87 protein-coding genes and 2 riboswitches (2 of these 89 only partly in view) are annotated in these 115,343 nt (G+C 53.0%); of the genes, 55 read left to right on the top strand and 32 right to left on the bottom strand.

Annotated elements, in window-relative coordinates; genetic code table 11:
- From BD749_RS05120 to BD749_RS05135, 4 genes are all read left to right on the top strand, one after another.
- Positions 1-1,376, top strand: partial view of an alpha-L-rhamnosidase-related protein gene (locus BD749_RS05120; RefSeq protein WP_101443627.1) — the 3' portion only. 1,354 nt of this gene lie to the left of the window's left edge; the window shows 1,376 of its 2,730 coding nt (coding positions 1,355-2,730); the start codon falls outside the window, past its left edge; it ends in the stop codon at positions 1,374-1,376.
- A gap of 120 nt (positions 1,377-1,496) precedes the next feature.
- Entirely contained in the window at positions 1,497-1,742 is a 246-nt protein-coding gene (locus tag BD749_RS05125) for a hypothetical protein (protein ID WP_101443268.1), read from the top strand.
- 59 nt (positions 1,743-1,801) lie between these two features.
- On the top strand, positions 1,802-2,707 hold the full coding sequence (locus BD749_RS05130; RefSeq protein ID WP_101443269.1) for a LysR family transcriptional regulator: 906 nt from the start codon (positions 1,802-1,804) through the stop codon (positions 2,705-2,707).
- A 62-nt stretch (positions 2,708-2,769) separates the two neighbouring features.
- The gene (locus BD749_RS05135) at positions 2,770-3,972 is read left to right on the top strand and encodes a threonine synthase (RefSeq protein ID WP_101443628.1); all 1,203 of its coding nucleotides are present in this window, start codon (positions 2,770-2,772) and stop codon (positions 3,970-3,972) included.
- A gap of 136 nt (positions 3,973-4,108) precedes the next feature.
- On the opposite strand, the gene BD749_RS05140 is transcribed toward BD749_RS05135, so the two are convergent.
- From BD749_RS05140 to BD749_RS05150, 3 genes are all read right to left on the bottom strand, one after another.
- Positions 4,109-5,443, bottom strand: a complete 1,335-nt coding sequence (locus BD749_RS05140) for a Na+/H+ antiporter NhaC family protein (RefSeq protein WP_101443270.1) — start codon at positions 5,441-5,443, stop codon at positions 4,109-4,111.
- A gap of 87 nt (positions 5,444-5,530) precedes the next feature.
- Positions 5,531-6,892: a RagB/SusD family nutrient uptake outer membrane protein gene (locus BD749_RS05145; RefSeq protein ID WP_101443271.1), complete on the bottom strand. Its 1,362-nt coding sequence runs from the start codon at positions 6,890-6,892 to the stop codon at positions 5,531-5,533.
- Between the two features lie 89 nt (positions 6,893-6,981).
- Positions 6,982-9,993: a SusC/RagA family TonB-linked outer membrane protein gene (locus BD749_RS05150; RefSeq protein WP_245868736.1), complete on the bottom strand. Its 3,012-nt coding sequence runs from the start codon at positions 9,991-9,993 to the stop codon at positions 6,982-6,984.
- Positions 9,994-10,117: 124 nt separating this feature from the next.
- On the opposite strand from BD749_RS05150, the gene BD749_RS19230 reads away from it, so the two are divergent.
- The 14 genes from BD749_RS19230 to BD749_RS19660 all read left to right on the top strand — a co-directional run bounded on the left by BD749_RS19230 (position 10,118) and on the right by BD749_RS19660 (position 25,644).
- A complete protein-coding gene (locus BD749_RS19230) occupies positions 10,118-10,396 on the top strand; it encodes a hypothetical protein (RefSeq protein ID WP_143741232.1) in 279 nt (92 codons plus the stop codon).
- A gap of 43 nt (positions 10,397-10,439) precedes the next feature.
- Positions 10,440-10,545: riboswitch (SAM riboswitch) on the bottom strand.
- 268 nt (positions 10,546-10,813) lie between these two features.
- Positions 10,814-10,912: riboswitch (SAM riboswitch) on the top strand.
- A 303-nt stretch (positions 10,913-11,215) separates the two neighbouring features.
- Positions 11,216-13,816: a M14 family metallopeptidase gene (locus BD749_RS05155; protein WP_101443273.1), complete on the top strand. Its 2,601-nt coding sequence runs from the start codon at positions 11,216-11,218 to the stop codon at positions 13,814-13,816.
- A gap of 165 nt (positions 13,817-13,981) precedes the next feature.
- Positions 13,982-14,353 carry a methylglyoxal synthase gene (locus BD749_RS05160; protein ID WP_101443274.1) on the top strand — a complete coding sequence of 124 codons (372 nt, stop codon included), beginning with the start codon at positions 13,982-13,984 and terminating at the stop codon, positions 14,351-14,353.
- A 74-nt stretch (positions 14,354-14,427) separates the two neighbouring features.
- Positions 14,428-14,973: a hypothetical protein gene (locus BD749_RS05165; RefSeq protein ID WP_101443275.1), complete on the top strand. Its 546-nt coding sequence runs from the start codon at positions 14,428-14,430 to the stop codon at positions 14,971-14,973.
- Between the two features lie 155 nt (positions 14,974-15,128).
- Positions 15,129-15,665 carry a GNAT family N-acetyltransferase gene (locus BD749_RS05170; protein ID WP_101443276.1) on the top strand — a complete coding sequence of 179 codons (537 nt, stop codon included), beginning with the start codon at positions 15,129-15,131 and terminating at the stop codon, positions 15,663-15,665.
- Between the two features lie 109 nt (positions 15,666-15,774).
- A complete protein-coding gene (locus tag BD749_RS05175) occupies positions 15,775-16,302 on the top strand; it encodes a DUF421 domain-containing protein (protein WP_101443277.1) in 528 nt (175 codons plus the stop codon).
- Between the two features lie 206 nt (positions 16,303-16,508).
- Positions 16,509-20,573, top strand: coding sequence for a response regulator (locus BD749_RS05180; protein WP_101443278.1), 4,065 nt, complete (start codon positions 16,509-16,511; stop codon positions 20,571-20,573).
- On the top strand, positions 20,563-21,393 hold the full coding sequence (locus tag BD749_RS05185; RefSeq protein ID WP_101443279.1) for a CheR family methyltransferase: 831 nt from the start codon (positions 20,563-20,565) through the stop codon (positions 21,391-21,393). Before BD749_RS05180 ends, BD749_RS05185 begins: the two co-directional genes overlap by 11 nt.
- Positions 21,393-21,965, top strand: a complete 573-nt coding sequence (locus BD749_RS05190; RefSeq protein WP_101443280.1) for a chemotaxis protein CheB — start codon at positions 21,393-21,395, stop codon at positions 21,963-21,965. The genes BD749_RS05185 and BD749_RS05190 overlap by 1 nt, the downstream gene beginning before the upstream one ends.
- Positions 21,955-23,160, top strand: a complete 1,206-nt coding sequence (locus BD749_RS05195; protein ID WP_101443281.1) for a sensor histidine kinase — start codon at positions 21,955-21,957, stop codon at positions 23,158-23,160. The genes BD749_RS05190 and BD749_RS05195 overlap by 11 nt, the downstream gene beginning before the upstream one ends.
- 266 nt (positions 23,161-23,426) lie before the next feature.
- Positions 23,427-24,614, top strand: coding sequence for a D-arabinono-1,4-lactone oxidase (locus tag BD749_RS05200; protein ID WP_101443282.1), 1,188 nt, complete (start codon positions 23,427-23,429; stop codon positions 24,612-24,614).
- Between the two features lie 24 nt (positions 24,615-24,638).
- Positions 24,639-25,019 (top strand): sensory rhodopsin transducer, encoded by a 381-nt coding sequence (locus BD749_RS05205; RefSeq protein ID WP_101443283.1) that lies wholly within the window; start codon positions 24,639-24,641, stop codon positions 25,017-25,019.
- An 18-nt stretch (positions 25,020-25,037) separates the two neighbouring features.
- Positions 25,038-25,517: a DUF2721 domain-containing protein gene (locus BD749_RS05210; RefSeq protein WP_101443284.1), complete on the top strand. Its 480-nt coding sequence runs from the start codon at positions 25,038-25,040 to the stop codon at positions 25,515-25,517.
- A 4-nt stretch (positions 25,518-25,521) separates the two neighbouring features.
- Positions 25,522-25,644 (top strand): hypothetical protein, encoded by a 123-nt coding sequence (locus BD749_RS19660; protein ID WP_262502978.1) that lies wholly within the window; start codon positions 25,522-25,524, stop codon positions 25,642-25,644.
- Positions 25,645-26,118: 474 nt separating this feature from the next.
- On the opposite strand, the gene BD749_RS05215 is transcribed toward BD749_RS19660, so the two are convergent.
- Positions 26,119-27,582, bottom strand: a complete 1,464-nt coding sequence (locus BD749_RS05215; protein ID WP_101443285.1) for an aminoacyl-histidine dipeptidase — start codon at positions 27,580-27,582, stop codon at positions 26,119-26,121.
- A gap of 170 nt (positions 27,583-27,752) precedes the next feature.
- On the opposite strand from BD749_RS05215, the gene BD749_RS05220 reads away from it, so the two are divergent.
- From BD749_RS05220 to BD749_RS05230, 3 genes are all read left to right on the top strand, one after another.
- Complete coding sequence (locus BD749_RS05220; RefSeq protein ID WP_101443286.1) at positions 27,753-28,778, top strand: phosphatase PAP2 family protein; 1,026 nt, start codon at positions 27,753-27,755, stop codon at positions 28,776-28,778.
- 97 nt (positions 28,779-28,875) lie between these two features.
- Positions 28,876-29,301, top strand: coding sequence for an EamA family transporter (locus BD749_RS05225; RefSeq protein WP_101443287.1), 426 nt, complete (start codon positions 28,876-28,878; stop codon positions 29,299-29,301).
- 4 nt (positions 29,302-29,305) lie between these two features.
- Complete coding sequence (locus tag BD749_RS05230) at positions 29,306-29,791, top strand: GNAT family N-acetyltransferase (protein ID WP_180336318.1); 486 nt, start codon at positions 29,306-29,308, stop codon at positions 29,789-29,791.
- Positions 29,792-29,890: 99 nt separating this feature from the next.
- Here BD749_RS05230 and BD749_RS05235 read toward each other — a convergent pair whose 3' ends face one another.
- Together BD749_RS05235 and BD749_RS05240 are read right to left on the bottom strand one after the other, a co-directional pair.
- Positions 29,891-30,706, bottom strand: a complete 816-nt coding sequence (locus tag BD749_RS05235; protein ID WP_101443289.1) for a nucleotidyltransferase — start codon at positions 30,704-30,706, stop codon at positions 29,891-29,893.
- 238 nt (positions 30,707-30,944) lie between these two features.
- Complete coding sequence (locus BD749_RS05240) at positions 30,945-32,258, bottom strand: glycoside hydrolase family 2 TIM barrel-domain containing protein (protein WP_245868740.1); 1,314 nt, start codon at positions 32,256-32,258, stop codon at positions 30,945-30,947.
- A 225-nt stretch (positions 32,259-32,483) separates the two neighbouring features.
- Between BD749_RS05240 and BD749_RS05245 the strand changes: the two genes are divergently transcribed.
- Together BD749_RS05245 and BD749_RS05250 are read left to right on the top strand one after the other, a co-directional pair.
- The gene (locus tag BD749_RS05245) at positions 32,484-34,295 is read left to right on the top strand and encodes a glycosyltransferase family 2 protein (protein ID WP_101443290.1); all 1,812 of its coding nucleotides are present in this window, start codon (positions 32,484-32,486) and stop codon (positions 34,293-34,295) included.
- An 84-nt stretch (positions 34,296-34,379) separates the two neighbouring features.
- On the top strand, positions 34,380-35,081 hold the full coding sequence (locus BD749_RS05250; RefSeq protein WP_101443291.1) for a hypothetical protein: 702 nt from the start codon (positions 34,380-34,382) through the stop codon (positions 35,079-35,081).
- 48 nt (positions 35,082-35,129) lie between these two features.
- Here the strand turns inward: BD749_RS05250 and BD749_RS05255 are convergent, their stop codons facing one another.
- Positions 35,130-36,008, bottom strand: a complete 879-nt coding sequence (locus BD749_RS05255; protein WP_101443292.1) for a glycoside hydrolase family 25 protein — start codon at positions 36,006-36,008, stop codon at positions 35,130-35,132.
- Between the two features lie 66 nt (positions 36,009-36,074).
- Positions 36,075-37,250 (bottom strand): alanine racemase, encoded by a 1,176-nt coding sequence (locus BD749_RS05260; protein WP_245868743.1) that lies wholly within the window; start codon positions 37,248-37,250, stop codon positions 36,075-36,077.
- Between the two features lie 164 nt (positions 37,251-37,414).
- Between BD749_RS05260 and hemN the strand changes: the two genes are divergently transcribed.
- From hemN to BD749_RS05275, 3 genes are all read left to right on the top strand, one after another.
- Positions 37,415-38,785 (top strand): oxygen-independent coproporphyrinogen III oxidase, encoded by a 1,371-nt coding sequence (gene hemN / locus BD749_RS05265; RefSeq protein ID WP_101443293.1) that lies wholly within the window; start codon positions 37,415-37,417, stop codon positions 38,783-38,785.
- A 700-nt stretch (positions 38,786-39,485) separates the two neighbouring features.
- Positions 39,486-40,028 (top strand): CopD family protein, encoded by a 543-nt coding sequence (locus BD749_RS05270; protein WP_101443294.1) that lies wholly within the window; start codon positions 39,486-39,488, stop codon positions 40,026-40,028.
- 59 nt (positions 40,029-40,087) lie between these two features.
- On the top strand, positions 40,088-40,741 hold the full coding sequence (locus tag BD749_RS05275) for a hypothetical protein (protein WP_101443295.1): 654 nt from the start codon (positions 40,088-40,090) through the stop codon (positions 40,739-40,741).
- Positions 40,742-41,040: 299 nt separating this feature from the next.
- Here BD749_RS05275 and rluF read toward each other — a convergent pair whose 3' ends face one another.
- The 6 genes from rluF to BD749_RS05305 form a co-directional block, all read right to left on the bottom strand.
- Entirely contained in the window at positions 41,041-42,051 is a 1,011-nt protein-coding gene (rluF, locus tag BD749_RS05280) for a 23S rRNA pseudouridine(2604) synthase RluF (protein ID WP_101443296.1), read from the bottom strand.
- Positions 42,052-42,140: 89 nt separating this feature from the next.
- The gene (locus BD749_RS05285; protein WP_101443297.1) at positions 42,141-43,052 is read right to left on the bottom strand and encodes an AEC family transporter; all 912 of its coding nucleotides are present in this window, start codon (positions 43,050-43,052) and stop codon (positions 42,141-42,143) included.
- Between the two features lie 74 nt (positions 43,053-43,126).
- Positions 43,127-44,056: a citrulline utilization hydrolase CtlX gene (gene ctlX / locus BD749_RS05290; protein ID WP_101443298.1), complete on the bottom strand. Its 930-nt coding sequence runs from the start codon at positions 44,054-44,056 to the stop codon at positions 43,127-43,129.
- An 827-nt stretch (positions 44,057-44,883) separates the two neighbouring features.
- Positions 44,884-46,662, bottom strand: coding sequence for an aminopeptidase P family protein (locus BD749_RS05295; RefSeq protein ID WP_101443299.1), 1,779 nt, complete (start codon positions 46,660-46,662; stop codon positions 44,884-44,886).
- A 159-nt stretch (positions 46,663-46,821) separates the two neighbouring features.
- Positions 46,822-47,961, bottom strand: a complete 1,140-nt coding sequence (locus tag BD749_RS05300; RefSeq protein WP_101443300.1) for an OmpA family protein — start codon at positions 47,959-47,961, stop codon at positions 46,822-46,824.
- Positions 47,962-48,102: 141 nt separating this feature from the next.
- Complete coding sequence (locus BD749_RS05305; RefSeq protein WP_180336319.1) at positions 48,103-48,717, bottom strand: DKNYY domain-containing protein; 615 nt, start codon at positions 48,715-48,717, stop codon at positions 48,103-48,105.
- Between the two features lie 309 nt (positions 48,718-49,026).
- Between BD749_RS05305 and BD749_RS05310 the strand changes: the two genes are divergently transcribed.
- The 17 genes from BD749_RS05310 to BD749_RS05390 all read left to right on the top strand — a co-directional run bounded on the left by BD749_RS05310 (position 49,027) and on the right by BD749_RS05390 (position 72,961).
- Entirely contained in the window at positions 49,027-50,271 is a 1,245-nt protein-coding gene (locus BD749_RS05310) for an efflux RND transporter periplasmic adaptor subunit (RefSeq protein WP_180336320.1), read from the top strand.
- Positions 50,272-50,448: 177 nt separating this feature from the next.
- On the top strand, positions 50,449-51,906 hold the full coding sequence (locus tag BD749_RS05315) for a TolC family protein (RefSeq protein WP_245868746.1): 1,458 nt from the start codon (positions 50,449-50,451) through the stop codon (positions 51,904-51,906).
- Between the two features lie 401 nt (positions 51,907-52,307).
- Positions 52,308-53,012 (top strand): ABC transporter ATP-binding protein, encoded by a 705-nt coding sequence (locus tag BD749_RS05320; protein ID WP_101443302.1) that lies wholly within the window; start codon positions 52,308-52,310, stop codon positions 53,010-53,012.
- Positions 53,013-53,014: 2 nt separating this feature from the next.
- Positions 53,015-54,256 (top strand): ABC transporter permease, encoded by a 1,242-nt coding sequence (locus BD749_RS05325; RefSeq protein WP_101443303.1) that lies wholly within the window; start codon positions 53,015-53,017, stop codon positions 54,254-54,256.
- Positions 54,253-55,431: an ABC transporter permease gene (locus tag BD749_RS05330; protein ID WP_101443304.1), complete on the top strand. Its 1,179-nt coding sequence runs from the start codon at positions 54,253-54,255 to the stop codon at positions 55,429-55,431. Before BD749_RS05325 ends, BD749_RS05330 begins: the two co-directional genes overlap by 4 nt.
- 54 nt (positions 55,432-55,485) lie before the next feature.
- Positions 55,486-56,865, top strand: coding sequence for a sigma-54-dependent transcriptional regulator (locus tag BD749_RS05335; RefSeq protein ID WP_101443305.1), 1,380 nt, complete (start codon positions 55,486-55,488; stop codon positions 56,863-56,865).
- A complete protein-coding gene (locus tag BD749_RS05340) occupies positions 56,849-58,165 on the top strand; it encodes a sensor histidine kinase (RefSeq protein ID WP_180336321.1) in 1,317 nt (438 codons plus the stop codon). Before BD749_RS05335 ends, BD749_RS05340 begins: the two co-directional genes overlap by 17 nt.
- 172 nt (positions 58,166-58,337) lie before the next feature.
- Positions 58,338-58,556: a hypothetical protein gene (locus BD749_RS05345; RefSeq protein ID WP_101443306.1), complete on the top strand. Its 219-nt coding sequence runs from the start codon at positions 58,338-58,340 to the stop codon at positions 58,554-58,556.
- Between the two features lie 559 nt (positions 58,557-59,115).
- Positions 59,116-59,814, top strand: coding sequence for a polysaccharide biosynthesis/export family protein (locus BD749_RS05350; RefSeq protein WP_245868748.1), 699 nt, complete (start codon positions 59,116-59,118; stop codon positions 59,812-59,814).
- Between the two features lie 9 nt (positions 59,815-59,823).
- Positions 59,824-62,196: a polysaccharide biosynthesis tyrosine autokinase gene (locus tag BD749_RS05355; protein WP_101443308.1), complete on the top strand. Its 2,373-nt coding sequence runs from the start codon at positions 59,824-59,826 to the stop codon at positions 62,194-62,196.
- 102 nt (positions 62,197-62,298) lie between these two features.
- On the top strand, positions 62,299-63,834 hold the full coding sequence (locus tag BD749_RS05360) for a lipopolysaccharide biosynthesis protein (protein ID WP_101443309.1): 1,536 nt from the start codon (positions 62,299-62,301) through the stop codon (positions 63,832-63,834).
- Positions 63,835-63,920: 86 nt separating this feature from the next.
- Complete coding sequence (locus BD749_RS05365; protein ID WP_101443310.1) at positions 63,921-65,111, top strand: glycosyltransferase family 4 protein; 1,191 nt, start codon at positions 63,921-63,923, stop codon at positions 65,109-65,111.
- A 47-nt stretch (positions 65,112-65,158) separates the two neighbouring features.
- The gene (locus tag BD749_RS05370; RefSeq protein WP_101443311.1) at positions 65,159-66,460 is read left to right on the top strand and encodes an O-antigen ligase family protein; all 1,302 of its coding nucleotides are present in this window, start codon (positions 65,159-65,161) and stop codon (positions 66,458-66,460) included.
- A 63-nt stretch (positions 66,461-66,523) separates the two neighbouring features.
- Positions 66,524-67,459 (top strand): nucleotide-diphospho-sugar transferase, encoded by a 936-nt coding sequence (locus BD749_RS05375; RefSeq protein WP_101443312.1) that lies wholly within the window; start codon positions 66,524-66,526, stop codon positions 67,457-67,459.
- A 112-nt stretch (positions 67,460-67,571) separates the two neighbouring features.
- Entirely contained in the window at positions 67,572-68,411 is an 840-nt protein-coding gene (locus BD749_RS05380; protein ID WP_180336322.1) for a glycosyltransferase family 2 protein, read from the top strand.
- Positions 68,412-68,432: 21 nt separating this feature from the next.
- Positions 68,433-69,689: a glycosyl hydrolase gene (locus BD749_RS05385; protein WP_245868751.1), complete on the top strand. Its 1,257-nt coding sequence runs from the start codon at positions 68,433-68,435 to the stop codon at positions 69,687-69,689.
- Between the two features lie 650 nt (positions 69,690-70,339).
- On the top strand, positions 70,340-72,961 hold the full coding sequence (locus BD749_RS05390) for a PA14 domain-containing protein (protein ID WP_101443314.1): 2,622 nt from the start codon (positions 70,340-70,342) through the stop codon (positions 72,959-72,961).
- A 236-nt stretch (positions 72,962-73,197) separates the two neighbouring features.
- On the opposite strand, the gene BD749_RS05395 is transcribed toward BD749_RS05390, so the two are convergent.
- Both BD749_RS05395 and BD749_RS05400 read right to left on the bottom strand, forming a co-directional pair.
- Positions 73,198-73,677, bottom strand: coding sequence for a hypothetical protein (locus tag BD749_RS05395; protein WP_143741233.1), 480 nt, complete (start codon positions 73,675-73,677; stop codon positions 73,198-73,200).
- A 332-nt stretch (positions 73,678-74,009) separates the two neighbouring features.
- Positions 74,010-76,301, bottom strand: coding sequence for a LamG-like jellyroll fold domain-containing protein (locus tag BD749_RS05400; protein WP_101443316.1), 2,292 nt, complete (start codon positions 76,299-76,301; stop codon positions 74,010-74,012).
- A gap of 632 nt (positions 76,302-76,933) precedes the next feature.
- Between BD749_RS05400 and BD749_RS05405 the strand changes: the two genes are divergently transcribed.
- The 3 genes from BD749_RS05405 (at position 76,934) to BD749_RS05415 (ending at position 80,834) form a co-directional block, all read left to right on the top strand.
- Entirely contained in the window at positions 76,934-78,412 is a 1,479-nt protein-coding gene (locus tag BD749_RS05405; protein ID WP_101443317.1) for an MBOAT family O-acyltransferase, read from the top strand.
- 9 nt (positions 78,413-78,421) lie between these two features.
- Positions 78,422-79,537, top strand: a complete 1,116-nt coding sequence (locus BD749_RS05410) for an alginate O-acetyltransferase AlgX-related protein (RefSeq protein WP_180336323.1) — start codon at positions 78,422-78,424, stop codon at positions 79,535-79,537.
- Between the two features lie 61 nt (positions 79,538-79,598).
- On the top strand, positions 79,599-80,834 hold the full coding sequence (locus BD749_RS05415) for a glycosyltransferase family 61 protein (RefSeq protein ID WP_101443319.1): 1,236 nt from the start codon (positions 79,599-79,601) through the stop codon (positions 80,832-80,834).
- Positions 80,835-80,934: 100 nt separating this feature from the next.
- Here the strand turns inward: BD749_RS05415 and lhgO are convergent, their stop codons facing one another.
- The 9 genes from lhgO to BD749_RS05460 all read right to left on the bottom strand — a co-directional run bounded on the left by lhgO (position 80,935) and on the right by BD749_RS05460 (position 90,941).
- Positions 80,935-82,158 carry an L-2-hydroxyglutarate oxidase gene (gene lhgO, locus BD749_RS05420; RefSeq protein WP_101443320.1) on the bottom strand — a complete coding sequence of 408 codons (1,224 nt, stop codon included), beginning with the start codon at positions 82,156-82,158 and terminating at the stop codon, positions 80,935-80,937.
- 219 nt (positions 82,159-82,377) lie between these two features.
- Complete coding sequence (locus BD749_RS05425; RefSeq protein WP_101443321.1) at positions 82,378-83,586, bottom strand: glycosyltransferase family 4 protein; 1,209 nt, start codon at positions 83,584-83,586, stop codon at positions 82,378-82,380.
- A 12-nt stretch (positions 83,587-83,598) separates the two neighbouring features.
- Positions 83,599-84,372: a nucleotidyltransferase family protein gene (locus BD749_RS05430; protein ID WP_101443322.1), complete on the bottom strand. Its 774-nt coding sequence runs from the start codon at positions 84,370-84,372 to the stop codon at positions 83,599-83,601.
- Between the two features lie 104 nt (positions 84,373-84,476).
- Positions 84,477-85,823 carry an NAD(P)H-dependent oxidoreductase gene (locus tag BD749_RS05435; protein ID WP_101443323.1) on the bottom strand — a complete coding sequence of 449 codons (1,347 nt, stop codon included), beginning with the start codon at positions 85,821-85,823 and terminating at the stop codon, positions 84,477-84,479.
- Between the two features lie 44 nt (positions 85,824-85,867).
- On the bottom strand, positions 85,868-86,434 hold the full coding sequence (gene rfbC / locus BD749_RS05440; protein ID WP_101443324.1) for a dTDP-4-dehydrorhamnose 3,5-epimerase: 567 nt from the start codon (positions 86,432-86,434) through the stop codon (positions 85,868-85,870).
- 12 nt (positions 86,435-86,446) lie between these two features.
- Positions 86,447-87,538 carry an NAD-dependent epimerase/dehydratase family protein gene (locus tag BD749_RS05445; RefSeq protein ID WP_101443325.1) on the bottom strand — a complete coding sequence of 364 codons (1,092 nt, stop codon included), beginning with the start codon at positions 87,536-87,538 and terminating at the stop codon, positions 86,447-86,449.
- Positions 87,539-87,586: 48 nt separating this feature from the next.
- A complete protein-coding gene (gene rfbF / locus BD749_RS05450) occupies positions 87,587-88,390 on the bottom strand; it encodes a glucose-1-phosphate cytidylyltransferase (RefSeq protein ID WP_101443326.1) in 804 nt (267 codons plus the stop codon).
- A gap of 330 nt (positions 88,391-88,720) precedes the next feature.
- Positions 88,721-89,542 carry a WecB/TagA/CpsF family glycosyltransferase gene (locus BD749_RS05455; protein ID WP_245868754.1) on the bottom strand — a complete coding sequence of 274 codons (822 nt, stop codon included), beginning with the start codon at positions 89,540-89,542 and terminating at the stop codon, positions 88,721-88,723.
- A gap of 4 nt (positions 89,543-89,546) precedes the next feature.
- Positions 89,547-90,941, bottom strand: coding sequence for an undecaprenyl-phosphate glucose phosphotransferase (locus BD749_RS05460; protein WP_245868756.1), 1,395 nt, complete (start codon positions 90,939-90,941; stop codon positions 89,547-89,549).
- A gap of 947 nt (positions 90,942-91,888) precedes the next feature.
- On the opposite strand from BD749_RS05460, the gene BD749_RS05465 reads away from it, so the two are divergent.
- The 3 genes from BD749_RS05465 (at position 91,889) to BD749_RS05475 (ending at position 99,974) form a co-directional block, all read left to right on the top strand.
- Complete coding sequence (locus tag BD749_RS05465) at positions 91,889-98,425, top strand: Ig-like domain-containing protein (protein WP_101443328.1); 6,537 nt, start codon at positions 91,889-91,891, stop codon at positions 98,423-98,425.
- Positions 98,426-98,431: 6 nt separating this feature from the next.
- Positions 98,432-99,448, top strand: a complete 1,017-nt coding sequence (locus BD749_RS05470) for a PorP/SprF family type IX secretion system membrane protein (RefSeq protein WP_101443329.1) — start codon at positions 98,432-98,434, stop codon at positions 99,446-99,448.
- 133 nt (positions 99,449-99,581) lie between these two features.
- Positions 99,582-99,974: a transmembrane 220 family protein gene (locus tag BD749_RS05475; protein ID WP_101443330.1), complete on the top strand. Its 393-nt coding sequence runs from the start codon at positions 99,582-99,584 to the stop codon at positions 99,972-99,974.
- Positions 99,975-100,045: 71 nt separating this feature from the next.
- Here BD749_RS05475 and BD749_RS05480 read toward each other — a convergent pair whose 3' ends face one another.
- Together BD749_RS05480 and BD749_RS05485 are read right to left on the bottom strand one after the other, a co-directional pair.
- Entirely contained in the window at positions 100,046-100,255 is a 210-nt protein-coding gene (locus BD749_RS05480) for a heavy-metal-associated domain-containing protein (protein ID WP_101443331.1), read from the bottom strand.
- Positions 100,256-100,289: 34 nt separating this feature from the next.
- Positions 100,290-102,524 (bottom strand): heavy metal translocating P-type ATPase, encoded by a 2,235-nt coding sequence (locus BD749_RS05485; RefSeq protein WP_101443332.1) that lies wholly within the window; start codon positions 102,522-102,524, stop codon positions 100,290-100,292.
- 296 nt (positions 102,525-102,820) lie between these two features.
- Between BD749_RS05485 and BD749_RS05490 the strand changes: the two genes are divergently transcribed.
- Positions 102,821-106,168, top strand: a complete 3,348-nt coding sequence (locus BD749_RS05490; protein ID WP_101443333.1) for a PAS domain S-box protein — start codon at positions 102,821-102,823, stop codon at positions 106,166-106,168.
- Between the two features lie 2 nt (positions 106,169-106,170).
- On the top strand, positions 106,171-106,587 hold the full coding sequence (locus BD749_RS05495; RefSeq protein WP_101443334.1) for a response regulator: 417 nt from the start codon (positions 106,171-106,173) through the stop codon (positions 106,585-106,587).
- 91 nt (positions 106,588-106,678) lie between these two features.
- On the opposite strand, the gene BD749_RS05500 is transcribed toward BD749_RS05495, so the two are convergent.
- Positions 106,679-107,128 (bottom strand): DUF305 domain-containing protein, encoded by a 450-nt coding sequence (locus BD749_RS05500; protein ID WP_101443636.1) that lies wholly within the window; start codon positions 107,126-107,128, stop codon positions 106,679-106,681.
- An 11-nt stretch (positions 107,129-107,139) separates the two neighbouring features.
- The gene (locus tag BD749_RS05505; protein WP_101443335.1) at positions 107,140-107,718 is read right to left on the bottom strand and encodes a helix-turn-helix domain-containing protein; all 579 of its coding nucleotides are present in this window, start codon (positions 107,716-107,718) and stop codon (positions 107,140-107,142) included.
- Between the two features lie 288 nt (positions 107,719-108,006).
- Between BD749_RS05505 and BD749_RS05510 the strand changes: the two genes are divergently transcribed.
- The gene (locus BD749_RS05510; RefSeq protein WP_101443336.1) at positions 108,007-109,425 is read left to right on the top strand and encodes a DEAD/DEAH box helicase; all 1,419 of its coding nucleotides are present in this window, start codon (positions 108,007-108,009) and stop codon (positions 109,423-109,425) included.
- A 79-nt stretch (positions 109,426-109,504) separates the two neighbouring features.
- On the opposite strand, the gene BD749_RS05515 is transcribed toward BD749_RS05510, so the two are convergent.
- Positions 109,505-109,876 (bottom strand): hypothetical protein, encoded by a 372-nt coding sequence (locus BD749_RS05515; protein WP_101443337.1) that lies wholly within the window; start codon positions 109,874-109,876, stop codon positions 109,505-109,507.
- A gap of 202 nt (positions 109,877-110,078) precedes the next feature.
- Here BD749_RS05515 and BD749_RS05520 point away from each other — a divergent pair, with 202 nt between their 5' ends.
- Positions 110,079-110,306, top strand: a complete 228-nt coding sequence (locus BD749_RS05520) for a hypothetical protein (protein WP_101443338.1) — start codon at positions 110,079-110,081, stop codon at positions 110,304-110,306.
- A 22-nt stretch (positions 110,307-110,328) separates the two neighbouring features.
- Here the strand turns inward: BD749_RS05520 and BD749_RS05525 are convergent, their stop codons facing one another.
- Both BD749_RS05525 and BD749_RS05530 read right to left on the bottom strand, forming a co-directional pair.
- The gene (locus BD749_RS05525) at positions 110,329-111,324 is read right to left on the bottom strand and encodes an alpha/beta fold hydrolase (RefSeq protein WP_101443339.1); all 996 of its coding nucleotides are present in this window, start codon (positions 111,322-111,324) and stop codon (positions 110,329-110,331) included.
- Positions 111,325-111,452: 128 nt separating this feature from the next.
- Entirely contained in the window at positions 111,453-112,562 is a 1,110-nt protein-coding gene (locus BD749_RS05530) for a T9SS type A sorting domain-containing protein (protein ID WP_180336324.1), read from the bottom strand.
- A gap of 142 nt (positions 112,563-112,704) precedes the next feature.
- On the opposite strand from BD749_RS05530, the gene BD749_RS05535 reads away from it, so the two are divergent.
- Positions 112,705-114,885 carry a sensor histidine kinase gene (locus BD749_RS05535; RefSeq protein ID WP_101443341.1) on the top strand — a complete coding sequence of 727 codons (2,181 nt, stop codon included), beginning with the start codon at positions 112,705-112,707 and terminating at the stop codon, positions 114,883-114,885.
- Between the two features lie 73 nt (positions 114,886-114,958).
- A protein-coding gene (locus tag BD749_RS05540; protein WP_101443342.1) for a response regulator transcription factor crosses the window boundary here: on the top strand, positions 114,959-115,343 show its 5' portion. Its footprint extends 332 nt past the window's final position; only the first 385 of its 717 coding nucleotides appear in the window; its start codon is at positions 114,959-114,961; the stop codon falls past the right edge of the window.

A 115,343-nucleotide genomic window follows, 5' to 3' on the forward strand; every position in this document is an offset into this window, starting at 1 on the left:
AGGATAAAGGCTATTACGGGCAGTACCTGTACGGCCGCAACTACCTGTCACTCTCCCCGAGATCTGAGGCGCTGGGTGAGGCGCTGACCGTGCTCTTTGGCATTGCCGATGGCGACAGGGCTAAACAGATCGTGGCCAGTACGCCGGTTTACGAGTTTGGTGTCCCAAGCATTTTCCCGCAAATCCCGAACATGCCGCCATACCACAACAACGGTATCTGGCCCTTCGTGCAGGCTTACTGGACGCTGGCCGCCGCCAAAGCCGGCAACGAAACCGCTACTGTGGAGAGCCTGAATGCCATGTACCGTCCGGCTGCCCTGTTCCTCACCAACAAGGAAAACTTTGTTGCCAGCAACGGCGACTATGCCGGCACCCAGGTTAACTCCGACCGCCAACTTTGGAGCGTGGGCGGCATGCTGGGCATGGCGTATAAACTGTTTTTCGGGATGGATTTTCAGGCTGACCAACTGGTGTTCAAGCCCTTTGTGCCCGAACTCTACAAAGGCAAGCGCAGCCTCAGCAATTTCAGGTATCGGAACGCCATGCTCGACATCGAGATGGAAGGTTTCGGCAATAGTATCCGGAGTATCACGATGGAGGGACAGGCACTGGAAGGAGCCGCTATACCTGCCTCGCTCACGGGCCGCCATACGGTAAAGATCGTGCTGAGTGATGCAATTGATGACAAAGGAAAGCAGAACAAAGTAGCCCACCATGTATCACCGCCAACTCCTACCGCCACCTTTGCTAAGGGCAGGTATAGCTGGCAGCCAGTGGAAGGCGCGGTGAGCTATACCGTGTTCAGAAACGGCAAGCCGCTGCAGCAAACCACTGAGACAGGTATAGCTGTGCAGCCAGACGGCTACGCCGAGTACCAGGTAATAGCGACCGATGCAGCTGGTTTCGGTTCTTTTGCCAGTGAGCCAGTGGCGGTCTACCCAGCCGCGCTCGAACAGGTATACGAAGCCGAAGCTGCTGCTACACCAGCCAAACAATCTTACAAAGGCTACACCGGCAAGGGCTTTGTGGAAGTGAGCCAAAAAACCAACGCGACCATCAGCTTCAAAGTGAACGCGCCACAGTCCGGCCTTTACGCCATCGACTTCCGCTATGCTAACGGCAACGGCCCGATCAACACCGACAACAAAGCCGCTCTTCGCACCCTTCGCAAGGGCAAGGAGTTAGCAGGCACCATCGTGCTGCCGCAGCGCGGCATTGGCGAGTGGAGCGACTGGGGTTACAGCAACAAGGTATGGGTGCAGCTCAACAAAGGCACTAACCAGCTATCGCTCAGCTTTGAGCCACAAAACGAGAACATGAACGGCGAAGTGAACCAGGCCATGATCGACCACCTGCGCCTTATTAGGGTGCAATAGAGCCTCTCAGTGTTCCAGATTTGAAAATCCCCGCTTGTAGCGCACAGGCGGGGATTTTTTTGCACTTGCCGTACCCTATTTCTCCAATTCCAGTATAGTCTATACCTTAAAACACGAACGATGACCCAAAGAGAAGTAACTGACAACGAAAACACCACCTGGACCTGCGTGCAGGCCTATGGCACCATTTCAAAAGAAAATGCCGACAAGGCAGCCGAGCTGACCGAAGACACAAACGGCGAGGTAACGGTGGTTTGCACCCCAAGCGGCGGCGCCCAGACCGTGCGGCTGCAGCTGCCCAAGGACTGGCTGGAAGCTGTTAGCGACGAAGAATTGGTCAACCAGATCACGGCACAACAGCAATAAGGCCCACTTCCAAACCACAAGGCATTTCGTTATACTTGCATACACGCTAACGAACAGGTATGCTTTCTCACAGGCACGAGATTTTTATGGAAGTGGCGCGGCTGCTGAGCTTCACCAAAGCCAGCCAGACGCTCTTTATCAGCCAGTCCGCCATCAGCAAGCACATCAAGGCGCTGGAGGAGTTCTATAAAACCGGCCTTTTTGAGCGACTTGGCAACAGCGTGGTCCTGACTCCGGCTGGCAAGCTGCTGTACGATAAACTTTTGGCTGCCAAACAACTGCAGCACGAGCTTTACCAGGACTTCAAACAGCTCAGCGAGAGTTTCTCGCCACAGGTGAACATGGTGCTGGGGGCCAGTACTACCATCTCGCTCTACATCCTGCCACCAGTGCTCTCGGCCTACCTGCAGAAGAACCCCAACGTGCAACTCGACCTCAAGAACCGGAACAGCGAGAACATCCTCAAAGCGCTCCTCGACCACGAAATCGACCTGGGCATTGTGGAGGGCATCAACAAGGTGAGCAACGTGACCTATATCCCTTTCCTCACAGACGAGGTGATCGCGGTCTGCTCATCCCGTAATCCGCTCAAAAAGCAACAGCTCGAGATACGCGACCTGTACGACATTCCGCTGGCGCTGCGCGAGCGCGGTTCGGGAACCCTGGCCGTGCTGGAGCTGGCTTTGGAGCAGAAACAAGTGAAGCTCAACGAACTTCCCATCAAAATAAGGTTGGGTGGCACGGAGGCCCTCAAAAATTTTGTGCGGGTTGATACCTGCCTTTCCTTCCTACCCCGGCAGGCAGTGATCAAGGAGCTGCAGTCGGGTGAATTGGTACAGGTGCCGATAAACGGACTCACCATCAAACGGAGCTTCAACTTCATTCAGCGTAAGGGCACGGAGAACAATTTCCCTTACAAAAATTTCATTCAGTTTACCAAACGCTACTATTCCAAAATGGAATAGCCTATTCCTTATATCTATTTTGTTTGGTCATATCAGCGGTGCAATTTGCCGTAGATACTGATATGAAAACGACGCTTCAACCTCTTATAAGTCACCTGAGTAGTTTGACCTGCTCCAATTGTGGCGCTCTTTACTCACCTTTCGAAAAACAAACGGTTTCGGCCTGCTGCCAAATGCCGCTACTGGCTGGCTATGCGCCCGACGTACTGCCCGAAAAAGAGGCTTTGCTCACCCGCGAAGGCACCATGTGGCGCTACCTCGAAATGCTGCCTGTGCTGCACAAAGAAAACATCGTGAGCCTGGGCGAAGGCTATACCCCCATCCTGCAACTGGCTAACCTGGCCAGAAAGTACGAGCTGCGCAGTCTGTTGCTGAAAGACGAGGGCCAGAACCCAACCGGTTCGTTTAAGGCCCGCGGCCTGAGCATGGCCATTTCAAAAGCCAAAGAGCATGGCGTGGAGGGCTGCATTATACCTACAGCCGGTAACGCCGGCGTGGCAATGGCTGCTTACTGCGCCAAGGCAGGTATGCGCGCCACCGTGGTGATGCCCCGCCACACGCCGAAAGCGTTCCGGGATGAGTGCTACTGGTACGGTGCCGAGGTGGTGCAGGTAGACGGACTGATCAATGATTGCGCCGCCAAAGTGAAAGAACTCAACACTGCAGGCGAACTGCTGGACGTTTCGACCTTGAAAGAGCCTTACCGCCTGGAAGGCAAGAAAACCATGGGCTACGAAATTGCCGAACAAGGCAACTGGCAACTGCCGGATGTGATCCTATACCCTGCCGGTGGGGGCACCGGACTGATCGGTATCTGGAAAGCTTTCCGGGAAATGAAGAAAATAGGGTGGTTGCCGGAGGACGCCAAACTCCCGCGCATGGTAGCCGTGCAGGCCGAAAACTGCCGCCCGCTGGTAGAGACATTCTATGGCCGGCAGGCTAACGCACAAAACTACATGGGCAAGCCAACCATCGCCAACGGTCTGGCCGTACCACGTCCGCTGGGCGAGCAGCTGATGCTGCAGACGCTGCAGGAATCAGGTGGCACGGCCATCAGCATCAGCGAACAGGAAATGATAACCGGTTTGAAAGAGCTTGGCTCCAGCGAAGGACTCTTTGTGGCGCCCGAAGGAGCCGCCGTCTGGATGGCCGCCCGCAAACTACTGGACACAGGCTTCATTCAATACGACGAAGAAATTCTGCTGCTCAACACCGGTTCGGGCCAGAAATACATGGAGAACCTGAGCGGTTTTCAGCCGGAATAAATGACACACAAACAACTCTGATATCTGCCACCTTTTAACACAAACGGGATAATAAAAGGCCCCTCCACCTGGGCTTAAATTAAAAGCCCCACCGACAGCTGTTGGTGGGGCTTTTCGTTTGGCTAAAAGTGAAATTCTAAGCTGCAACACGGGCAGCAGCAGGTTGTTTACTAAGGAAGCGGTCGACAAAAGGGGTAAAAATGGCCAGCAGGCTAAACAGCAACAGCAGGTACAGGTACCAGGCATTGGCCCAGATGTCTGCAAAAGAGGCTGTCCCGTTGGTAAAACTAAGCAGGATCAGGATTTGAGCCCCGTAAGGCAATAAGCCCTGCACCACGCAGGAGAAAATATCCAGCAGGGCAGCAGCTTTGCGTTTATCTACCTGGTAGCTGCGGCTGATTTCTTTGGCTACCGGGCCCGTCACGACAATGGAAACCGTGTTGTTGGCGATAGCGGCATTGGTGCCTCCTACCAATGCACCTATACCTAGTTGCGCCGAGCGGTTGCCTTTGATCGCACCTGTGACTTTCTCCAGCAGGAACTGGATACCGCCTGCTTCACGCACCATTTCAGCCAGGCCACCGGTGAGCATGGAGAGCAGGAAAATCTCGAACATGCCCGTAAAGCCTTCATATACCTTTTTGCTGAACACCAGCACATCCAGACTGCCATACGCCAACCCTACCACACCAGAAGCGATAGTTCCGATGGTCAGCACCACAAACACGTTTACGCCCATCACCGCCAGCACGATCACCAACAGGTATGGCGCGATCTGCCAGAACATAAAGTCGCCTAGAACCGCCGGTACTTCCACAGCGGCAGATGGGTATTGCCCGGCGATTAGTAAGAATAATATGGTGATCAAAGCGGCTGGTCCGGCAATAAGCATGTTCACCCGGAACTTATCTTTCATGCTGCACTCCTGCGTCTGGGTAGCCGCAATGGTGGTATCAGAAATGAAGGAAAGGTTGTCGCCGAACATGGCACCGCCCAGCAAAGCGCCCAGCAGCAGCGGCAAGGCGATATGGCTCTGCTCGGCCAGCCCTACCGCAATGGGTCCCAAAGCCACAATGGAGCCTACTGAGGTACCGGTAGCCGTGGAAAGAAAAGCGGCCAGCAGAAAAATGCCCAGTGCCAGGTACTCCACCGGAAGCAGACTAAGCCCCAGGTTAACCGTAGCGTCTACTCCACCTACGGCTTTGGAAACAGTAGCAAAGGCACCGGCCAGCAGGTAAATCAGGCACATGGTCATGATCCTGGTATCGCCGCAGCCGCGGATCAGGGCCTCCACTTTAGCATTGATAGAGCCTTTCAAAATAAAGAAAGCGGAGATGATGCCAATGACCACGGCCACGGGAGAAGGCATGGCATAAAAGTCGTCGAGCAAGATGCCGGCTCCTAAAAAAGTAAAAACAAAAATCAGGAACGGGACCAGGGCCGTTCCGCCACTCTTCTGAATGTGCTGCATGTTAATGTGTATGAACGAAAAATTGAAGCGGAAGGCGCGACATCTCCGTCAAGATGCCACGCCTTCCACTCCTGGTGTGGAGTAAGTCTAGTAACCCGGGTTTTGGTCTTGCGGCCCCAGATCCGGGTCGGCCAGAATCTCGCTGTTCGGGATTGGGAAGCGGAGCTTGTTCGGGTCCGCTATACCTAGCACCGCCTGTGCCCTGCCCGTCCGGATCAGGTCGAACCAACGGTGCCCTTCAAAGGCCAACTCCACTTTGCGCTCCTGCTCCACAGCCAGCAAGGCAGCCGCCACGTCGGCTGTCACCAGGGATTGCAAGTCAGCCCGCTTTCGCACCAGGTTCAGGTCTTCCAGGCCGCCTGCCAGATTGTTTTGTCGCAGTCTCGCTTCGGCCCGGATCAGGTACTGCTCGGCGATGCGCAGGATAAAAGCCCCGTCTTCACCCGTCGCGATTTTGGTGTACTTCTGCCCGAAAACGGTTTCTGTGCTCCCGTTCACCTGCGATCCGATCAGGGCACTTCTGCTGCCGCCGATGGCCGGGTTGCGCAGGTCCTGCGTGATGCTGGCTGATGGCTTCCATTCGTAACGGCCGCCGCGGCTGCTGGTGAGCCAATAGTTGGCGTGGGAGTTGCGGTCGGCGTTGTCGTACACTAGTTCCAGGATGCTCTCCTCGGTCAGCTTGCCGGTATAGAAGGCACTGTAGGGCTGTACCAGACGCGTCTTGCCGTTGTTGAGAACCAGCGTGGCGAATTCCTCCGCCTTGTCCCAGTTTTGCTGGTACAGGTATAGCCTGGCTTTCAGGGCCCACACCGCTTCTTTTGAGGCCCTGGACCGAACGCTCAAAGTTGGCAACAACAGCTCGGCCTGCTCCAGGTCGGCCAGCACCTGGGCGTAGGTTTGCTCGAGCGAAGACCGCCCGATACCCTTTCCGCTGTTCTTGTCCTTGGTGGGCTGCAGCACCAGCGGCACCCCGCCCCAGGCACGGCCCAGGTCAAAGTAAGCGAGGGCACGCAGGAAGTAGGCCTCCCCCAGGATCTTCTGGCGCTGCACCTCCGTCAGGTTGCGGTCCTGTATGCCCGGCACCTTGTCGATAAGGTTGTTGGAAACGTTCACCACCCGGTAGATCTGGCTCCACACGGACTTGATGGAGCTGTTCTCGGCAGTGATGGCGTTCAGGTCGAACTGCTGGTAAAAGTTGAAAGAACCGGACCAGTTTACTTCGTCGGCAGAGAGATAGGCCAGCGCCGGGTACTCAAAGCCGTAGTAGCTGTTACTCTGGAGTTCGCTGTAGGCACCGAGCAGGGCCGCTTCCGCCCCACGCTTGTCGGTGATGGACAGCTCGGAGGAGATGTCGAGGCGGGGCTGTGGCTCCAGGATGTTGTCGCAGCCGGAGAGTGTTACCAACAGGGCCAGTGCGAGTGCTTTATAGTTATTCAGTAGAAATTTCATGTTTATTCGCTTCGTTAATAGACTCCGGCTATTTAGTTAGCTTACAGTGTGACAGGTATAGCCGACCTCACAGCCGGAGTTTTTATGTTTTAGAAAGTTACATTGATGCCTGCCTGAAAGGCCCTCGGCTGTGGCACTACGGCATGGTCGATGCCGCGCACGTTCTGGTTATTGCCGGCCACGTTCACCTCCGGGTCCAGGCCGCTGTAGTTGGTCAGCGTCCAGAGGTTGGTGCCGGACACATAGAGGCGCAGGTTGGCAATCTTATACCTGTTGAGCACTTCTGCCGGCACGGTATAGCCCAGCGTAACGGAGCGCAGGCGCAGGAACGAACCGTCCTCGATAAATCGGCTGCTTGGCAGGTTGTAGTTGTTGCCAACACGGGTCAGGCGCGGCACATCGGTCACATCGCCTGGCTGCTGCCAGCGGTCCAGCTGGCCCGGCAAAAACGTGATGGAGCCGTTGCGGGTGCCGCCGTGCTCCATAAAGAAGCGGTTCAGGTTGAGGATGTCGTTGCCGTACTCGAAGTAGAACAGGGCCCCCAGGTCGAAGCGCTTGTAGTTGAGCTGGTTGTTCAGGCCGCCGAAGAAATCAGGTGCGGCATTGCCCGCGATCTGGCGGTCTGCCACGTTGATCACACCATTTTGGTCCACGTCGTCGTACACGGCGTCGCCTGTCTGCGGGTCCACGTAGAGCTGGCGGTATACCCAGAACGCGTATACCTGGCCGCCCTCCTCCATGCGTATCCAGTCGCGGGAGTGCTGGTTGATCGGGATTGGTAGCTTCTCGATGCGGTTCACGTTGCGGGCGATGTTCAGGCTGGTTGTCCAGGTGAAGTCATCTTGCGCGATGTTGGTGGAGGAGATGTTCAACTCCACTCCTTTGTTGCTGATCTCACCCAGGTTCTCGAACACGCTGCTAAAGCCTGTCTTGGCCGCCACCGGCACTTCTAAAAGTAGATCGCGGGTATACTTGTTATAGTAGTTGGCTTCGAGTTTCAGGCGGTTTTGCAGCAAGGCCAGGTCGAGGCCCACGTTCCATTGGCGGGTAGTCTCCCACTTCAGGTCCGGGTTGGCCAGCTGTTGATGGCTGATGCCGGGCAGCCCGTCATAGTTGCGGCCGGCACGCCACAAGCCCAGCGAGGCAAAGTCGTTGATGCCGTTCTGGTTACCGGTCAGGCCGATGTTAGCACGGAGCTTTATCAAATCGAAAGGCAGGTCCTGGGCAAAGGCTTCTTCCGAGACAATCCAGGAAGCACCCAGCGATGGGAATACACCCCAGCGGTTGGCGGCTCCGAAGCGTGAAGACGCGTCGGCACGCACACTGCCGTCCACGCTATACCTGTCTTTGTAGGTATAGCCGGCCCGCGAAAAGAAGGATACCAGGCCGTTCTGGCTCGAGTTGGTGGAGCCGGTTTGCAGCGACGAAGAGGCTATCTCCTGGAAGTCGTCGCTCGGGAAGTTGCGGCCGGTCAGCGACAGCGTGTTATACCTGGTCTGCTGCACAGTGTTACCCAGGAGCACGTTCAGGAAATGGTCGCTGCCGAAGCGCTTGTTGTAGGTCAGCAACTGTTCGTTCAGCAAAGTCACGAGGCGGGTATCCACACGGCTGGCATTACCGGCTGGCAGGCCCACACTGATCTGCGTGTTGTTGTATACCTTGTCGGAGTAGTTGTTGTAGTCCAGGCTCCAGCTCGATTTAAAGGTCAGGCCATCCAGCACTTCGTACTCGCCATACAGGTTCGAGATCAGGCGGCTGCTTTCCCCCTTGATATTCAGGTTATCGATCAGGGCCAGGTGGTTGTCGAAGATAGAGTGGCGGGCATAGCTGCCGTCTTCGTTAATCACCGGTAGGTAGGTGGGCACGTACAGGGCCGAGTTGATCACCCCCTGGGCACTGTCGTCGTTGCGGCTCTGGTTGCGCTGGCTGTACGATACGGTGGTGCTGGTGCCGATGGTCAGGCGCTTGTTCACGAGGTGATCGTAATTGAAACGACCGCTGAAGCGCTCAAAGGCGGCAGGCTTCACGATGCCCTCCTGCTTGAAGTAGCCCCCGCCCAGGAAGAAGCGGTTGGAAGCGCCCCCACCGGAAGCCGACAGGTCGTAGCTCTGCGTACGGGCCGTGCGGAACACGTCGGGTATGCGTGAATAAGTGGTTTGCTCCTGCGGCGTGCCCAGGCCTCCCTCGCTTCTTGGGCGGAACGGCACCAAGGCTGGATTGCCCCCATCGTTCAGGAACGTCTCGTTGATGAGCTCCGCTTCCTGCTGTGCATTCACGGTTTCGTAAATCTTGGGAGCTTTCGCTATACCTGCGTAGGACTGGAAATTGATCTTGGTCCCGGCATTGGTCTTGCCGCGCTTGGTCGTGATCAGCACCACCCCGTTGGCACCGCGGGCGCCGTAAATGGCGGTGGCGTTCGCGTCTTTCAGGATTTCGATGCTCTCGATGTCGGCCGGGTTCAGGTCGGCCAGCGGGTTGGTGGTCTGCCCGCCCAGGCTCAATCCTGAAAGCGACTGGTTATTGATGAAAACGCCGTCCACCACATAGAGTGGCTCGTTGCTGGCGTTGATGGAGGTGTTGCCCCGGATGCGCACAAAGATGCCGCCACCTGGCGTACCGCTGGCCGCCGCGATCTGCACCCCGGAGGCCTTGCCCTGCAGCAACTGGTCAGGCGATGGCGCCGGTATACCTTTCAGTTCCTCTGGGTTCACCGAGGTCACGGCACTCGACACCGCCTTCTGCGACTGCGTGCCGTAGCCGACCACCACTACTTCGCTGAGGGCTTTGGTGTTTTCCTGTAGGCTCACCTGCACTGTTTCGCCCGCTACTTTCACTTCGCGCAGGGTATAGCCCAGGCTTGAAATCACGAGTGTCTGCCCCTGCTCCACCGGCAGGGAAAAGCTGCCATCTACACCGGTCACGGTACCTTTGTCGGAGCCTTTGAGTTGTACGCGGGCGCCTATCAGCGGCTCGCCCGTCTTCGCATCTTTTACGACACCCCTTGTTAAGGTGCCCTGTGCGAGGGCCGCTATACCTGTAGCCAGCACCAGGCCAAGCGACAGCAGTACCCGCACGAATCTATTTGTGTTATGATTTTGCATTTTGTTATAAAAATTTGGACAAAGTATTCCCACCCTGCAATTTTTAGGATTGCAGCCATTGGGTAAATCGACAAGAGTTATATTAGATTATTACAAGGCGCAGCGTTAGCAATAACAGCTACGCATGCGCATTCGCATGGTGCGGGGCAAAAAGGTGTGGAAGAAAGCAGTGTGCTGCTTCCCGGCGAATAAAGCCGGCGTATGGCTACGCAGCCTGGGTTGGGGTATAGGATTTCCCATGGTTAAATCAGAAAAAAAAGAATGGGTTAGAAAACGTGTTCAGCAACAACCAGGCACCACTACGGCACCAGGAATAACTAAACGAAAAAGAATGAAAGGATTAGCAACAACAGCAGTAACAGCACATTCGCATAGCAGGCGCTACGACAGGGGAAAAGGCTGAAAATAAACTGGCTGGGGTGGAGTACGGTGTGTTCATGTGTTTCAATTTATATGTCCCAAAACTGGGCAGGAGTTAGCACCTTTTCCGGCTTGCACCGATGGTTGCTAGAGGGTCGCGGAGCCTGCTCTCTCACCTCTTCTTTATAAATCTTCGATAAAGATGCTGCAAAGGTAAGGCGACAATTTTTAGGAATGCAAGTTTTTTTAGAAAAAAATATTTTCTCCAAAAATAAAATTAGTGATACTCCAGATTTTTCAGCATACTTACTTCAAAGCTTAAAAAGATCAAATTCAGTGTATTTACCTGCACGCAACACTTGTATAGACAGGAGTAAACTACCTCCTCCCCGACATTTCTTTTCTGTTTTAAAATTTTTTTTTTTGCAAGTCTGGCGTATCCGCCTATACCTTTGCAGTGAATTTATACCGAAGAGGTGAGAGAGCAGGCTCCGCGACCCTCTAGCAACCAGTCTGAGACCAGGTGCTACTTCCTGCCCGTTTTAGGGACCTATAAGTTTAATGACATGCAACAATCTTTCTGCGCTACTCTATCGCGCCACGACTTCATCTCTACTTTTTTGAATTCCAGTGCATATTCGCTTTCCTGCTGTTGTTGCAGGTAAGTCAGGCTTTGCTTCTCCTGGGTTAATCCGGGTTGCTATACCTGAAAGCCGTCCAACGGAGCAGCTCTCCTATACCTTGGCCCTGGCATTTTGCTGTGGTTTACTGACCTGAACCAGGGGGTTTTCCTCCCTGCGTACCGACACACCAGCCCGGGCAGGGTTCACGCAAATTTTCTTTCATCCTATACCTTGTTTTCATGAATTCTACCCTCCGGAAGTCTGCGCAAGCACTTCTCTCGACGCTCTTGTTATGGGCGCTTCTGGTGCTGCCAAGTGTGGCACAAAACAGCTACTACTTCCCTAAAACCAAAAATTTCGACCCGGCTATACCTACGCCAGAGCAATTTCTGGGCTACGGTATTGGCGAGCGCCAGACCCGCTACGACCGCGTGGTGGCCTACCTGCAGGAACTGGCCCGCTTATCCGACAAAGCCAGCATCGAAATCATCGGCTATACCTACGAGCACCGCCCGCAGGTGATCCTGACCATCACGGCACCGCAAAACCATGGCAGACTGGAGCAAATCCGGCAAGAGCACCTGCAGTTGGCCGACCCGGCCAAAGCGGCCCCTGCCCTGGCGAACATGCCGGTGCTGGTGCACCTGGGCTACAACGTGCACGGCAACGAATCGTCGAGCACCGAGGTGTCGATGCTGACGGCCTACTACCTGGTGGCCAACCGCGATCCGGAAACGCAAAGGTACCTGCAGGAGTCGGTGGTGTTTATCGACCCCGCGCTGAACCCCGATGGCCGAGACCGCCACACCAACTGGGTGAACATGCACCAGGGCAACCCGGCCGTGAGCGACCCGGCCGACCGCGAGCACAACGAGGTATGGCCGGGCGGGCGCGGCAACCACTACTGGTTCGACCTGAACCGCGACTGGCTCCCGATTGCGCACGTGGAGAGCCAAAACCGACTCGAATTTTACCACAAGTGGCTTCCGAACGTGGTGATCGACTTCCACGAAATGGGCACTAACTCGACTTACTACTTTGAGCCGAGCAAGCCCTACAGCTCCGAAAACCGCCTGATCCCGCGCAGCACCTACGATGGGCTGAACGTGCTGCTGGCCAAATATCACGCGGAGGCGCTGGATGAACTGGGCTCACTCTACTTCACCAAAGAACAATACGACAACATCTACCCGGGTTACGGCTCTACCTACCCGGACTTTCAGGGCGGCGTGGGCATTACCTTTGAACAGGCTAGCTCGCGTGGCAACAAACAGGAGAACTCGCTAGGTGTCCTGACTTTTGCCTTTACCATCCGCAACCACCTGGCCACCGGGTTGGCTACCGTAAAGGCTTCCGTAGAAAACCGCGAAACCCTGCTCAAGCACCAGCGCGAATTTTACCAGTCTGCCATTACAGATGGACGCAAGAACGGTGTGCGGGCTTATGTGTATGGCGAGAACTACGACGCGACCCGTTTACGTAAATTCACTGAACTACTGCTAGCGCACCGCATCGAGGTATACGAGCTGGAAAAATCGATCACGGCCGACGGCAAGAAGTTCGAGAAAGGCAAAGCCTATGTGGTACCGACCGAGCAACCACAGTATCGCCTGGTAGAGTCTATCTTCGCCAAGACAAAGGAGTTTGACGACAGCGTGTTTTACGACGCCTCTACCTGGACCTTGGCGCTGGCCTACAACCTACCCCATGCGGGTTTGAAGTCAAAGGCGACTACAGGCAAGCGCGTAACCGAACTCGCAACGGTCAGCCATACCTTACCAGCCCAAAGCCGCTACGCCTACCTGCTCGACTGGGCCGATTACAATGCCGCCGGTGCGCTCTACCTGTTGCAGGAAAAAGGCGTGGTCACGCAGACCGTGTTCAAGCCCTTTACGGCCAACACACCCGATGGGCCCAAGGCCTACCAACCTGGTGCCATCACGATTCCGGTGGCGTCACAGAAAATCTCCGCCGACTCACTATACAAGGTGATCCAGGAAGTAGCTGAAAAGAAACAGGTGCGCTTTGCCTCCGTGAAAACTGGCCTGAGTGTGCAGGGCATTGACCTGGGCAGCAACAACATTCACACCCTTAAAAAGCCCGAGGCACTAATTCTCACAGGTCAGGGCATCACCTCATATGAAGTGGGTGAAGTGTGGTTCCTGCTCGACCAGCAACTCCACATGCCCATCTCTAAGGTAGACCTGAGCGCTTTTGCCCGACTCAACCTGGCACGCTACAACACCATCGTGCTCGTGAGCGGTGCCTACAACAGCCTCGACAAAACGGCTGTCGACAGGCTGAAGCGCTGGGTTGCCGACGGCGGCACACTCATCACGTTCAAGTCGGCCTCGGAGTGGGCCATTAAGCAAGGTATAGCGCAGGGCAAGATCGTCCCTGCCCGCGACACAGCCAGCAAAGTCGCCCGCATCGACTTTGCCAACGCCGCGCCTACTGAGGGCGCACAGTCGGTGGGCGGTTCCATTTACGAAGTGGATCTGGACACCTCGCACCCGCTGGGCTTTGGTTTCACCAATCGCAAACTGCCGGTATACCGCAACAGCACCACCATCCTGACACCAGCCAAAAACCCCTACAGCACCGTGGCCCAGTATACCAAAGACCCATGGTTGAGCGGCTATGTGTCGAAAGGCAACCTGCGCAAGATCAGTAACTCGGCCGCGCTACTGGTGAGCGACCAGGGGCAGGGACGTGTGATTCTGTTTGCCGACAACCCGAACTTCAGGGGCACCTGGTACGGCACCAACAAGCTGTTCTTCAATGCGATATTTTTCGGATCGGTGATCAGGACACCCGGTACAGGTATAGCTGCGGAGTAAACCTTATGACCAGCTAAACGCAGGAGGCCAGTGCATGTAGTGCTGGCCTTTTGCTTTATTTTTGTGTTAAGTGCATCTGCATTCGTCCAAAAAATAGTACCTTCACTTATACCATTAGCCGCTCGTTCCGGAGCCGCTAGTAACTAATCATTCTACATTCGAATCATGGAAACCACCATTGCATTAATCGCCCACAACAACAAGAAAACCGAACTACTGAACTGGGTAAAAGAAAACCAGCAGGCCCTTCGTCACTATAAACTCGTCGGCACAACGAACACTTCCAAGCTGATAAACGAATTGCTCGACATGAACGTGGAGCCCTTCGGACACGGCCCGAGCGGCGGTGACATTTTACTGGCTGCACGTCTGCTTCAAGGTCAGATCCAAAAGGTGATCTTCTTCATTGATGTAGAAACCCCACACGGCCACGAACACGATATCCAGACACTTATCCGCACGGCAGTACTCAACAACATTCCCATCGCCTTGAATCGTGCTTCGGCTGATTTGATTGTGCTGGAGCGTGAGCGGTAGTAGGTCTTTATTTACAGCGCCGATAAGCGTAGGTTTACGCTTTTGAACAAGTTATATGGCATGCTAATTAAAAAATGAAAAGAAACTTAAATTTCAAGTTTGATTGCTCCAAGGAAGTTGCTTCACAAAAGGTAAAAGAATACTTCTTAAGCCAAGGGTTTAAACTACACAGCAACTATAAGGACCAATTAGTTTTCAAAAGGGGCAGTATACTTTTGAATATGGTCACATTCAACCCGTTCCAGTGGAACAGTACGATAACAATTGAAATTGCTGATTCTGTAATAAATTCTGAATTTGATATTAATACAGACTTTCAGGCTGTAACATTGAAAGAAGAACAGCTTTGGGAGAATTTTATAGATAATTTTAAAAAATCCATCATAGACAACTTAAACTACTCCTCTATCAACAAAAAGCTCCTTAGGGAGACAAAATATAATAGTTTGAAGTATGTTAAACCAGCCTTAATAGGTGGACTGGCGGCAGCTATACCTGGTGGAATCATAGCATATTTTACAGGTGCGGGAAGTGTGGTTGCCATAGCGGCAGCTGGCGGTGCAATGTCTTATGTGATGCATCAAATAGAGCAAGAAAAAAAGAAGAACAACGCCATATAACACTATACATAAATCAAGTTGTGGCTTTGCCTTACTCGCTTTATGTATCAACCGTTAGCCCAAAAAGATAAAGCCCAAACGAACAACTGGCTCGCAAGCCCTACCAGCCAGAAATCAATCACTATACCTGAGCTAGACCTGAAAGTCGAAATGCCATGACGATCAACATACCACATGTACTCGAAAACGACAAAGCCATCCTCTACCCGCTGCAGGAACCTGACTTTGAAGATCTGCTGGCCGTGGCCTCCGACCCGCTGATCTGGGAGCAGCACCCAAACAAGGACCGGTGGAAACGTGAGGTTTTCCGCACCTTTTTCGACGGAGCCCTGCAAAGCAAAGGAGCTTTCAAAATCATCGACAAAGCCACCGGCCAACTGGCAGGCAGCACCCGCATCTACGACTACAACGCCCAGGACAGCACCATCCTCATTGGCTATACCTTCTTTGGCCGTGCGTACTGGGGCAAAGGGCTCAATCTCTCTGTAAAAGCCCTGCTACTCGACTACCTGTTCGGTTTCGTGAAGCAGGTATACTTCCACATCGGGGCCGTGAACGTACGCTCCCAAATAGCCATCGGTCGCCTGGGCGCCACCAAAGTTGCAGAACAGGAAGTTGCCTATTTCGGCGAAGCACCTAAACTCAATTACGTGTACTGCATCAGCAAGCAGGATTGGCAAGGCCAGGTATAGCTCCCAACAAACCGATGCATCGGGCACAGGCAATTGTAACCTATACCTGTCTGGCTTACGTTGCATATGGCATAAGCTGCTATACCTGTAGCCGCTTCGCCAAAACCCCATGACAGAAAACCTCTTCTTCGACAACTGGGATAGCCTTTTGCGCACGTTTGCCGTCACGGTCATGGCGTATCTGGTCATCGTCTTTTTATTGCGCGTGTCGGGCAAGCGCACGCTCTCCAAGATGAATGCCTTTGACTTTATCGTGACGGTGGCACTAGGCTCGGTGCTGGCCACGGTGTCGCTGAACAAAGATGTAACCCTGGCCGACGGGGCCATGTCCTTTGGGGTGCTCATTTTCATGCAATACCTGCTTACCTGGCTCTCGGTGAGGTATAAGGCCGTAAAACGCCTGGTCACGTGTCAGCCGGCATTGCTTCTGTACAAAGGTGAAGTGCTACCCGACGCCCTGCAGCACGCGCGGGTAACCCTGGAGGAACTGCATCTGAGAGCACGCAAAGAGGGCATCGGCGACCTGAAGGAGATAGACGCCATGGTGCTGGAGGCAACCGGTGAGATCACTGTTATCTCAAAAATAAACACCCAATCGCCTCGTGCCTTGCAGGAAGTGCAAAACTTCCGCGCTTAAGCCTACGTCTCTTGTTATACCCGGCAACTTCCTGCCACTGCCCTGCGTACTCACACGAGTTATTTCCGAAATGCATGCAGATTCAACAAAATACCCGGACAATCCTCCATCTACAGCTCCCTATACCTGCCCGATTCGCTAAGTTTTCCTAACTTGCATCCTATCACAGGTTCTTATTCACCCTTGCTTAAAACGACGCACGTTCGATGAACATCATACGCAACCTGAAAATCAGGGACAAGCTCCTGCTCCTGCTGGCCCTGCTCCTCTTCCCGCTTGTTTACTTTGTGGCCACCACCGTGCAGCGCGAGATCGAAGAAAACGAGATGCTGCAGAATGAAGTGGTGCAGCTAAACGAGTCTGAAAAAATATCGGCCCTGGTACATGCCTTTCAGCGGGAGCGCGCCCGCATTCTGGCTGCCTCAGGCGGCGACTCCATTTTCATGCTCGATGCCCGCGCCCAGCGTGGCCTGACGGATGCAGCCGGGCTGGATCTTATCAATTTCCTGAGCGAGAACAGCCGCACCCTGCCCGCCATCAACATGCTGCAGAACCTCAACAAATACCGCTCAGAGCTCGACCAGGGCACGCTCGACCCGCTCGACTTCCGTCGCTATTCCTCGGAATTCATCTTTAGCATGCTCAACCGCATGGATGCCAGCGCCATCGGTGTGAACGATGCAGAAATCAGCAAGCAGCTAACCAGTTTCAAGAGTTTGTCGGAGGCGAAAGTGCACCTGGCCCGCATGCGCAGTCTGCTCATGAAGGCCCTGCAGGAAGGCGTCTTCTCGTACCAGGACTACGCCCAACTGATGGCACAGTACACGGCACACACAAACGCACTCGGCGACTTTTACCGCTACGGCGAACCGGAGGCGGTCAACGCGGTGCAGCAGACCGTGGTGTCAGACAAGTACAAGCGCGGCGAAGCCATCCTGAAGACCTTCCAGGACAACCCCGAAACAGACCTGAACGCATTTGATGCGGCCGCCGTGTACGCCTTGTTCACCGAGAATATCGAGGCCCTGCGCACAGCGGAGGTTACGCTGATAAACCAGATCCGGGAGGAAGTTGTGAACGAGAGCAAAACGAAGGAACGTTATTTACAGGTGCTGTTTGCCAGCCTGGTGCTGATTCTGCTGCTCGTTGGCTTCCTCTCCTATTACATCATCAGCCTGATCTCGAGCTCCCTTGCCACCCTTAAAAACGCCGCCGACCGCATCCGCCTTGGCGATACCGACGTGCAGATCGATATCGATAGCTCCGACGAGATCGGCAGTGTGGCGGCATCTTTCAGAGGTGTGGTGGAGAAAACGGTGATGCTCTCGGAAGTGACCAAAGCCATCGGTGAGGGCCGCTACGACATGGACGTACAACCGCAAAGCGACGCAGACATCCTCAGCCTCTCCATCCGCAACATGAAGGAGAACCTGTACACGTTTACCACCGAAAATGCCAACCGCAACTGGGTGCTCACCGGCGTGGCCGAGCTCAGCAATCTGATCGGGGGTGAGTCCACGCTCGACAATGTATCCAGACATGCCCTCTCCTACCTCTGCAATTACACCGACTCTGAGGCAGGTGTGCTATACCTGCATAACAACAACGGAAAACTGGAGCCGGCCGCCAGCTACGGTGTGCAGCAAAACAAGGCGCAACTACCGGTGTTCGAGGTTGGTGCTGGCCTGGTAGGCCAAACCGTGCAGGAGCGCAAGGTAAGAGTGCTGGAAGGCGTGCAGGAAAAGTACCTGCGCATCCGCTCAGGCCTTTCCGATATCGAACCGGCCACTGTCATCATCATCCCGCTTTACTTTGGCAACACCCTTGTCGGGGCGCTGGAAATGGCCTCGCGCACACCGTACAACGAGGTGCAGCGTCGCCTCCTCGACTCTGCCGCGGAGCGCATCTCGGTGCTAATTCATACCCTGAAAGCCCACCTGCAGACGCAGGAGCTGCTTTACGAAACACAAAACCAGGCCGAGGAACTGGAAACCCAGCAGGAAGAGCTGCGCCAACTGAACGCCGAACTGAAGGCCTCGGAAGAAGAGCTGCGCGTGAACCAGGAAGAACTGCAGGAAAAGAACGCCGAGCTCGAAGAGAAAGCCCAGCTACTGGAAGAGCAGTACGAAGCGCTCGGTGCCAAGAACAAAGCACTGGAAGATGCCCGCGAAGCCATTGAACTGAAAATACAGCAGGTGGAAACGGTGAGCAAGTACAAGAGCGACTTCCTGGCCAACATGAGCCACGAGCTGCGCACCCCGCTCAACAGCATTCTCATCCTTTCGCGCCTGCTCTCCGACAACACCGAGAACACATTGTCGGCAAAACAGATCGACCATGCCCAGATCATCCACAAATCGGGCAACGACCTGCTCCGGCTCATCAACGAGATCCTGGACCTGTCCAAGATCGAGTCGGGTATGGTGAAGCTGGAGACGGAGGAACTGAAACTGTCCGACATTTCGATGGAGCCGATGTTCAAGGAGCTGGCCGCCAAAAAGAAGATCAGCTTCAAAGAACGCCACCTGAACGGTGCATACAACAGCATCGTAACCGACCGCTTCCGCCTGGAGCAGATCCTGAAGAACTTTATCGGCAACGCCATCAAGTTTACCGACGAGGGCGGCGAAGTGGAGTTCAAGGTATACCCTGTGACGCAGCGTCCTGCCTTTAAATCGGAGCAGCTCCGCGATACACAGGACGTGGTGGCCTTTGCTGTGCGCGATACCGGCATCGGTATACCTGCCGACAAGCAGGAGGTCGTGTTCGAGGCCTTCCAGCAAGCCGACACCTCCACTACCCGCAAGTATGGCGGCACGGGCCTGGGGCTCACGATCAGCAAAGAGCTGGCAACGCTGCTTGGTGGCGAGCTGATGCTGGAGAGCGAGCCGGGCAAGGGCAGCACCTTTACGCTATACCTGCCCCGTATACCTGCCGGCGCAGCCAAAACCCCGACTGCGGCTCCTTTGCAACAGCTCGTGCATACCTACAAGGCGCCAGCGGCGGCAGCTTCTGCAGTTGCCGCAGAGTCGACTCCCCAGAACAAGAGCCGGGGCATGGGCCAGGTTATTCTGAACATGGAGCGCGAAGACAAAAAGGACATCGGCGTGCTGATCGTGGAAGACGACAAGGGCTTCAGCGACATTCTGGCGGATTTTGCCAAAGCGAAAAACTTCCGGGTACACCAGGCCTTTACCGGCCGTGATGGCCTGCGCATGGCCCTTGAGCACAAACCCGACGCCATGCTCCTCGACATTCACCTGCCGGACATGACTGGCTGGGACGTGCTCAAAAAAGTGCGCGAAGACAAAAACCTGCGCCACATGAACGTGCACGTGATGTCGGCCTACGACAAGGAGGTGATCGGCGAGCATGCCGAAAACGAAGAGTACCTGCCCAAGCCGGTTACGCTCGAAATGCTCAACAAGGCATTTGGCTCCATCGTGAACAAATCGGGAGCGAACATCGAGAACATCCTGATCGTGGAGGACAACGAGATCGAGAACAAAGCCGTGGCGGAGTTGCTGCTGGCCCATGGGCTCAAATCTACTTCGGCCTACTCAGCCGAAGAAGCTGAAAAGGTGCTGGCCAAGCAGAAAGTGGATTGTATTATCCTTGACCTGAACCTGCCGGGCATGAAAGGCTATGACTGGATGAAAAAGATCAAGTCGCAGACCAAACTCGGCGATATTCCGATCATTATTTACTCGGGCAAAGACCTGAGCGAAGATGAGGAGACCAGGCTGAAAGAGTTCGCCAACACGATCATCATCAAAAACGAATACTCGTACCTGCGCCTGCTCGACGAGGTGCAGCTCTTCCTGCACAAGGTAAACCAGAAGCTGCCACCGGGCAACGAGTTCAAGATGAAGCTGCACGTGCCCGAAGAAGTGCTGCGCGGCAAAAAAGTACTGCTGGTGGACGACGACGTGCGCAACATCTACTCGCTGAGCAGCCTGCTGGAACTGCACGGTATGCAGGTAATAGCAGCCTACGACGGCAGGGAGGCTTTGGAGAAACTTGACTCGGAACCAGGTATAGACATGGTGCTGATGGACGTGATGATGCCGGAAATGGACGGTATAGAAGCGACAAAACGAATCCGGAAGGATTTACGTTTTAAGCAACTGCCAATCATTTCACTCACCGCCAAGGCTATGAAAGAAGACAGAGAAAAATGCATAGAAGCCGGGGCTTCTGACTATATACCAAAACCAGTAGATACCGATAAATTGCTGACCCTGATGCGGGTCTGGTTGTATGAAGCCTGAGCAGGAAGAATTGTTTGAGCAGGAGGTAGAGGCGCTCATCAAGGAGATACACACCCAGTACGGATACGATTTCAGTGGCTACGCCCGGGCCTCGGTGTACCGTCGCATCAGGCGTTTTCTGGGGCAGAAGCACCTGCAGAGCATCGAAGAGCTGCGCAGGTTCCTGTTTACGGACAGCTTTTTCTTCGAGAATTTCCTGCAGGAGATTACCGTGAACGTGACGGAGATGTTCCGCGACCCGACTTTCTACAAGTCGCTGCGCGAAAACGTGCTCCCGATCCTGTCCACTTACCCCTTTATCAAGGTATGGGACGCGGGCTGCTCTACCGGCGAGGAGCTGTTCTCGCTGGCGATTTTGCTGGAGGAGGAAGGGTTGCTGGGCCGCACCAAGATCTACGCCACCGACATCAACCAAAAGGTGCTGCGGCAGGCCAAGGAAGGTATTTTCTCGGCATCGCACATGGCGGCCTATACCTCGGCCTATTACGCGGCAGGCGGTAAGCGCGATTTTGCAGAGTACTATACCAGCAACTACGGCAGCGTGAAATTTAACTCGTCGCTCGTCAGGAACGTGGTGTTTTACCCGCACAACCTGGCCACCGATAGTTCGTTCAACGAGTTTCACCTGATCGTGTGCCGCAACGTGCTTATCTACTTTAACCGGGCACTGCAGGAGCGGGTATACCACCTTTTCGATGAGAGCTTGGTTAGTTTGGGCTACCTGGGCCTGGGCAAGAAAGAAACGCTGGCCATGTCAGGCATCAGCGACAAGTATAGTTTTGTAGACAAGAACAACCGCATATACCGCAAAAACTCCTGATGCACGACAATTCCAGACTGATCGTAATGGGTGGCTCCTGGGGCGGCATACAGGCGTCGATGCGCATTTTGCAGGGCTTGCCTGCCGACTATAGCATTCCGATAGTGCTGGTGCTGCACCGTTTGCGCAACCACGAGGGCAGTCTGCAGGAACTCTACAGCAAAAAGCTGTTGCTGCAGGCCGTGGAAATAGACGATAAAACGCCTCTGGAAAAAGGCCATGTGTACATTGCGCCTGCCAACTACCACGTGCTGCTCGAAAAAGACCATACCTTCTCGCTCGACGACTCAGAGCTGGAGAACTACTCCCGCCCTTCCATCGACGTGACCTTTGCCAGCGCAGCCGATGTTTTCGGGAAAAATACGGTGGGCATTTTACTTAGCGGCGCCAGTAAAGACGGAAGTTCAGGATTAAAGTATATATTTGAAAAAAAGGGCACTGCCATTGTGCAGGATCCCGACGAAGCGGAGATCACTACGATGCCGCTGGCAGCCATCAACAGCACACCTGGCTGTAGTATCCTAAATGTCGAGCGCATACAAGCTTATTTGCTAACTTTACATGGACACTGACCACGACACCTTACCTATTACGACCTTGCCTACACCTACCCAACCGGTAAAGATTCTGCTCGTGGACGACAGGGAAGAAAACCTTGTCAGCCTGGCTAGCCTGCTATCGGAAGATGGCGACAATACCGACTACCTGTTTGCCAACTCAGGTGAGGAAGCCCTGAAAGTGGCGCTTCAGGAAGAGATAGCGCTGATCCTGCTGGACGTGCAGATGCCCGGCATGAACGGCTACGAAGTAGCCCGCTATCTGCGCGATATCTCCAAAACGCGGGATATCCCGATCATCTTCGTCACAGCCATCCACCAACAGGATGTGCATGTGATCGAGGGATTTGAGGCAGGCGCCATGGACTTCCTGTTCAAACCGCTTCACCCAGTCATCACCAAAGCCAAGGTAAGTGCTTTTGTGCGCTTCTACCTGCAGAAGAAGGAAATCGAACGAGCCCACAAGCGCACCCAGGAAATCAACCGCGAACTGGAAGAGCGTGTGAACGCCCGCACGGCCGAGCTCACCCGCGTAAACAAAGACCTGGACAACTTCGTCTATACCGCCTCGCACGACCTCAAAGCCCCGATCAACAACATCGAGGGACTGGCCATCGCACTGAAGGAAGTACTCGATAGCCCGGAACCAGACCGCGACGAGCTGAACATCATCATGGCCATGATCCAGGATGCCATCAGCCGATTTAAACATACCCTGATGGACCTGACGGAAGTGGCCAAGCTGCAGCACCAGGATGAAACAGCGGCTGAGAGTGTCCGCTTTGAGGAGCTGATCGATGACATCACCCTTAATATTCAGGACCTGATCTTCAAATACGACGCCACGATAGATACTGATTTCTCGGCAGCACCTGAGATGGTCTTCTCGCGCAAGAATCTGCGCAGCATTGTTTACAACCTGGTGTCGAATGCCATCAAGTACAGCTCGCCGGAGCGTAAGCCTATTATTGAGGTAAGCACTTACCGGGAGGATGCCTATACCGTATTCCGGGTGAAGGACAACGGGCTGGGCTTGAAGTCAGAGGACCGCGACAAGGTGTTTGATATGTTCAAGCGCCTGCACGCCCATGTAGAGGGAACCGGTGTGGGACTGGCCATTGTGAAGCGAATTGTGGAGAATTGCGACGGCAGAATAGAATGCGACAGCGAACAGGGCAAGGGCTCTGAGTTCAGGGTGTACCTGAAATAAAAAACTGGTATACCTTAGCTGGAATTATACTTTTAGATCTGGAAGGGGCGTCATAATGGCGCCCTTTTTGTTTCTCCATAAAAGCCAGGAACAGGTATAAGCCGCTGTAACGTCGGTTGCTGTTCATGAGCTGATTTGTTGTGCGGTCAGACGATGCGCTATACCTGTTGTATAAACCCCAAACAGAAGCTTCCGTTAAAGAACAGGAATTTATACCTGCGTGCCGCTGCGGCTACTACACAGGTATAGCAAACCAACATTCCTGTATGGCAAAAGAAGTTACCAACTGGTCAGGCAGTCTGTGTTTTACCCCAAAGCAGCTGCTATACCCCAAAAACGAAAAGGAAATAGCCAAAGCCGTCGCAAAATCGGCCAAAGAGGGGCGCAGTGTGCGCGTGACTGGCGCCCAGCACTCCTCCTCCCCCCTCATCGAAACGCAGGGCACCCTGATCTCACTCGACAAACTGCAGGGACTGGTCTCGCATGACAAAGAGGCAAACGAAGCCACTATTTACGCCGGCATGAAGGTGCACGACGCCGGGCAGGCGCTTTACAAGGTAGGGCTGGCCATGCACAACACCGGCGACGTGGACGTGCAGAATGTATCGGGAGCCATCGGCACAGGCACACACGGCACAGGCAAAAAACTGCAGAACCTGTCTACCATGCTCATCGGGGCCAGGCTCATCACTGCGTCCGGCGATATCATTGAAAAGCACATCGAAGACGATCCGGACTTTATACGGGCACTGCGCACGTCCATGGGTATGCTGGGCATATTCTCCCAGATCAGGCTGAAGCTGGAGCCGGCTTTCAAACTGCATCGGCGCGAGTGGTGCACCCATATTGAGAACTGCCTGGAGCACCTCGACGAACTGGCCGAAAGCAACCGTAACTTTGACTTCTACTGGTACCCCCGCTCCGACATGGCCAAGATCCGCACGCTGAACAAACCCGGAGACGAAACAGCCGACCTGCCCTACGCCACCTGCGTGAAAGAAGAGGAAGGCTGGAGCCACGAGATTCTGCCACGCAAGCGCACCCTGAAGTTCGACGAGATGGAGTATGCCCTGCCTGCTGAGAACGGCCCGGCCTGTTTTGAGGCTGTGCGCAAGCGCGTGAAGGAAAAGCATCGCAAAGAAGTGGCCTGGCGCGTGCTCTATCGCACCATTGCGCCCGACGATGCCTACCTTAGCCCCTACCCGACCGACTCCGTCACCATTTCGCTCCACCACAATGCGGGGCTTCCCTTCTGGGATTATTTCAAAGACATCGAGCCGATCTTTCTGGAGCATGGTGGCCGTCCGCATTGGGGCAAGAAGCACACGCTCACAGCCAAAGAACTACGCCCGCTATACCCTGAATTTGACACGTTTTTGAAGGTGCGCGAAGAAATGGACCCGCATGGCGTATTCCTGACGCCCTACATGCGCCGCCTTATGGGCATTGACTAAACCAGCGAAAGAGAAACATCTGACATGAAACCACAAAAAATAGGCAGCAAGCAATGGGTGATTCCGGGTGGCCATATTCCCTTTGGCACCAACGGCAAAGAGCCCGAATTCACAAGTCACGACCGGCTCAGCATCCTGAACACCTCAGGCAAAGAGGCCGATATTGAACTCACCATCTATTACCAGGACCGAGACCCCGACGGCCCCTACCCCATTTGTGTGGAGGCGCAGCGCATGAAGGAAGTGCGCTTCAACGACCTGATCGACCCGCTGGCTATACCGCTGGACACACCCTACGCCTGCGTGCTGCATTCGAGTGTGCCGGTGGTGGTGCAGTTCAGCCGGCAGGATACCCGGCAATCGGCCAACGCTATTGCCACCACCATGGCCTTTCCTGTCGCCTAAGCAAGGTATAGCAAACCCATGGACAACCTCTCCTCTGCCCTAACGATCCTTTCGGCCATGATCACCCCGGCCATTCTGATCATGGCCAGTGGCTCGCTCATACTCACAACATCGCAGCGGCTAAGTCGCAGCATGGAGCGGGTGCGCAAACTGAACGAACTCTACAGAACCCTAACCAGCAAGGAAGAACTTACCCAGGCTGACCTGGGAGAGAAGGCTTTTCTGCTGGAGTTGCTCATGCGGGCCACCCGCCGTTGCCGATTGCTGCAACGCGCCATGACGAGCCTCTACCTGACCCTCGGTGTTTTTGTGGCTACCAGCATCGCCATTGCCCTGCTGGACGTCTTGAATTTGCCCTACGCCTGGGCCGTAACGTTGCTGAGCCTGATCGGAGCCGGCTTTCTGTTCTATGCCAGCCTGCTGCTGATCGTGGAGTCCAGGATTGCGCTGCAGGCTGTGGATCGGGAAATGGATTGGGTGATGCGGGTGAGTAAGTGAGGTAATGGCGCTGGTGTCATGGCGCGCTACAGGTATTGTGAAGTCTCTGGCCCAAGTAACCTATACCTATACCTATACCTATACCTATACCTATACCTGGCGTAGCTTCTGCATTCCTGCACTCTAAGCCCGTTTTGTTCCATTGCTTCGCCTGTGCGGCGGGCACTCACTTTTTTCCTTGATGAAAAAATCGAGGGCCCCTACCCCACTCGCTGACCGCTCAAACAAAAAATCGTCGCTGGTGCACCTGGCTCAAGTTATCTGTTCCATAGCTGGAAGGGCAAATTAGTCCTGCTATACCTGCAAGTGTTTTTTGCTACAGCGCCTAAACCCATCGTATGGTAGTTACAGCATAGTCCCTCTTGGGGATAGGGGCTCTCGACAAAGAAAGGGGCAGGGTATGACAATCGTGCACGGCTTCCTCCCCTGTTTTTAGGGGAGGGCGGGGTGACCCATTTGCTGCGAAAATCCTGATTCAGACAAAAAAGGCAACAGTGCAACTTCGAGCATTAACAAACCATCCTAGACGTAAACACAGAAAAAAAGCCCTCCCCTATTTCTAAGGAAGGGCTGATTATCTTGTTAAGCGACATTCAGGGAATTATGCTTTTGCCGGTATCCGCTCCAGGGTATCGAGCAGGAAATCCCAGTATTTCTGAACGGAACTGATCTGCACTTTTTCGTCCGGGGAGTGGGCACCGCGGATGTTCGGACCAAAGGAGATCATCTCCATTTCCGGGTAATTGGCCCCGATGATGCCGCACTCCAAGCCGGCGTGGCAGGCGTTCACGTGGGCTTCTCCGTTATACTTTTCTTTGTAAAGGTCGCTCATGAGCTGCACAATGCCAGCACCCGGACGAGGCATCCAGCCCGGATATGAGCCACTTAGACTTACCGAGGCACCAGCCAGCTCTAGCGCGCTCTGAATAGCCGCCGCCAGGTCCATTTTCTCGCTGTCCACGGAGCTGCGGGTGAGGCACTGTACGGTCAGTTTGCCGTCCTGTACCAGCACACGGGCCACGTTATTGGAGGTCTGCACCAAATGCGCTATATCCGGGCTCATGCGGTATACGCCGTTGTGGCAGGCATAAAGCGCACGAAGCAGCTTAGCCTGATAATCGGCTGGCAGCACCTGCTGCGGTGCTTCAACCTGCTCTACCGTAACTGTTAAGTTCGGATCGGTTGTAGCGTGCTCGTTCTTCAGGATAGCGGTCAGTTCTTTCGCAAAATTTTCGAAGGCAGTAGCCTCACCAGCAGGTATAGCCACCACGGCCACCGACTCACGCGGAATGGCATTGCGAAGGCTTCCACCGTCAATCGAGCCGATGCGTAGCCCGGCCTTTTCAGCAGCTTGGTGCAGCAAGCGGTTCATCAGTTTATTCGCATTCCCGCGACCCAGGTAAATGTCCATACCAGAGTGGCCACCGGTCAGGCCTTTGATGCTTATCTTATAACCTTTGTAGTCCCCGCTTATACCTTCGGGCTGGTAGCTGCCGCTGGCGTTAATGTCTACACCGCCGGCGCAACCGATGGTCAGCTCGGTATCGTCTTCGGTGTCGAGGTTGAGCATGATCTCCGCCTCCAGCATACCGCCTTTCAGACCGAGGGCACCGGTCATACCTGTTTCTTCGTCCACTGTAAACAGCGCCTCGATAGCCGGGTGTGCAATGTCCTTCGAAGCTAACAAGGTCATGATCGTGGCTACACCAATTCCGTTGTCAGCGCCCAGTGTTGTGCCGCGTGCTTTCACCCAGTCACCGTCCACATACATGTCGATGCCCTGCGTGTCGAAGTCGAAATCGGTGTCGGCGTTTTTCTGGTGCACCATGTCCACGTGGCTCTGGATCAATACCGTCTTGCGGTCTTCCATACCTGCAGTAGCAGGCTTCTTGATGATGACGTTGCCGATCTCGTCCTGTATGGTTTCAAGGCCGAGCTTCTGGCCAAATTCCATCATAAAGGCGACTACGCGCTCTTCTTTTTTAGAAGGACGCGGAACGGCGTTCAGATCAGCAAAATTATTCCAGAGGGCTTTCGGTTCGAGTGCTCTTACTTCGGTGCTCATGTATGGTTTTCTATTTTTTTGATTGAAATGCTAGTGTATACCTGTATGTAGGCGTACAAATTAGTTGGCGCTAAGGTAATTTAATTTTTTTTCAAACCCTTGCGTCTTTCCCCCCGCCTCGCAGTCATCCTGATGAATTAGAAACTAAAACACTAATAACAATTCATCATATGGAACCGATCTATCAATTCGCAACACCACAGTCTATCGAAAACCAAAAAGCCGAACAGCAGAAACGAGCTGCTACGCGGCAAGTAAATACAGGCAAGTGCTGCGAAGCGGCAGAGGCCCAAAAAGTCAACTCCTCTTCTACCCTGCTTGCCCTTTCCTTTGTTTTACTGACCAGCTTGTTTGCCAACTTCGCAGCTAACGCGCAAACGGCTATGGTTTTGCATAGCAACAACAGCAAAACTTCTAAGGAAAATAAAGCTGATGTAGCCATTCGCTCCCTGGATGACATCACCTTCCCCGAAGCGGACTTTAAGCGTGGGGCTTACCTGAAGTTGCGCACGGTATACGTGGATGTGCCGGTGAGCAAGTTTAAGCTGAAACCTTTCCCGGCTAACAGCTCTGCCGAAACCCGCGCTGAACTCGACTTCCTGCTGCATTTGCAGAAGACCCGCAATGCTGAGGCTATTAACCGCACCGAAACCATGGCCAACATTTACTTCGATCCACTGACCACCAACCCTGCAGATGCAGACTATACCCGCAACATCAACAGCCTGTTCTATATCGGCCGTGATTTGGGTCCGTGGTTCAATGCAGAAAACCTGCCCGTTACTGCACAAGTGCTGCAAAATGTGATTCAGGACGCCACTTATTATATCTTCTCACTCAAAGCTGATTTCAATCGCCCGCGTCCGTACCAGCTCGATGCCCGTCTGGAAAATCTGGAGGCACCGGGCCACGCCTCCTACCCTAGCGGACACTCTTCTACCTCCCATGTACACGCCTACATCCTGAGCCACATTTTCCCGGAATATAAAGATCATTTCATGGGAGTAGCCAGCGATATGGCCTTTTCACGCGAGACCCGCGGTGTGCATTACCCAAGCGACTCGGAAGCAGGTAAGGAGTTTGCCCGCCAGTTTGTGGAAGAGCTGATGAAGAGCCAAAAATTCCGCACGGATCTGGAAGCCATGAAAGCTGAGATCGTGCAGGCAAGAGCTGGAAATCAGCTCTCTGAAAAGTAAAAATGGTCAGGCTAAAGGGCTGGTAAATATTTTAGGCCCAGACTAGCAGGAGAGAACAAAACCTGTCGTACTATTGCAGCCTAAAATTTAGAGAATAATGGAATCTTGGTTAGGATATGCACTGGTTGCCATGCTCACAGGGGGCGTGGCAATGGTGTTTGCGAAGATGGGAATGAATAACAACGCCAATGAACACCTGGCTTTGGTTATACGCACAGGGGTGTTGTTTATGATGGTGCTGGGCCACGCCCTCTACGCAGGTGGCCTCAAGACAGCCAGGCTGATCGACAACAAAACGCTGACTTGGTTTATACTGGCGGGCGCCTGCACAGCCGTCTACTGGATTCTCTATTTCAAAGCCATTAAAACAGCCGATGTGTCGGTGGTGGCCACGATAGACCGGGCAGGTATACTCGTCACGGTGGGCCTCTCCTACTTTCTGCTGAACGAGCCGCTCACGCCGCGCCTGCTGCTGGGTATGGGCGTGATCTTGTGCGGTACGCTTATACTTATCTGGAAATAGACAGATGATACACATTGAACCAATGCAAGTGGAGCATGCACACGACGTGCTTCGCATTTACGCCGAAGGACTGGTAACAGGCTTTTCCACTTTCAACACCGAAGTGCCTACTTGGGAGGAATGGGACCGCAACCACCTGCCGCATACCCGATTGGTAGCAACCGAAAGTGCTGAGGTGCTGGGATGGGTAGCGCTATTGCCTGTTTCTTCCAGGAGCTGCTACCGGGGTGTGGCCGAGTTCAGTATTTACATAGCTGCCCGCCACCGGGGCAGAGGTATAGCCGACCAGCTCATGCGCGCTATGATCGAAAAGAGCGAAGCCAATGGCATCTGGACCCTGCAATCCTCCACCTTCGCCGACAACCTGACCAGCCTGCGCCTGCAGGAGCGGCACGGTTTCCGGCAGATTGGCTACCGCGACCGCATTGCCCAATTACACGGCGTTTGGCGCAATACCATTCTGCTGGAGCGGCGCAGCGATAAGTTCTGAAACAAGAAAGGCCCTGTTTGAACAGGGCCCTTCTTGATATGCCCAGGTACAGTCTTTCGCTAAAACTATACCTGGGATGTGCTTACAGGTGACAGTCGCTTAGATCGTGCGCATGGTCAGTGCTTTGTAATCCCATACCGTGATATCGTGACCATACTGGGTCTGGTCGATGTAGGGTCCGCGGCAGATCTTCTCTTTGGGTGTTTCCACGTCATACTGCTCTTTGGCGCGTAGCAGCAATTCGTCCATCAGCCAGCGGGGAATAATATCGCGGTCGGAAGGGTATACGAAGTGAAAGCTCATGAACTGCGCCAGCACCAGTTGCCAGTGTTGTTCGGTATAAGACCACAGGCGATTCCAATCGAGTTTTTCGCCACAGCGAAGGATCAGGTGATTGATGTCGGAGCCGTCGTAGCGCTCCCGGTTCTGCACGTACAGCTTGCACCAGATGAGTTCTTCGGGCGGCATGAACTTCACTTTCACGCCGTACAGTTCTCCTTCGGTGGCATACTCAAACCAGCGGTCATCCACGGGGCAGAGGCTGGCTGGGTTGTTGTAAATCAGATCCATCAGGTGATCTCCCTTTTTGGCTTTGGCCAGCCAGCGGGCGTCTGTCATTTCGGTGTAGTAGCCGCTCTCGGCAAAGGTCTTGAGGATGCGGGGGCACTCCCCTACTTTACAGAAAATGTCGAGGTCTTTCGTGGCTCTGTTGATGCCGGTGTACATGTCCAGGGCGAGTCCGCCCCCTACCAGAAACTTAGCCTCGCTTTTTACCAGCAGATTCAGCGCTTCTTTGTAAAAGTCTTCTGCCGATAATTCTCCGGGTGCCTTCTGGCCATTCTTCCCCACGGGCAAAGCAGCTTTTACCGCCGCCGGGGCCTTCTTTATTTTTGTATTATTCAGTTGCTTGCTCATGTGTTCAATTCAGGCTCTTGGATCTTCGAAATGTTCAGCTGGAGACAGTATGGCCTGAAGACTGTGGTTATGGGCGACAGTCTAAATTGTACTACTCCTAAATCTAAAACTGAGGTAAGTGGTTTACTGCTGAAAAGCCGAATTGGTTGTAGCACTTACTAAATAAACAATCAGATAAGTTAAGTTGCGGTTGCTTAAATCAAAAACAGCGCAGCGAATTGCATACAAGGCTTTTGTTCTAGTAAAAATCCAAGGCGGAGCTGAAGGTGTTTCCGGCTTTCACATAAAACGGGAAGTTGGCGGTGGCCACATTTCCCTGTCCGTCATACACATAGGTATAGAGTCTGTAAGCGCCATCTTTTTCCGGAGCCTTCAAGGTAACGCTATTGCCTGATACCTGCTGAATGGCACCCTGTATCATCTCCGGTTTCTGCTCTTTTATGGCGTTTCCGTCTTCGCTCACGGTTTCGGGCAGCAGCTCCCACTTCACCTGCAGGCTATCGCCGTCGGGGTCGGTGGCGAACACAGCGGCCGTAGAGAGCTCACCGGGCTGCAGGTATACCTGGTCGGATGGGAAGATATTCTTGAGCGATAGGTAGGCAATATGCGGCGCCCGGTTAAAGTCGCGCTCTCCGCTCCAGATCTCCCGCATCACCTGCGCCATTTCGGTTTCTTCGCCTGTATCGGTCATGATGCTGAACCAGGTCGGGGTCGTTTCATACTTGTAGCCCCAGATAAAAGCATAGGCACCCAGGCAGCGGTCAGGGTCGTTTAGCACCGTCTTTTCATACCGTTCGCGGGCAAATGCGGCTTTCTCCGAGCTGGTTTGCTCGAGGGGCGCATACCACCAGGTGGTTCTGGTTTCCCAGTAACCCTGCCCCCCGAACTCAGCGATAACATAGGGCCCGTCCCAGTTGGTGTCGCGCAGTTCGGCAGACAAATTATGGAGGGCACCAAATGAGTTGATGGACAGGATATCAATGGCCGGACAGCGACGCTTGATGAGGTTCACGACTTGTTTTGGCACGTTCATGACAGTGGTCGTCGTCGGGTGATTGGGATCGATTTCATGGATCATTTCGGCTACCCCATTCACGGCATCCCATACCTTCACGTTCGAGCCTTCGGCGTACAATTCGTTGCCCACCACCCACATCAGCAGGGCCGGGTGGTCTTTATATTTCAGCACTTCCGCGCGCAGGCGCTCCTTCTGGGCAGCCACATCGTCTTTGTCGTAGTAATTAAAGCCCTCGCGCTCACGCTCCATCCATAGCCCCAGCATAACGGTTAGCCCCTGTTGGTGCGCTTCGTCGAGCAGGCGCTGGGTGTCTTCGTCGGTGTGCCATACCCGTATGGAGTTGCCGCCATAGGCCGCCACCTTGTCGAAATGCTCATAACCGGCGGCACCTTTTATAAAGTACGGTTTGCCATGGCGGTATAAGGTATACTTCTCGCCCTCCTTCACCACTTCTACTGTGCGGCCTGTTTTGGTATACCGCTGGTTATCAGACGATTTAAAAGAACAGGCGCTAAGAAGAAGTAAGCAAAACAAAAAAATTGTACTCTTACCGGTAAAAGTAACCATGCCGTGGGTGAACATATTTCGGGAATAGCAGGATAAGTGTGATAAAAATGAAGGTAAAGCAATAGAACTTTTGAGGCTAGTACGAGTATAAACTTCAGATGTTATTGCACATGACCATCTCAAACCATGCAAATCAGCACTTGCATGAAAATTAAGCCACCCTATTAAGATACTATACGACCTCTTTCGCTGATGTTTAACATTCCTGCCAGTAATCCGAAAGTTCAGCATACCTCTATTCCCGGCGTCGAACCCAAACAGAGAGACATTCTGACGATCCGGCTGATGATTGTGATGGGCCTGATCACGATGGCGCTTTTCCTGTACTGGTTTATAGACAAAGATCACATCGGCTACCTGCCGCTCTTCATTATGCTCACGACCGCCCTGGGCTTCAAGCTGCTCCGAACCCTGCACGAGTGGTATCATTACTTTGACGTGAGCGTGCCGGTAAAACCCAAGCTGCGCACGAAGTTTAAGGTAGACGTGCTCACCACGTTTTGTCCCGGCGAACCTTACGACATGATCATCAACACGCTGGAAGCCATTCAGCGCATCCGCTACCCGCACACCACCTACCTCTGCGACGAGGCTGACGACCCGTTTCTGCGGAAGGAGTGCGCACGGCTCGGGGTGATCCATGTTACGCGTACCCAGAAGATCAATGCCAAAGCCGGCAATATCAACAATGCCCTGAAACAAGCCACCGGCGACATCTGCCTGGTGCTGGACCCCGACCACGTGCCCGTGCCTGAGTTTCTGGATGAGGTGCTCCCCTACTTCGAGGACCCCGAGATTGGCTATGTGCAGTGCGTGCAGGCCTATTACAATCAGAAAGAAAGCCTGGTGGCTTATGGCGCCGCCGAGCAGACCTACAACTTTTACGGCCCGATGATGATGGGCATGAACGCCCACGGCACGGCCCAGGCCATCGGCGCCAACTGTACCTTCCGCCGCAGCGCCCTCGACAGCATTGGCGGGCATGCCGCCGGCCTGGCCGAGGACATGCACACGGCCATGCAACTGCATGCCAAAGGCTGGAAATCGGTGTATGTGCCCAAGATACTCAACCGCGGACTAGTGCCGGGCACGCTTTCGGCTTACTACAAACAACAGGTAAAGTGGAGCCGAGGCACTTTTGAGCTGCTGTTTACGGTATACCCGAAGCTCTTCAGGGACTTCACCTGGCGGCAGCGCATTCACTACGGTACACTGCCGCTTTACTACCTTTTCGGTGTGTTCAACCTGATTGATTTCCTAATTCCTTCGCTGGCGCTGATCATGGCGGAGTTTCCGTGGTATGTGTCGTTGGGGGAGTTCCTGATCATGTTCACACCGTTCTTTTTGATCTCCATTGCCATCCGGCAGTATGCACAGCGCTGGTACCACGAGAAAAACGAGAAGGGTTTTCACCTGTTCGGCGGCATTCTGCGCACCGGCACCTGGTGGATCTTCCTGCTGGGGCTCATCTACTCTATTTTCCGGGTGAAGGTGCCTTACATTCCAACGCCCAAAGACGACAAACCAAAAAACAACTGGCTGCTGAGTTTGCCAAACATGCTGATGGTCGGGCTGATGCTGGGGGCTATTGCTTATAGCCAGCACCTGTACGGCCACCTCTACACCAATCCCTATGTGCAGATGATGGCCATGTTCTCGCTGGTGAACATCGGTATACTGGGTGCCGTGGTGGTGATCGGGCAGGAGAAATTCATCCAGTGGTTGCGCCATAACGTGCTGCACGCCCGCCTGCTGCAACCTGTCCTGCAGCCGCTCCGGTTTGCCATTTGGCGTACGCGCCACAGTTTTTACGACGGCATCCGCTACGTGGCCATCGTCATCACCATGGTCTCGGTGGCTGTGTCGGCCAGTTTCCTCATGTTTGGCTACAAACCCTACAACACCCCACAACGGCAGGACCAGCCGCTTGTACAAAAACCTGCCAAGCCAGGGGCCCGCACCCATGCCACGCTTCCGGTGAGCATGCCGCCCGTTCCGCAATAAGTCGGGCACAAAATACCCAACAGTTGCTGTTCGCTCCCGTTAATAAGGATAGTGTATCGATGTAAAACGCTAAAACTTAAGACTATGAACAGATACTCATCAGACCGGGACCAGGATCGCCACGACAGGGATTTCCATACCCACCGCTCGGAGCGCTACCGCCATCCGGAACAGGACAGGGGCTATCGTTTCGACGATTATGGCTCTGCCGCGCACGGTGGCTACGGCAACGAGAGCTACCAGGACACCTGGGGCAACCAAGGCAACGAACGGGGCGGCTCGCGCAACTATTCCCGCACCAACATCACCGACAACAACACCTACAGCACCTCGCGCAACTACGGTAACATGGGCAGCTATGGCGGGGCGCAGGGCTTCGGCGACAGCAGAGGCGGCCGCCATGACTCGGAACATCCATTTGATAGCGGCATGGGGCAGCGTGGCAGGTATAGCGAAGAACGCAGGGATTACAACCGCCACAACAGGTATGGCTCCAGCCGCGAGGACCTGTACGGGAACGAGGTTTCGCGCCGATTCGAGGGTCGTGCCGGACAGGAGCGTTACGACTTTGAGCGCGATGACTACTATAGCTCTAATTACGGCGACGACCAGGGCAACTACATGGGCAGCGGCTACCACCGCGAGTCGCGCAGCCGGTATGGCGAAGGCGACTATGGCTCGAGTGGCTACCTGGAGCCAGGCAGTAGTCGCAACAGGGAACGGTACAGACAGAACCGCCCACGCGAATTTAACACAGCCCGCAACCGCTGGGGAAACGACTGGTAGTACCTAACGGCAAAATAGTTTCGGATTTAAAAACAACAAAGGCGCAGTTTATCGCTGCGCCTTCGCTGTTTTGGCTGGTTCCTTTGGTTGAATACACAGCTTAAGAATGTCTTTCTTAGTCCCGTAAAAGATATTGCAGTCCACAGGTCCCCGTATACCTTCGATCACGCCACGGTCGGTATGCTGCCAAAACGAGAGCAGGGCGCGGTCGGTGCGCTGCATCTGCAGCTCTTTCACGTTATAATGCGCGATCCAGAGAGTATACTCGTCAAAAAAGCCCTCCAGGTAATCCTTATAAAAGCTGTAACCGGTATAGATGATCGGTTTAACGCCATAGGCGCGCTCCACACGCACAAGCCACTCTTTTATGTCGCCCCGGAAATGGTTGAGCGGTTGCTTGCCGCGCACCTCCACATCGAGCACAGGCGGCAGGTCTCCGGGCTGCAGCACCACAGTTTGGATGAAGTTGCGGGCCTGCTCCTCCGGCGACACATTGGGGCGGTAAAAGTGGTAGGCTCCCCTAATGATGCCCACTTCCTGCGTTCCTTCCCAGTTACGCTCGTAATGGCTATCCTTTAGCTTAACCCCCTCTGTGGCTTTGATAAAGGCAAAAGACACGTCGTTGTCGCGCACCTTCTCCCAGTTAATCTTGCGCTGGTACTTCGATACATCTATGCCGAGAATGGTATTGCCGAGCGGACTATGGCCTTCTGGCCAGATGGGCTGCTCCTTTTCCGTAAAAAACTCCACGTAGAGCACCAGCAGGCCAATGGCAGCCACTACCCCTACCCCGATCCAGAAAGGCAGCCTGGACTGCTTTTTCTTGCCTTTTTTACGTTTCGGCGCGGCGCGGGGCACCCTGGGGGCCTGTGTGGCCTTGGGCGTTTTGATGGGCTTAAGCGGGGCAGGCGTTTTAACGGTGCTCATGGTTTGCGCTGGGGAAGGCAAATATATACCTTATCCGGCTAATTGCTCAGCAGGACATATCAAAATTTAGCGGCCTGTGCCCGACAGGTGCTCCAGTTGTGTGCCATCAAGCAAGGTATAGCCGCGCATGGCGTCGGCCGTCAGGCAGGAGTGCACGGGCAGGATCCCCACCAGGTCACCGATCTGATACCGGTCAAACAATGCTTTGCTGGCCCGTATGGTGCCATGCTCCTGCGACAGCGACACGACTTCTATACCTGCCAGCGGCTCCGACCAACCTGTGTCAGTTAGCTCTACCACTCGCCCATAAATCGTGGAGCCGTCTGCTCCTGTTAGACTGTCTTTGGAGAAATGCACACTGCCGCCGTGCACGATGATCTCGTTTCGCTCCGGATGTTTGGCAATGACCGGGCAGGCCATGCACACCGCTATCTGACTGTAGTGACAGGAGCCGATGTGCTGCTGGGTGAGGTCATAGAACACGTAATTGCCTGGTCGTATCTCGTCGACGCCGCTGATGGTTTGCAAAATACTGCAGGAAGGTGTATCGCCGATCGATACTTTCAGATCCGGAAAACGGGCCTTAAACCTGTCGCGCACCAGATTCAGGAGAAAGACCGTGGTGTGGTGGATGGTGCGAATGGCATCGGTGTCAGATTGTTTATAGGTATGGCCGTCGTGTGCGAGCACACCCGTGAAATGCAGTTTATCGCTTTGCTCCAGCAGGGCCACCATGGCATCGAGCTGCTCGTGGCTGTGCGGCAGAATCCCGGTGCGGTGATAACCCGTGTCGATCTTGAGCCAGAGGTTAACGGGGTACTGCAGCTGTTCAGTCAGCGCCTGCACCGTCTCGATGTTTACCGACACCAGGTGCAACTGCACTTTTGCCGCCAGTTCGTTCACTAGTGCCATGTCGCGGATGTTGACGGGTATAGCCACCAGTATATCGTCCCAACCGTGGTTGGCAAAGTAGCGGGCCATCTTTAGCGACGACACCGTAATGCCCGTTGTGCCCCGCTCCCGGAACCACTCCCCCACCTGTGCCGACTGATGGGTTTTGAAGTGCGGTCGCAGCCGGATGTTGTTCCGCTCCGCCTTCTCGGCCATCATTTCGATGTTCTGGCGACATTTTTTTTCATCGAGCAAAAGTGTGGTTTCTGTGATATGGTCGAGCATGTTGTTCTTCTTTAACAGGTATAGCGGGGAGGTCGGGTGCAGGTATAGCTCCTGCGTTTTGGGCATAAAAAATCTTTTTCATGACAAAGATCACCCCTTTTCGCTGTCATAAATTTGAGAAAAAAGGTTTGTACTGACAAATGTCATTTCTTCAGCGGCCTGGGTGCCCGACCTTTGTATCCATAATGAAGCAGCTGTTGCTTCGATGTACCATTTTAGAAGAACACAAGATGAAAACTGCTGCAACCCCTGCTGAATTACTGGCCAAGTACGATGTACCATCGCCACGCTATACCAGCTACCCGACCGTACCGTTCTGGGACGAAAGGCCCCTGACCGAGGAACGCTGGAAGAGCCATGTGCAGCAGGCTTTCCGCGCTACAAATAAAAAAGAGGGCATCAGCCTATACCTGCACCTGCCTTTTTGTGAGAAACTTTGTACCTACTGCGGCTGTAACAAGCGCATCACCAAAAACCACGCAGTGGAGTCGCCTTACCTGGAGGCTCTGCTGAAGGAATGGGAGCAATACCTGGCCCTGTTCGACGAAAAACCACGCATTACGGAGCTGCACCTGGGCGGTGGAACGCCTACATTCTTCAGCGCAGCCAATCTGAAAAATTTGCTGGAGCGCCTGCTGGCGCCTGCCGAGGTAACGCCTAACGCCGCTTTCAGCATCGAAGTGCACCCGAACGCCACCAACCGCGAACAGCTGGAAGTTCTTTACGATCTGGGTTTCCGCAGACTGAGCGTCGGTATACAGGACTTCGACCCTTATGTGCAACTGGTGATCAACCGCATCCAGACTTTCGAGAAGACAAAGGAGATTTTTGACATTGCCCGTGAGATCGGCTATACCTCTATCAACGGCGACATCATTTACGGCTTGCCGCACCAGACGGCAAACAGCGTACGCCATACCATCGAGAAAGTAAAAGAGCTGCGCCCGGAGCGTATCGCCTTCTATAGCTACGCACACGTGCCTTGGAAGAGCAAAGGCCAGCGCCGTTACTCCGAGACCGACCTGCCTGCGCCGGACGTAAAACGCGGTTTGTACGAACTGGGCCGTGCCATGCTCGAAGAAGCCGGCTACATCGAAACAGGGATGGACCACTTTGCTTTGCCAGAAGACGAGCTTTGCATCGCGGCCGCTAATGGCACACTCCATCGCAATTTCATGGGCTATACGCCACGCCATACTGAGCTGCTGATTGGCCTGGGCTGCTCCAGCATCTCCGACACGGGCACGGCTTTCATGCAGAACATCAAAGAAGTGGAGGCTTACGAAGAAACTGTTCTAACGGGTCACTTGCCACTATTCAAAGGCCACGAGCTGACTAGCGAGGACAAGCTGCTGCGCACCCACATCCAAAACCTGATGTGCCGCGACTACACCAGCTGGGAAGCCGAAGAACTGCCTTATTTTGTAGATGCGCTAATGCGTCTGCAACCGCTAGCAGACGATGGGTTGGTAGAATACAGCAACCAGGATATACAGGTACTGCCTGCTGGCAAGCCTTTCATACGCAACATTGCCATGTGCCTGGATGCACGCCTGTGGGCCAGCAAGTTAACTGTACCGATTTTCAGTAAGTCTGTTTAAGGTGAGAGGATTGATTTTGTAAATATTCAGACTGAAGAGCAAGGTCCGGGTACCGCAAGGTATACCGGGCTTTTGTTTTAGTATCACTATAGAGAGATCTTCCTCGCTCGTGATGGGTATAGAGGGGCCTCTGGCCTAGGTATAGCTACTGCTGTTAGCATACGAACCAGAGTTGTGTTATAGCTTCGCCTGTGCGGCGGGCACTCACTTTTTTTCTTGATAAAAAAATCGAGGGCCCCTACCCCCAGTAAGCAAAAAAATCAAGACGCTCCAAACTCGCTGAACGCTCTTGACAGGGGGACCCCTTCACCCCCAACAGTGGAGCGTCATTTAGTGCACCTGGCTGAGGTGATCTGTTTCATAGCTCAAGGGGCAAGTTAGTCGTGCGATGCGTGCCTGTGGAACGTGTACAACATCGTTTATACCTTTCGAATGGCAGCTACAAATTCCCAGCCTTGGATAATCGAGAACGTGAGTTCGAAGATTGTGAGCGTAGCTCTGACGGGCAGGGGTGGTTTGACACGGTATAGCAATATGGGAAGCTACAGCTCTTATACTTGAAAGATGGTAATAGCAGAAAGTCCCCCTTGGGGTAGGGGCCCTCGACAAAGAAGGGGGCAGGGGGATGACAATCGTGCATGGAAATCCTGATTCAGACTTTTGTTTTTAATACCTTTGCCTAAAAGCACCCTTACGGCCTATGTCCTTTTTATACATCAAAGCCCTGCACATCATTTTTGTGGTTACCTGGTTTGCCGGCTTGTTTTATATTGTGCGCCTATTCATCTATTTTGCCGAGGCGCAGGAGAAGCCGGAGCCGGAGCGCAGCATTCTGCAGAACCAGTTCCGGATCATGCAGCAACGTTTGTGGTATGGCATCACCTGGCCATCGGCCGTGCTCACGCTCATTTTCGGCATTAGCATATGGCATTTGTATGGCGGTGGTTTTCCGGGCTGGCTTGTGTGGAAGCTGGCGTTTGTACTGTGCCTCTATGTGTACCACTTTCTCTGCCATAGCATTTTCAAGCAGCAGCAAAACGGCGTCATCCGGTATAGCTCCACTCAGTTGCGCATCTGGAACGAAGTGGCCACGGTTTTCCTGATCGCTATTGTGTTTCTGGTAGTCCTCAAAAATACACTGAGCATGGTGTGGGGCATCGTGGGCCTGCTGCTTTTCTCAGCTATGCTGATGCTGGCCATCCGCATTTACAAACGCACCCGCGAAGCGAAGCAGCCACGCTAATCAGGCCAACAATGCGTGCTTTGCGCCGGATTTTGTACCTTTGAACAAACACTCAACACATGAAACAACCCGCACTGAAGCCCAACGAGAGAGAACTGATCAAACTGATACGCTTTTTTAGCAAGCGTGCCGCCAGGTTAATGGAGGAAGGTGAGCTCAGCGCGGAACACTCGCAACTGACCACTGCCTGCCAGAACCTGGAAACGCAACTGATCACACATGCCACCAACCGCAGCGCCATCATGGACAAGCGGGAGCGCCTGCTCAACATCATCGAAGATAATGCCCAGTGCCCTAAATGCGGTAAAGCCGACATGCTGAAGCGCACTGGCTCCACTACCAATGAGCACGGCTGGAAATGCAATACGTACAAGTGCCGCCGCTGCAATACCGGATTCACCTGGAATAGACCTAACAACCCATGGGACATGGTCGAGTTTCTGGAAATGTACATCGGGCAACTGCAGCTAGCCATAGCCGCCGAACAGAACGAAGCGGTGGTTGCGCACACTGAGGATGCCGTAGCCCAGATGAAAGACAGCCTCAACCGCCTCCGCCCGGTACTGCAAACATCCGACGAGGAAGTGGACGCCCTGCAGCAAAAGGAAAAGGAAATGGACAAGCTGATCCACCAGTTCAAGACCTACCTGCAGATCGAGAAGATCAAACTGAACGCCTATCCGGAAGAAGACACGGAGGAAGAGGAAGTTTAGTATTCCTATTGATTCTGTTAAGTGGCACATCCCGGACTTGCGTCGGGGAAACTCGTCCAAAAGTGTGGTAGGCCTACGCTAGGTGCGGAGGCAGTGGCCTACTAGGACCAAAATCATTTCAGGATGACAAAAAGGTGGAATGAAATGGCTTTGCCCTCCCGGAGACGATTTCCAAAAAAGTCTTATACCTTGATCTTCGGAGGTAAAAGTTGCTGCGTAATGTCATCAAGAGCTAATAAAAAAGCCGGTGCAACTTGGTATAAGGCCTAACTGCACCGGCTTTTGCTTCTCTAAACAGTCTAGCGTCTTTTGCGTCCGCCGCCTTTAGCTGCCAGCGCGTTTCGGCTGGCTCCTCTGGAACCGGCGCGGCTTTTACCTCCTGATTTTTTGGCGCCCGGTCCTTTTGAAGCGCCGCGCTGGCCCCTTCCGCCTTTGGACTCGCTCGCACCGAAGCTGCTTTTCTTGCCTGTGCCGTTATCTTTTCGGGCTGGTCGGTTGCTGGTGGCCGTTTTTTTTCGTGCCGGCTGCGCTGTATGCGACTGGTTAGCAGTTGACTTTTTCCTGCTACTTGAGCCCTCTTCCGTTTTTACAGAGTCTGCTACCTGGCTTTGAATCTCAGCGATCTCCTCGTCAGTCAGTTCGCGCCACTGGCCCAGCGGGAGTTTGGCTAGCGTGATGTTCATGATGCGGATGCGCTGCAGGGTCTGCACTTCGTAGCCCAACGTTTCGGTCATACGGCGTATCTGGCGGTTCATGCCCTGCGTGAGGATGATACGGAACTTGTTCGGCCCCAATTGCTCTACGAAACACTTCTTCGTGTTCACACCAAGTATAGAGACGCCATTACTCATTTTCTGCACAAAATCCTCGTTGATCGGCTTGTCCACCGTTACGATATACTCTTTCTCGTGCCTGTTACCGGCCCGCAGGATCTTGTTCACGATGTCGCCGTCGTTGGTCAGGAAGATCAGGCCTTCGGAGTCTTTGTCGAGGCGCCCGATCGGAAAAATGCGCTCCGGGTAATTGACGAACCGGATGATGTTGTCGCGCTGCGACAGGTCGGTGGTGGTTTCGATACCGGCTGGTTTGTTAAGCGCCAGATATACAGGCGGCACCTGGTCGATCTGCAGTGTTTTGCCATCTACCTGCACCTTGTCTTTGGCCCTTACGCGGGCTCCTACCTCCGGCAACTTGCCATTCACCAGCACCCTCCCCTGCTCGATCAGTTTGTCGGCTTCACGGCGCGAGCAAATGCCTGCGTCGCTGATGAATTTATTCAGGCGGATGCCTTCGGTTGTGTGTTGTGTCATAATTCGCAATAGGCCCAGGTATAGCCAGGCCTTGTGTGTATACCTTGTAAAATAACGAGAAATCTTCAGCAATAGCTAATTGGCTATACCTACAGTCCCTGCACCAGCAGGTACCAGACCGCGAGTGTGAGGAAGGAAAGCGGAATGCCGAAACCCACCATCATGGAGGCCAGCCGGGGTTTGAGTCCGTAGGAAATGGCCACGATGGACGCTGTGATCATAGGTGCCATACCTGCCTCAAGTATACTCACCTGCACCACCGGCCCACGAGCGCCCAGCACCAAAACATAGAGTACATAAATCAGCAAAGGAGCCAAAATTAACTGAAAAGCGAGCCCCAGAAACAGAAAGCGCCAGTGTTTGCTCTTTCGCTCGATGCGCAGCTGCATGCCCACGCTCACCAGCGCCAGCGGCGTAACGGTGCTGCCCAATCGGTTGAAAACATCCTTCAGGTCTTCGGAAAAATGCAGGTTGGCCACGTTCATGGCAAACGCCACGACAAAAACCAAAAATGGCGGGAAGGTTAGGATCTTGAGGCCAATGGCTTTCAAATCGGGCTGCCCTTTGGAGAAATAGGCGGCCAGGGCAATGCCGAGTGTCGACACCACCACAAAGGTACCGGGCAAATCAACAAGGATAGCTGTCTGTAAACCCTGCTGCCCATACAGCGCCTCGATGATCGGGAAACCAACAAAAGACGTATTGCCGAGTCCGGCGGTGAGGATCAGGCAACCTACCAGCTTTTTGGACCAGCCGTAGATGCGGCCAAGGGTATAGAAGAACACCGCCGCCGCTGCAAAACAGATCCAGGCCACCCCTACGGGCAGTAGCACGGTACTGTCGAGCTCCACTTCAGGTATAGCGTATAGCGCCAGGGCCGGTAGCGAGATGTGAATGATGAACTGGTTGAGCACGACGGGCGATGTGCTCGGGAAAGCCGGCACCCGCCGCAGCAACACCCCCACGATCAGGCAAAGAAAAAGTAAGATGATACTGCTCATGCAGGCTCGGGTATAAATGAAACCGCAAAGCTAGGTATACGGCGGCAGGTATCAGGTATGGCGCCGCCTAAAAATTATCGCTTCCGAAACAGCTCCGCGATCATGCACCGGATGCTGCCCCCTCCGGCCTTTTCGATCATGTGGATCGGCAGGTATAGGAGGTGCTCATTATGGGCCTTCAAGTGCTCCAACTGCTCTGGTGTCAGGCTTTCGTAAGCGGCTTTCGACATTACCAGTATACGCTCGCCCTGCTTGTTCTCAAGCTGTAGCATGTTGCCCGCAAAGTGCTGGTAGGTCTGCTCCTTGCTGATCTCGATGATCTCTTTGCCACTGCCGTGTAAGCTGGTATACAGCTTTTCACGATCCTGCTCATCCACGGTGTCCAGGGCTACTACGGCAAATGTATCGCCCACGCACATCATCACGTTGGTATGGTAGATCAGTTCGCCAGCCGGACCATAGGCTTCAAACGTAACCGCCTCGTAGCCCAGTTTATCGCAGAAATGCTGCAGCGCGACCAGGCTCGTGCGTGGCGACACAGCGGCATAGGCAATTTTGTTCACGCGGTCGAGTACCAAACTGCCTGTTCCCTCCAGGTATACAGGCGACTTTTCGTCCTCAAAGAATTCCAACGCTATATGCTCATCGCACTGGCAGGCGTGTTTAACCCGTTCGAGCACCTCCTTACGCCGCTCGTTGCGTCGGCTGACCGAGGCCATCGGGTAGGTAACCAGTTGTCCTTCAGCATGGGAGGAGAACCAGTTGTTCGGAAATACAGAGTCGGGCGTGCCCGAATTTTCAGGGTCGCGCATTGTAATTACCTCCACGCCCAACTTGCGCAATTCCGCCACCGCATTCTTAAATTCGAGCAAGGCTATGTCCTGTACCTGAGCGAGTGTAAAGTCCTGAAGTTCCCGTTGAAAGCTGTTGGTCTCGGCTGCTTCCGGGTTGTAGGCAAAGCCTGTCGGCTCGATCATTAGTATGGTGCTGGTGGTTTGCTTCATGGTATCGTGTATACTTGCAAATATACTTTGTTTCCGGCAAAGGTATAGTGTTCTATCTCTAGGTGATACAGGCTATGGTTTTGCTAGCCAGTGCACACATGTAGTTAGTGTTCTTTGCAGGTATAGGTATAGGTATACCGCAAGTTTAGCGACAGCGTAACTTGTGGTTGCGCATAAGGCCAGTTTGTAACTGGCGTAGCAAGCCTATAGGTAAAGCTGTTGCGCTATTGCATAGCTGGCTTTTCGCCTGTGCGGCGGGCACTCACTTTTTTCCTTGATGAAAAAAAAGAGGGCCCCTACCCCCAGTAAGCAAAAAAATCAAGACGATTTTGAATCGAGGGCCCCTACCCCCACTCGCTGACCGCTCAAACACAAAATCGTCGGTGGCGCACCTGGCACAGCTGTTTGTTACATAGCTGGCTGATAGTTAGTCTTGCTATACCTGCCAGTGGTTCGTGTGGTCTATGACAGAAACAACGAGAGTGATCTGAGATTAAATCTTGCAAACTCCAGATTTCTCACTTGCGTTCGAAATGATAGAACTGTACCTGCCAGCGGTTCGTGTTGTTTATAGCTGAAACACCGGAGTTATACTAGAGACCCGGTACAGCAGAGCAGTAACTACGGATCTATACCTGAAAGATGGCAGTAGCCAAAGTTCCCCTTGGGGGTAGGGGCCCTCGACAAAGAAGGGGGCAGGGGAATGACAATCGTGCATGAGAATCCTGTTAATCCACTAATCCTGAAAATCCTGATTCAGACAAAAAAACCGGCTATACCTTCAACAGGTATAGCCGATTCAACAATTAACAATTATCAATCAACAATCAAATAGCCTTTGCCTTTTCCTTGAGCCAGCTCAGCTCCTCCTCCGTCAGGTGCGGACCGAGTTTCTCCACTACCAGTTGATTGTAGTCGTTCAGCCATTGGATCTGGCGCTCGTCCAGCAGTTCTTTTTTTACTGGAGCGGTGTCGATCAGGGCGAGGGTGAGGTGCTCGAAGGTATAGAATTCGCCGAAGTCGTTGATCTCGTCCGGAATGGTGAGCACGAGGTTCTCGATGCGGATGCCGTACTGGTTCGGGCGATAGATGCCAGGCTCTACCGAGGTGATCATGCCCAGCTCGATGTCCACAGGTGTGGGTGTCGGATTGAACACATGCGGGCCTTCGTGCACGTTCAGGGCAAAGCCTACACCATGACCGGTGCCGTGGCCGTAGTTACGGGCGTGGTCCCAGAGCGGTTTGCGGGTGATGGCGTCGATCTGGTAGCCGCGGGTGCCTTTCGGGAAACGGGCGGTGGCGCCGTCGATCATGCCTTTCAGCACCAGGGTATAGTCGGTTTTTTCTGCGTCGGTGAGGTTGCCCAGCGAAACCACGCGGGTGATGTCGGTGGTGCCGGTGGTATACTGCCCGCCGGAGTCTAGCAGGAACAGGCCGTCGGCTTTGAGCTCCACGTCGCTTTCCGGGGTGGCTTTGTAGTGCGGCAAGGCACCGTGCGCTTTGTAACCGGCGATGGTGTCGAAGCTTTCGCCAATAAAGCCCTCCTGCTGCGCCCTGAAATCTCGCAACACGTCCGCCACTGAAATCTCCGTGATGGTGGTTTTGCCCAGGTTATCCTCCAGCCATTTGAAGAAGCGGGTCAACGCCACGCCGTCTTTTACCATCGTTTTGCGGGTATTTTCTACCTCTACTTCATTTTTTACGGCCTTGAAGAACGTGGTCGGATTGGTGTTATGGATCACGCGCACCCCCTCTGGCAGCTGCTTATACAGCGCGTAGCAATTGCGTTTCGGGTCGATCAGGATGGAAGATCCGGCCGGAAGTTCGGCCAGCAGACGCTCCACCATTTCGTAAGGCTGCAATTCCACGCCATCGGCCATCAGTTTCTTCTTGTCAGCTTCGCTCAGTTTGGCCTGGTCAATGAACAGCACCGTATTTTCCTGACTGATCAGCGCAAAGCTCAGCACTACCGGGTTGCACTTCACGTCGGCGCCGCGCATATTGAAGAGCCAGGCCATGTCGTCGAGCGAGGAAATCAAATGATAGGCGGCTCGCTGCTTTTGGAGCGAGGTGCGCAGTTTTTCCAGCTTGGCGGTGGTGGATTGTCCGGTCAGTTCCTCTCCCAGCAGGTAGGCGGGGGCGGTTGGCAGGTCCGGACGACCTTCCCAGATCGGGTCGAGCAGATCGCGGTCGGTGGCCAGTGCTATACCCAGCGGCGCCAGTTCCTGCTCCAGCAGTTCGGCCAGCCCCACCGAGATCAGCTTGGCATCGTAGCCCACCGTATCGCCCTGGTTCAACCGGCCCGCCAGCCAGCCAATGTACTCCGGTGCGTGCTGCACCTGCAGTTTCACCAGCTCGAACCCGCTGCCTGCCAGCTGCTCCTGGGCCTGCTCAAAATAGCGGGCATCGGTCCAGAGGCCGGCAAAGTCTTGAGTGATCACCAGGGTGCCGGCCGAGCCCGTGAAGCCCGAGGCAAAGTAAATGCACTTGTAGCGGTCGGGCAGGTACTCGCTGATGTGCGGGTCTGCGGAAGGAATGATATAGGCGCTCAGCCCCTGCTCTTGCATCTGCTGGCGTATGGCGGCCAGCCTTTCTGTATGACTCATAGATATGGTTGCTTTGTGAAAGAGGCAAATTAAGGAAAGATGGGGAGAAATGCGCAGTTATGGCACCAGATTGATGACGCGCTGTGCTGTTAATTTGCCCGAATTATAAAATTGCCGATCGGCAGGGGCCGGCTATACCTGAGTAGCAGGCATGTGGCTTCACTCCTCAAAAATCTCGATTTCCACCCGCCTGTTCAGGGCCCTGTTTTCATCGGTCAGGTTGTCTGCCCGGGGAGCTGACTCCCCTAGCCCGCTGGCCGAAATGCGGTGGGCAGCTATACCTTTATCTTCCAGGTATACCTTCACGGTGGTGGCCCTTCTTTGCGAAAGGGCGAGGTTATCGGCATCGGTCCCCACATCGTCGGTGTGGCCCACAATCCGGACGCCTACTTGCGGGTGCGTTGCCATAAAAGCAGCCAGGGAATCGAGCAGCGGGAAGGCTACCGACTGGATGGTATGCTCTCCGAAAGCAAAATTCACATCGTCCAGGGTGAGGGTACTGCCTATGGCAATAGGCGCATCAGTTGCCGATGCAAGCGGTGGCGCGGCATCGGGGATAGCGTCAGCTTCCTTGTCTGCGGCAGGCTTTGGCACAACGCTGATGTTGTCGTAGCAGTAATAGGTGCCTTTCTTCTTACTGCTTTTAAGTTCCTCCTCCACTTCTTCTGTTTCCGGGTTCATTACTTCCAGCGCAGCGGCGTTTGCGCCCAGAAAATTTCCAAGCAGCAGGTAGCGCTCCCCACCCCGGGCTTTGTAAAGACCGCTCACTTTTGTCCATTCCGTTCGGGAGGCTAACGGTGTGCCAGTATCGTTTTTGAGCGAAGTATAAGGTATAGCTGCCGTGGTGAGGGGGTGATCTTTGAGGCCGTATACCTGCCGGATGGCTGGCAGCGGCTTATTGAGGAAGTGTACCGTAATCTCACTGATGGGCGGCTCGATGGTCGAGGCCCGGATGGTGTAGAGCGATACCACATACTCCTGGTTTTTCCGGAGTGGCTTTGTTAGTTCTACCTGTGTCAGTTCACTCGCTTCGAAACTGAACCATTGGCACAGGCAAACCTCCCCGAATTCAATCGTGGAAACCTGCCTGGAGGGCGTATTGGATTGATAGGCATTAAAGTATGGCGGGAACTGCACGACTTTTCCTTCCACAGCGGCAACATCGGGCGTACCGCTCACCCCCTTGAACCCGATAACCCCGCCTTTCAGCTGCTCCAGGCTAGGATTCCGCACCAGGTTCTGCGCCATACCTTGAGTCAGGTATAAGCTGAAGATCAGGTATAGCAGCAGCGCTTTCATCTCTGTTATTACGGGGAGGAATGGTGGAGGGTGTGGGGTAAATTGGAGTGAGGGATTTGGGGTGGTTTTAGTTTAACAGTGTTAGTGCAGCCGATGGGCGAGGCGGAGCCGAGCATAAAGGCTGAACTTTGTTGTGTGGTGTTATTCTATCTTTTTGTAACTATTAAACTTTTCAGTCTTTGTTTCTCCTTTCCCTTCACCGAAGATAACACCATTCACATCCAGAGTATCTAAAAAAGCATACTTTTCATTTAATTTTATAAAGTGAGATTTAGTCATTGAGGTCTTTGCTCCACTTGTTTCTGTCACTATGAATTCTTCAATATTTTTAATCTCAATTGGTATGGTACCGCAAAATACTCTTCTGTCATCTTTTGCATAAGGCCAGTCAAAAGGTATAAACTTCTCTGGATTCGCAAATACTACCTTTGCATCATCAAGGAACACATTGGTCTTATCTTTTGAGTAAGTTGAGTAACCTTTACTTTGTATAATCTGAAAAGATTTCGGGTCAGCTTTCGGAATAATACGCCCCTCAAAAAAAACGTGGTTCCTGTCCTTCCCATACCTTTTATCCTTTAAAACCTGAAAGCTATTGATATCTGCCGATATGTTTCGCACGCGTTTTCCAGCTGCTTCATCGAAGGTGATATAAGCCCATTGCCCATTCTCAATTTTATATTTAGGACTGCAGGCAAATAGAATGGTAGACGAAAGTACTACAGTTACAAAGAAGAATACTTTGAGTCTTTTCATATTGATATACCCCACAACTACTATGTAAACGTCACTATGACGTTTACCCACCCAATATAGCATGTTATGCGTAATAGCTCACCTTTGAAGTGTATATTAATTTATATATATTCTACTCAAGCCAACATCAAACCTTTTCTCTACAACTCTCCTATCCACACATCCAAAACCGCACAAACTGTTCATTTTTGAACAGGTATAAATTACTGAAAGTCAATAAATTAAATCACAAACACCTGATTATCAGCAATATATAAATCTGGCATTTAAATTGGCTATACCCTCACGAGCAAAACTCCACAAAAAACGATGGACCGTGAATTATCAGCCAGCACCAGACAAGCCCAGAAGCAAAAACGCTTCTGGAAACTAGGTATAGCCGCTGCCCTAGTGGCAGTCGCCATCTTCGGATTCAGAAGCCTGATCACCCCGAGCATTTCACACACCGAAATCAGAACAGCGGTGGTGGAAGCAGGTCCCGTGGAAGCCACCATCACGGCCTCGGGTACGGTAGTGCCGGAGCACGAGCAGGTGATCACCAGCCCCATTCAGGCGCGCATCGAGCAGGTGGTGCATAGTACCGGCGAGCAGGTGCAGCCCGGCGACCAGATCCTGCTCCTCGACAGGGCCTATACCCAGCTGGCCTACGACAAACTAAAAGACGAACAGGAACAGAGCCGTCACAAAAGCGTGCAGCTCAACCTCAACCTCGAAAAGAAACTCAACGCCCTGGCCTCGCAGCTGGAGATCAAGCGCATGCATGTAAAAAGTCTGCAGGCCCAGCTCGAAGACGAGCTATACCTGCTCAAGATTGGGGGCGGCACGCAGGAGAGCGTGAAGCAGGCCGAACTCAACCTGAAGATCGCCCAGCAGGAACTCGCCCAGATCGAACGCGACATCATAACGGAGCGCCAATTACTTAAAGCTGACGAGCAGGAACTACGCTATACCCTGGCCATGCAGAGCCGCTCGATTGAGGAACTGCAGCGCAAAATGGAGCAGGCCGAAGTGCGCGCTACACAGCCGGGCGTGATCACCTGGGTGAAAAACGAGATCGGCAGCAACGTGAACGCCGGCGACATCATCGCCCGCCTCGCTGACCTGAGCAGCTATCGCGTGCAGGCCACTATTTCGGATGCTTTTGCCAGCCAGATGAGCGTCGGCAGTAGCGTTGTAGTCCGCATCAACGACACCAACCTGCAGGGCAGCGTGGTCTCCATTAAACCGACCGTCGAAAATGGCATCGTGACCTTTTTTGTGGCCCTGGAAGAGAAAGCGCACGAGCTGCTGCGCCCCAGCCTGCGCGTGGATGTGTATGTGCAGACAGCCGCTAAACCAAACACCCTGCGCGTGAAAAACGGCCCTTACTTCAAAACCGCCACCAAACCCCAGGTATACGTGCTGCGCGATGGGGCGCTGATCCGAAGGGAAGCCCAGATCGGCGTGAGCAACATCGACTTCGTGGAACTGGAAAGCGGCGTGCAAGCCGGCGAGCAAGTAGTGATCTCTGACCTGGCCGATTACCAGCACATGGATAAGGTGAAAGTGAAGTGAGGTTGGAAGTTTAAGAGTTTGGAAACAGGACAAAAGACCTTGTGACAAAGGACAAATGATTAAAAGGGAGAGGACTTATATCTTTTGTCAATTAGTCTTTAATCAAGAAAAAAGTCCTATGTCTTTTGTCAATTAGCCCTTTGTCAAGAAGAAAGTAGTGATACGCAATTTGAAACCATGAAAAAGCTATACCTGATCTTATTGCTGTTTGTGACGCTGCTGCCCTGTCTGCCAGGTATAGCACAGCCTGCGACGCGCACCTTGCTTCTTCAGGAGGTGATCGCCCTGGCGCAGGAGCAGTCAGCAACCGCACGACAGGCCGAGACTAGTCGCGAGAATAGTTACTGGCAGTGGCGCAGCTTTAAGTCAGACTACAAACCGCAGCTCAGCCTCACCGGCACCCTCCCCGACTTTAGCCGCACCATCATGCCGGTTACACAGCCCGACGGTACCACCGATTTTAAACCCGTATCGATCAATAACTCCGAGCTGGGGCTGAGCCTGAGCCAGGTGGTGAGTCCAACCGGGGGCCGTGTGTTCGTGACCTCACTGATGCAGCGCTTCGACGATTTTGACCGCGACGAGACGCGCTACAACGGCAACCCCGCCATCATCGGTATAGAGCAGCCGCTGTTTGCCTACAACGAGCTGTCCTGGGCCAGAAAGATAGAGCCGCTCCGCTACCAGGAGTCCCAGAAGCTATACCTGGAGGAGCGCGAAAAAATAGCCGTGAACGCCACCAGACTGTACTTCGATCTGCTGCTGGCCCAAACAAACCAGCGCATCGCGAGCCAGAACCAGTCGAGCAACGACACGCTCTACCAGATCGCCCAGGAAAAGTATAAGCTCGGTCGCCTTTCCAAAAACGATTTGCTGCAGTTGCGCCTGGCTGTGCTGAACGCCGAACTGGCCATGGCGCAGGCCGCCCTCGATCAGCAGACCGCAGCACTCGCTCTCAAAACCTACATCGGCATGAAGGAGACAGACCAGTTGGAGCTGACAACGCCGGAAGGTATACCTGCCACGACTGTGCTGGCTGAAGTAGCACTTGCGGAAGCCCGCAAGAACCGCAAGGAGAGTATTAACTTCAGCAGAAGACTCATGGAAGCAGAATCACTCATGGCCAAGGCGCAGGGCGACAATGGTTTGAATGCCAGTTTGTTTGCCACCTTCGGCCTCACCAACCGCGGCACCTCCTTCACCGACATCTACTCCCGCCCTGAAAACCAGCAGCGGGCCCGCATCGGGTTCAGCATGCCGATCATGGATTGGGGCAGGCAGCGGTCTATCTATAAAGTAGCCGAGCTGAACAAGCAGCTGGTGCAGTACACCGTGGACCAGGAAGACGCCAACTTCGAGCAGGCCGTGCTCATGCAGGTGAACCAGTACAACACCCTGAAAGCCCGCATCACCACCACCGCCGAAGCCGACGCCATCGCCCAGGAACGCTACGAGATCGCCCGCAACACTTTCCTGATTGGCCGCATCAGCATCACCGACCTCAACATCGCCTTAGCCGAAAAAGACCAGGCCCGCCGCGCCCACATCGCCTCCCTGAGCGAGTATTGGACGGCTTACTACAATCTGCGGCAGCTCACGCTGTACGATTTTGAACAGGGGAAAATAATTGAGTGAATTAGTGAGTGAGTGAATGAGTGAGTGTATAATTTGAAGATTTGAAGATTTGAAAATGTGATAGGTATAGCTGTAGGGACAGGTCGCGACCTGTCCGAATCGTGTAAGAGTTCCCCCTCTCGGGGCAGGGCGGTTAAGTTCTGCAAAAACTATCCCCTTGAGGGGATTATAGGGGTGTAAATTCGGTGCATTAATGCAATTGATTGTCTTGTTTGGGATTCGTCCGCAGCAAGAACACCCCTCTGCGCTCCCCTCAAGGGGAGAATTTGGTAAAACTTAACGGCCCTGCTCCCGAGAGGGGCCAGGGGTGGGTTAATCGTGCACCAACAATTAACAATCAACAATTAACAATCAACAATTAACAATCAACAATTAACAATCAACCATCAAGACATAAAACTATGATCACATTAAAGAACATCGAGAAAGTCTACCAGACCAAAACCATTGAGACGGTAGCGCTGCACAACGTCAACCTGCACATCCCGAAAGGTGAGTTTGTGTCGGTGATGGGGCCTTCGGGTTGCGGCAAGTCCACATTGCTCAACATCATGGGCCTGCTCGACGAGCCGACCAATGGCATTGTGGAGATTGACGGCACACCCATCAGCAGGTATAGAGACAAAGAACTGGCACACATCCGCAACCAGAAGATCGGCTTTGTGTTCCAGAGCTATCACCTGATCAACGACCTGAGCGTGCTCGACAATGTGGAGCTACCGCTCCTTTACCGAAGTGGGACCTCCGCCTCCGAATCCCGCCACATGGCCCTTACCGCCCTGGAGAAAGTAGGCCTGAGCGCCCGCACCAAGCACTACCCCACGCAGCTTTCGGGCGGACAGCGCCAGCGGGTAGCCATTGCCCGTGCGCTGATCGGTCAGCCCGAGATCATCCTGGCCGACGAACCAACCGGTAACCTCGACTCGGTGATGGGCGAGGAGATCATGAACGTCCTGCTCACGCTCAACCGCCAGGACGGCACCACCATCGTGATGGTGACCCACGACGAGAACATGGCCCAGAAGACCGAGCGACTGATTCGCTTCTTCGATGGCCAGCAGGTATCTGACGCGAAAACTACTGCTTACGACTATCAACAGGTATAGCCATGCTGAAAAATTACCTCAAAATAGCCTGGAAGGTACTCTTGCGGCGCAAGTTCTTCACCTTCATCAGTCTCTTCGGCATCAGCTTTACCTTGATGGTGCTTATGGTGGCTACCGCCCTCTATGACCATGCCTTTGGTCCGCAGATGCCCGAGAAAGACCTGGACCGCATCCTGTTTGTGAACATGATGCAGGAACGCAAAGACGGCGGCTACCAGATGAGCGGTCCGCCCAGCTATACCTTTCTCGACCGAAAAGTTCGTACGCTCACCACACCCGAGATGGTCTCTATCAACTCTATATTCCAGACCGTGAACAGCTACATCGATAACCGCAAGCTGGCTCTCGACATTAAGTTTACCGACAGTGAGTTCTGGCAGATTCTGGATTTTGAATTTGTGGAAGGCGGTCCGTTCGGCCCACAGGAAGTGCGCAATGCACAGCGCGTGGCTGTGATCAACGAGGCAACACGCCAGAACTATTTCGGCAATACCACGGCAGTCGGCAAAACCATTGTGGCTGACCAGGTAAGCTACACGGTGGTGGGTGTGGTGAAGGATGTGCCTGTGCTGCGCCTCCACTCCTACGCCGACATGTGGGTACCGCTTAGCCTGCGCACCGAAGACTACAGCTCTACGAGTCTGCGCGGCGAGTACTTTGCCACCATCAAAGCCCATAGCTCGTCGGACATCGACAACATCAAAAATGAATTTGCCGTGATTCTGCAGGATGTGGAGCGCCAGCACCCGGAAAAAGGCACCAAACTCTATTCCTACCCCGACTCGATTGTGGAAGGTTTTGCCCGCACGTTTCTGGGCAATGACGATGACACAGGTATGGCCAAGCTCTATGCGATCCTGGCCGCGGCAGTGTTGCTGTTCATGCTGCTGCCCGCCATCAACTTGGTCAACATCAACATCAGCCGCATCATGGAGCGCTCTTCTGAAATCGGCGTGCGCAAAGCCTTTGGGGCCACCTCTTCCACCATCATCGGCCAGTTCATCATCGAGAACATCTTCCTGACGCTGCTCGGAGGTCTGCTCGGATTCCTGCTGTCGGCGGGGGTGCTGTGGCTGATCAACGACAGCGGGGTGATCGTGTATGCTGACCTGGGGCTGAACCTGCGGGTTTTTGCACTGGGCTTGTTTTTCTGTTTGGTTTTCGGACTTGTTTCGGGGGTATACCCGGCTTATAAAATGTCGCGGCTGCACACGGTAGCCGCACTGAAAGGAGGTAATCAATGATACGCCATCTGTTTAAACTGATCTGGAACCGGAAGAAAAGCAACTTCCTGCTCATCTCGGAGATCTTCTTTTGCTTTCTGGTGCTCTTCGCCGTGCTGAGCCTGGTGGTGTACAACGTGCGCAACTACAGCAAGCCCCTTGGCTTTGACTACGACAACGTATGGCTCTTAACCGCCCGCGCCGACATCGACTCCACCGAGCTTCGGATAGCGGTAGAGGAGCAGCTGACTCAAAAGATCCGGTCCTATGGCGAGGTCGAAGGCACAGCCCTGGTCAGCAGCAACTCCCCTTTTGCCTTCAGTCAGATGAAGGTATGGGCGAAGGTGGGCGATGGCCCGCGTATCCTGGCTGAAAACCTGGACGTGGAAGATACCTTTGCCGAGGTAATGCAACTGAATGTGAGCGCCGGTCGCTGGTTCACGAAACAGGATGACGCCGCACGTTACAATCCGGTGGTGATCAACCGGGTGCTGCAGCAGGAGCTCTTTGGAGATGAAAGCGCGATCGGAAAGCTGATCACCCGGGACGACAGCAGCCAGGTGCAGGTCATTGGCGTGGTAGACCACTACCGGGGCAGCAGCGAATACGCCGAGGAATCTCCCGTGATCTTCACGCGCATCAACCAGCAAAGAGAGGCTGTTTTCTGGGGTGAGATACTGATCCGGGTGAAACCGGGCACAGGTATAGCCTTTGAAGAGCGCATGGTCAAAGACCTGAGCGGCATCGCCAAAAACTGGACACTGGAGCTGACGACCGTTGAAAAAATGCGCCAGAACAAGGAGAAGCTCTCCATGGTGCCGATGATCGCGATGGCAGTGGTCTGTGGCTTCCTTATTTTCAATGTGGCACTCGGGCTTTTTGGGGTGCTCTGGTATAACATCAGCCGTCGCAACGGCGAGATCGGGCTTCGCAGGGCTTTGGGTGCTTCCGCTAACCAGGTATACCGGCAGTTTATAGGCGAGGTGCTCGTGCTGGCTACCTTCGGCCTGGTGCTGGGTGTTGCCTTTGCCATCCAGTTTCCGATGCTGCAGGTGTTCGAGGTCGAGTCAATGGTCTATTTTATCGCCTTAGGTATAGCGGTGGGACTTATTTACCTCTTAGCTATTGGCTGCGCCTTCTACCCGAGCCGGCAGGCAGCTGCCATTCATCCGGCCATGGCTTTGCATGAAGAATAATAGCAAATAAGTCACAAAAAACTTAATTTAGAGCAGACATAAAGCACACCGCGCATGATCCTGATAATTGACGATGATGTGGCCGTTCGCGCCTCGTTGAGCATCCTGCTCAAACAGCACGGCTTCAAGACAAAAGAAGCGGCCTCCCCGAAAGAGGCGTTGGAAGTGGCGCAGCAGCATACGCCGCAACTCGTCATCATGGACATGAACTTCTCCATCGACACCACCGGAAACGACGGGCTGCAGCTGCTGGAGGCATTCAAGCAGCGCATGCCGGAACTGCCGGTCATCCTGATCACCGGCTGGGGCTCCATCAGTCTGGCGGTAGAGGGGATGCGGCTGGGAGCAGCAGACTTTATCACCAAACCCTGGAGCAACGACTACCTGGTGCAGGCCGTGCGCACGGCGCTCAGCCTTTCGCAACAGGCTCCTGCCAAAGACGAAGCCCTCACCCGCAAAAAGCTGGACCAGCAGTATGATTTCGGCTATATTGTAGGCCAGGACCCGCAGCTGCTCAAAATCCTGAAACGGATCGGGCAGATCGCGCCAACCGATGCCTCGGTGCTGATCGAGGGCGAAAGCGGCACCGGCAAGGAACTCATAGCGGAGGCGGTGCACCGCAACAGCCTCCGCAAGTCCCAACCTTTTGTGAAGGTGAACCTGGGCGGCATTTCGGCCAGTCTGTTCGAAAGCGAGATGTTCGGACACAAACGCGGTGCCTTTACCGACGCCAAAGCCGACCGCGTGGGCCGCTTCGAGATGGCCAACAAAGGCACCATCTTCCTCGACGAGATCGGCGAACTGGACCTCAACAGCCAGGTGAAACTGCTGCGCGTGCTGCAGGACCGCACTTACGAAGTGCTCGGCGACAGCCGCTCGCGCAAACTCGACATCCGGGTGGTATGCGCCACTAACCGCAACCTGGAGCAGATGGTGGAGGAAGGCAAATTCCGCGAAGACCTGTTCTACCGCATCAACCTGATCAAGGTGCGTATACCTTCGCTGCGCGAGCGACCGGACGATATCCCTTTGTTGGTGCAGTTCTTTGTGGAGAACATGAAGAAGACCTACAACCGGCCGGAGCTGGAGCTGAGCCCCAAAGCCCTACAGTGGCTGAAGGAGCTGCCTTTTCCCGGCAACATACGCGAGCTGAAAAACCTGGTGGAACGCACCGTGCTGGTGGCTGAGGACGATGTGCTGCGCGCAGAAGACTTTCAGGCACAGGCGCAGCAGGGCCCCGTAAAGGCCGGCGACAAAACATTGCCCGCCGTGGGCACCATGACGCTCGACGAAATGGAGGCCTCCATGATCCGCAAGTCCATGGCCTACTACCACAACAACATCAGCAAAGTGGCGCGTGCGCTGGGTTTGAGCCGTGCCGCCCTCTACCGTCGCCTCGAAAAGTTCGGCATCCCGTATGAAGCTCAGGACTAAGTTCATTTTCTTCGCGGTTTTCGTCCACGGTCTTTTGGCTGTGATGGCCTACTTCCTGCTGCAGGAAAACAAGTTATTGTTTATTGGGATGGAGCTGCTGGTGCTGCTCTCCGTGGTGCTGACCGTCAATCTGTACAATGCCTTTTTCAAGCCGCTCAACCTGATCCGGGCAGGTATAGAGTCCATCCGCGACAAGGACTTTTCGACGAAGTTTGTGCAGGTGGGACAGCCGGAGCTCGACGAGCTGGTGGATGTGTATAACCGGATGATAGAGCAGCTACGACAGGAGCGCGTGGCGCAGGCCGAAAAGCATTTTCTGCTCGAAAAGATCATCCAGGCCTCCCCTGCCGGCATCATCCTCCTCGACTTTGATGGTCGCATTGAAAGCATCAATCCCGCCGCGGAGCGCTACCTATACCTGTCCGGTCAGTCGTGGCAGGGCAGCGAGCTGGCGGCGCTGCCCAATACCTGGGCGCGTGAGCTGACGCAGGTACAGGTGGGCCAGCCCTATACCTTCCGTCTCAACGGTATCCGCACGTTCCGGGCACACCGGGCGCACTTCATCGACCGTGGCTTTCAGCGGGCCTTTATTATGATCGAGGAACTCACCGAGGCCATTATCAAGAACGAGCGACAGGCCTATGAAAAAGTGATCCGGATGATGTCGCATGAAGTGAACAACTCGACCGGCGCCATCAACTCCATCCTGGACTCGGTGCAGTTCTATACCCCCCAGATCGACGAGGAGCACCGCGAGGATTTTACCTATGCCCTGCAGGTAGCCATCGACCGGAACGCGAACCTGAGCCGTTTCATGGCCAACTTTGCGGATGTGGTGCGCTTGCCTGCCCCTTCCAAAAAGCCGGTACAGGTACAGGCCCTGCTCAAGCGGCTCGAGCGGCTGATGCTGCCCCAACTGGAGCAACGACACATTCAGCTGACGATGAAACTCCCCGCAAGTCCACTCTGCATCTACATGGATGAGCAGCAGCTGGAGCAGGCGCTGCTCAACATCCTTAAGAATGCCATGGAGGCCGTGAAATCGGATGGCAACATTTGGGTGGAACTGCAGGAACAACCGCTCTGCCTCACCATTTCCGACAACGGCGAAGGTATACCCGAGCACGTGCGCCCGAAACTCTTCACCCCCTTTTTCAGCACCAAAGAGACCGGCCAGGGCATCGGCCTGACCATGATCCGGGAGATCCTACTTAGCCATGGCTTTCAGTTCTCGCTGGAATCCGGCAGCAACGGGCTCACAAATTTTAAAATATTTCTCACCTCAGAGCAGAGTAAATAGAATTAATTCGTCAAAAAGCGTTTAAAGCGGCTTCTTTTAATTAATTATTTTAAGAGCGAGCTAAATTTTATTCTGAATGTAACTTCATTTACCAAATTTCGTAGCCTAACGCATACAACCTATGTTATTATCCCCTATATTGGTTCTATAGTTTGTTTATTTACACATTAAGATGGAATACAATATAGTAGTAGCCCCTAATCTAGAGACATTGGCAACAGAGGTTGCCGTATTATTTCCGCAAGGCTGGAAGCTAAAAGGTGGAATTATTGAACACGCTGGCGGTTACTCCCAGCAATTGATCCGCAAGGCCTCCGACAAATTGAAACAGAAACAAAACCAGATGCCTGCACCACGCGCCAAGCAGCGCCGCACCAAATGGATTGAATAACAAAGCATACTCTATACCCTTTATATAAGTAAGTGAGCCACCTTCTTCGTGCCGGGATGCATGGGGAAGGTGGCCTTTTTTATACCGGCCCTCTCAGCATAACAGCAGCCGTTGTCCTTACGGCCTTACCCTGTTTTAACTTCCCTATCAACGCTAAATTTTAGGATTATACCAATAATTCATTTATAAAATGAATCCACTGCTGCGTGCAGGAGTTATTGACCGGAGCGATTTTTAGCCAAACGCTTCATATTGCAACTTTTTGATTTACAGAATATTGCAACTAAAACTCTTAGCTGACAACATTAAATTCACATAATATTTTGGAAAACAAGCATCTTTTTGTGGCTCTCATAGTATATATGGCTGATACAATTTTTTGGGTACTGTATGTCAAATCACTATAGGTATACACGCCCGCTATCACAAAAAAACAAAATCAACGTACGAGTATCTTCATTCACAACACCCTTAAGCAACATACATGAGACGAGTCGTATACCTCCTGCTCCTAATGATAAGCGCGACATCCTGCCTAAGCAAAAAAGAGCTTGTATACATGCAAAACGACAACCTGAAGGAAACTGTGGCAACGCCAATGCAGACTACTTACAAGCCTTACCAGTTACAGCCTGCCGATGTCCTCTCGATTAAAGTGCAGAGCCTGGAACCTGAAATATCCAATATCTATAACATCGTGCCGCCATCCAGCGCCTTTGGTTTTGCCGACCCGGGCACCATGTTCCTGAGCGGCTACTCCGTAGACGATGACGGTAACGTAAACCTGCCCAACGTGGGTAAGGTGAAGGTGGCCGGTCTGACCCTACAGCAGTCGCAGGAAGTGATCCAGCGCAACGTAGACCGCTACATTACCAATGCCACGGTTGTTGTCAAGCTCATCAATTTCAGGGTAAGCGTGCTGGGAGAAGTTAACCGCCCCGGCCAGTACTTTGTGTATAACGAGCGGGCCACCCTTTTCGACGCGCTGGGTATGGCAGGCGACTTAACGCGCAGCGCCTCCCGCGAAAACGTGAAACTGGTGCGCCAAACACCCGGCGGATCTGAGGTGGTCCTGATAGACCTTAAAGACCCAAACATCGTACAATCCAGATACTACTTTATGCAGCCCAACGATGTCCTGTACATCGAGCCTTCGGTTGCGCAGGTTAAACGCGATAACCTGGTGTCGCTTAATGTGGTCACCATTGCCCTCGGAGTTATCTCCACGGCAGCTGTTATCCTGAATTATTTTAAGTAAGCATACCCCATGAAACGAAAAAATAAAGAGCACGAGATAGATCTTAGAAGCTGGCTTTTCAAGTTCCGAAGCAAATGGTACCTGTTCCTGGCTTTCGTCATGATCGCAATGGCAGGGGCTTATGTCTATGTCAAGAGCTCTACCCGCATCTATGCTTTTAAGTCGACCCTGCTATTGGGAGACCAGCACACCGGCTCTAAAAAGGCCCAGGAACTCCTCAACCTGCTCGACGTGCAAAGCAAGGGCATTAAAGTGGAGGACGAGATCGGTATCCTTACCTCGGCTGACATGATCCGCAGCACGCTGGAGCAGCTCGACTTTTCGGTATCGTATTACATGGTGCCAAACCACTGGCTGAACACAGGGCTGGATCTGATAAAAGAAGAACAGTACGACAACGCTCCTTTTGTGGTACACCTCGATACCAGCTCGCTCCAACTCGTGGATATTCCGCTGGAGGTGCGCGTACTGAACGATAAGCAGTACGAACTGACTGTGAAGGCTGAAACGCCAGGGCTTTATGATTTCAGAAAGCACAGCGTGGAGCAGATCGCACCCAACCTTGAGTTTACGAAGGTACTTGAGTTCGGCAAACCATTTAAAGACAAATACCTGAGCCTGACGATTGACAGAGCCAACCCGGAGGATAAGCTGGACGCCAAGAAATATTACTTCGTACTCAACAGTATGCAAAGCCAGGTGGCGCAATATGCTGGCAGCCTGCACATCAAACCCATTGAACGTGAGGCTCGCGTGCTGGAGATAAGCACCAAAGGCGCCATTCCGCAAAAAGAGCTGCTCTTCCTGAACACACTGATGGACACCTACGTGAAGCGCGACCTGGACGAGAAGAACATGAACGGCCAGAAAACGCTTGAGTTCATCGACAGCCAGATCGCCAGCCTGTCGGACTCGCTCCGCCAGAGCAAGCAGGCGCTCTCCTCGTTCCGCTCGGCTAACCGCATCGCCAACATCGATGTGCAGTCGAACATCAGCTACGAAAAGCTGGCGCAGCTGGAAATGGAGAAGTCGAAGCTGTCAACCGAGAAACAATACTATGTGACGGTGCTAGACCAGATTGAGGACGATGAGAGCTTCACCCAGGCGGTATCGCCGGCGGTGGCGGGTGTGCAGAACCCGAACCTGGCCAATCTCTTCACCGAGCTGTCGCGCCTGAACCAACAGCGTGCCTCATACAGTGTGAGCGCCACAGCCGACAACCCAAAAATAAAGGTGATCGACAGTGAGATAAAAAGCACGCGCAATGCCATCATCGCCAATATCCGGAACCTGATCCGCTCCACGGATATCTCCATTGCCAATGCAGACAAGCGCATCAGCCAGTTGGAAACAGGTATAGCGAAAGTGCCGGAGCATGAGCGCCGTTTGATGGACCTGCAAAACCAGGCCGATTTCGTGAACAAGAAGTATGACTTCCTGCTCGAGAAACGTGCCGAGGCTGCCATCGCGCTGGCTACGAACACCACCGACAAGAAGATAGTGGACAAAGCTGCCATGTGGGGGGCCGGCCCTGTGAACGTGAAGCCCAACATGATCTTCATGCTCGCCTTGATTCTGGGCCTGATCATCCCTGCCGCACTCATCGTGCTGCTCGACAACGTGGACAACACCATTCAGGGCAAAAACGACCTGAACAATGTGACCAACATTCCGTTCCTGGGTGTGATTGCGCACGGTACCAAGGCCGACAAACTGGCCGTGAAAAACAACCCGCGCTCTGCCATTGCCGAATCGTTCAGGTCCATTCGTATCAACCTACAGTACCTGATGTCTGAAACTGACTTCAAAATAGTGGGTGTGACTTCATCGGTGTCGGGCGAGGGCAAGACGTTTACTTCTGTTAACCTGAGCAGCGAGATGGCTATGGCCGGCAAGCGTACCATCCTGATAGAGTCGGATATGCGCAAGCCTACGTTTGGCAAGTACTTCAACACGCACAATGCAGCCGGTCTTTCCTCGTACCTGAGCCAGGGACTGCCGCTGGAGGAAGTGATCCAGAAAACAGACATCGAGAACCTGGACATCATTTCGTGCGGACCTATACCTGACAATGCCATCAAGTTGCTGGAGCACAAGCGCATGGCCGAGCTGATCGCAAAACTGAGAGAGCAGTACGACTATGTGGTGATCGACACGCCGCCGATCGGGTTTGTGGCCGAGTATTTTATCCTGATGAAGCACATGGATGTGAACCTGTATGTGGTGAAGCACAAGTATACCAGCAAGGACATGCTCACGCAGGTGAACGAGCTGTATGCCGCACGCAAACTGAAGAACATCTACATGGTGATCAACGACCTGGACTACAACAACACCTACGAGTACGGATACAAGAAAAAAGGCAGCTACTACTACGCGTAGTGCCTAAGCAGTAAATACATGTGCGCTTGAAAAGAAGGTGCTGTGGGATGCAGATTCCTGCAGCACCTTTTTTGAGAGCAGCACGACTACCTGAACTTACACATGAGTAAAAATTTAGCTTCGAAGGCGGTTAGTGGCTTGAAGTGGAGCTCGGCGGGCACCATCGCCAACGCCGTGATGCAGATCGGCTATACCTCGGCCATGGCCCGTCTGCTGGCTCCGGAGGCCTTCGGTCTGGTGGCCCTTTCGGCGGTTATCCTGCGCTTCGGGTACTATTTCGCCAACCTGGGCCTGAACCAGGCCATCATCCAGAAAGAAGAGCTTACCACCGAGAACATCCGGGCGGCCTTTACCTCCTCTGCCCTGCTGGGCGCGGTGTTCACGGTGCTCGCCTGGGTACTGGCACCCTACGCCACCCTTATTTTCGACATGCCGGAAGTGGTGCCGATCGTACGGGTGATGGCGCTTGCCTTTGTGATAGGCGGCGTATCGGCCACAGCCACCAGTTTGCTGCAGCGCAACATGCGCTTTAAGGAATTGAGCATTGTGGAGACAGCCTCTTACGTGGTATCGTACCTGGGCGTCGGCATTCTGCTGGCCTGGCTGGACTTTGGGGTTTGGAGCTTGGTGTATGCCTCGCTGGTGCAGCAACTGTTGGTAGCCATCGGCGCCCACGCCATGGCGCGCCATAATGTGCTGCCGGTAGTGCGCTGGGAAGCCTATCGGGCGCTGCTGGCCTATGGCAGCAAAATGTCTGTTATCAGCTTTTTTGAGTTTATCTATAGTGAGCTGGCTACGCTACTGATCGGACGCGTGTTCGGTGCCTTTAAACTGGGTATCTACAACCGGGCCTTTATGCTGGTAAACCTGCCCATGTATAACCTCACCCGCACCGTGTCGCGTGTGGTGTTCCCCTCGTTCAGTAAACTGCAGTCCGAAACTGCAACGCTTGCCAAGGTATACCTGTCGAGCACCACGCTGCTGGCCACCCTGATCATACCTGTCTGCCTGGGCATTATGGTGGCTGCCCCGGAGGTGGTGCACGTGGTGCTGGGTGACCAGTGGCTGGAGGCTATACCTGTGCTGCAGGTGCTCAGCCTGGCCATTCCGCTCAGCTTCGTAACCATGTTCGCCGGCATCGTCTGCGACGCCAAGGCCGTGCTCAACTGGAAGATCGTGATCACCATCACACTGATTGTCGTGATCAGCGGCCTGTTTTTCCTGCTCCGCGACTACGGCCTGGTCGGCTTTGGCTTTGCGCTCCTCATCAGCGAGCTTGTCCGCATCGGCATGTACCAGACCCTGATGAAGAAGATCCTATACCTCTCGTACTGGAAACAGCTGCGCGTATACCTGCCCGGTATACTGAATGGTGTGGTGGTGGCCATTGTCGTATACCTGATGAGCACCGTGTTGCGCAACATGCAGCTCCCGCATCTGGTTATCCTGATCTCGCAGATGATTGTGGGGGGCTTTGTGTTCCTGGCCATGATCCTGCTTTTCCCGCACAGTGCCCTTAAGGAGCAACTGCATATGATCTTTTCTAAAATGGGGCTGCAGGATAACCCCACCTCCTATTATGGCAAAATGCTGATGCGGTACAGAAAGAGTCTGGTAAAAGAAACTGAGCAGGTATAAACAAGGTATAAGCAAAACAATAACAACAGTTGATGACCAGCGATGGTCCATCGCATGCACACTAAACTACCTAAGAAGAAGACCAAATGACGATAGGAGTAGCCGGACCCGTTGAACTACGCATACTTGACTGGGACCTGAAACACACAAACTTGCCCTCTACCAACGCGTTTCCCCTCACCTCGCACTTTATCAATGCTTTGCTCAAGAGAGGTTTTAAAGTGATCGCCTACACCAACTCCACCGAGATTGCGGAGCCAATGGTGTTGGAGAGCGGCAACCTCAAGGTATGCATCAGCCGCCAGAAGCCGCAGCCGGGCCGTCGCTTTTTTCTGTTCGAGGTAGAGGATCTGCACAAGATGATGGTGGCCCACCCGGCTGATTTCATAAGCGCTTTCTGGAGCTATGAGTTTGCCTGGGCGGCCCTGAAAACCGGAAAGCCCACCGTGGTAAGTCTGCATGACGTAGCCTTCCAGATCCTGCGCAAAATACCAGACATGTTCCGATTGGTGCGCTGGATGATCAATTACATTGTCGTGAGCAAGGCCGATTTTCTGTTGGCCAACTCCGCCTATACCTACAACCAGCTCGACCGTAGAACCAAATCCAAAACCAGGATCATCGACAACTTCTACCCAAGCACTTTGAAACACCGCCTTGCCCCCACTACCAGGAAAGGAAACTATATCATCACGGTAGCGCAGGGCTTCACGCAACGCAAAAACATCGAGACGGGGCTGCAGGCTTTTGCCCTGTTGCGGAAGCAATACCCCGACCTAGAGTACTACCTGGTAGGCGTGGACTCAGAAGAAGGCGGCCTGGCGCAGCAATATGCCGAGAAACAAAACTTAACAGATGGCGTACGGTTTATGGGCCCGATGCCCTATGACGAAGTGTTCCAGCTCATTCAAAACGCCCAGGTGCTGCTGCACCCTTCCAGAGAAGAGTCGTTTGGCATGGTGCTGCTCGAGGCGATGATAGCCCGCACGCCAGTGGTAGGCGGCAAAAACAGCGGTTATATCCCGCACCTGCTCAACTACGGAAAAGCCGGTCTGCTCTGCGATGTGGAATCACCCGACTCCATGGCAACCGAAGTGGGGCGCATCCTGGCAGATGACGAGCTATATAAAGCGCTGGTGCACGAGGGCTATACCTATGCGGAGGAAAATTTCTCGGAGGACGTGATCGTGAAAAAACACCTGATGTACTACGGTGAAGTTCTTGGAAAACCACTGGAGCCTGTCGTGCAGCCAAGTACGCCGCAGCAGGTTGCCTAGTCGAGGTGCGGCTTGCCGAAGTGGCGGCCTAAAACTGAAAGAACAGTATGAAAATCAATTATAGCTTTCTATTTATCATTCCCCTGGCCCTGATCATGTTGATGGACAACATGTTCACGGAGCTGGCGTTTCCGCATAACCTTGATGCGCAGGGTAACATGCTCAACCTGTTGCTGAAAGGGATGGCCGTTGTTTCGTTTGGTTACAGTGCCTTTTACTTTAAGCGCATGTCGCCGGTCATGCGGGTGGCCTTTGTGCTGACCACGTTGTATGTGTTTGCCATGGTGTTTGAGTCGTATTATTTCTACGGTACTCCCATGGTATACCCGCACGTGTTCCAAAAGCTGTTCCTTTTCTACTTCATCTTCTTTGTCTATACCTTCTACAAGGGCAATTTCCACCTCAAATTCTCGCATGTAGTTTGGTTCATACTGGGCGGTTTCTGGCTCAGCGTGATTGTGGTACACCCCGATAAGCTCAGCTTGGGGGCCTTTACTTCACATGAGCGCGGGGTATACGCCTCCTCGGTATACATGCTGGTGATTCCCTTCATGTACTTCCTGAGCAAATACATTTTCCACAGTAAGATGACGAGCCTCTTTATGGCTTTCTTTATACTGGTTTCGATCGTTTTTTTCCAGCACCGGACCGTTTGGATCTCCACCGCTATCATTCTCGTGGTCTACTACCTGCTAATCCGGTTTAAGTCGGGCCTGTCTATTAACCTGGTGGCCAAGTTCATGCCGATCGGCATCGTCATGCTCATTGCAGGTATAGCCAGCAGTGCCTTCCTGTTCTCGACGAACCCGGAAATCATCACTAAAATCCAGGACAGCTTCTCGGACATCGAGAACTTTGACTCGCAGGGCACCGGCGGCTGGCGCTACATCCAGTGGATGTCCTACCTGCCTTTCATACAGGATAACTGGTTGATAGGCATGCGCTTCGAAGGTTTCGAGCTGCCCATTCAGTTCTGGCGCGACGACACCAACGAGCCTGTGTTCGATGATGGCCAGGGGCACCACTTCCACAGCTTTTACGTGGACATCCTGTTCTACACCGGCTTCGTCGGACTGGCCATTTACTCCATCATGCCCATTTATGCTATTGTGAAGGGCTTGCGCTCCAAGGCCATGACGGTACACCAGATCATCCTGGTCGCTTTCATCAGCACAGGCTTTGTGTACGGTTTCTCGTACGTGCTGCCCGTATTTTACTACGCCGTGCTCGGCTGGACGATCGTGTACATGGAGGAAGACGGCGTGGAGCAGAACAGCTACCTGCGCGATTTCGCCGCCCGTTGGAAAGCCAAAGCGGTGGGACACTACCGCAAGCTGACAACCGCCTGATAGCAGAAACTTCTGCCGGCAATTTCAGTATACAGACCAGACATATCGTTATACCTTAATATTATGAGTCATTCTATTCCTACTACCCCTTTGCACACACCCGTGCTGTTAATCATATTCAATAGAGCTCATACCACACAACAAGTATTCGACCGCATCCGTCAGGTGAAACCAGCGCGCCTTTACGTGGCCGCCGATGGCCCAAGACCTGGTGTGGAGACAGATATAGCTAAATGCGCCGAGACAAGACGCATTGTAGAACAAGTAGATTGGGACTGCGAAGTGAAAACGCTCTTCCAGGAGAAGAACTTAAAGTGTGGTGTGGCTCCTGCTACCGCCATTAGCTGGTTTTTTGAGCATGAGGAGACCGGCATCATACTCGAAGATGACTGCGTGCCCTCCAAGAGCTTTTTCTGGTTTTGCCAGGAACTGCTGGAGAAGTACAAGAACGACACGCGCATCATGCACATCAGCGGCAACAATTACCTGAACGGCTGGCGCCGGGACAGTGACTACTCCTATTACTTCTCCAACAAAGTGAACGCCTGGGGCTGGGCCACCTGGCGCCGTGCCTGGCAGCTGTTCGATTTCAACCTGAAGGCCTATCCAGAGCTGAAGCAGAAAGGTTACCTGAAGGGTCTGTTCCTGAACAAGTTTGAGGAGACCTACCGCCTGAGCAAGTTAGAAGAAGCCTTTGCCAGCATCCCGAACGGCGACATCTGGGACTACCAGTGGGAGTTTACGGTTTACAGCAACTCCGGCCTCTGCATCGTGCCTGAAGTGAACCTGGTGCGCAACATTGGCTTCGGTGAGGATGCCACGCATACCTTCAACACCCACGATAACAAGGCACAGATCCAGGAGAACGAGATCTCATTCCCGCTGCGGCATCCGCGCTTTGTCGTGCGCGACATTGAGTCCGACACCAAGAACTTCAATCACCTGATCCGTGGCAAAGTAAGTTCTAAACTCAAGAGCATCCTGAGCTTTAATTTATAAAGATAATCCTATAACAACTCTTCTGATTTTCGTAGACAATAGTCCGGCACTGCCACGTTGCAAAATCGCCAACACCAGGTGCACTAAAATCAGACCCTGATTCTAAAACCATATGATAAGCATTGTTATACCTGTTTTTAACAGAAAAGAATATACCCGGGAGTGCCTCCAATCTTTAAGAAAGCAAACAGACCAGCGGTTCAAAGTAGTGATCGTGGACGACGGCTCCACAGACGGAACGGAAGACATGCTCCGGGAGGAGTTTCCGGAAGTGGAGGTCATGAAGGGAAGCGGCAATCTGTTCTGGACTGCCGGTGTGAACATGGGCATCCGCCATGCCCTGAAGCAAGGCGCCGAGCTCATCATGACCATGAACAACGACGTGATCACAGACGAACTGCTTATCGAGAAGATGTACTACTGGCATGCCCAAAAACCAACGGCCCTACTGGGCGCGCTCGAGTTGGATGCGAACACCCAGCAGCCAATCTTTGGGGGCGAACGCCTCAACTGGCTGCTTAACACCATTGAGGAAGTACTGCCCTCCCTTCCGAAAGAAGCGCAGAAGGGACTGCACGCCGTCACCCACCTGCCCGGCAGAGGCTTGCTTATACCCAGAGCCGTCATCGAAAAGATCGGCATCTTCGACCAGGACCGTTTCCCGCATTACATTGCCGACTATGACTATACCCACACAGCCAGAAGAGCCGGCTTTGAGCTGTATGTGAACTACGATGCGAAGCTGCTTACGTATCCGGAGGAAAGCGGCGAGCGGCAAATCAGGAGCAAGAAGAACTTCCAAAACTACTACAAGCATCTGTTTGACCTGAAGGGCGGCGGCAACCTGCGCGACTTCACTCGCTTCACCCTCAAAAACTGTCCGACCCCTTATATTCCGTTTCACCTGGCAAACGGCTATACCCGCAGACTGCTGGGTTATTTCATCAAATAGGGTTACCCGTTTACGTTCAGTTTGAAGATATCCCTCCCATACCTTAAAACGCTAAGCATTGCTATTCCTCTCGTGGTGGTAGCAATGCTTTTTGCTTATTACTACACCCAAGGGCATTTGCCTGGGGCCAAAGCCAGTGCCAGTGCCACAACAGCCGGCTACCAAAACCCGATCATAATCAAAAAAGGGGGCACCTATTCCGGTAAGTGGGAATCAACAGACTCCGAAGTGGCTGCCGTCGAGATCAGGACATCTGAGCCTGTTGTGATCGAGAACTCCAGCATTCGGGGGGCTGGCTACCTGATCAAGAGTTGGGGGCATGCAGCCAACATCACGATCCGTAACACCGAGGGCTATGGCCTTGCTCCTACCCCATGGTTTTTGTACGAAAAGCCACGGCGCTTTCTGATCGTCAATGATTTCAGGCATGTGGTAGTGGAGAACTGCTATTTGGAGCAAACAGCCGGCATCTACATTGGCGATGCTTACAAAGGCAATGGCAATCCGCACAATACCATCAAGATCCGCTACAACAAGGCCAGGAACATTGATGGGCGCATCTACAATGGCTGGTACAGGTCACAGTTCGTGCAGTTCAACTACCGTGGCAGTCTGCCACACGCCGAAATCGCCTGGAACGAGGTGATCAACGAGCCGAACAAGTCGCTGGTGGAGGACAACATCAACCTGTCCAACTCACGCGGCACGTCAGCCTCTCCGATCCGCATTCACAACAACTACATCCAGGGCGCTTACCCTTACCCTGCTGATAGCGAAGAATACTCAGGAGGCGGTATCATCGCCGACTCTTGGTATGAAGATGGTATGGGCGACCCGAAACAGGTAGCCACCGCTTACGTGAAGGTATACGACAACCAAACCGTAAACCTTGGCAACTACAACTACGCCATTGCGGGTGGCAACAACATCGAGGTGTTCAACAATCGCGCTGTAAATGCAGCCCGCTTCGAAACGGGTGATAAGTTCAGGATGTGGACACAGGGGCTGTATGGCTACGACTTCTACAAGAAGAATGCAACCTTCAACAATACGTTTCATCACAATGTGATCGGCATTATGGGGCGGGACGGCAGAAACGACAACCATTACTTTCCGGATGGCACGGTGCAGGAGCATAGCAATGTGTTTATGAAAGGTCAAATAACGAAAGAAACTGAGCAAGCCGAGTACCGGCTATGGAAGTCGAAACTGGAAAAGAGCGGCATAAAGATTGGCCCCAACCCGAAGAAGACCAAGGAAGCACCTGTACTTCCGTAATTGGCCGACTCATCTTTTTGGTATACCCATGATGAAGGAAAACACCTGCAATATCTAATACCACTGGAGCATCCTCGTCTAATTTATTCCCCATCAATCATAGACATGAGTATCGAAAACAGGAGCAAATCAATGTTTCAACACCTTTAAAGACACAAACTTCTATCTGCTTCATTATTAAATATATTATATTATATATATTTATCGGATTTACCTGTTTTAGTCCGAAGCCAGAAGCATATATTATATATTTACAATTATTATTAATTATAAAATAACAATTATAAATTGTTTAATTTATATTAATTTACTTGTATTTTTCAAATTTATATAACCTTTTTTCTATACCTATCTATTACCAAAAGCGCTTATACGGGCTCAAAATGCACTTTTAAAGAAAAAAAAGAATTGAAACATTCAAAGCACTTATAAACTATTCAAGAATAAATCGAAAAAGACTGGTTTTTCTAAAATATTCCTACTTATATTTGCAACAACTTATATATGAAGGTAGAAACAGCAATTCAACAAGCTTAATATTTTCATAAAAACCACCTAACGCCGCACCTGCTTTCAAATAGAAAAATGGTAAAAGCCTGGTGACTTGTAAGGAGTACATTTTTTTAATTTTTCAACTTTTAGCCAAAAAGATGAATACAATTTCCACTCAGGAGACTAAGTGGGCGGGGACAACTTTGCCTACTTTGCTGCTCACACTCGTAGCCTTTCTAATCTCGGTAGGCTTCGTTCAGGCCCAGACATACAGCGGGCCATTAGTAATCACCAAAGGAGGTACTTACACAGGTAACTGGGAGTCAAGAGACTCAGAAGTAGCCGCTGTTGATGTACGTACTTCTGAACCTGTAATCATCGTCAATTCAAACATTCGCGGCGCCGGTTACCTGATCAAAAGCTGGGGCTATGCTGCCAACATCACGGTAAAGCATACCAAAGGCTATGGTCTGACACCAACCCCTTTCAAAGACTATAAGAAACCACGTCGTTTCGTTACGGTAAACAATTTCAAAAATGTGGTAGTGGAGAACTGCTACCTCGAAGGCACAGCCGGTATCTACATTGGCACGCGCTACGAAGGTGACGGATCTACTAACAACACCGTAAAAATCCGCTACAACAAGGCTAAGAACATTGACGGCCGCGTATACGGTGGTCAGCGTGAGCACTCTCAGTTTGCGCAGTTCAACTACCGTGGCAACCTGCCACACGCCGAAATCGCCTGGAACGAGGTGATCAACGAGCCGAACAAGTCGCTGGTGGAGGACAACATCAACCTGTCCAACTCACGCGGCACGTCTGCCTCTCCGATCCGTGTCCACAACAACTATATCCAGGGAGCTTACCCTTACCCAGCCACAGAAACGAAGTTCTCGGGCGGCGGTATCATCGCCGACTCCTGGTACCAGGACGGCATGGGCGACCCGGCTGCAGTAGCCACTGCCTACGTGAAGGTATACGACAACCAGACCGTAAACATCGGTAACTACAACTATGCCATTGCAGGCGGCAACAACATCGAGGTATACAACAACAGAGGGGTAAACTCTGGCTTGTTCGACGATGGCACGCGCGTAAACACGCACAACGTGGGCCTCTATGGCTACGACTACTATAAGAAAGGCGCCACCTTCAATGCCGTGATGCGTAACAACCTGACAGGTGTTATGAGCCAGGGTAGCCTGTTCGACAAAAACTATTTCCCTGACGGGCTGGTGAAGAACGAGAACAACCCTTATGTTGGTGTACTGATCACAAAGCAGCACGAAAAGAATGAATACACAACCTGGTTGAACAAACTGAGCAGCAACGGCATCGTACTTGGCCCTAACGGCACTACGCAGCCGACACAACCAGAGCCTACTCCAACTCCAACAGATCCGATTTCTACAGAGCCTGCCCTGACACCTCCAACCTCTGGTGGCTCAACTGGCTCTGCAACTGAACCTACTGGCACAGGCAAGATCACCCGCGATTTCTGGAATAACGTGCACGGCTCTACTGTGAGCGTGATCCCGGTGAACACCAAGCCCGTTTCGACCACCCAGCTCAGCTCTTTCGAGGCCCCGACCGGCCAGGGCAACAACTACGGCCAGCGCATCCGCGGCTACGTGACGGCCCCAGCCTCTGGCCAGTACACCTTCTGGATCGCCGCCGACGACGTGGCCGAGCTCTACCTGAGCACCAGCGAGGACCCGGCCAGAAAGACCCGCATCGCCCTGTCCAGCACCTGGACCAACCCGCGCGAGTGGACCAAGACGGCGGGCCAGCAGTCGGCCAAGATCACCCTGGAGGCCGGCAAGCGCTACTACATCGAGGCCCTGATGCTGCAGGGCGGCGGCGGCGACAACCTGGCCGTGGGCTGGCAGCTGCCGAACGGCACCATGGAGCGCCCGATCGCTGCAAACAGACTGTCTGAAATGGGAAGCACTGCACCTGTGGCTACCGCTCCTGTAACAACGGCGCCAGTTGGCAAGATCACCCGCGATTTCTGGAATAACGTGCACGGCTCTACTGTGAGCGTGATCCCGGTGAACACCAAGCCCGTTTCGACCACCCAGCTCAGCTCTTTCGAGGCCCCGACCGGCCAGGGCAACAACTACGGCCAGCGCATCCGCGGCTACGTGACGGCCCCAGCCTCTGGCCAGTACACCTTCTGGATCGCCGCCGACGACGTGGCCGAGCTCTACCTGAGCACCAGCGAGGACCCGGCCAGAAAGACCCGCATCGCCCTGTCCAGCACCTGGACCAACCCGCGCGAGTGGACCAAGACGGCGGGCCAGCAGTCGGCCAAGATCACCCTGGAGGCCGGCAAGCGCTACTACATCGAGGCCCTGATGCTGCAGGGCGGCGGCGGCGACAACCTGGCCGTGGGCTGGCAGCTGCCGAACGGCACCATGGAGCGCCCGATCGCCGGAAACAGACTGTCTCCGATCGAGACACTGACTGCTTCTTCGTCATCAGCCCTTACTGCTGAGACAGCGGACACTAACATCAGCTTCGAAAAAGTAAGCGCCTACCCTAACCCGTTCAACGACGTGGTAACACTGGACCTGGGCAATGAAGAGATCAAGCTGCAGCAAGTAGTTATTCTGGACCAGGCTGGCACAGTAGTGTACAAGGAAGAAAACCTGAAGGTAGAAAACAACAAGCTGGTGATGAACCTGGCTGCTACCGGACTTAGAGCTGGTCTCTACTTCCTGAAGTATACTGATACCGCTGGCAAGAGCGCGACCATTAAGTTGATCAAAGAGTAACGCATACAAGCAGAAAATCTTCCTGACTTTAGAAAGGAAGAAGAGACAGTACATACCAACGGTTGACTAAGGCCAGCCGGAAACAAAAGAAGCGGCGCAGGAAAATTCCTGCGCCGCTTCTTTTGTTCTGTGGTATCTAAACCTCTATTTAGTAAGACACGAAATAGAACTACTGGTACCAAATTATTAAACAGTAACAACAAAACAGCTGGATAGCCAGGTGTTTTATGTTTTTACTATCTCTTGCGTGTGAATCTCCAGGTATATACGCCTACCTTGGAAGTCGTTTTTTCAGACTCAGCGGCTTCTTCCGGAAAACCAGCCCATGGCTTTTCTTCTATCCAGGTCATCTCTGAATCTGAAATAGCAGCTATTTTGTACTGTCCCTTGTCGGCACCGCGCTGTATTTCAATGATAGTCGTATCAGCTGGGTTTGGGAAGGTATAGTTCATCACTTCCGGAGAGCCTCCCGGCACTGTAACAGTCAGTCGTTTTCCGTCAAAACCAAAGGTTGTCTGATATTGCACAGAGTCAGAGTACATCACTTCATCATCCATGGAGTAATACACCCTTTTGATCATCGTGTTCGTCCAGTCGCCGCGCATCTTGGCATCAATCTCAGAAACTGCTGGTTCCAGTTTCTCATCCTTCTCATCATCGCAGGAAGTGAGAAAAAAGGCAAAAAACAATATGGGTAATAGCAATAGCTTTTTCATAAAATATAAGAATTTAGATAAGTAAAGGAAATTCGATTTTGATGTCAGACCGTTTTTTTGACCCGGAAAATATGATGTATTTTCACACCTAGTACGAACAGTATGGGGCAGGGTTTATCAAAAATCTAATAAATGCGATATAATTTTTAAAAGTAACTGTCATTGAATGCCTTACTGAAAGTTTTATCATTTAATCCTATTTGCATATCCCAGTTTTTTTCCACGCTTTAGTACTTATTTGTGTTAATAAACAGCCTCCGCACTTCCAAATTCTTGTATGTAAGAGCCATAAACCAAATTCATGTGTATACCTTGTTAGTGACCATACCTGATCATCGGGCCACCACGAGCTTACGGTTGAGTGTTTTGTTGCTTCCGGCCACGGTCAGGTTATAAATGCCGGGCTTTAACGACGCCTCAACTGGCATGACCAGGTATAGCTCCCCGAGTTCATTCGTACGCACTTGCCGGCTGTGCACCTGTCGGCCAGCACCATCGGTTATCATAAAGGTGACGTCCTCGTTTTCCTTCAGATTGGCCACCTCTATGGTTATCTCATCACGCACCGCTGCCGGGTTCGGGTATACCCTGAATGAGGAGGCGGCAAGCGATCTGTCCTGTACCAGGATGATGTTGGAGTAAGTGGCGCTTCCGTCCAGGCGCACCAAACGAAGCCTGTAATAACCCTGGTCCTTTAGGGGCGTTTCATCGGTATAGGTATAGTCGATTGTGGCGGTTGTGGTACCCGAGGCCTTTACCTGACCAATGGCCGTGAAATTCTCGCCATCCTGGGACCGCTCTATTTCAAAATAGTTTGTCTCGAGCTCGTAAAGGGTACGCCAGTCCAGCACTACATTTTTCTGGCTGAAGCTTTCGCCATCCACGTAGCGTCCGTTAAAAGTCAGGATTTGTGTCAGGCTGTTGTACACATCCACGAAGCGCTCCCGGATCTCATCTGGCGAAAGGGCTCTGCCAAAAAGCTTTACTTCGTCGAGGTCGCCGTCGTAGTGGTAACTGTTGAGCATGCTCGCATTAAAGTACCCGATGGTAACAGGCGAGCGGCTGCTGAAACCGAAATCATGGCCAAAACTGCCCGAGGCCACCTGTTCACCGTCTACATACAGCCTGGTAGCGCCAGCGCCTCCGTCACGCACCACCACTACCTGGTGCCAGGCGCCGTCGTTCAGTTTGGGTCCGGCGCCGCCTACGTAATTGCCCTTAAACTCAATATCCGGTAAGTAAAAACCGGCCCTTCGGTCTTTGTCGAGGCCTAGCCACCACTGCGACGGCGAGTCGGTGGCATGGCGCCCGAGCAGCACCTGGTTCTGGGCCTCGCTACTTCCCTCCCGGGTTTCGGTGCGCAACCAAAGCTCGATGGTGAATGTCTCATTGGCTTTCCAGTCGAAGTTCGGGCTTCCGATCACATCCAGCCCGGTATCTCGTCCGTTAAATCGCTGTGCTCCCCCTACCACGCCTTTCACGGAGGCAGGACGGCTCCTTTCCTTTACCACCGCATCAATGGGCGTGTACACGTCCCGATATTTGGAGCCGGAGGTTTCGTTCAGCATCCAGTGATGGAGCATCCCGATCTTCTCCTCCGTAGCAGCCCTTACCTCGATCTGGAAGCGTTGCGGGGCGCTTTCTCCATGGCTGTTACTGGCTCTCACCTCCACCGTAACGTTTCCGGCAGCCTGCGGCACCCAGGAGATAAGGCCCGTACTTGCGTTGATAGTCATTCCATTGGGGCCTGAAATCAGGATATAACTCGGGGCAGGTTTACCAGCCGCATTCACATCATACCGGTACTGCTGATTGACTGTGCCGAAGGTGATAGGCTGTGATACGATCTCGGGCTTTACCGCCTCAGGACCGCAGTAACTGCCCGATCCCTGGTTGTAGCGGTTGCGCATCTCCTGCTCCGAAAGGTTCCGGTTGTAAACCAGAAACTCGTCCAGAATGCCATCAAAAAAATATTTGGAGTCGATGTCGATATACCCGATTGTGACAGGGCTGGAAGACTCCATGCTACCACGGTATTCCTTTGTTTCAATTCTCCTGTCATCTACCCGAAAGCCGTCAACGTACAGTTTCGTGATCTGGGGGCCACCTTCCCGCACCACCGCAATGTGGTGCCACTTGCCGTCGTACAGGTTTACGGCTTTCAGGTAATCCGTCAGGGTATGGGCCTCCCCGTAATTATCCTTCATATCGAACACGGCATACCCTTCGGGGTTTACGCCCAGCCACCACGCACTTAAACCGTTGCCAGACTTACGTCCGATGATCACCTGGTTAGAGGACTTGCGGTTTACCTGCACCCATACCTCCATTGAGAAGCTGGTGTTGGGTCCCCATTCAAAATTGTTGATTTGGCTAAACTGCAGCCCGGCCCCAGCACCGTTGAATCGCTGCCCGCCAGCGAAGCGGCCAACGGCAGGCTCAGGACAGGCGGTGCAGGTGGCGCTGGTGTTGGTCACGTAATCGGTGTAGTTGCCGGCTATCTTTTCGTCGAACCCGAAGTGATGCACCAAGCCAGAAGGGCAAGCAGTTTGAGCCACCGCTATACCTGAAATAGCAAAGCCCCATAACACGCTAAGTGTGGTCGTGAAGGCCAGTTTGCGCATAAAGCCCCATGTGTATGAAAAAAGGTATAGTTGAATATACCTGAAGGAAGATGCTATCATATAAGCTCACTATGTATCTGTATCACGGCACCTGTTCGATGCGCGCTACGTTATATCGGGTTGCTTTTAGGTAAATTATCAGAGTCTTACAGCCGCTGTGCCAGGCACAATGCTGGTTCGCAACATTGCATGTCCTGTACGAGGAGTATAGATTTACTGTTGTATTAGAGTACAATAATATTACGCCTAAGCAGCTCAGATGTTCGGCTTAGACCCATACTTAAATTGTCCATAAAACTGAAGGCCCGAAAGAAAGCCGCAGAGGGTGTTATGGTGACAAAAAAACAGGCAACTGACATTCTGGTAACACAACACACCTGCACTTATCTGTTGTAAGAGCAGAACCCTTATACCTGCCAATGCAATTTTTTTGTTTCATAAACAGCCATTTGAAATCTGTTACGTATAGAGGGCAATACAATTACAACGGTGCTTCTATCACAGCCGGATAACGCTAAAGTGTTTGACTTTGCCCCTGTTGGCAGCAAGTTTGCAAAGCGGCGATCGGTCAGGGGAAGTGACCACTTTACCAGGATCTATACGCTTCTCTTTATTCAAAACGGCGTCTGCATATGTTATTCAACTCCATTGAATTCTTCATATTCTTCCCGGTAGTAGTTACTCTATACTTTTTGACACCTTTCAACAGAAGGTGGCTTGTGCTGTTGTTGGCCAGTTACTACTTCTACGCTTCGTGGCGGCCCGCCTATACCTTGATCCTGATCGGGTCTACATTGGTCGACTATTTTTGCGGCCGGGCCATGGGCAGGTATACCGACGATGAAAAACAAAGACGAAAGCCTTTCCTATACCTGTCGCTGCTTTCCAACTTAGGCATACTCGGCTTGTTCAAGTACTACAACTTCTTCAACGACAGCGCCCGGGAGGTGGCTTCGGCCCTGAACATGGGGTATGCTGTGCCTGCTTTCGAGCTGCTGCTTCCGATGGGCATCTCCTTCTATACCTTCCAGACGATGAGCTACTCGCTCGATGTGTACCATGGCCGCATCAAACCGGAGCGCCACCTGGGCGTGTTCGCGCTGTTCGTCACCTTTTTCCCGCAGCTGGTGGCCGGCCCGATCGAGCGGGCAGGCAATTTACTGGGGCAGCTCAAATCACACCACGAATTCAGCTACGAACGCGTGGTAGGTGGCCTGCGGCGCATGGGCTGGGGCTTTTTCAAGAAGATCATGATCGCGGACAACCTGGCTTTGATGGTGAATCAGGTATACAACAACCCCACCGACTACGAAGGCATCTCGCTCATCATCGCTACCGTCTTTTTTGCTTTCCAGATCTACTGCGACTTCTCCGGCTATTCCGATATCGCCATCGGGGCGGCGCAGGTCATGGGTTTCCGGCTGATGGAGAACTTCCGTCGGCCCTATTACTCCAAGAGCATTTCAGAATTCTGGAGCCGCTGGCATATTTCGCTCTCGTCCTGGTTTAGGGACTACCTCTACATTCCGCTGGGCGGCAACCGGGTGGTGAAGTGGCGGTGGTACTACAACCTGTTCATCACGTTCCTGGTGAGCGGGCTGTGGCATGGCGCCAACTGGACCTTTGTGGTGTGGGGGGCCCTGCACGGTTTTTACCTGGTGTTTGCCATCGTGACAGCCAAACAACGGGATGCCCTGGCCAACTCGCTTGGCCTTACCCGCTGGCCACAGCTTTACAAATGGGTGCAGGTGCTGAGTGTGTTCACGCTGGTGCTTTTTTCGTGGGTGTTCTTCCGGGCAAATTCCCTGGCAGACGCGCTCTATATCTTACAGAGCAGTGTGGCAGGTATAGGTAACATAAGGCAACTGCTGGCAGGTATAGACCTGCAGCACCTCCTGTTCATGGACCAGGGCTTCAAGGTTTTTGCCGTGTCGGTTATCTCCATCCTGATCATGGAAACGGTGCACCTGCTCCAGCGGCACGGCAGCGTGTCGCAATTAATTGGCCAGAGACCGGCCGTGGTGCGCTGGGGCCTGTATTATGCGGCCATTGTGGCAGTATTGCTGTTGGGACAGTTTGGGCACCAGGAGTTTATTTACTTTCAGTTTTAAATGGCACAGGTGAAGCAAAATAGCGATGTAAGGCGGCTCGTCGGAAAACTGATGTTGCTGGTGTTGCCTTTTGTGCTGTGGCCCCTGATCGAAGCCATCGTACTGCCCATGGATTTCTTCACGTTCAGGGTATGGGAGACCATTTCAGTGAACAGTGTGCGGCTGCTGTCAGGACCATTTTACCCGAACATGCATATGCGCATGGAGGAAGAAGGCGAATTGGCCCCGCGCACCCCGTATGCCGAGAAAAGACAGGTAGAATGGTACACTGACGCCTATGGCTACCGCAACCGCCACACCAGGGCCGAAGTGCTGCTGATCGGGGACTCCAATATTACAGGCGCCAAGCTGTCGCAGGATGAAACGCTGGCCGAAGTGCTGGAAAAACAACTGGGGAAGGAGGTGTACTCCTTCGCTCCCGCCACCGTCAACCGCTTTCTGGGTACCAAACGTTTCGAAGAAAATCCGCCTGAGGTGGTGGTGGTTTCAAGCATCGAGCGCCGTATACCGGAGCTGCCTCCAGTGGGTGCCACAGGTATAGGCAACAAACTTCGCGACCGGACGGGCGCCATCATCTATGCATCGAAAGTACTCACCTGGCTGGCCGTGACGGCTGACCGCATCTCGAAGCTGGCGCTCTACCACCGCACCCTGGCCAACATCGAGCGCCGCTTTGGCAGAAAAGCGTACATCCAATACCAGGATGAGTTTTTCATGGAGGGAGAGCACGCCAACCGCACCTTCAGCAACGAAGAGATAAGCCAAATGGCCGACGTACTGGCGGGTTACAAACAGGCACTGGCCGAGCGCGGTATAACATTTGTGTTCATGCCTATACCTAACAAAGAAAACATCTACCACCAGCTACTGCCATCGGGCCGCAAACCGGATTTTCTGCCCCGCCTGACGGCTGAACTTGAGGGCCGAGGCGTGCACGTAGTGAGCCTGCAGGAAGCATTTGAACAACTTTACCACCATGAAAAAAAGAAACTTTATCCGGCAGATGACGGACATTGGAATGAAGTAGCCGTTGAAGCAGCCGCCAGCCTGCTTGCCAGGCATTTACAGCACAAGGAGAACCAAACGGAAAACAATACTCAGCATCTCGTAAAACAACTGGATTGAGGAAACCTTGCAGCCAAAACCGAATTACAAACGTATAGCCATTATTACTCACCGTATATATATGAAACCAAAAGTATTTTACGATAAATCCACCAAGCGTCTCAAGAAAATACTCGGGCGCGTCATCCCCCATAACACCCGCCTCAGGCCAATTGGCGTTTGCCAGGTCGATGCGAAAAACGGCAGCGAACAAGCCGGTTCTGAGATTAAGGTGCACCCTATTTACCCTAACCTGACCACACCGCTCGAAATAACCGAGGACCTTTACAAGGCCTGCTCCGACTACTGGAAACCCATGCGCAGCGTCAACACCGACTATGTGGTGGTAGAGGCTCCAAACGGACGCATCTACACCGATAACGAAAGCAGTGTGGCCATTGTATCGCAGCAGAACCGCATCATCGAGAATGTGTCGCTTAGTCTGATCAACGGGAAAGCCGGCAGTGCTGACAAGAACAACATCTTTCACCAAAGCTATTTCCAGGCGCCGACCCGCTTTCAGGGCACGGTGTTCAGCATGATTACGGGTGGTGCGGGCCTCAATAACATCGGGCATTGGTTCCTGGATGTGCTGCCGCGCCTGCACCTGCTCCGCGAGAGCGGCCTGTACGACGAGGTGGACTGGTTCCTGGTACCCGACACCCGTTACAGTTACCAAACAGAAACCCTGGAGCTGCTGGGTATACCTGCCGAGAAGATCATCACCTCCGTTGAGTACCACCACCTGACGGCCGACCGCGTGATTGCCTCCACGGCGCCGCGTGGCAACCATACTCTGGTACCCCGCTGGCTGGGCCAGTTCATCCGCAACTCCTTCCTGCCGCTGGTGCAGCACGAAGTCCTGCCGGATTCGGAGCGGGTGCCCTACCTGTACATCAGCCGCAGCGACTCGGCTATACGCAACGTGCTGAACGAAAAGGAACTGCTGGAAGCCCTGGAGCCGTATAAATTCAAGTCGATCGTATCGAGCAAATACAGCATACTGGAAAAGATCCGGATGTTTTCGCAGGCAAAGGTGGTCGTATCAGCTACCGGTGCCGGCCTGATCAGCATGTTCTTCTGCAAGCCAGGCACCATGATCATCGAGATCTTCCACGAAGGCTTCGTGATAGAGCCGTTCTATGACATCGCCACTAAAATAGACCTGGACTACGACTACATCATCTGCAAAGGCGACAAACCGGTACATAGCGCCGATGAGGGCCAACACCAGCATTTGCTCGTGGAAACGGATAAAGTCGTCCATATTCTGGAGAAAATGCGCAAGAGTGCAGGAAAAGAGTACAGCTTGACCTAAGCCAAGAATTAATTCAGGGGGATTACAACATACATTTCCATAAACAAAAAGGCCTTTATGTTTTCGACATAAAGGCCTTTTTGCTGTGTTTATACCTATTCTAAACCGCTGCGGCTTTTTCGCCCAACAGTTCATTTACAATATGATTGCCGATGGCAAGCGATGAAGTAGCGGCCGGCGAAGGTGCATTGCGCACATGGACGATGTTGGCGCTTTTCAGGATATTGAAATCATCGATTAGCTTTCCGTTTCTGTCGCAGGCTTGTGCCCTTACCCCAGCTCCGCCTGGCACCAGGTCGCTTTCCTGTACTTCTGGTATCAATTTCTGCAGCGCTCTTGTAAAAGCAGCCTTGGACAAGGACCTATACATTTCGCCCATACCTGTCTGGCCATATTTGGCCACGATCTTCCAGAAACCAGGCCAGCTCAGTGTGTCCTTTGTATCCTCCAGACTGAAGTCCTGAAATTTATACCCTTCCCGCTTGAAGGCCAGCACGGCGTTTGGTCCAGCCTCCACACCACCGCGTATCATGCGGGTGAAGTGCACTCCCAGGAACGGGAAGCTCGGATCAGGCACCGGATAGATCAGGGTTTTCACTAAGTGCTCCTTTTCTTTGCTCAGCTTGTAGTACTCTCCACGGAAAGGGATGATGCGCAGGTCATTTTCTTTCTCCGTCATGCTGGCCACCCTGTCTGAGAATAGACCGGCACAGCTCACCATGTTATCCGCCTCGTAGACGCCCTTGTCAGTTTCTACCTGCACTGTGCCTTTATTAGAAACAATATTGACCACCTTCTCCCCGAACACAGCCTCACCGCCATAGGTGTGCTGGTATAGCTCTAGCAGCTTTTCCGCCATCTTCGGGTAGTCGATAATGCCGGTCTGCGGCACGTGGATCCCCTTGATACCGGTGCAGTGCGGCTCAATCTCCTGAATTTCCTGCAGTGAGTTCAGTTCCCGCAGGTTCTGCAAGCCATTGCGAATGCCCCTGTCGTGAATCTCCTTGAGCTTGGTGACTTCTGCTGGCGTGGTGGCCACGATGATCTTTCCGCACAGCTCATAAGGTATACCGTGCTCGTCGGCAAACTCGATCAGGGAATTATACCCGGCGATGCAGTTCTTGGCCTTTAGGCTGCCCGGGGCGTAGTAAATGCCGCTGTGCATAACCCCGCTATTGTTACCGGATTGGTGTTTGGCTACTGTCTTCTCTTTCTCGATCAGGAGTACTTTGCTATCGGGATTTTTACGTTTCAGGTGATAAACCACGGAAAGACCAACCAGGCCCGCTCCAATCACAATGGTATCGTATTTTTTAACTGACATGCTGTCTGAGACTTTTTGAATTGTTCTGAAATTGACTTTTGCTTGATCCTGTACGCAGTATCGCACACGATTCGCTTCCGAAATTTGTACTCTTATACGGTCAAAAACATATAGCGTCTAACACATATAGAGATATTTAAAATAAAAAATTATAACCCGTCTTATTGCGGTAATTTTGTGACAACCAATGGCCTACCTATTCCAGCGGGTATATAACGCCTACTGTAGCTGTGCTACTTCTTTCTCAGGTATAGGCATCTTTTTGGCCGCTATAGCCTCCTGGTAAATGGCAACCAACTGGTGATAGTTAACTTCGGGCGTATACCTGTCCTCGTAGGTTTGGCGGGCGGCCCTACCTAAGTCCGCTGCCAGTTGTGGCTCGGTTAGCAATTTTTGCACTTTTTCGGCAAGCTCTGCGGCATTGCCGGGCGTATAGTGTAGGCCGTTTATCCCATGTTCCACCAGCTGCTCCGCTCCCCCTATTTTAGCAGCAACAACAGGTGTACCGGTTGAGAATGCCTCGATAATGGTCATGCCGAAAGTCTCCAGCCACTCCGATGAAAAAATTAGACCCTTGGCTGATTTAATAAGCTCCAGCGCATCATCCCGCTTTAGATAACCCAGGTACTCCAGCGTCGGATTTTGGGCGGCATGTGCCTCTACCAACGCACGTAATGGGCCGTCCCCCACGATTTTCAGCGGGAAAGGCTGCTCTGCATGTGCCCTCAACAAGGTCTCTATGCCTTTCTCTGGTGTCAGACGGCCAACATAGAGCATGTACTCTTCCCGCTGATTGGTGCCTATACCTAAGTCTTCCGTAAAATTCGGTTTTACGGCAAGCTGCTCTGGCCGAAGCTTAAGAGAAGAATCTTTAAATAGCCGCGCTGCGCCGGGAGTGAGCGCGATGAATTTATCGACTTTCCGCTCCCAGGTTCTCAATACTTTGTGTATGCCTGTGGTGAGCACCACCGAAGCCGTTTGCACAGCAGAGTCGCGGTATACCTTGTCCCGGATGGCTCCCAGCGGAAAAGTCTTGTGCAGGTTTTCGGTCTGTATTTTGCCCTTGTAGTAAAGCAGGGCACTGGGGCAAACCAACCGGTAGTTGTGCAGCGTCATCACGACAGGTATACGCAACCTGTGCGCCACGTAAAACACCGCCGGCGACAGCAAAGGAAAGAAGTTGTGCACATGAATCACATCTGGCCCGAAGGCCTTTATCCGCTGCTCCACAATTTTTGCACTGCCCGCATTATACACAACACCAACCGCTGCTTTCAGTTTTTCCGGCAAGCTGTTTACTTCTTTGTTTGAAAAAGTGAGCTTCTCTACCTGATGACCATATTGCTCCAGCAAGGCTGCTTCGGCATGAAACACGGTATCTTCGCCGCCAGCCTGTTTGTAAAAATTATGAATGGTAAGTATGCGCATGCACGGGATGTGTTAACTGTAGTTTCTGATAGCGGCCTGAAGGTCTTCGGGTGTACCTGTGTCCAGGCTGGTACCGCTGTCGAAGCATACGGATTGCACCTGCAGGCCGTTGTCAATGGCAGCCTGAATCACGGCTCCTACGCTCAATTCAAAGGCCTTATCTGGCTTATTTTTCCATGCCAGAACCTGTTGCAAGTGCTGGTGCATAAACTCTGTAAAAGCCGGTTTCCAACAGGCCAGCGCCCAGCCATACCTGAGCTTAGACTGTTTCGGTTTTGGATAAATGTGCTTTACCGCGCCGTCTTCTCCAAACTCCAGCATGTCCCATTTATGGGGCTGCTGCACCGGGAAAGCACCCAGTACCACGTCTGCCTGCGTGGCTTGCAGTTTCGCCAGCATGGTTTTCAGGGCGTCAGGCGGTGAAATCAAAATGTCAGGAAAGCCGAACACAACGGTTTTGTCCTTGGCAAAGGTATAGGCCTGGTCCAGCGAGAATGGCGGTCCATAGGGCTGGTTCATAATCAGGTAAGCCAGGTGCATGCACAGTTGGCTGCCGTCACCATAGTACTGCGGAATGTCCCATTTCCCTTTCCGGATCACCAGGTATACCTGTCGGGCACCGGCTTCCCGCATCAGTTCTAGCAGGTACTTCGACACTGGCTTGGGGTGCGGCTCTCCTGTCTCGGGATGGGGCTCAAAGCCGATGGGAAAAAGCTCCTTACTTCCGGGCAGAGGAGAAAGACGGGTCGCCTGCCCGGCGGCGGCTATCAGACCAATGGTTTCCATATGCGTTCAGGATAAGGTATAGCAACAAGGAAAATCCCGCCCAAATCATACCTGACCGGAGCGGGATTTTGCATGCTTTAATTTAAAAAGACTGTGACAGCCGCTTAAGCCAAAGCTTCTTTTTGTGGTTCTCGCCCTACAGCCGATTTCTCAGCCGAAGCAAAGTAGCGGCGCTGCTCTTCGCGCAGCTTGTCTACTAATCTACCTTCCGGCAGAATCACATCGTCATACGTCAATACCTTGTCTTTCGGCACGTCATGCTTCAGCACACAGCCTTCTGCTACACCAAGTGGCAACAGGTTTTCGCGCTCCGTCACATCAGCATTCTCGCACAGTCCGTAGGTCATGTAGTGGCCGATACCGTCTACCACCTCACCTGCTTTCAGGTCGATTTTGGCTGTCGCGACAACCTCTACACATGGGCCGTAAGTTGGCGTAAGCGCTGCGTCGTTGAACAGGACGGCACGCGCCACTGTAGTTGGCACCTCGAAGTGGCACAGGTGATACGGTGTGTAGAACAGGTATAGCGGACCTTCGCCCAGCTTGTACAAGTTCAGGTAGTGCTGCTGAATCGGGTGGTCATGCGTGCCCAGCACGAATACGCCAGGACCTGGCTCAGCTCCTACCACGTAGTCCACAATACCCGGACCTTCCAGTAGTTCTTCTAGTGGGTATAGGTTGTGCACGACATCCTTTAGTGGCGTACCTGACGCTACAGTTGGTCCGTGCATACCGCGTGTACCTACGCGCATGCCGGTTCCATTCGCCACAATGGCTTGCTCAAAAGAGATCTTGCTACCATCGGCAAAAGACGTTACCATGGCAGGATTCTGGCCCCACTTCTCGGCAAAGCCTTTCTGCGTGGTTGGGTTGCGGTATGGGTCGTGCAGACCTTTGATGTTGCCGCACAGCACCGGCTTCACACCCAATGTTTTCACGAAGCGGAACAGGTTCATCTCCACGCCCGGTTGGTCACCGTCGGCGTTTGTGAATACCACCCCTGCTTTGTCGGCGTATACCTTCAGGATCGGGCCTACCGTGCCATCCACTTCCGCATTCATCATAATGATGTGCTTCTTGTTTTCGATGGCGCGCATGGCTACGTTCGTACCGAATTCCACGGCTCCCGTCACCTCAATGATGGCGTCTATACCTTCGGCTTCGCACAGCAGCATGGCATCGTCCGTAATGCTATACTTGCCGTTTCTGATGTTGTCTTCCAGCGATGAAAGGCTGCTCACTTCCTGTACGCCCACTATCCCGGCCTCAGTATAGGCACGCTTTGCTTTCTCGGTATCGCGGTTGGCAATGGCCACCAGCTCCATACCGGGCACATAATTGCAGATTTGAAGCGCAATGCCGCGACCCATAAAACCGGCGCCTACCATTGCTACTCTGATTGGCTTGTTCTCAGCCTGACGCTTGGCAAGCGCCGTGTCTACTAATATCATCTGAAATTGTAATTAAAGGGTTGAAGAAGCGAAAGCCGCCGGTATTATACCAGCAGCTTTCCCTCAGTTGATGTCTCGAATTCGTTTTTGTAGTCCGGGTGCGCTCTGTCTTTCTCAGAGATGATCACCGGCTCAATCGGCCACTCGATGTTGAAGGCAGGGTCGTTCCAGCGAATGCCACGCTCAGCACCTGGGGTATAGAACTGCGTCACCTGGTAGGTAACATCGGTGTTGTCTTCCAGCGTAATGAAGCCGTGACCGAAGCGCTCCGGCACGAACAACATGCGGTAGTTGTCAGCCGTCAGCTCCACGCCAATCCACTGCTTGTAAGTAGGCGACTCTGGGCGCAGGTCAATGATGACATCATAGATCGCACCGCGGGTGCAGCGCACCAACTTAGTTTCTTCGTAAGGCGACAGCTGGTAGTGCATACCGCGCAATGTGCCTTTAGTATGGTTATATGATACATTAGCCTGCACTACGTTGGCATTCAGACCGTGTTCTTCCATTTCGCGCTGGCACCAGCTGCGGCCAAAAAAGCCACGCTCGTCTTCCAGTTTCTTAACATCAAGTATAAAGGCGCCTTTCAGCTTGGTTTCTGTAAAAATCATGCGTTGTAGCTATTATGCGGTTTCTAACTGAGTTTTCTGCTCCGAAGCTTTGGAGATGGTGTGCTGCCACTGCAGCTGTTGGTTGATGGCCTCCGACTCCTGCAGGCTGTTCAGCACCATCAGGCGCATGTACTGCGAGTTACGGAAGTTACCGTCTTTGAAGCGCATTGCTTCCAAGCCGTCACGCAGCTCTTCAATCGACTGCTTCAAGGTATAAATTGGCTGGTGGTTTGGTGCCAGTGACTTGAACAGGTCGAAGTTCACGCGGTAAGAACGCTTGTCCGGAGCTGCCTCCAGGTTCACGCTCACTTCAGTACCCGAAATTACTTCGGCCACAGCCTGAGCCAGTTCTTTCACCTGGTAGTTCCACTCGTTGCTACCAGCATTCACCGCCAGGAATTCGCCGCCGTTGGAAGCTTCGCGGGTAATTGCCCAGTCAATCGCACGCGCCATGTCTTTCACGTGAATCAGCGGACGCCAAGGGCTACCGTCGCTTAGGATCGTGATCTTGCCAGTGGCTACAGCTCCTGCTACGAAGTCATTCAGCACCAAATCCAGACGCAGACGATCACTCATACCACAGGCCGTTGCAAAGCGCAGACAGGTAATCGTAAAGCCATCGCCAGCTAGCGGCTGCAGGTCTTTCTCAGAAGCCACCTTAGAGCGGGCATAAGCCGTCAGTGGGTTCAGTTCAGAGTCTTCTGTTTTGGCATGCTCAGAAGCCGCACCGTACATGCTGCAGCTCGAAGCAAACACATAGTTCTTCACGCCGGCAGCTTTCGCCATTTCGGCAATGCGGATGCTCGAACGGAAGTTTACGTCCAGTGTTATTTCTTCGAATTTGTTACCCATCGGATCATTGGAGATGGCTGCCAGGTGCACCACTGCGTCAACGCCTTCTAATACTTCAGCTGGCATCGTGCGCACGTCGCCGTACAGCTGCTGGTCCAGCTTTGCTTCAGGCAAAAAAGGTGCATTGGTTAAGCAAGAAGCGAAGTAGGCCATGTCATAGCCGATGATCGTTGCTTCAGGATATGTTGCGCGGAGTTGGCTGACAACGCCAGGGCCCACGTAGCCCATATTTCCAGTGATAAGGATTTTCATATACTAGAACTTGTTTGAAATTATAGGTATAAGGAGAGTAAATGTGAATTAGTTAACAGCTGTGGAAAGCATCTTCTGCCAAACATTCCAAGGAGCTTTGCCTTTCTGCCACAGCTCTTCGAGCACATGTTTGTCGCGCAGGGTATCCATTGGCTGCCAGAAACCGGTGTGGCGATAGGCCGAGAGTTCACCTTCTGAAGCCAGCCGCTCCATTGGTTCGCGCTCCCAGGTAGTGTGGTCACCGTCTATATAATCAATTACTGAAGGCTCCAGAACAAAAAATCCCCCGTTGATCCATGGCATTTCGCCTCCTTCCGGCTTCTCCTGGAACTGGTGTATTCTGGTTGTTTGTGAGCCGAGTGTGAAGGCACCAAAACGGCCAGGCTGCTGAACTGCTGTCAGCGTGGCTTTGGTTCCCTGCTGTTTGTGGAACTGAATAACCTCTGTTATGTTCACATCGCTCACCCCGTCACCATAGGTCAGGCAGAAGGTATCGTTATCAATATAATCCTTCACACGCTTTAAGCGGCCACCAGTCAAAGTACCCTCGCCTGTGTCCACGAGCGTTACCTTCCAGTCTTCTGTGTTATTATTATGCACCTTCATGCTGTTGTTGCTCATATCGAAGGTCACATCAGCATTGTATAAGAAGTAATTGGCGAAATATTCTTTGATCATATGGCCCTTGTAGCCACAGCAGATCACAAAGTCATTGATACCGTGAGAAGAGTATATTTTCATGATGTGCCAAAGAATGGGCTTACCCCCGATTTCTACCATCGGCTTAGGTCTAACGCCACTTTCTTCGCTTATACGGGTTCCGTAACCACCTGCAAGTATTACTGCTTTCATTTTTGTAAAGGGTTTGGGTTAAAATTGAAATGCTCTATCAGAGAGGTTTTTCTTGTGTTATACGCTGTTACGAGAATGGCTATATTTTGATTTCAATAATTTCACTTTTTTTGCGACAGGTCACGCCAAGTACTTCAAAGCAAGTGAGATAGGTATAAAACAGCTAACTGATTATATGCTTAATTCGAATATATCACACAACATGCTAATCACCAGTTAGTTAACACAAAAATATTAATTATTAACGCCTACTACTTTGATCGCTAGGTATTGCACTATTTGAAAAAATGCGCTGCGGGATTTTATACCTGCACAGCGCATTTTCTGTTGCTAACCTACCGTCACGGCAGTGGCTTTGCTATGTTTATCTTTGGACCAGAGTGCGTCTTTCAATGTCAGATATACGAAGGTGCTGTTGGTGACCAGGTAGCGCTTCCAGAGACGCTTCGGCTCCTGATACAGACGGTACGTCCACTCCAGCGACCAGTCGCGAGCCCACTTCGGCAGGCGTTTCTCTAGTCCGGCATAGGTCATATACGCCTGTCCCACGCCCAACATGCAGGCTTTCACGCGGCCTTTGTGCTCGGCCATCCAGCGCTCCTGCTTGGGGCAACCCAGAGCCACAAACACCAGGTCAGCACCCGAATCGTTGATCATGTCCACAATGGACTGGTCCTCGGCATCCGTTAGTTTGCGAAATGGCGGCGAATAATGGCCGGCTACTTTGATCGTTGGATGTTTGGCCTTAGCCGTAGCCACCACCGCCTCCAGCACATCGTCTGTAGAGCCGTAGAAGAAAACCGACTTGCCTCTGGCAGCGGCTTCCTCAATCAGGCGCGGCATCAGGTCCATTCCCGGCACGCGGTCTTGGCTGTGGCCGTACTTCAGCTTCATCAGCTTCGAGAGCGGTCCGCCGTCCGGCGAAGCCACATCTGCCTCATTGAGAATCTTATTGAATCCGGGGTCCTGGTAAGCCTCCACCAACATGTGCACGTTAGCAAAGCAAACGTAAGACGATTCCCGGTTTTCAGTCATCCAGAAGACCTGCTCCACAAATTCATCGAAGCGGCCGGTAGTGATGTAAGAGTTCAGCAGGCGGCGCTTTTGCTGTAGCGGCGCTACAGTTTTAGCAGCCGTAGTCGTATCAGTCATGAGATTAGTATGCATTTTTCTCGCCTTTCACCATGTTCCATACGGTCAGGAAGATAATTTTCATGTCCATCATGAAGCTCCAGTTCTCCATGTATTTCACATCGTACTCCACGCGTTTCTCCATCAGGTGCACCTCTTTGGTTTCGCCGCGGTAGCCGCTTACTTGTGCGTAGCCTGTGATACCCGGTGTTACGAAGTGGCGCATTTTGTATTTATTGATCACTTTTGAGTAGTGGTCCAGCTGCGATACCAGGTTCGGACGCGGCCCTACTACCGACATATCACCGAGCAGCACGTTGAAGAATTGCGGCAACTCGTCAAGGTTTGTCTTGCGCAGGAAGGCGCCCACTCTTGTCACGCGCGGATCGTTCTTAGTGGCCTGCAGCTCCGTGTTATTATTCACACGCATGGTTCTGAACTTGTAGCACACAAACAGGCGGTTCTTTTTACCAGGGCGCAGCTGCTTGAAGAAGATTGGCCCCGGTGAGCTGATTTTAATGGCCAGTGCGATGATTGGCATCACGATTGGGAACAGCAGGAGGATAACAGCAGACGAGAAAGCGATGTCGAAAACGCGCTTTACCACGCGGTTGGTCACCTGCTCCAGCGGCTCTTTGCGCACACTGATCATCGGGATGTTCTGGTAAAAGTACATGTTCACCTCACGCTGCACAATGGCGCTGAAATCAGGCACAATGCGGAAGTAGATAAAGTTCTCGTCCGCGAACTCAGTCAGTTCGTCGATGTGCTCCTTGTCGTTTACAGGCAAGGTATAGTATACTTCATCGATGTTGTTCTGCAGGCAGAAATCTTTCAGATCAGACACATTGCCTTTCACCATGCTGCTATGCTTGCTCAGTTCGTCCGCCTTGTCTGTAAAGAAACCCATGAACTTGCGGCCTGGCGCTTCGTCGCTGCTGAAGGTCTGGTGCAGGTTAATGGCTGCCGGCCCCATCCCCACGATCACGTAGCGGCTATAGGCCATGTCTGATTTCGAGAAGTAGCGCTGGGCCAGGAACAGGATCACACGGCTCAAACCGATCAGAAGGGCTGTAAACAAGTAGGTATACAGCAGCAAGAGACGGGACAGATGCTCCAGATTGAAGATTACGATACAGCTGGCCAGTATGACGGCGTGTATCGCAAAGGCATTCAACAGGTTGCCTGTTCTTCGGCCAACCGGCAGGAAGCCGTCGATTCGGAAAACAAAGTTTTGGAACCCGGATACGATCCACCAAACGAGCGCAAACAACACGAAGAAAATACTGTACTGATGCGTAAGTTCTAGATCACCGTATCGGAAAAGGTTTGAAAGCTTAAACGCAAAAGCAATCAGTGTGATGTCTAGTATTAATAAGAGTATTCTATTAAAACTATTATAGTGTCTGTATTTGTGCATAACCTGTAATTGTACTTATTGAATCATAATTCCCTTTTTCACTTAATTGACTTTTCTACATCTCGCGCCTTCAATCACTCTGTCAATCCCCACATTGCTCCGGGAGCCATGACAATCTCAGTGTCTGTATTCACCCTCAGCTTTAATTTCATTCTACCGTTGGACTAACCTCCGGAATTTAGACTGAAATACGACTGCATTTATATTTAGGTTTATTAATTTATCGCTAAATCATGAATAAAATTTAAAGTGATAATATTAGCATATTTATATTAATAAATAGAGATAGGTATAAATGATAAGATACATCTTTGATATATAACTATTCCAATAAAAACCGTAGCATACGATGTAATCCTTGCCTCTCTTCAGCTCTACAAAGATTTAAATTGGAGGGGCTGCATGATTTAAATTAAAGCTATCTAGCAATAGGTAACAGCAGCAAAGTTTAAGGCGAGCGTGAAATGAAAAATGGAAGTGATGCTATAATTAATTCTTTATAGGCATTAATCCATAATATAAAACCGTATTAAAATAATTCAATTAAAAGCACTCATGCTTTAGAGAGAACCAAAAAATAGCTTAAACAGTGATTTAAAAAGGCACGAAACGAGCCTAAAATTCATCTTCCAACAGGATTCGCCTGAATGGCGCGAAGCGAAAATTCCCGCTTCATAAAAAATTTACAATTATTTGAACCAAGTGCCTGCGAAAAACATTTTGCACAATACGGACAGACCATAAAAATGTTCGGCTAATGGCGAGAAAAATTTCAGGGCATCAGCATCCAGTTGCATGCTGCCCCGATGGTGGCCAGATGACATGTAAAGAGGCAGTGATTACTTTATTTTCTCTTTATGCTCGTCGTGTAGCTGAATTGAATTTTACGGCCATACCTATTTTCAATATACAGCATTTTTCTATAGCAAACTTATACAGAACCCTTTATGCAACCGGTACAAAAGAGCCTCGCATTTGTAGTGCTCACCCTGCTTTATGTGCTGTGTTTTGGTGCAAAAACCTCAGCACAAAGTTGCACTCCTCTTATAACTATTACGGGCTCAACCTCGCTCTGCGCGGAAGGTGAAACGATCCTTACCGCCACAGAAGCAGCTAGTTACAAGTGGTCGAACGGCGCTACCACCCAACGTATTACCGTCACAACGGCAGGCACTTACACCGTTACCACCACCAACCATGAGGATTGCACTGCCACCTCTGCTCCTGTCCAGATAAGCGACCGGCCTGATGCCACGATCAAAGACCCGCTCTACGATTTCACTTATTGCAGCTATACCGGTAGCGCCAATTCTTTTAAGCTGGAAGTAGAGAATGCTTCCAAGACCGCAGCCACTAACACGGGCTATACCATTAACTGGGGCGATGGCAAGAGCAATACCTTTGGCCCTGAATTCGAGAAAACAAGCCATACCTACACTGCTGCGGGTCTCTATACTATTACGGTAACCGCCACTGACGCCAGCGGCTGCGAGGGTACCTTCACCGAAAAACTTTTCATCGGTAGTAACCCCGGCCTCGGCATCACCAGCGATGGCAATAACATCGACTGTGCCCCGGTGTCTTACGGGTTCAGAATCACGGGTGTAGAGGGTAACTCCCCGCACACCGTCTATACCTTCCAGTTCGACGATGGCACGCCAGCCTATGTTTTTAAACACAGCGAGCTACCCGCCGACCGCGTCCTCCGCCACGAATTCCTGGAGTCTTCCAAAGACAAGCCCAACGGCTTTACCCTGAAAGGTACTGCCACCAACCAGTGTAACGTGTCAATTGCTACCTTCACCGGTATCCGTATTTCCAAAGGCCCTATCGCTGATTTCGCCATCGGCAATGTGTGCTTGAACGAGCCGGTGCGCTTCCAGGACAAGACCAAAAACGGCTACGACGCCTCTGCCCGAAACGATCGCTACCGTGTGCAGTGGGAGATTTTCCCGGCAACAGGCTGGAGATTCTCTTCCGGCAACAGCACGACGCTTTCACCAAACGTGGTGTTCAACGAACTGGGTGAGTACATGGTGCGCCTGACTGCTTATCCGCTGGATCCGAACTCAACCTGTTTGCCTACTGTGATGGAGCAGATGATCGTGGTGAATGATGTGCCCAAAGCCGCTTTTGACCTGACGCCGGACGGCGGTGTGTGCGCCCCTTCCATCTTCCGAGCCCAGAACAAATCCACAGGCGCTGACCTGAAGTATACCTGGACCGTATCGGCCCAGGAAGGCTGGAGCTTTGCTGAGGGCACTGATGCCAACTCCGAGAACCCGGTTTTCAGCTTTGATAAATCTGGCACCTACACCGTTTCACTCCTAGCCAGCAGTTTCTGTTCTGCCGTTAGCAAGCAGGAAACAAATATCGTTGTCATCCACAAACCGCTGGCGACTTTACCGGCGGCACAGACCTATTGCGGTCCTCAGACCATTGCCTTCTCTGAAACCAGCGCAGCCCACCGGCCAGTGTACGACGCTCAGTCCGGCACGATCAGCGCCTATCGCTGGGAAGTAAGTGGTCCGGGCAGTGTAACCTTTGAAGGAGGTTCTCACGCCGGGTCAGCCTACCCAACCATGCGTTTCACGGAGCCGGGCACTTACGAAGTGAAAGTAATTGCCACGAACGAGTGCGGCGACTCCGAGGAAGCAACGCAGCAGATCACAATCGACGCTATACCTGTGCTAAACCTGAGCGCTCCCAAAGAAGTAGTCTGCCTTAACAGTGGCATCATGCAATTGCAGGCCTCGCACGAAGGCGGCAAATGGAGTGGCTCTGAGTATGTATCTGCTGACGGCCGGTTCAATCCTGCTGCAGTTGGTACCTATACCCTGACCTATACCTACCGCTCAGGTGTGTGTGAGGTAACTGAGCACATCACAGTGACTGTAAAGGACCTGCCAGTTGCGCCAACCCTGCAACCGGTAGCAACGCTTTGTCCGGGGAGCCCGGCATTGCTACAGGTGCTGCAGGCCGAAGGCAGCGTGCAGTGGTACGACCAGCCAACCGCCGGCAACCTGCTGCACGAAGGAAACACGTACCAGACAACTGCCTTAGACAAGACAACGACATTTTATGCCCAGACGACAGTGGAAGGCGGGTGTTCCAGCGTGCGCACACCTGTTAAAGTAGAGGTATACCCGGCCACCCCGGCTCCTCTAGTAGCTCCTGTTACCCTATGCGGTGCTGGCAGCAGCGCCACCCTGATCGCGGAAGGCAATGCGGGCGCCTACGAATGGTTTGCGGATGCAGCGGCTACGCAGCAGCTGGAAACTGGCAGAACCTTTACAGCCCAGAACCTGCTGGAAGGCGTGAGCACGTTTTATGTACGCGGCGTAACGAACGGCTGCTTCAGCCCTGTGGTGACAGCGACAGTTACCATACTACCAGCCCTCGACCGCAACACCTTGAACGAAGTGGCGGTGATCTGCGCTGGTCAGTCCCCTGCCATGCTAACCGGCTCTGCCCCTGTTGGTGGCAACGGCAGCTATACCTACCGCTGGGAAGCCAGTGTGACAGGCGCTGAGGCTGGTTTTGAAGTCATTAATGGCGCTACTGCTGCCACTTATCAGCCGGGCACGCTCAACCGAACCACCTGGTTTAGAAGAACTGTGTTGTCAGCAGGTTGCTCCCATACCTCCGCTCCGGTTGCTATTACGGTTACCCCTGTAATAGATAAGAATACGATTACCGCTATCGCTCCTATTTGCGAGGGCGCGGAGGCCCCTACCCTGACGGGCAGTGAACCGACTGGTGGCACGGGCAGCTATACCTATACCTGGGAGTTCAGCACGACAGGTGCCAGCGACAGCTTTAAAGCAGCCAACGGCAGTAACCGCGAGCAACACTACGAGCCGGGTGTGCTCAACACCACCACCTGGTTCCGCCGCAAAGTAACTTCCGGCACTTGCCAGGTGCATGTGAGCGAGGCAGTGAAAGTGACGGTGGTGAAACCGATCACGATGAACTTTGTGTCGGTGCAGCAAAGCACCATCTGCAGCGGCAGCACGCCATCTGTTATCATTGGCAGCATGCCGCAGGGTGGCACCGACCAGAAAACCTACCGTTGGGAGATGCGCAGCGAGAACGGCAGCTTTGAGCCAGCGCTCGGCACCAATACGGGTCTGAACTACACCCCGCAGATCAAAGATAAAACCATGTGGTACCGCCGTGTGGTAGCAGGTGGCCCTTGCGGCGAGAGCGTGAGTAATGAGATCCAAATACTGGTGCAGCCAGCCATTGAGCAGAACACCATCCTGATCACCGGACAGCCGGTTATCTGCGAAGGTACTGCCGCAGCCATGCTCACGGGTGCGCAGCCTACCGGCGGCAATGGCAGCTATACCTATCGTTGGTTACAGAACATAAGCGGTCCGAACGCTCCCTTCAGCCCGGCTCCCGGCAATAACACCGGCCAGCATTACACCAGCCCGACTACCCTCACGCAGACCACCTGGTACATCCGTGAAGTGGTGTCAGGTGAGTGTATCAGCAACTCGGAGGTGATCGAGGTGACGGTCGTAGGCCTGCCGGCAGCGCCAGTAGTGGCCCCTATTACGGTTTGCGAAGGCAGCACCGCCACGCTCACCGTGAACAGCAACACCACCAACACCTTCCGTTGGTATGCCAGCGCTTCTGCGCAAAACCACCTCTACGAAGGCTATAGCTTTGAAACGGGAGTATTGCAGGAGACCACTACCTTCCTTGTGGAGGCCGTGAATGTGAACGGCTGCGGCAGCAGTGAGCGTCGCCCGGTGACAGTGACGGTAAACAAGCGAATTGACAATAACACGCTGACGGCTCCGAGCGCCTCTATTTGCGCCGGCCAGCGTCCGAACACACTCACAGGCACGACACCAACCGGCGGCAATGGCAGCTATACCTATACCTGGGAGTCCAGCACGACAGGGGCCGATGCAGGCTTCAGTCCGGTAGCGGGTGCGACTGCCGCCACGTTCCAGCCAGAAGCATTGACCGAAACAACTTGGTTTAGAAGAATCGTACTGTCCGGTCCGTGCGAGGCGCATACCAGCCCTGCCGTGAAAGTGGACGTACTGCCGGCGATCAGCAACAACACCATCACAGTAGAAAAGAGCACGATCTGCGCGGGTGATGTCCTACAGCAGTTAAAAGGTACGACGCCGGCAGGCGGCAATGGCAGCTATACCTACCTGTGGGAAAGCAGCCGCGATGGCGTAAACTTTACGGCCGCAGCAGGCACCAACAACCAGCCGGACTACCAGGCTCCTGCCCCACTGACCGAGCGTACGTGGTACAGAAGAATTGTCTACTCGGCTCCTTGTCAGCAATCGGTAAGCCCGGTGCTGCAGATCGTGGTACAGCCGGTCATTACGAATAATACCATCATCACCCAATCCCACGCCGTCTGTGCGGGCGATACTCCAGGCGAGCTGAAAGGCACAAGGCCAACGGGTGGCAATGAGCAACCGGTATACCTGTGGGAAAGCCGCACCGAAGACACTGAATTTGCGCCAGCCGCCGGCAACAACATGGGCATGAACTACCAGCCGGACCAACTGACCGAAACTACCTGGTTCCGCCGCAAAGTAGTGGCCGGAGAGTGCTTCAACACCTCGACAGAAGTACGCATCCTGGTAAATGCTGTGATTGCGAACAACAAGATCTCCACAGATCAGGTAATCTGTACAGGCACTGCTCCTGCTAAACTAACTGGCACACAACCGACCGGTGGCACCGGCAGTTATACTTATTACTGGGAAGCCGCAGGCAACGACGGCGTGTTCCGAAAAGTGAACAACAGCGCCTCTGCTGACCTGACTGTGGGCATCCTGACTAAAACAACTTCTTTCCGCCGCGTAGTGGAGTCCGGTCCGTGCCAGCAGGTGTCGAATGTGGTGACCATCACGGTTTCGCCGGTCATCAGCAACAATACTATTGGCCTGAACCAGAGCATCTTCCGCGGCCAGACACCGGCTCCGCTTTCGGGCACCAACCCGAGCGGTGGCGCAGGAGCAGGCACCTATACCTACCTGTGGGAAAGCAGCAATACCCAGCAGGGTGGCTACCAACCAGCCGCAGGCATCAACAACGGCCGCCACTATACGCCGGAGGCGCTGCACGAGTCCACCTGGTTCCGTCGCCGTGTGTTCTCGGGTGGTTGTGAAACAGTATCAGATCCAGTGCTGATCGAGGTGCACAAAGGCGTTACGAACAACAACATCCACAGCGACCAGGTAATATGTGTGGGCAATAAGCCGGCTACCCTGCAGGGCTCAGTGCCGGTAGGTGGCGACGGAGACTTCCTATACCTGTGGCTGGCCAGCACAAAGGGCGCCAAAACGGGCTTCATGACAGCTACCGGCCAGAGCACGGGCAAAGATTACAGTCCGGCTGCACTTACGCAGTCTACCTGGTTCCGTCGTGTGGTGCTCTCAGGCCCTACTCCTGATACCAGTGCGGCCGTGTTCATCAACGTGCGTCCGCAAATGGCGAACAACCGCATCAGCACCAGCCAGACCATTTGCTTCGGCACGGCACCTGCTGTGTTGGCGGGTACACTGCCAACTGGTGGCAGCGGCAGCTATACCTATAGCTGGGAAAGCAGCACCAGCGGTCCGGACAATGGCTTTACAACCGCCAGCGGTGCGAACAATGGCAAAGATTACCAGCCGGCTGCCCTTACGCAGACGACCTGGTTCAGGAGAGTCGTAACTTCTGAGTCTTGTGAGCGCCTGGTAGGTGAAGCGGTAAAGATTACAATAACGCCGCTCCCGGCTAAACCAACCGCCAGCGGACAGACGATCTGCCACAGCACCAAAACGACCCTGACAGCCTCAGGGAATGGTGGCAGACTGGAGTGGTTCACCGAAGCACAAGGAGGCAAGCCGATTCAGGTAGGCGCCAGCTTCACAACGCCTATACTGACCAGCACGACGACTTATTATGTGCAGGAAGTAGCCTCATCATGCGCCAGCGAGCGTAGGCCTGTAACGGTAACAGTGCCTGCTCCAAGTGCCAACGCAGGTATAGACCAAACCCTGATGCTGGGCAGAACAGTGCAGTTGGAAGCAAAAGGCGGCGCGACCTACAGCTGGTCACCGGCCGAGGGACTGAGCAACCCGAATATCGCCAACCCATACGCCAAGCCGGAGAAGACCACGACCTATACCGTGACGGTGACCAACGAGGCGGGCTGTGTTTCCACAGACGAGGTGACGATTACAGTGCAGCAGCTGGTGTACGTGCCGAATACTTTTACCCCGAACCACGACGGTGTGAACGATGTGTGGGAGATCCTCAACATTGAGCAGTACCCGAACTGTAAGGTACAGGTGTTCAACCAGTGGGGCAATGTGGTGTTCAGCTCACAAGGTTACAAACTGCCCTGGGACGGACGCCAGAATGGCAAAGAACTGCCAATCGCCACCTACTACTACTTGATTCAACTTGATCATAATGAAAAACCGCTTTCAGGAAGTGTGACAATTGTTAAATAACAGCCTATGAACAAACTTTTAGCTTTAGGATTTGTGCTTCTGCTAGCTACCCAGGCCATGGCGCAGCAAAAGCCGCAGTACACGCAGTACACCCTCAACAACTACCTGCTCAACCCAGCCATAGCAGGTATAGAGGATTATGCGGATGTGAAGATCGGTACAAGACAGCAATGGTCAGGACTGGAGGGTGCGCCGGTATCGTACTATGCCACCTTTCATGCGCCGATCATGAAGGAAGTTGCTCCTGTAACAGCTGCGCAGCGCAACAGCTCACCGGCCAAGGAGGCCACTTCCAAAAAGCCTACCACTTACCGTCGCATCCGGCCACACCACGGTCTGGGCGCGATGGCCATGACCACAGCTACTGGTCCGCTCAAGCGCAGTAGCTTTAACGCCAGTTATGCCTATCACCAGCCGCTCTCCCGTACCCTGCGGATAGCAGCCGGGGTTTCTCCCGGCCTTATCCAATACAGCCTGGATCCTTCGGCTGTCCGTGTCATCAATCCGAACGACAAGGCCATTAACGACGGCCGGATCAACGAGATGAAGTTTGATTTGAACATGGGCCTGTGGTTATACTCCTACAACTATTATGTCGGTATAGCCGGTGCCCAACTTGTGCCCAGCAAGCGCGAACACCTCACCTCCGGCACCGCAACCGATAACAGCGGACGACTGCAGCAGCACTACTTCCTGACAGGTGGTTACCGCCTGGATATATCGCCTGACCTGGCACTTATCCCTTCGGTAATGGTGAAAATGGCCCAGCCCAGCCCCGTGTCGGTCGATGCTACACTGAAGGCGATCTACAGCGACCGCATCTGGGCGGCGGCATCTTACCGCCACAACGAATCGTTGGCGGTGATGGCGGGCATTAACATCAGTTACCTGATGGACCTGAGCTATGCGTACGATGCCAGCGTATCGCCGCTGGGTAGCACAAACTCGGGTAGCCACGAAGTAGTATTGGGTCTGAAACTCCGCAATGCTGCTAAAGTGATCTGTCCGCAATGGGCCTGGTAAAGGTCTTCGTTTACAATTTCAGGTTTTAAATAAAAGGAGTGGCTGAGGCTGTTCCTTTTGTTTAAAAGAGGCTATTAAAACCAAAAACTTTTATATATTATTGCAGTATAGTAATATTATATAGGAGTAAGCTATGACCATCAAACAAATTATCCCAGCTCTTTTAGGCATCATTTTCATTGTTTTTGCGGCCATGCATTACACTGATCCTAATGCAGTAATCTGGATAGGTGTTTACCTCCTGGCAGCAGTATTTAGTTTCCTGACTTCCCTGAACAGGATTAACCAGGCTGTATTGCTCAGCGCATTCGCTGCCTATGCTATCGGTGCCGTATTTTTCTGGCCTGCCAGTTGGGAGGGCATTGCCGTTGGGGGTGGTGTTATTAAAAACATAGAGGAAGCACGGGAATTCCTGTGCCTGATCTTTACCAGCATTGCCATGCTGGCTTATGCCTTGCTCAACCGGAGCAAAGCCCGCCTCCACCCGCGCAAACCCATTTACAAGCAAAGAAAATGGGCAAACTGAAAATTCAGCTTGCCCATTTTTGATAGGAAAGGTGATGTCTTTACATACCCAACACCTTCAAATTTTGCGAGCTATACCTGTTCGGCTTTGAATCCCGCCTTCTCCACAGTGCCTTTAATGGTTTGCGCATCCAGGTTCTCTGTACTCACTTCCAGGATCTTGTCCGGATTATCAGTATCCACTTTCCAATCCTGTACTCCTTCCAATTTGTTCAGATGAGGCGTTACGGCTCTCACGCAGCTTCCACAATTAATGGTTGTCTTAAATTTATAGGTTTTCATACTTAACATAATTTACAAACTAATTAAAAAACATTTACAATTTCTTTCCCCGCAGGCGCAGGCTGTTACTTACCACCGAAACAGAGCTCAGGGCCATGGCAGCGCCGGCCAGCATGGGGTTGAGCAGGAAACCGGTGAACGGGTACAGCAAGCCGGCAGCGACAGGTATACAAATCACGTTGTAGATAAAGGCCCAGAACAGGTTCTGTCGGATGGTGCGCACAGTTGCCCTGGAAAGATGGATGGCCGCGGCCACCTGCACCAGGTCAGAGCGCATCAGCGTGATGCCGGCCACATCCATCGCTACATCTGTGCCGTGCCCCATCGCAATGCTGACGTCGGCTGTGGCCAGCGCCTGTGCATCGTTTATACCATCGCCAACCATCGCAACAACTTTGCCCTGCTCTTGTAGCTTTTTCACAAATCCGGCTTTGTCGCCGGGCAGCAGCTCGGCTTCGTAGTGGTTTATACCCACCTGCCGCGATACGGCAGCGGCTGTCTGGGCATTGTCGCCGGTGAGCATGTATACCTCCAGACCCGCTTCTTTCATTCGGGCTATACCTTCGGCAGCTGCGGGCTTGATCGGGTCGCTTACCGCAAACACGCCCAGTGCCCGCTGGCCATCGGCAAAGTATACGGCGGTTTTTGCATGCTCCTGCAACTGGCGTGCTGCATCAGTCAAGTGACTTTCAATGCTTATACCTTCCTGCTGCAGCAGCTTTTTATTTCCGGCAAAGAATTTCTCACCCCCGAAGCTCGCTTCTACCCCCATACCGGTGACACTGTTGAAATAGTCCGGATCCAGCGTGGCTATACCCTGCTCTTTGTAATAGGTATAGATGGCCTGCGCAATCGGGTGCTCTGACTTCGCCTCTATCGAATAGAAAAGCTGCTCCAATCGTTCCTGCCCTGTTATACCTTGTGCCCACACAACATCCGTAACGGAGGGCTTGCCCAGCGTGATCGTGCCGGTTTTATCCAGCAAGATGGCATTGGCTTTGTAGGCGTCCTCCAGGCTCTGCGCGTCTTTGATCAGGATACCGTTCTCAGCCCCTTTGCCCACGCCCACCATAATGGCGGTTGGCGTCGCCAGGCCAAGGGCGCACGGACAGGCTATCACCAGCACCGAGATCATCGACACGAGCGCCTGCGACAAATAAGCCTCTCCTCCAAGCACTATCCAGGCCACAAAGGTCAGCACCGCGATCAACAGCACGACCGGCACAAATATACCCGCGATCTTATCGACCAGTTTCTGCACCGGCGCTTTACTGCCCTGCGCCTCCTGCACCATTTTGATGATATGCGCCAGCATGGTCTCGCCACCTGTTTTGCGGGCTATAAGCTGCAAGCTGCCTTTCTGGTTGATAGTACCTGCAAAAAGCATGTCGCCTACCTGTTTCTGCACCGGTAGGGGTTCACCGCTCAACATGCTCTCGTCTACATAGGTGCTGCCCGAAAGCACTTCACCATCCACCGGCACCCGATCCCCAGGCAACAGCAACACATGATCGCCGATGCGCACCTCTTCGATGCGGATCTCGGCCTCTACCCCGCCGCGCAGCACACGCACCGTTTTCGGTTGTAGCCCCATTAGTTTTTTGATAGCGGCCGAACTGCGGCTCTTGGCCCCCTCCTCCAGGTATTTACCTAACAAGATAAAGGCAATGATTACGGCGACGGCTTCGTAGTACACGTGTGGCTCCAGCCCCCGGCTCAGGAAAAACTGTGGGTATACCGTGTTGAACAAACTAAAAGCGAAGGCTATACCTGTACTCAGGGCCACCAGCGTGTCCATGTTCGCACGCAAGTGCTTCGCCTGCCCCCAGGCGTTCACGAAAAAGTGACGGCCTGCCCAAAACAGGATTGGGGTCGTAAAGGCCAGCATGGCCCAGTTGCCCCAGCTGAAGGCGTTATGAAAGAACATGCCCAGCACAAAAACCGGAAATGCGAGCACAGCTGCTGCTATGGTCTTGGTCTTCAGCACAGTCAGCGCTTTCTCCTGACGCTCTTCCAATTCTTCTTCGGTATGCTGGCCAATCAGCAGCTCAAAACCGATCTCCTGCAAGGTATCGCGCAGCTGGTCTGGTTTCACCTGTTCTGGCGCGTAGGCTACCTGCACTGTTTTGCCGGCAAAGTTCACATTGGCCTCCTGAACGCCGTCTACGGTGCGCAGCATGCTTTCAATACTCGAGGCACAGGATGCACAGGTCATCCCCTCTACCGGAAAGGTATCTTTTTTGAGGGCTTTTTTTGCTATCGTCTCCATAGTATGCTCTTGCTAAATTCTCCAATCAATACAAAGGTAAGGCCCATGTACGCCCTCGGTGTTACAATATCTGCAGAAAGGTTTACATATTTCTGACGGCCGCGTTGCCAATATTTATTAATTACAATATGATATTTTATTGATTATCAAAATTATATAAACTACAGTGGTAATTATTTTTGTTTTTAGTGTCACAATTGTTTATGTTCGAGTATAAACACCGATTTCGATCGGTGCAAAATTCGCTACTCATTTACACGTGCTTCTTAACTTAGTAAGCACCTTCACCTTACCTTATGTTGAAAACAGACCAGCCGACGCATTTGCATGCCGCATCGCGCACGACTTATCTTGTGCTGCTCGCGTTTGCAGGTTTACTCGTAACGCTTCTTGTTCTTACCTCCTATACCTTCCTGCAGGCCCGCCAGGTTCAGCTCAGCCACGATGCCTTTGTGGTACTGGCGCTGCAGGAGCTCGACCTGATCGATGACCTGCAGGCCAACGACGATGCCGTGCACAAAGCGGTGCTCCTCCACCTCACCACCGACAGCGAATCCGAAAAAACCAGCTACGAGCGCCACATCCGGTCTACTCAGGCGCAAAACACTGCCATCACCAGCCGGCTGATGGCCATGATCGAAAGCGAAGAACGCAGACTCATACTCCGCAAATTTGAGCAGGAGGCCGCAGCGCACGACACCCTGATCACGCACCTGCTGCAGCTTAGCCGCAGCGGAAATACAGCCGAAGCTCTGGCCTTCAATCGTACCGTAATTACACCCGAGTACCTGCAGCACCAGAACCACCTCAAGGAGCTCAGCAGGAGTGTGCGGCAGGCTACCCGCCAGAGCAGTCAGCAGGCATCTTTGTCCATCGCCTCGTTTACGAACAACCATAAGTTTATCCTGGCCATATTAGTTATGGTGAGCCTGGTGGCCCTGTACCTGCTGCGCAACGTTATCCAGCGGCTACGGCGCGACTACAAACTGCTCAACGCCGAGATGAAGAGGGGCCAGGAACTGCAGCAGGCGCTGCTACACAGTCAGGTTCAGTACAAGATGCTGTTCGACCTGAACCCGATGCCCATGTGGGTCTATGACCGGCTCACCATGCAGTTTCTGGACGTAAACCAGGCGACCTTGCAGGAATACGGTTACAGCAGGGAGGAATTCCTGACGCTTAACATATTTGACATAAGACCGGAGGAGGATGTTCCGGTGCTAAAATCGAGGCTGGAGCAGGTAGACAAATTGCAGTCGCAGCAGAGCCGTGTGCGTCACAAGCGCCGCGATGGCAGCACGTTCGTAGCGGAGATCATATCGCATGCCATGCCCCTTGTTGGCGAGACGATGCCGCGCCTGGTCGTGGCCATGAACGTGGATGAACGCCTCCAGATGCTCGAAAAGCTTCAGACAAGCGAGAAACAGCTCCGTGAAATAAGCTCCAGCATACCGGGTGCCGTTTTTCAGATGGAAATGAAAAGCCAGTCGGACTATACCTTCACCTTCGTGAGCGACGGCATCCGGGACCTTTTCCAGATAAGCCCTGAGGAGGTATATAAAAGCTCGGCAGCGCTGTACCGGCACATAGAGCCGGAAGACGTGGCGCAGGTTCGGCAGGCCATCAGCGACTCGTATTTAAACCTGTCTCCGCTGGTGGCGCATTTCCGGATCAGGCAGTTGCAGGAAGGCAAGTGGAAATGGGTGCAGACACACGGACTGCCCACCTGGAAAGACACCGGCCATGTGATCTGGAACGGCACCATCATCGATATTACAGACCAGATCATTGCACAGGACAAACTGATGGCCAGCGAAGCCAACCTGCGGGCGCTGCTCGACAGCTCTCCGCAGGCCATCTACCTGCTCGATGGCTCTATGCACATTATGATGTGCAATGCCGTGGCAAAGAAGGATGTGCACAACCTGCTGATTGCCGAGTTAAAACCAGGTATGAATTTCCTGGATTTTGTATGCGCGGAGAAAGCCCAGCTATTCAGAGAGCAGCACATGCGGGCTATGCAAGGCGAGACGATCTTGTATGAAGACGGGCACGGGGATTATTGGCACGAGATCGCACTCCGTCCTGTACTGGGGTCGGACAACCGCGTGCTGGCGGTGGCCCTCAGCGTACACAACATTTCGGAACGCAAACTGGCGCTGGAAACCATCAAGCGTAACGAAGAGCAATTGGCCCGGGCCCAGCAACTGGCACAACTCGGTAATTGGGAGATCGACATGGAACATGACCTGGTTAGCTGGTCTGACAGCGTGTACGACATTTACGGAGTGAGTAGAATGTCCTTTATACCTTCGCAGCTCAATTTCATACATTTTGTGCCAGAGGATGAGCGTCAGGGCATACTGGAAGCTATCAAAGAAGCTTCGGAGAAAAAAAGCATCCTGTCGCTGGAGCATACCATTGTGCGGCCTGACGGCTCCAAACGCACCGTATATGAAATTGGCGAGCCGGAGTACGACGATCAGGGCAGGCTGGTGCGGTTCCATGGCTCGGTTCAGGACATAACAGACCGCAAACGGACAGAGCAGGAAGCCCTGCGGACCAAAAACCTGCTGCAATCCACACTGGAGAACATCCCGGAAATGATTTTCTCTGCCGACACAGCCTTTAACATGCTGTATGTGAGTCCGCAATGCCGCGAACTGACCGGCTATACCGAAGAAGAATTCACCGGTCAGACAGGCCTCTGGTACCGCACCATTCACCCCGACGACAGCCAGTACGTGGCGCAGCATATTTTGCCTGCCCTGCTCAAAGGGAAGCGGCAGCACTACGAAGTACGCATCCAGACAAAAGACGGGCAGTGCAAATGGCTGATGCTGCGGGTTTCGCCCCGGAAAGATGAAAACGGAATGGTTTACCGCATCGACGGCTCTGCCTCGGACATGACTTCGTATAAGGAAGCCCAGCAGAAACGCGACGAGTTAACGGACCAACTGCTGAAGCAAAACCAAAACCTGCAGCAGTTCGCCTACATTGTGTCGCACAACCTCCGCGCCCCGATCGCTAACATACTGGGCCTTACCACTATATACAACAAGCACAAGCCTGACTCGCCTACGAACCCGCGGGTGGTTGAGAACATGTTCAAGTCGGCCAAACTGCTCGACGCCACCATTCGCGACCTCAACGACCTGCTCACGATCCGGAGCGAGCTAAACAATGTGCGCGAAGAGATAAAGCTGGAAGAGGTGTTCGATGAGGTATACGACAGTCTCCCGACGGAATGGCTCGGGGAGCACACGACGATAGAACGGGACTTTGAGGAAGCGCCCGCTGTCATTGGTGTTCGCAGCTACGTGCACAGCATCATGCACAATCTCATCACAAATGCTTTGAAATACCGATCTCCTGACAGAAATTTGCATCTGCGACTTAAAACTTTCACTATTCCTAACTATATTTGTCTCAGCGTATCAGATAATGGGCTCGGGATCGACCTGAGCAAGGAAAAAGAAAAAGTTTTCGGTTTATATAAGCGGTTCCACTCTCACGGGGAAGGACGGGGGTTAGGATTACACCTTGTCAAGACCCAGGCTGAGCTGCTAGGCGGCAAAGTGGAGGTAGACAGCCAGGTGAACGTGGGTACTACTTTTAATATTTATTTTAGACACACCTTGTAGTAATGAATACATTGAAAAGAGTAGTTTTGATTGATGACGATGAGGTGAACAATTTTGTTTGCGAGAGCATCATCCGAAATGAAAACTTTGCCGAGGACGTTTTCAGCTTTCAAGCAGCTGAGGAGGCGCTTGATTTTCTGAAGTCTTCTGTAGAGCCCTCAGGAGAGAATTTCCCTGACCTGATTTTCCTGGACATCAACATGCCCGGCATGGATGGCTGGAATTTTATAGAGGAGTACCGCAAACTACCGGAGTACGTTACCCAGAAGTGTAGCCTGTTTATGCTTTCGTCGGCTGTTGACCGCAAGGACATTCAGAGCGCCCGTAGCCACAAAGAAGTAAAAGAGTTTTTCTCGAAGCCACTTTCTCCCGAGATACTCGAGTTTATAAAAGAAGAGTTCTTGGTGCGGGAGGAGTAACTCTCCCTGCCAAAAGCAGAAGCGCATGCCTCGTCAGTTGTGATGGAGCATGCGCTTCCGCTTTTGGAGAACCTGATGTGCGGCAAACGACCTAGTCCACCCGCTCGAGGATCTTCTCCATCTCGGCAATCTCTTTCTTCTGCGTCCGGATAATCTCCTCGGCCAGCTTTTTCAATTCCGGGTCCTGTATCCTGGCCTCCTCACTAACCAGTATGGCCGATGAGTGATGCGGAATCATGGCCTGGATAAAAGCCTCGTCGCCAACAAAGGACTGGTTACGCAGCATGATAAACGACCCAACTGTGGCGATGATACTTATGGCGGCAATAATGGCGTTCAGCTTTTTGTCCTTGTACATCGACCGCATGACCAGCAGCATGATCAAAGCCATGGGGCCTACCATCAGGATCGTCATATACAGGCGGTTGAGGTTCAGGTGGAAGTGGCTGATTTCGGCTACGTTGCTAAACATGACAACATACATCACCACAAAGGAAAGGCCCAGCATCAGCACAAACTTTCCATAGTTCCCCTTTTCCATAAGCTCCTGTTTCAATTAAGGTTATCAAGCGGCTTCCGCGCCGGGGCCGCCGCTTTCTTATACTCCGAGGGCGACATCCCGGTTACCTGCTTAAACTGTGCCGACAGGTGCGCCACGCTGCTATACCCCAGCTGAAAACTGATCTGACTAAGGCTCAGCTCATTGTAGGCGAGCAGCTCTTTGGCCCTTTCTACTTTCTGCAGCACCACATAGCGTGCAATCGTCACCCCTTCTTCAGCCGAGAAAAGCGTGCTCAAGTAATGGTAATCGCGGCCCAGCTGCTGCGCCAGGTAATCCGAGATATTGATGCTCAGGTTTTCCACCTCGCCCGAGCGGATCAGCTCGATAATGGCGATCTTGATCTTCTCGACCAGTTCTGCCTTCTTGTCCTCTATCAGTTCGAACCCGTTCTCCAGCAAGGCCTCCCGCAGCTGCTGCAGCTGCACTGCCGAGGGCTCCTGCTCAAGTTTTACCTCACCCAGCTGTATGGCCACTGGTTGCAGATCCAGCTTGTCCAATTCCTGGTTCACTACCTTCAGGCAGCGGGGGCACACCATGTTGCGGATGTGCAGTGTATGTGGTTGTGACATTTTGTTTATGTTCAAGCCTGTTTAATGCAGCTACACCATACAGTATTTTTTGAGCGCAGCCTGCCTATACCTTCACAAATCTAACAAAACTTTCTACCCAATCACTCCCCGCCGGTATAGCGCCTCCGGCTTGGAAGTGCCTGCTTTGAATTATTAGGGGGCTCTTCCTGTTGTAACCGTAATCAGCCTTCCTATACCTGCTGCGAGGCAATAACGGGAAGGTATAAATAAAAAAGAGCAAGCCGGAATAATAGACTTACCTTTGTAGCTTGCAATAATCAATCATACATGACATTTAGCGAATTAAATTTAATAGAACCGATCCTGAAGGCGCTTCAGGCAGAGGGCTATACCCAGCCTACGCCGATTCAGGAACGGGCGATACCGCATCTTTTGGCAGGCACCGACGTGCTTGGCTGTGCCCAGACGGGTACTGGTAAGACGGCCGCTTTCGCCATACCTGTGCTGCAAATGTTGCACAACCAGAAAAACAGATCCGCAAAAACCATCAAAACGCTTATCCTGACTCCTACCCGGGAGCTGGCTATACAGATCAATGAGAGCTTTGCCGCTTACGGCAAAAACACCGACGTGCGCCATACCGTTATTTTCGGCGGCGTATCGCAGCATGCGCAGGTTCAGGAACTGAAGCGTGGCGTGGACGTGCTCATCGCGACGCCCGGACGCCTGCTCGACCTGATTGGGCAGGGCTTTATCTCCCTGAAACACGTGGAATTTTTCGTGCTCGACGAAGCGGACCGCATGCTCGACATGGGTTTTATCCACGACATCAAGCGCATTATACCCATGCTGCCGAAGCAGCGCCAGTCGCTCTTCTTCTCAGCCACCATGCCTCCTGTCATTCAGGCGCTGGCCGATACCATTCTGGTTAACCCGGTGAAGGTAGAAGTAACACCTGTGTCGTCTACAGCTGAGAAAGTGGGCCAGACGGTATACTTTGTGGAGAAAAACGACAAACGCGACCTGCTCCGCCACCTGCTCTCTGATCAGGAAATTGAGCGTGTACTGGTGTTTACCAGAACCAAGCACGGTGCCGACCGCGTGGTAAAGGACCTCAACAAAGCCAACATACAGGCGGAGGCCATCCATGGCAACAAGTCGCAGAACGCACGCCAGCGGGCGCTGAGCAACTTTAAGGCAGGGGCAACCCGCGTTTTGGTGGCCACTGACATCGCCGCCCGCGGCATCGATGTGGAAGAGCTGTCGCATGTGATCAATTTTGAGCTGCCAAATGAGCCCGAAACATATGTGCACCGCATTGGCCGCACCGGCCGTGCCGGCAACGCAGGTATAGCGCTATCATTTTGCGATGAAGAGGAACGCTACTACCTGAACGACATCCAAAAGCTGATCAACAAAAAGATAACAGTAAAGGCAGACCATCCGTTTGCGCTTCCGGAGCATCTGTCGGTGAACCTGGAATTGGCCAAAAAGCCAAAGGGCCCGGCGGGCAGAGAACCGCGCAACCGCGATGCTTCTAATAACGGTAACCGTTCTGCCGCTGCTGGCAACAGACCGTCAGGCAACCGCAGCAGCAACAGCCGCGGAGGCGGAAACGATGGCGGCAACCGCGAAGCAGCAAGTGCTGGAAATTCCGGTCGCTCATCAAACGGCGGTGGCCGCAGAAACTGGCGCAACAAAAAAGGCAATGGCCAAAGCAGGCCATCCGCGAAGCGGGAAGCATAGCCCTGGCTATACCTAAAAAAGCCCTGCCACTTGTTAAAGGTGGCAGGGCTTTTTGCTTAGATGCAGGTATAGCTATACCTTAAATGCGGCTTTGGTCACTGTCGTGCGGTTCAGAGTCGTCTTCGCCAAAAGGCTGCTGGCGACTGCGGATGCCATTCACATCATCGTCCATGGCCGTGTCGCTGCCCTCGTACTCAAAACCAGGGCCCTGGGCGAATTCCTCTGTGCTTTTTGGGTTGTTTGCACCATAGCCGGTTGTTTCATTGCCTCCTATGTGCAGGTTCTCCAGGCTGTCCTTTTGGTCGCCTCGCTCCAGTGCGCCTCCATACCCTACATTGCGCTTGGCTGAGGGGTCTGGCTTGTTGCCCATGGTCTGGCCCTCGCGGTGTGTTTCGTTCACATTCTTCGGTCGGTTGGGCGTGTTCCGTATATCTTCGTCTCTTGTAGCCATAATTCAATTGGTTTGTTTACCTGTGTATACGCTCATGTGCCCGATCAGTTAGGTATAGCACACTTTACTTAACATAATTAAACAACCAAACAATTTATACATCTCCCGTTTCTTTCGATTATCTTTGAGCGAAAAATAAAGGGCCTATGGCACGTATGGCGGCCCGATTGCGTTACAGAGTGAACCGGCAGCGAATAAGCATATGAAACTTTCAAAAATATACGACCCGCGGGAGATGAACTCCTACCAGTTTGTAGCCATGACGGGCTTGGTGATGACCATTCTGGCGAATGTGATCCTGCTTTTCATTGGCAAGACAGTGGAGAACTTCAATGCGCTATACCTGTGCTGGTTTGTTTTCTTTGGAGCAGGCACCATTGCCAATTTCAACAGCAAACCCGACGACCACGATCATCACCACCATCACTAGGCGCAAGCACTTAGGTATAACCTTATTGCTTTAAAAACTCCAGCAGCGCTTTGTGAAATTGCTCCGGCGCCTCAATGTGCGGGATGTGTCCCACTCCTTTTAGCTCCAGCAGCCGCGCGTTAGGGATGGCGCCTGCCGTTTGCTGGCCCAGTTGCGGGTACTGCCCATATTTTTTTCGCTCCTCCTCGCTTTTAATGTACGCTTTGCCCACCACTGTGCGGTCCTCAAGCCCAATGGCAAGCAGTACAGGCATTGTCAGTTGACTGAACTCATACACAACCGGCTGCTCATAAATCATGGCGTAGGTATGCGCTGCCACCCGTGCCACAAGCGGGTAGTCGGGGCTGCGGAGTTGCGCGGCAGGTATTCGCACCCACTCGTCATAGGCCGGTTTCCAGGAGGTATAGTACGTTTTGTGGTAATCCCGTATGCCGGTTTCGGTGCGTTTCAGTTCTTCCTGATAAAGCTCATCGAGGTTCCTGTATGGCACTATGCGCCTGTAGTCTTCCAGCCCGATCGGATTTTCGAGCACGAGTTTGGTGGTTGCCTCCGGGTACATGAGCGCAAAGCGCGTGGCCAGCATGCCACCCATGGAGTGCCCAACCACTACGGCCTCACTGATCTTGAGATGCTCGAGCAAATGCCGCGTGTGCTGCGCCAACTGGTGGAAGCTGTACTGCACTTCCGCTTTGTCTGACTTGCCGAAGCCCAGTTGGTCGGGCACTACCACCCTAAACCCCTGGCCGGCCAGGAAGTGCATGGTTTGTTGCCAGTAGGCACCCAGAAAGTTTTTACCATGCAGCAGCAGCACCGTTTGCGGGTTTTTGAAAGGGGCAGGCGGCGACACGTCCATATACGCCATCTTGAACTTTTGCCCTTCCTGTTCTACTTCCAGGTAGTTTACCGGGTAGCGGTAGGCATAGTCGCTCAGGGTGGCGTTGTAGGTCCGCTGCGATTGCGACACAGCCGGGAAACACAGAATGAAAAGGAAAGTGAGTAGGTATAGCTGTTTTTTCATCAGGCGCAGGTATAGTTTCAGGTATGGTACTGCTCTTTTTACTTGCAGCTGATGCGAAGAGTTTTAAAACAGAAAGCCCGGTACTGCAGACACCGGGCTTCTCTACTGAACCAAATTGCTAAACAAACTTACTGCACCAGTATTTTTTTGGTATGATAACGGTCTCCCTGGGCCACTTGCAAAAAGTACAGACCCCGCCCAAAAGGCGTCAGGTCGATTTCGCGTTCGTAGGTGCCGGACAGTTTCTCTACGGTGTCCACAAACACTTCCTGCCCTTTGTCGTCCATCACCCGCACCACGGTGGTGCCTTTGTTCTTAAGCGAAAACTTCAGGTTAAAGCGCCCCGAGTTGGGGTTTGGCGAGAAGTTGATCTCCTCCACCTTCAGCTCCTCGCGCGATTTCATTTCTACCGGAGCACCGGTGGCTTTCAATTGCTCCTTGTCAGCCTTTGTCACATCCTCCACTTTGGCCTTACGCACAATAAAGATGGCATGACCATCTCGGGCCAGCTGCAGGTCGATCTCCTCGTCAATCAGTTCACGCTTGTTTCCGTCACGGTCGATGCGGTATACCTTTCTGTTCTCTCCGCCCTTCAGGATCTTTACATAAGCCTTGCCTTCTTTGGAGAGCAGTGAGTCGGTTATAAGTCCGCGGGGCATGCTCTCCACAATGATCCGCTCAATTTCTTTCGGATTAATGGCCATGATTCGCTCACCGTCTTTCCACGTAAAGGTATGGGAAGAATCGCTAAGTGAACGGATGTGAATCTGCGGGTGGCCCTCCAGGGTTATACCCATGTGCTTCATCTCCCCCTGCAATGCTTCCATGCGTTTCATCATTTCTTTGCTCATACTATCCGCTGACAGCGAGAGGACGCGCACCTCTTTCATGGCACGCCTCATGGCACTGTCGGCTTTCAGGCTGTGAACCCTGGCCTTCAGCATGGCCTCCCCCTCCTTGCCCAGGGTATAGGCCCTTATTTTTTCGTCCAGCAGGCGCATGTGGCCCGTGTCCAGGCGGGCGGCTTTCAGGGCTTTGGCAATGGCCTCTTCCGTTTCGGCTGCAAAAGTAGTATCGACCACCACCGTCTTGCCATCCACGGTGCGAATCATTTTAATGTGCATGTTGCGCTTCTGCTGGCCAGCCTCCTGTGCCAGCGCATGATGGAAAGGCAAAAGGCCCAGTAGCAGGGCAAGTGCCAGTTTAAGTAAGGTTTGAATGTGGACGAAGAGGTTCATAGTGTTCAGGAATAAGGAGTTAGCGAATCGTTTACACAAATGTACGCTGGCCCACATCACCGAAGCGTTAAAGACAGGTTAAAGTCTGTTAAGGAAAAGTTAAAGTAATGGACAAGCCAGCCGAAATACGTAAATTTGTTATGTGAGCAAGCTGTCTATCATAGGGGTTATCGTGCTGATGAGCATATCGTTACTCGGTATGGTCGGTCTTCAGCTGTATTGGATTTCGGATGCCATACAGGTGAAGCAGGAGCAGTTTGACCGCAGCGTACACGAGGCACTTGCCCGGGTGGTCGAGAAGCTGGAGACACAGGAGGCCGTGTCGGCAGTGGCCAACGGCATGGCAACGTTGCAACAACCCACTCCTGCGCCCGAACCAGTCGCAGAGCCGCTGAGCCCTGCTGCTATCTCCTTTACCAGCAACACCCAACCAACGGCAAACGAACAGGCCCGCGTCAGTAACCCTCCTGCCCCACCCGCTCCACGGGCTCCACTAGGTATAGCCATCACAGAAAGACAGCCGGAAAGGCCTACACTGTCCGGAACTCCAAAAGGACACGTATTCCTGCATCCTGGGCTTCAAAATTTTCAGGCGGAGTTCAAAGCCCTGGACTCTGTAATGCAGCAAATGCTGGCTTCAGGTATACGAATGCCAGTCACGCCCATGGAGCACCAGCAGTACATGGCGGTCTGGCAGGCGCAGGCAGACTCTATGCAGGCCCGTGCCCGTCGTCTGAGCCAGAACAGCACATTCCGAATCCACCGCTTCCCGGAGCACACCGTCAGGTATAGCCGACAGGTAAATGGCCGTAACCTGCACTTTTCAGTGGATACACTGCAATACATCGCCCTGCATTTGGACAGCCTTCGTCGCAGCAATTTTCTGGACCGGGCCATCAATGCCGCCGAAATAGCCTCCATCAATGTGCTCAAAGACAGTGTCTATATTTACAAGAAAGCAAACGCTGCCCGCAAGAGCCTGTCTGAGGCAATGGCGGCGGATCATGCGGCTGTGATGGCAGGCAGTAAGATCACGATCCGGAACGTAAAAAGACCGGAGGAGCCAATACAGAAGCAGCAAAACACGCTAAGCGGCCCTGCCAACAAAGCCAGCACTGCCTCAGCCGCCTTATCTGGCAAAGCAGAAGAATCTGAAAAGCGCAAAGTCGCTCAACTCACCTCACCCAGCACGCCGGACCGCGCCAAAATAGAGGCCAAAAAGGAAAAGCTGAACGATGTGGTGGAAAAGATGGTGGTGGAATATGTCGCCAAGGATATCCCTCTAGAGCAGCGACTGAACCTGGAGGAAATTAAACCCTTGCTGCAAAGCGAACTGCAGGACAAAGGCATTTGCCTGGACTTCGGTTACTGGGTGCTATCTAACCAGCAGGACACTATTTCAGCGGCCCACCTGCCCACCAGCGACACCCGCAACTTTGCTACCTACAAGGCCAGCCTGTTCCCTAACGATATATTTGATAAGTCTGAATACCTGGCCGTATACTTCCCTGACAGCCGGGCCTATGCCATCAGATCGCTCTGGATGATGCTGGCCTTCTCAGCGCTCTTTACCCTGATCATGGTGGCTACGTTTGGCACCACCATTCACATTATTTTCAGGCAGAAGAAGCTATCGGAGATGAAGAACGACTTCATCAACAACATGACGCACGAGTTCAAGACGCCGATCGCGACCATCTCGCTAGCTGCCGACGCCATTTCGAACCCCAAGGTATACGGCCTGCCCGAGAAGGTGCAGTACTACACCGGCATCATCCGGCAGGAGAACAAGCGCATGAACGCCCAGGTAGAGAATGTGCTGCAAATAGCCCGACTCGAGAAGAACGACTATGAAATGACCCTGAAACACACCGACCTGCATGCCCTCGTGCGCAAAGCCATCGAGAGCATACACCTGCAGGTGGCCGAACGCCAGGGAACCATCACCACCAAGCTCCATGCCGCCGCTCCGGAGCTCGAACTGGACGAAGTGCACTTCTACAACGTCATCTGCAACCTCCTTGACAATGCGAACAAATACTCCCCGGACCGCCCTGCCATCTGCATCCAAACCTATGACACAGCTGGCGGCATTGTGCTGGCAGTAGAGGACAAAGGCATGGGCATGACGCGTGACGCACAGTTGCGGGTATTTGATAAGTTTTACCGCGTGCCGACCGGAAACCTACACAATGTGAAAGGCTTCGGACTCGGGCTTAGCTATGTAAAGGCCATTGTGAAGGCCCACCACGGCACTATAAAACTGCAAAGTGAGCTTGGCAAAGGCAGTCGGTTCGAAGTATTTTTACCAGTTGGTGCCTGAAATTGCTGCACCATGCAACTTAAGCGCCCGTCGCGGCATCTTTAAACAAAAGCCTATACCTAAACAGCCTCCTATGAGCGACAAAGGACTACACATACTGCTGGCCGAAGACGACCCGAACTTTGGGATTGTGCTGAAAGACTACCTGGAGCTGCACGACTATGAAGTGACCCTCTCCACGGACGGCTGCCAGGCTATCACCGCTTTCAGAAAGGGGACCTTCGACCTGTGTATCCTTGACGTGATGATGCCGGGCAAAGACGGCTTTACGCTGGCCCGCGAGATAAAGAAGATACAGCCTGAAATGCCGCTCATTTTCCTGACGGCCAAAGCCATGCGGGAGGACATGCTGGAGGGCTTTAAGATTGGGGCTGACGATTATATTACCAAACCTTTTGACTCGGAGGTGCTGCTTTACAAAATAAAGGCCATCATGCACCGCACCGGTGGAGGACCCA

Source organism: Pontibacter ramchanderi, from assembly GCF_002846395.1.
Classification (GTDB): Bacteria; Bacteroidota; Bacteroidia; order Cytophagales; family Hymenobacteraceae; genus Pontibacter; species Pontibacter ramchanderi.

Bases quoted from the DNA above. Each gene is read 5' to 3' on its own strand.
- BD749_RS05510 (WP_101443336.1), top strand. From the start codon at position 108,007: ATGACATTTAGCGAATTAAATTTAATAGAACCGATCCTGAAGGCGCTT.
- BD749_RS05315 (WP_245868746.1), top strand. From the start codon at position 50,449: ATGAAAAAGCTATACCTGATCTTATTGCTGTTTGTGACGCTGCTGCCC.
- BD749_RS05370 (WP_101443311.1), top strand. From the start codon at position 65,159: ATGAAAATCAATTATAGCTTTCTATTTATCATTCCCCTGGCCCTGATC.
- BD749_RS19660 (WP_262502978.1), top strand. From the start codon at position 25,522: ATGGCGCTGGTGTCATGGCGCGCTACAGGTATTGTGAAGTCTCTGGCC.
- BD749_RS05495 (WP_101443334.1), top strand. From the start codon at position 106,171: ATGAATACATTGAAAAGAGTAGTTTTGATTGATGACGATGAGGTGAAC.
- BD749_RS05195 (WP_101443281.1), top strand. From the start codon at position 21,955: ATGGACACTGACCACGACACCTTACCTATTACGACCTTGCCTACACCT.
- BD749_RS05300 (WP_101443300.1), bottom strand. From the start codon at position 47,961: ATGAAAGCGCTGCTGCTATACCTGATCTTCAGCTTATACCTGACTCAA.
- BD749_RS05260 (WP_245868743.1), bottom strand. From the start codon at position 37,250: ATGCCCAAAACGCAGGAGCTATACCTGCACCCGACCTCCCCGCTATAC.
- BD749_RS05470 (WP_101443329.1), top strand. From the start codon at position 98,432: ATGAACAAACTTTTAGCTTTAGGATTTGTGCTTCTGCTAGCTACCCAG.
- BD749_RS05150 (WP_245868736.1), bottom strand. From the start codon at position 9,993: ATGCAAAATCATAACACAAATAGATTCGTGCGGGTACTGCTGTCGCTT.
- BD749_RS05215 (WP_101443285.1), bottom strand. From the start codon at position 27,582: ATGAGCACCGAAGTAAGAGCACTCGAACCGAAAGCCCTCTGGAATAAT.
- BD749_RS05360 (WP_101443309.1), top strand. From the start codon at position 62,299: ATGAGTAAAAATTTAGCTTCGAAGGCGGTTAGTGGCTTGAAGTGGAGC.
- BD749_RS05400 (WP_101443316.1), bottom strand. From the start codon at position 76,301: ATGCGCAAACTGGCCTTCACGACCACACTTAGCGTGTTATGGGGCTTT.
- ctlX (WP_101443298.1), bottom strand. From the start codon at position 44,056: ATGAAGCAAACCACCAGCACCATACTAATGATCGAGCCGACAGGCTTT.
- BD749_RS05530 (WP_180336324.1), bottom strand. From the start codon at position 112,562: ATGAACCTCTTCGTCCACATTCAAACCTTACTTAAACTGGCACTTGCC.
- BD749_RS05490 (WP_101443333.1), top strand. From the start codon at position 102,821: ATGTTGAAAACAGACCAGCCGACGCATTTGCATGCCGCATCGCGCACG.
- BD749_RS05165 (WP_101443275.1), top strand. From the start codon at position 14,428: ATGAAAAGAAACTTAAATTTCAAGTTTGATTGCTCCAAGGAAGTTGCT.
- BD749_RS05365 (WP_101443310.1), top strand. From the start codon at position 63,921: ATGACGATAGGAGTAGCCGGACCCGTTGAACTACGCATACTTGACTGG.
- BD749_RS05335 (WP_101443305.1), top strand. From the start codon at position 55,486: ATGATCCTGATAATTGACGATGATGTGGCCGTTCGCGCCTCGTTGAGC.
- rfbC (WP_101443324.1), bottom strand. From the start codon at position 86,434: ATGATTTTTACAGAAACCAAGCTGAAAGGCGCCTTTATACTTGATGTT.
- BD749_RS05230 (WP_180336318.1), top strand. From the start codon at position 29,306: ATGATACACATTGAACCAATGCAAGTGGAGCATGCACACGACGTGCTT.
- rfbF (WP_101443326.1), bottom strand. From the start codon at position 88,390: ATGAAAGCAGTAATACTTGCAGGTGGTTACGGAACCCGTATAAGCGAA.
- BD749_RS05135 (WP_101443628.1), top strand. From the start codon at position 2,770: ATGAAAACGACGCTTCAACCTCTTATAAGTCACCTGAGTAGTTTGACC.
- BD749_RS05270 (WP_101443294.1), top strand. From the start codon at position 39,486: ATGTCCTTTTTATACATCAAAGCCCTGCACATCATTTTTGTGGTTACC.
- BD749_RS05395 (WP_143741233.1), bottom strand. From the start codon at position 73,677: ATGAAAAAGCTATTGCTATTACCCATATTGTTTTTTGCCTTTTTTCTC.
- BD749_RS05330 (WP_101443304.1), top strand. From the start codon at position 54,253: ATGATACGCCATCTGTTTAAACTGATCTGGAACCGGAAGAAAAGCAAC.
- BD749_RS05310 (WP_180336320.1), top strand. From the start codon at position 49,027: ATGGACCGTGAATTATCAGCCAGCACCAGACAAGCCCAGAAGCAAAAA.
- BD749_RS05325 (WP_101443303.1), top strand. From the start codon at position 53,015: ATGCTGAAAAATTACCTCAAAATAGCCTGGAAGGTACTCTTGCGGCGC.
- BD749_RS05200 (WP_101443282.1), top strand. From the start codon at position 23,427: ATGGCAAAAGAAGTTACCAACTGGTCAGGCAGTCTGTGTTTTACCCCA.
- BD749_RS05160 (WP_101443274.1), top strand. From the start codon at position 13,982: ATGGAAACCACCATTGCATTAATCGCCCACAACAACAAGAAAACCGAA.
- BD749_RS05340 (WP_180336321.1), top strand. From the start codon at position 56,849: ATGAAGCTCAGGACTAAGTTCATTTTCTTCGCGGTTTTCGTCCACGGT.
- BD749_RS05350 (WP_245868748.1), top strand. From the start codon at position 59,116: ATGCAAAACGACAACCTGAAGGAAACTGTGGCAACGCCAATGCAGACT.
- BD749_RS05225 (WP_101443287.1), top strand. From the start codon at position 28,876: ATGGAATCTTGGTTAGGATATGCACTGGTTGCCATGCTCACAGGGGGC.
- BD749_RS05355 (WP_101443308.1), top strand. From the start codon at position 59,824: ATGAAACGAAAAAATAAAGAGCACGAGATAGATCTTAGAAGCTGGCTT.
- hemN (WP_101443293.1), top strand. From the start codon at position 37,415: ATGAAAACTGCTGCAACCCCTGCTGAATTACTGGCCAAGTACGATGTA.
- BD749_RS05375 (WP_101443312.1), top strand. From the start codon at position 66,524: ATGAGTCATTCTATTCCTACTACCCCTTTGCACACACCCGTGCTGTTA.
- BD749_RS05170 (WP_101443276.1), top strand. From the start codon at position 15,129: ATGACGATCAACATACCACATGTACTCGAAAACGACAAAGCCATCCTC.
- BD749_RS05140 (WP_101443270.1), bottom strand. From the start codon at position 5,443: ATGCAGCACATTCAGAAGAGTGGCGGAACGGCCCTGGTCCCGTTCCTG.
- BD749_RS05435 (WP_101443323.1), bottom strand. From the start codon at position 85,823: ATGATATTAGTAGACACGGCGCTTGCCAAGCGTCAGGCTGAGAACAAG.
- BD749_RS05520 (WP_101443338.1), top strand. From the start codon at position 110,079: ATGAAACTTTCAAAAATATACGACCCGCGGGAGATGAACTCCTACCAG.
- lhgO (WP_101443320.1), bottom strand. From the start codon at position 82,158: ATGTCAGTTAAAAAATACGATACCATTGTGATTGGAGCGGGCCTGGTT.
- BD749_RS05505 (WP_101443335.1), bottom strand. From the start codon at position 107,718: ATGTCACAACCACATACACTGCACATCCGCAACATGGTGTGCCCCCGC.
- BD749_RS05460 (WP_245868756.1), bottom strand. From the start codon at position 90,941: ATGCACAAATACAGACACTATAATAGTTTTAATAGAATACTCTTATTA.
- BD749_RS05485 (WP_101443332.1), bottom strand. From the start codon at position 102,524: ATGGAGACGATAGCAAAAAAAGCCCTCAAAAAAGATACCTTTCCGGTA.
- BD749_RS05130 (WP_101443269.1), top strand. From the start codon at position 1,802: ATGCTTTCTCACAGGCACGAGATTTTTATGGAAGTGGCGCGGCTGCTG.
- BD749_RS05425 (WP_101443321.1), bottom strand. From the start codon at position 83,586: ATGCGCATACTTACCATTCATAATTTTTACAAACAGGCTGGCGGCGAA.
- BD749_RS05255 (WP_101443292.1), bottom strand. From the start codon at position 36,008: ATGAGCACCGTTAAAACGCCTGCCCCGCTTAAGCCCATCAAAACGCCC.
- BD749_RS05445 (WP_101443325.1), bottom strand. From the start codon at position 87,538: ATGAAAATCCTTATCACTGGAAATATGGGCTACGTGGGCCCTGGCGTT.
- BD749_RS05235 (WP_101443289.1), bottom strand. From the start codon at position 30,706: ATGAGCAAGCAACTGAATAATACAAAAATAAAGAAGGCCCCGGCGGCG.
- BD749_RS05515 (WP_101443337.1), bottom strand. From the start codon at position 109,876: ATGGCTACAAGAGACGAAGATATACGGAACACGCCCAACCGACCGAAG.
- BD749_RS05220 (WP_101443286.1), top strand. From the start codon at position 27,753: ATGGAACCGATCTATCAATTCGCAACACCACAGTCTATCGAAAACCAA.
- rluF (WP_101443296.1), bottom strand. From the start codon at position 42,051: ATGACACAACACACAACCGAAGGCATCCGCCTGAATAAATTCATCAGC.
- BD749_RS05465 (WP_101443328.1), top strand. From the start codon at position 91,889: ATGCAACCGGTACAAAAGAGCCTCGCATTTGTAGTGCTCACCCTGCTT.
- BD749_RS05380 (WP_180336322.1), top strand. From the start codon at position 67,572: ATGATAAGCATTGTTATACCTGTTTTTAACAGAAAAGAATATACCCGG.
- BD749_RS05250 (WP_101443291.1), top strand. From the start codon at position 34,380: ATGAACAGATACTCATCAGACCGGGACCAGGATCGCCACGACAGGGAT.
- BD749_RS05320 (WP_101443302.1), top strand. From the start codon at position 52,308: ATGATCACATTAAAGAACATCGAGAAAGTCTACCAGACCAAAACCATT.
- BD749_RS05145 (WP_101443271.1), bottom strand. From the start codon at position 6,892: ATGAAATTTCTACTGAATAACTATAAAGCACTCGCACTGGCCCTGTTG.
- BD749_RS05480 (WP_101443331.1), bottom strand. From the start codon at position 100,255: ATGAAAACCTATAAATTTAAGACAACCATTAATTGTGGAAGCTGCGTG.
- BD749_RS05405 (WP_101443317.1), top strand. From the start codon at position 76,934: ATGTTATTCAACTCCATTGAATTCTTCATATTCTTCCCGGTAGTAGTT.
- BD749_RS05525 (WP_101443339.1), bottom strand. From the start codon at position 111,324: ATGAAAAAACAGCTATACCTACTCACTTTCCTTTTCATTCTGTGTTTC.
- BD749_RS05185 (WP_101443279.1), top strand. From the start codon at position 20,563: ATGAAGCCTGAGCAGGAAGAATTGTTTGAGCAGGAGGTAGAGGCGCTC.
- BD749_RS05500 (WP_101443636.1), bottom strand. From the start codon at position 107,128: ATGGAAAAGGGGAACTATGGAAAGTTTGTGCTGATGCTGGGCCTTTCC.
- BD749_RS05455 (WP_245868754.1), bottom strand. From the start codon at position 89,542: ATGACTGATACGACTACGGCTGCTAAAACTGTAGCGCCGCTACAGCAA.
- BD749_RS05305 (WP_180336319.1), bottom strand. From the start codon at position 48,717: ATGAAAAGACTCAAAGTATTCTTCTTTGTAACTGTAGTACTTTCGTCT.
- BD749_RS05125 (WP_101443268.1), top strand. From the start codon at position 1,497: ATGACCCAAAGAGAAGTAACTGACAACGAAAACACCACCTGGACCTGC.
- BD749_RS05430 (WP_101443322.1), bottom strand. From the start codon at position 84,372: ATGGAAACCATTGGTCTGATAGCCGCCGCCGGGCAGGCGACCCGTCTT.
- BD749_RS05475 (WP_101443330.1), top strand. From the start codon at position 99,582: ATGACCATCAAACAAATTATCCCAGCTCTTTTAGGCATCATTTTCATT.
- BD749_RS05295 (WP_101443299.1), bottom strand. From the start codon at position 46,662: ATGAGTCATACAGAAAGGCTGGCCGCCATACGCCAGCAGATGCAAGAG.
- BD749_RS05285 (WP_101443297.1), bottom strand. From the start codon at position 43,052: ATGAGCAGTATCATCTTACTTTTTCTTTGCCTGATCGTGGGGGTGTTG.
- BD749_RS05345 (WP_101443306.1), top strand. From the start codon at position 58,338: ATGGAATACAATATAGTAGTAGCCCCTAATCTAGAGACATTGGCAACA.
- BD749_RS05390 (WP_101443314.1), top strand. From the start codon at position 70,340: ATGAATACAATTTCCACTCAGGAGACTAAGTGGGCGGGGACAACTTTG.
- BD749_RS05275 (WP_101443295.1), top strand. From the start codon at position 40,088: ATGAAACAACCCGCACTGAAGCCCAACGAGAGAGAACTGATCAAACTG.
- BD749_RS19230 (WP_143741232.1), top strand. From the start codon at position 10,118: ATGCGCATTCGCATGGTGCGGGGCAAAAAGGTGTGGAAGAAAGCAGTG.
- BD749_RS05415 (WP_101443319.1), top strand. From the start codon at position 79,599: ATGAAACCAAAAGTATTTTACGATAAATCCACCAAGCGTCTCAAGAAA.
- BD749_RS05175 (WP_101443277.1), top strand. From the start codon at position 15,775: ATGACAGAAAACCTCTTCTTCGACAACTGGGATAGCCTTTTGCGCACG.
- BD749_RS05155 (WP_101443273.1), top strand. From the start codon at position 11,216: ATGAATTCTACCCTCCGGAAGTCTGCGCAAGCACTTCTCTCGACGCTC.
- BD749_RS05245 (WP_101443290.1), top strand. From the start codon at position 32,484: ATGTTTAACATTCCTGCCAGTAATCCGAAAGTTCAGCATACCTCTATT.
- BD749_RS05210 (WP_101443284.1), top strand. From the start codon at position 25,038: ATGGACAACCTCTCCTCTGCCCTAACGATCCTTTCGGCCATGATCACC.
- BD749_RS05190 (WP_101443280.1), top strand. From the start codon at position 21,393: ATGCACGACAATTCCAGACTGATCGTAATGGGTGGCTCCTGGGGCGGC.
- BD749_RS05205 (WP_101443283.1), top strand. From the start codon at position 24,639: ATGAAACCACAAAAAATAGGCAGCAAGCAATGGGTGATTCCGGGTGGC.
- BD749_RS05180 (WP_101443278.1), top strand. From the start codon at position 16,509: ATGAACATCATACGCAACCTGAAAATCAGGGACAAGCTCCTGCTCCTG.